The sequence below is a fragment of the Streptantibioticus rubrisoli genome (genome assembly GCF_024436055.1).
In the GTDB taxonomy this organism is placed as follows: Bacteria; Actinomycetota; Actinomycetes; order Streptomycetales; family Streptomycetaceae; genus Streptantibioticus_A; species Streptantibioticus_A rubrisoli.
This window is the reverse complement of the sequence record NZ_JANFNH010000027.1, coordinates 1-84,676: the sequence shown is the minus strand read 5'-3', so window position 1 is coordinate 84,676 and position 84,676 is coordinate 1. Positions and strand designations below refer to the sequence as shown.

The window sequence follows — 84,676 nt, the reverse complement described above, 5'->3', positions numbered from 1 at the left end:
GGCTACGGGTTTTCCGGGGATGAGCCGACCAGGGTTGGGGAGGCGTAGCGGGACCAGGACAGGCAGCCGTCCGGAGGGCAGTGTTCGGGGTTGCGCGGGTCGTGTCCCAGCTCGCGCAGCTTGGTGCGGACCGAGTCCGGGGTGCGCCCGAAGCGCGCGGCGGTCCGCGCTATGGACTCCCCGTCGTGGAAGCGACGCAACAGTTCCTCCTCGTGCTGCGGCACCCACGGCGCCCCGTGCCCGGGGAACAGCTCGCGCAGCACATCGCGGTCAGGTATCGGCTCGGCCACGTCGGCGACGAGGGCGAGGGCGCGCAGCGCTCGGTTCAGCGCGATCCGCACCGTCGCCACGTCCCCCATCGGCAGCCGCAGTTGGCCGGAGGCCAGCGGCGTCTGCGGGTCGGCCTCGCTCCAGCCGCTGAGCGTCAGCGTGACGGTGGTGTCGTCCTCACTGGCGAGTTCGATCCGGAAGACCTTGTCGCCGAGCGGCAGTTCGTTCAGATGGCGAAACGCCATGATCCAGCCCCCTAGGGTCCAAGTCAGCCCATCCACGGTCGGATTGGCTCGGACTGGTTCCATTCTCCCAGGGGGGTCTGACAATTCACCGGTCCCGAGACCGCGTTCAGCCCTTCTCCAGATACCCCTCGCGGGAGGCGTCGACCAGACTGTCCAACGCGCTCAACAGGTCCGGATGACCGGCCAGTTCGGGGTCCTCGGCGACCAGCGCGGTGGCCTCCTCGCGGGCCGCCTCGATGACCTCCACGTCGTCGATGACCGCGAGCATCCGCAGGGACGACCGGGTGCCGGACTGCGCCTGCCCCAGCACATCGCCCTCCCGGCGCTGCTCCAGGTCGATCCGGGACAGCTCGAACCCGTCCAGCGTGGCCGCCACCGCGTCCAGCCGCGCCCGTGCGGAGCTGGCCTCGGGCATCTCGCTGACCAGCAGGCACAGGCCTGCCGCGCTCCCCCGCCCGACCCGGCCGCGCAACTGGTGCAGCTGCGAGACGCCGAACCGGTCGGCGTCCATGATCACCATCGCGGTGGCGTTCGGCACGTTCACCCCGACCTCGATGACGGTGGTGGCGACCAGCACGTCCACCTCCCCGGCGGCGAACCGCCGCATCACCTCGTCCTTGGCGTCCGGCGCCATCCGGCCGTGCAGCACCTCCACCCGCAGGCCGCGCAGCGGCCCCTTGGCGATCTGCTCGGCGACGTCGAGCACCGCGAGCGCCGGACGGCGCTCCGCCTCGTCCTCCGGGGACTTCTTCTTCGGCTCCTCCTCGTCGCCGATGCGCGGGCACACCACGTAGGCCTGGTGCCCGGCCTCGACCTCCTCGCGCACCCGCTCCCAGGCCCGGGTCAGGAAGTGCGGTTTGTCCTTGGCCGGTACGACATGGGTGGCGATCGGCGAGCGCCCGGCGGGGAGTTGGTCGAGCACCGAGGTCTCCAGGTCGCCGAAGACGGTCATGGCGACCGTGCGCGGGATCGGGGTGGCCGTCATCACCAGCAGGTGCGGCGGCTGCTTGCCCTTGCCGCGCAGCGCGTCGCGCTGTTCGACGCCGAAGCGGTGCTGCTCGTCCACCACGACCAGCCCGAGGTCGTGGAACTTGACGGTGTCCTCGATCAGCGCGTGGGTGCCGATGACGATCCCGGCCTCACCGGTCACCAGGTCGAGCAGCGCCTGGCGGCGGGCGGCCGTGCCCATCGAGCCGGTGAGCAGCACCACCTTGGTGCCGAGGTCCGAGCCGCCGAGCATCCCGCCCTCGGCCAGGTCGCCCATCATCTCGGTGATCGACCGGTGGTGCTGCTGGGCCAGCACCTCGGTGGGCGCCAGCATCGCGGCCTGGCCGCCCGCGTCCACCACGGCGAGCATCGCGCGCAGCGCGACCAGCGTCTTGCCGGAGCCGACCTCACCCTGCAGCAGCCGGTGCATGGGGTGCTCGGTTGCCAGGTCGGCGAAGATCTCCGCGCTGACCGCGCGCTGGCCCTCGGTGAGGGTGAACGGCAGCTTGGCGTCGAAGGCGCTCAGCAGCCCGTCCTCGCCCGGCACCCGCGCTACGGCGGGCAGCGCGGCGTCGGCGGCGCGCCGCCGGGCCAGCGCGACCTGGAGCACGAACGCCTCGTCCCACTTGAGGCGTTCGCGGGCGGCGGCGATATCGGCCTTGGTGCGCGGCCGGTGCACCTTCTCCAGCGCCTCGGGCAGCGGGGCCAGCCCTCGGGACGCCCGCAGCTTCTCGGGCAGCGGTTCGCCGACACCCGTCCAGCCGGTCGCGGCAAGGGAGTTGAGCGCGGTGTCCACGGACTGGGCGATCTGCCAGGAGGCGATCTGCTTGCACGCCGGATACAGCGGCAGCAGTCGGCCCGCGAACGCGTCCACGGCCTCCTGGCCGTCCTCCGCGTCCAGCAACTGGTAGTCGGGGTGGGCCAGTTGGCGCACCCGGTTGAAGACCGTGACCTTGCCCGCGAACATCCCGCGGCGACCGGGGATCAGCTTCTGGTGGTGGTAGTGCGCGGCCTTGTTGAAGAACACCAGTTGCAGCGAGCCGCTGCCATCGGTGACCACGACCTCCAGGCGGACGCCCTTGCCGTGGTTGTAGGTCTTCTTCTCGGCCTTGGCCACCCGGGCCACCACGGTGACGTGCTCGTCGAGCGGGAGGTCGGCGAGGCGGGTGAGTTCGCCGCGCTCGGCGTACCGGCGGGGGTAGTGGTGCAGGAGGTCGCCGACGGTGTGCAGGTCCAAGTGGTCGGCCAGCACTTTTGCGGTGCGGTCGCCGACCACTTTGCGCAGGGGTTCGGTCAGGGGTGCCATCGGTGTCCATACTCGCGCATGGCACGGACAGTTTGGCCTAGGCGGCTTCTCGCCGTTCCGGGTGCTCGCCGTCGCCGTCTGCCGGTCCGGTTGTACCCACCCTCCCCCAGCTACCGCTGGGAGGTGCCCCCTCCGCCCTGCGGAACGACTGCCCACAACTTTTCGGGCGTTACTCGACGCCGATCAGGAGCAGGCGGCTGCCGTGGCCGCCTTCGTAGGTGATCGTGTCTACCGCCAGGTGGGATTCGCGGACGTGGGACTGGAGGCGGTCGGACAGGTCCGGTGGGGCGTCCTCGCCGAGTACCAGGGTGACCAGTTCGCCGCCCGCGGCGAGCATGCGGTCGAGGACGGTGATGGCGGTGATCGTCACATCGCGGCCGATGACGGCCACGTCGCCGTCGATCAGGCCGAGGGTGTCCCCGGCCTGGCAGACTCCCGCCATGGTCCACGACTCGTGCTCCGCGACGGCCAGTTCGGCGTAGCGGGTGGCCCCGGCGGCGGCCGTCATCGCCACCACGTCCTCGTCGAACCGGCGGGACGGCTGGTGCACGGCGAGCGCGGCGATGCCCTGGACGACGGACCGGGTCGGGATCAGCGCGACCCGCACGCCGTCGGCGCGCAGCCGTTCCGCGGCCGCCGCGACGGTGGGCCGCAGCTCGTCCTCGTTGGGCAGCAGCACCGCCTCCCGGGCCCCCGCCCGCCGGACGACCTGCGCGACCTCGCCGCTGGCCAGCGGTTCGCCGGGGCGCGTCGGGACGACCACGGCCCCGGCCTCGGCGCACAGTCCGGCCAGCCCGTCGCCCTCGACCACGGCCACGATCGCCCGGCCCGCCGCCGTCGCCGGACGGGATGGCGCGGCCGGGGCCGGGGCGCCGAAGTGCGTGATGCGGATCCGGTACGGCCGTCCCGCCTCCACCCCGGCCTCCACGGCGGCGCCCGCGTCATCGACATGGACGTGCACGTTCCACAGCCCGCCGCCGCCCACCACGACCAGGCAGTCGCCCAGCGCGTCCAGCTGGCCCCTGAGCCGTTCGACGGCCGCGTCCTGGGCCTCCAGCAGGTAGATCACCTCGTAGGCGGGACCGCCGGGCACCAGGTGCGGGTCGCCCGCCGCGTCCCGGCCGTGGTCCGCACAGCCGTACGGCACCAGCGGCGGGTGCAGGCCGGGCGCGGCGGGCAGCCGGTCCGGGGCGGCGCCGCTCAGCGCTTCGGCGAGCGCGCCCAGCACCGCGACCAGGCCACGTCCGCCCGCGTCGACGACCCCGGCCCGGCCCAGTACGTCGAGTTGGGCGGGGGTGCGGGCCAGTGCGGCGTGGGCGCCCTGGTAGGCGGCGGTGGCGACGGCGGCCGGGTCGTCGGTGGCGGCGCAGGCGTCGGTGGCGTCGGCCGCGGCGGTGGCTACGGTGAGCATGGTGCCCTCGACGGGGTGGGCGACCGCCTGGTACGCCGACCCGGCGGCGGCCCGCAGCGCCTTGCGCAATCCGGCCGCGTCCGGCTGTTCGGCCAGTACCTCGCTCATGGCGCGCAGCAGTTGGGCGAGGATGGTGCCGGAGTTGCCGCAGGCCCCGATCAGCGCGCCGTGCGCCATGGTGCGTACCGCGTCGGCGACCGACGGGGTCTCGCCCGAGGCGGCGTAGCCGTCGAAGACGGCGTCCACGGACTGGGCGGCGGATTCGACGGTCAGATAGAGGTTGGTGCCGGTGTCACCGTCCGCGACCGGGTACACGTTGATCGCGTCGATCTCCTCGCGCTCCTGGCCGAGCGCCCGCAGGGCCAGCCTGCACCAGGTGCGCACCGCGGCGGCGTCGAGCGTGTGCGGCACCGGTTTCCTCCTGTGGGGCGGCCGACGTGTGGCACCCGACAGTAGTGGCGCCGGGACCCGCGGCGGTCCCTAGGGTGCCCCGGCCTGGGCGGCTGCCGTTCTGCCCGTCGCCCTCAACGGAGACCCTGCGGGCCGCTGCCGTTCTGCGAGGGCCGTGGGGACCATGGTAGTTTTTCTGTACGGAGCGGGCGTTGTATGCTGCTCCGGTTGCCCGGCACCAGTCGGGCCTTTCTCTCGGCCCGCCGCCGAGAACTCACCGTACGTGCATCTGAAGTCTTTGGAGTGACCCGTGGCTGCCAACTGCGACGTCTGCGGCAAGGGGCCGGGCTTCGGCAACAACATCTCCCACTCGCACCGCCGTACGCGCCGTCGTTGGAACCCCAACATCCAGACGGTGCGCGCTGTGGTCGGTCGGACGCCGAAGCGCCTCAACGTCTGCACCTCGTGCATCAAGGCCGGCAAGGTCGCGCGCTGACGTCCACCGCGTCGTCGTAGCGCAGCCCTGCGGCTCATCGAAATCCGGTCCACCTGACGGTGGACCGGATTTTTGCCTTCCGTGGGAAGGGCGGAGAGGCCGGACGTTCCGCTTCCCGCTCAACGCCACTGCCAGGCGTGGTCCACCGGGCCGATTCCGGCGCCCAGCGGATAGCCCGCGGCGATCGCCCCGGTCACATAGCTCTTGGCCGCGCCCACGGCCTCCGGGACGCCCATCCCCTTGGCCAGGTGGACGGCGATGGCGGTGGCCAGGGTGCAGCCGGTGCCGTGGGTGTGCCGGTTCTCGTGCCGGGTGGCGCGGAACCAGTGCTCGTCGGTGCCGTTGGTGAGCAGGTCGACCGGGGCGCCGGGCAGATGCCCGCCCTTGACCAGCACCCAGCGCGGCCCGAAGGCCAGCATGGCGCGGGCGGCGTCCGGCATCGCCGACTCGTCGGTGACCTTGACGCCGGTGAGCTGTTCGACCTCGTCCAGGTTGGGGGTGGCGACGGTCGCGGTGGGCAGCAGCCGGGCGCGCACCGGGTCGAGCGCCTCGGTGGCCAGCAGGGTGTCGCCGTGCTTGGAGATGCCGACCGGGTCGACCACCACCGGCACGTCGAGGCCGTCGAGCAGTTCGGCGACGGTGCGCACGAGCTCCGCGGAGGCCAGCATGCCGGTCTTGACGGCCTGGACCCCGATGTCGTCCACGACGCTGCGGAACTGGGCGCGCACCGCGTCGGCGGGCAGTTCCCAGGCGCCCTGCACACCGAGCGAGTTCTGCGCGGTCACCGCGGTGATCACGCTCATGCCGTGCGCGCCGAGCGCCTGCGCCGTCTTCAGATCGGCCTGGATGCCCGCGCCGCCGCCGGAGTCGGATCCGGCGATGGTCAGGACACGTGGGGGAATCCTCATAATGACCGAACCTAACGGGTCCACGTTCAACGGGCCGTGAACGGCCCTCGAACGTTGGATCTTTCTGGAGTGCGGTCGGTTCGTTGTCCCGGGGCGCGCCCCGAACCCGCGGGCCGCTAACCGCCGAAGTGGTCCCAGCCACCCGCGCGGTCCCACGGCGCTCCGTCGACGGTCACCAGGGGCGTACCGGCCGCCACGACCTCGCCGATCACCCGCCAGCGGGCGGGCAGCTTGGTGTCCGCCGGGAACGTCGCCACGATCGCGTGGTCCTCCCCTCCGGTGAGCACCCACTGCATGGGGTCGACGCCGACCGCCTGGCCGATGTCCTTCATCTGCGCGGGCACGTCGATGTCGCCGGACTTCAGGTCGATGCGCACTCCGCTGGCCGCCGCGATGTGCCCGAGGTCGGCCACCAGCCCGTCGCTGACGTCGGTCATCGCGGTGGCGCCCAGGTCGGCCGCGGCGGGTCCCGCGTGGTACGGCGGTTCGGGGCGCCGGTGCGCCTCGACGAACGCGCGCGGACTGCGGAACCCCCGGGAGAGCACCGCGAATCCGGCCGCCGACCAGCCCAACCACCCGGTGACCGCCACCAGGTCGCCGGGCCGGGCGCCGGAACGGGTCACCGGCTGGCGGTTGCGCAGGTCGCCGAGGGCCGTGATCGCCACGGTGATGGTGTCTCCGCGCACCACGTCGCCGCCGACCACGGCCGCGCCCGCGACGTCGCACTCATCGCGCAGCCCGTCCATCAGCTCGGTCGGCCAGGTGGCGGGGAGTTCGGCGGGTACGACCAGGCCGAGCAACAGCGCGGTGGGCACCGCGCCCATGGCGGCGATGTCGGCGAGGTTCTGGGCCGCCGCCTTGCGGCCGACGTCATAGGCTGTGGACCAGTCCCGCCGGAAGTGCCGCCCCTCCAGCAGCACGTCCGTGCTGGCCACCACGCGCCGGTCCGGCGCGGCCACCACGGCCGCGTCGTCGCCGGGCCCCAGCCGTACGGCCGGGGTGGCGGTGAGCCGGGAGGTCAACTCCCTGATGAGCCCGAACTCCCCCAGCTCACCCACGGTCCCCTTCATCCCACTCGCTCCTTCAGCAACGCCTTGCGCAAGGCAGTCCCCTTCACCCGCGGGCCGTCGGCCGCCCGGCCGCCAGCTCGTCAATCCGCCGCCCTGGGACGGCCCCCATAGCCTTAGGGCACGGGAGGCGCCCCCTCCCGCCGCGCCGATCGCACCGCGCGGGTCTCCCCGCCGCACGCGACGACGCGGTACGGTTGCCGTCCCCTTCCCACATGATCCTCGTAGCCGCCCTGGAGGTTCCGTGGTACAGGCGTACATCCTGATCCAGACCGAGGTCGGCAAGGCCTCGGCCGTAGCGGAGGTGATCTCCAGCATCCCCGGAGTCATCATGGCCGAGGACGTCACCGGCCCATATGACGTGATCGTGCGCGCCCAAGCGGACACCGTCGATGAACTCGGTCGCATGGTGGTCGCCAAGGTCCAGCAAGTGGACGGCATCACCCGCACGCTGACCTGCCCGGTCGTCCATCTGTAGCCCCGCCTATGCTCGGTCGGTGAGCTCTTCCATCCACCGGCCGCGCCATTTGTCCAAGTTGTCCCGACTGGCTCGTCTTCGTGGTTCCCTGCCCGTCGCCGCCGTTCTGCTGGCGGCGGCGGGCTGTTCGTCCAGCGCCCCGGACACCGTCGCCGTGCCGACCCCGTCGGCGGCCGTGGCGACGCTGTGCCGGACGCTGCACAACGCGCTGCCGGAGAAGGTCAACGGGCTGGCCCGGCACGCCACGCACCCGGCCTCCGACCTCACCGCCGCGTGGGGCGACCCGGCCATCGTGCTGCGCTGCGGAGTACCCACCCCCGATGTCCTCGATCCCGGCAGCGCACATTACAACCCGACGGCGGACGCGGCGTCGATCAACGGCGTGGACTGGCTGCCTCAGAAGCAGTCCGACGGCAGTGTCCGCTGCGCCACCACGTTGCGCAAGGCGTTCGTGGAGGTGACGATCCCGGCGAAGTACACCGGCCCCTACGGTGACATCAGCGCGCTCACCGATCTCGCCGACGCGGTCAAGAAGTCGGATCCGGCGGGGCTTTGAGCGGCGCGCCGCCGGACGACATGACTAGCGCAGCCCGGTGGAGCGGCGCAGCGCGGCCTGCAACAGCCGGTCGATCAGCTCCGGATAGCTGACTCCGCTCTCCTGCCACATCCGTGGGTACATCGAGATCGGTGTGAAGCCCGGCATGGTGTTGATCTCGTTGATCACGAACTCGCCCTCGTCGGTGAGGAAGAAGTCCGCGCGCACCAGGCCCTCGCAGGACGCCGCCTCGAACGCGGCGATCGCCAGCCGCTGCACCTCGGCCGTCTCCTCGGCGGTGAGCGGCGCGGGCACCACGCCCTCGGCGGAGTCGATGTACTTGGCCTCGAAGTCGTAGAAGTCGTGCGCGGTGACCGGTGGGATCCAGGCCGGGACACTGGCCCGCGGACCGTCCTCGAACTCCAGCACCCCGCACTCGATCTCGCGCCCGGACAGCAGCGCCTCCACGATCACCTTGGGGTCGTGGCGGCGCGCTTCCTCCATCGCCTCGTCCAGGCCCGAGAGGTCGTCGACCTTGCTGATGCCCATGGACGAGCCCGCCCGCGCGGGCTTGACGAACACCGGCCAGCCGTGTTCGGCGGCGAAGTCCACCACCTTCTTGCGGGCCGCGGCCGGGTCGCGCTCCCACTCGCGCGGCCGGATCACCTCGTACGGGCCGACCGGCAGCCCGAAGGAGGCGAACACCCGCTTCATGTACTCCTTGTCCATGCCCACCGCGGAGGCCAGCACCCCGGCGCCCACGTACGGCACCCCGGACAGCTCCAGCAGGCCCTGCAGCGTGCCGTCCTCGCCGTACGGGCCGTGCAGCACCGGGAAGACCACGTCGACCTCGCCAAGCGCCTTGGGGACGGAGCCCGGTTCGGTGTAGACGACCTCGCGGCTGGCCGGGTCGACCGGCAGCACGACCGTGCCTTCGGGTGACTCGGTGAGCTGCTCGACGCTCGGCAGGGCCCGGTCGGCGATGGCCATCCGCTCCGGGTCGTCGGCGGTCAGCGCCCAACGCCCGTCGGTGGTGATGCCGATGGGCAGCACGTCGTACTTGGTGCGGTCGATGGCCCGCAGCACCGCTCCCGCGGTGAGGACGGAGATGGCGTGCTCGGAGCTGCGCCCGCCGAAGACGACGGCGACCCGTGGCTTGCGCGGCGGCTGCTCGCCGCTGTGGAGAGAAGGCATGTTGCTCATGTCGCTCTGACCCTACCGTTCGGTTCCGGACACCCTAACGACGCTCGGCCTTGGCGGAGCGCGACATCAGCTCCTTGAGCGCCACGAGCGGGGGTTTGCCCTCGTGCACGATCTCCACCACGGTCTCGGTGATCGGTACCTCGACACCGTGCCTGTGGGCCAGATCCAGCACGGATTCACAGGATTTGACCCCCTCCGCGGTCTGCTTGGTGACCGCGACCGTCTCCTCCAGAGTCATACCGCGCCCGAGGTTGCGCCCGAAGGTGTTGTTGCGGGACAGCGGTGAGGAGCAGGTCGCCACCAGGTCGCCGAGTCCGGCCAGACCCGCGAAGGTGTGCGCGTCGGCGCCCATCGCGAGTCCCAGCCGGGTGGTTTCGGCCAGTCCGCGGGTGATCAGCGACGCCTTGGCGTTGTCGCCGAGCCCCATGCCGTCGGCGATGCCGACGGCCAGCGCGATCACGTTCTTCACCGCGCCGCCGAGTTCGACACCGACCACGTCGGTGTTGGTGTACGGCCGGAAGTACGCGGTGTGGCAGGCCGCCTGCAACCGCTGGGCGACCGCCTCGTCCCGGCACGCCACCACCGCGGCGGCCGGTTGCCGGGCGGCGATCTCCTTGGCCAGGTTGGGGCCGGACAGCACGGCGACACGTTCCGGACCGGCCTTGGCGACCTCCTCGATCACCTCGCTCATCCGCTTGGCGGTGCCGAGTTCGATGCCCTTCATCAGGCTGACCAGCACCGCGTTCGAGGGCAGCAGCGGCGCCCACTCGGTGAGGTTGGCGCGCAGCGTCTGGGACGGGATGGCCAGGATCACGAAGTCCGCACCGCGCGCCGCGTCGGCGGGGTCGGTGGTGGCCCGTACGCCGGGCGGCAGTTCGACGCCGGGCAGGTAGTCCGGATTGGACCGGGTGGTGTTGATGGCGTCGACCGGGGCGGCGCGGCGGCCCCACAGGGCCACCTCGCATCCGGCGTCCGCCAGGATCATCGCGAAGGCCGTGCCCCAGGATCCGGTGCCGTACACCGCGCAGCGCGTCGTCACTTACGCTCCACTCTTCTCTTCGTTCTCGGTCGCCGCCGCCTCGCGTTGCGCCGCCTGCTTCGCGCGGACCGCCTTGCGGTGGTCGTAACGCTCCGTGGGCGCGGGCTCACCGCGCAGTTCGGCGAGCAGCTCGGTGATCGCGTCCATGATCACGTCCGTGGCGGCGCGCAGGGTCTCCGCGGTGGGCTCCTTGTCGTAGAACGCGGACAGGTCGACCGGCGGACCGGCCAGCACCCTGAACGTCTTGCGCGGGAACAGCTTCAGCTTGCCGTACGGCGGCAGCGCCTCGTTGGCGCCCCACTGCGCGACCGGGATGACCGGCGCCTTGGTGAGCAGCGCGACCCGGGCCGCGCCGGTCTTGCCCGCCATCGGCCACTGGTTGGGGTCACGGGTGAGGGTGGCCTCGGGGTAGAACGCCACGCACTCGCCGGAGTTGATGGCCTCGACGGCGGCCCGGAAGGCGTTGGCCGCGTCGGTGGACTCGCGGTAGACCGGGATCTGGCCGATGCGGCGCAGCATCGTGCCGACGAGCGGGGTCTTGAACAGCGCGTACTTGGCCAGGAACCGCGGGACGCGGCCGGTGTTGTACTGGAAATGCGCGTACGAGAGCGGATCCAGGTACGAGTTGTGGTTGACCACGGTGATGAAACCGCCGTCGGCCGGAATGTTCTCCATTCCGCGCCAGTCCCGCTTGAAGAACACGATGAGCCATGGTTTCGCGATGACGGCGGCCAAGCGGTACCAGAAGCCGATTCTGCGGCGGGACACCAGGACATCCTCCTCGATTGGCGCTGTCCACGGTTTCATCTGGGCTTTCGGACAGCCGCACAAGTTTCGCCCCAGGCCCGCGCTGTGTCGAGAAGCCCCCGCCGTCAGCGGTTCGCGGCCGGCGGCCACGGGGACGGTACCGACACCGTAACCCGGGTCCCTAAGGGCGTCGCGACCGCCCACGGGGAGAATGACCGGATGCGCAGCGAAAGGGTGTGGGATCTCGTCATACCGCTCAAACCCCTGGTCCTGGCCAAGAGCAGGCTGGGCGACCTGCGCCCTGGTCTGGCCCTGGCGTTCGCCCAGGACACGGTGGCCGCGGCGCTGGCCTGCGCGGTGGTACGGGGGGTGTGCGTGGTGACCGACGATCCGCTGGCCGCCGCCGAGCTGTCCGCGCTGGGCGCGCGGATCGTGCCGGACGCGCCCGCGGCGGGCCTCAACGCGGCGCTGGCGCACGGTGCGCGGGTGGTACGGGCCGAGCGGGCGTCCAGCGCCGTGGCGGCGCTGAACGCGGATCTCCCGGCGCTGCGGCCCGCGGAGCTCGCGGCGGTGCTCGGCGCCGCGCGCGGCGGGCGGGCGTTCCTGGCCGACGCGGCGGGCGTCGGCACCACGCTGCTGGCGGCCTCACCCGGCGTTCCGCTGCGCCCGGCCTTCGGGGGGCCCTCCCGGGCCCGGCACCTGGCGAGCGGCGCGAGGGAGATCGCCCTGCGCCTGGTCGACTCGGTACGGCGCGACGTGGACACCGCTGAAGACTTGCGCGCCGCGCTGACACTGGGCGTCGGCCCCCACACGACCAGGGCCACGGCAGCGCTGCGGCTGTAGCGTTCGGGCTCGCGCCCGGTACGGCACCGCGGGGATCCACCGCCGCGTCGCCGCCGCCGCGGCGGGCAACCGACGAACCGGTCCGGCGGTTCGGCGCCCACCGCAACCCGGTCAACCAACCAGCCGCACCGGAAGACACACGCTGCCACGCAGCCGACTAGGCTGCACCGCATGCAAGCCACCGCGTACACCTTCGACCCCGAAACCCGTACGGGCAGCGTGCTGCTCGACGACGGCACGCCGGTGCCGTTCGACGCGGCGGCGTTCGACGCCGGAGGTCTGCGGCTGCTGCGGGTGGGTCAGCGGGTCCGCATCCGAACCGAGGGCGAGGGCGACGCGCGCCGGGTGGTCTTCGTGACGCTGCAGACCTTCGACGACCCCCAGGCGTAGTCAACTCGCGGCGCGGGCCGGGCTCCCGTGTGGGGGCCCGGCCCGTCGCGGCCTGTGGGGACTGCTCCGCCCGGCGGTTTACCGCTTGCGGGCCGTGGTCTTCTTGGCAGTGGTCTTGCGGGTGGTGGTCTTCTTCGCCGGCGCCTTCTTGGCGGTGGTCTTCTTCGCCGTGGTCTTCTTGGCGGTGACCTTCTTCGCCGTGGTCTTCTTGGCGGTGACCTTCTTCGCCGGAGCCTTCTTCGCCACCGCCTTCTTGGCGGCGGCCTTCTTCGCGGCCTTCTTCGCGACCGCCTTCTTGGCCATGGGTGCGCCGGTGAGGCTGCCCTTGGGCGCCTTCTTCACCGCGACCTCGCCCTTGGGCAACTTCTTGGAGCCGCTGACCAGGTCCTTGAAGCCCTGACCCGCGCGGAAGCGCGGCACGGAGGTCTTCTTGACCCGGACGCGCTCGCCGGTCTGCGGGTTACGGGCGTAACGCGCCGGCCGGTCAACCTTCTCGAACGAACCGAAACCTGTGACCGAGACCCGGTCGCCAGCGACAACCGCGCGGACGATCGCGTCGAGAACGGCGTCGACCGCGTCCGCGGCGTTCTGCCGCCCGCCGACCTTGTCGGCAATCGCTTCTACGAGCTGCGCCTTGTTCACGTCTTCCCCTTCGGAAACTTTGCTGGAACGAAAACCGTGTCCTAGCAGATCAAGCTTTTTCGCACGTTAGGCAGATATATACCGCAAATCAAATACGAAACGGGCGAATCACCCTTGTGCCGCAACGAACTCGGTGCTCATCGAGTTCCGGGATCGGTGAACCGCCCCTCGTCTAAGTCCCGCATGAAGCGCTCCAACCGCTGCTCTGCGCCAGCCACGTCGTGCTTGGCGGCGGCGGTGATGACTAGCAACTTGCGGGTCATCGCCACCCGTACGTCGTCGGGGACTTGCAGTGCTCGCACCCTCGCGTGCGCCACCTTCAGGCGTGCCGCAACGACCCCGTAGAGCTTGAGTTGGTCATCGCGGTCCATGTGGCAATTGTGCCATCTGTTACGAGTTGTCGCCTCCGCAGGGGTCAACTCGCCGTACAGCACACGCTTCCAGCGTCCCTCATACGCCGAACGCGCCCCTGGCCTCGGAGGCCGGGGGCGCGTTGCGGATGGTACGTGTTGAACGTGCGGAACGGGAGGTCAGGCCTCCACGGTACGCGGCTTGTGAGCGGGTCGACGTGCCTCGTACTCGGCGATGTCGGCCTCGTGGCGCAGCGTCAGGCTGATGTCGTCCAGACCTTCGAGCAGCCGCCAACGCGCGTTGTCGTCCAACTCGAAGGACTGCGTCAGGCCTTCCGCGCGTACCTCGCGGGCCACCAGGTCGACGGTGATCTCCGCCGCCGGGTCGGATTCGGTGAGTTTCCACAGCCGTTCGATGACGTCCTGCGGCACAACGACCGTCAGCAGGCCGTTCTTCAGCGAGTTGCCTCGGAAGATGTCCGCGAAGCGGGACGACAGCACGGTCTTGAAGCCGTAGTTCTGCAACGCCCACACCGCGTGCTCACGGGACGAGCCGGTACCGAAGTCGGGCCCGGCGACCAGCACGGTGGCGCCCTGCCGTTCGGGCTGGTTCAGCACGAACTGGGGGTCCTTGCGCCAGGCCTCGAACAGGCCGTCCTCGAAACCGTTGCGGGTGACCTTCTTCAGCCAGTGGGCGGGGATGATCTGGTCGGTGTCCACGTTGCTGCGGCGCAGCGGGACCGCACGGCCGGTGTGCGTGGTGAAAGCTTCCATGACCGCTCAGGCCTCCACGGGGGTACGGACGTCGGACAGGTCGGCGGGCGAGGCGAGGTGTCCCAGCACCGCGGTGGCGGCGGCGACCTGGGGCGAGACCAGATGGGTACGGCCGCCCTTGCCCTGCCGTCCTTCGAAGTTGCGGTTCGAGGTGGACGCCGACCGCTCCCCCGGGGCGAGTTGGTCGGGATTCATACCCAGGCACATCGAGCAACCCGCGTGCCGCCATTCGGCTCCCGCCGCGGTGAACACCTTGTCCAGGCCCTCCGCCACGGCCTGCAGCGCGACCCGTACCGAACCGGGCACCACCAGCATCCGCAAGCCCTCGGCCACCTTGCGGCCACGCAGTACGTCGGCGGCCGACCGCAGGTCCTCGATGCGGCCGTTGGTGCACGAGCCGACGAACACGGTGTCCACCGCGATGTCGCGCAGCGGCTGGTTGGGGGCCAGGCCCATGTACTCCAGCGCCTTCTCGGCGGCCAGCCGCTCACTCGGGTCGGCGAACGACGCCGGGTCCGGTACGACGGCCGACAGCGGCGCGCCCTGGCCCGGGTTGGTGCCCCAGGTGACGAACGGCGCCAGTCGGGAGGCGTCGATGTGCACCTCGTGGTCGAACACCGCGTCGTCGTCGGTGCGCAGCGTCTTCCAGTACTCGACCGCCGCGTCCCACTCCTCGCCCTGCGGCGCGTGCGGGCGGCCCTTGAGGTAGGCGAACGTGGTCTCGTCGGGGGCGATCATCCCGGCCCGGGCGCCCGCCTCGATCGACATGTTGCACACGGTCATCCGGGCTTCCATCGACAGCTTCTCGATGGCCGAACCGCGGTACTCGATCACATAGCCCTGGCCGCCACCGGTGCCGATCTGCGCGATGATCGCCAGGATCAGGTCCTTGGCGGTGACTCCGTCCGGCAGTTCGCCGTCGACGTTGACCGCCATGGTCTTGAACTTCGGCATCGGCAGCGTCTGGGTGGCCAGTACGTGCTCGACCTGGCTGGTGCCGATGCCGAACGCCAGCGCGCCGAACGCGCCGTGCGTGGAGGTGTGGCTGTCACCGCAGACCACGGTGGTGCCCGGCTGGGTCAGTCCCAGTTGCGGTCCCACCACGTGGACAACACCCTGTTCCACATCACCGAGCGGGTGCAGCCGCACACCGAACTCGGCGCAGTTCTTACGCAGCGTCTCCAACTGGGTACGGGAGACCGGGTCGGCGATCGGCTTGTCGATGTCGAGGGTGGGGGTGTTGTGGTCCTCGGTCGCGATGGTCAGGTCCGTACGGCGCACGGCGCGGCCACTGAGCCGCAGTCCGTCGAAGGCCTGCGGGCTGGTCACCTCGTGCAGCAGGTGCAGATCGATGAAGAGGAGGTCGGGCTCGCCCTCGGCGCGCCGAACGACGTGGTCGTCCCAGACCTTCTCCGCGAGTGTCCGTGCCATCGCTTTCCCTCCGACCGGCAGCATGCCGGCCTGCTCGTCATGGCGGGGTTGCCATCCAGCGTGACGGCTTCTCCGGAAAATTGAACTTGCGTTTCACACTGTGAGACGTAAGTATCGTTGCATGGACAACTCTAGCGGCGTCGGCGTTCTCGACAAGGCGGCTCTGGTGCTCAGCGCGCTGGAGTCGGGACCGGCCACCCTGGCCGGGCTCGTCGCCTCCACCGGCCTCGCCCGCCCCACCGCACACCGGCTCGCGGTCGCGCTGGAGCACCACCGGATGGTGGCGCGCGACATGCAGGGCCGTTTCATCCTCGGCCCACGGCTGTCGGAACTGTCCGCCGCCGCGGGCGAGGACCGGTTGCTGGCCACCGCCGGACCGGTGCTCACCCATCTACGGGACGTGACCGGCGAGAGCGCGCAGCTCTACCGTCGCCAGGGTGACATGCGGATCTGCGTGGCGGCGGCCGAGCGGCTGTCCGGCCTGCGGGACACCGTGCCGGTGGGCTCCACGCTGCCGATGAAGGCCGGGTCGGCCGCCCAGGTGCTGCTGGCCTGGGAGGAGCCGGAGCGGCTGCACCGCGGCCTGCAGGGCGCCCGCTTCACCGCCACCGCGCTGTCCGGCGTACGGCGGCGTGGCTGGGCCCAGTCGATCGGCGAGCGGGAGCCGGGCGTGGCGTCCGTCTCCGCGCCCGTACGCGGCCCGTCCAACCGCGTGGTGGCCGCGGTCTCCGTCTCCGGCCCGATCGAGCGGCTGACGCGCCATCCCGGCCGCATGCACGCCCAGGCAGTCGTAGACGCCGCGGCCCGCCTCACGGAGGCCCTCCGCCGCAACGGCTGAGGCCGCCTTCCCGGCGCGGTTCCGGGTTGGGGTTCGCCCTCACGACGCCCGCGGCGCGGTTCCGGGGTTGCGGTTCGCCCTCACGACGCGGCACACACGCGGCGTGCTTGCGCGGTTGCGGTTCGCCGGGCACCGCCGGACTCCGTCGCGGGGGTCGCTCGCCGTCGCGGCGGATAGAGATGCGGCGGCGAGCCGCCACACCCACGTTGCGCTTCGCCGTGGCAGTCGCTCGCCATCGCGGCGGAAGAAGAAGGATCAGCCCGGCGCCTGGAAGCCTTGCCGTGAACCCACCCGAAGGGCTCGTACCGGAGGTTTGGGGGCGTGCCCCCACAAGATCTTCCCGCCGCGACGGCGATCAACCCCCACGACGGAGCCCGGCGGTGCCGAACCCACCGAACCCACCACACGCGAGCCCGCCGCACACGAGCCCACCGCACCCGAAGCAACCACACGCGAACCCACCGCACGCGACCCCATCGCCCGCGAGAATCCGCGTACCCGAACCTCGAACCCCGAACCCGAACCCCCGCCCCCGCCAAGGGACTTGGTGTGCCCCCAACCGCGGCACGTGCCGCACAAAAGCAAAAGGCCTCCTGCGCGAGCAGGAGGCCTTACCGTACCCCCGACCGGATTCGAACCGGCGCTACCGCCTTGAGAGGGCGGCGTGCTAGGCCGCTACACAACGGGGGCCCTAGCGATCCTTCAGGATCAGTACCCCCGACCGGATTCGAACCGGCGCTACTGCCTTGAGAGGGCAGCGTGCTAGGCCGCTACACAACGGGGGCTTGATCGAATTTCATCGACCAGCTGGGGTACCAGGACTCGAACCTAGACTAACTGAACCAGAATCAGTCGTGCTGCCAATTACACCATACCCCACCGAACTCAACCCCCCGGTGGAGGCCTTGTTTGGCGCTTGCGCTTCCCGGTCCGGCCTTTTTTCGGCCCGCCCGGGCGGCGCAGAAAGAACATTACCGGATGCCCGCCCCAGCACCAAAATCGAATACCCCGGCCTGCGGTTCCGCACGCTCTGTGACCACCCGGCCACCGCATGGAGTGCCCGTGAACAGCAGAAGGGGGCGGCGGCCACACGGGCCGCCGCCCCCTCACGGGCGTGCCGGAATCAGCCGCCGAGCTTGGCCAGCGCGGCGTCGATGCGGGCCAACGTCCGCTCACGCCCCAGCACTTCGAGCGACTCGAAGAGCGGCAGGCCGACCGTGCGGCCGGTGATCGCCACCCGGACCGGTGCCTGCGCCTTGCCGAGCTTGAGGCCGTGCTCCTCACCGGCGGCCAGCACGGCCGACTTGAGCGCCTCGGCGTGCCACTCCGCGTCGACGAGCTTCGCCCGCGCCGTGCGCAGCAGCGCGTCCGAGCCCTCCTTCATCGCCTTGTTCCAGGACGCCTCGTCCTCCACCGGCTCGTCCAGGAAGAGGAAGTCGACGTTGTCCGTGATGTCGGACAGCACCGTGAGCCGGGTCTGCGCGTGCGGCGCGATCGCCTCGAAGGCCGCCTGGTCGAACGCCTCCGGCCGCCAGGGCGCGAAGGGGGCCTTCAGCCACGGGCCGCAGGCCTCGATGAACGCCTTCGGGTCCAGTCGGCGCAGATGCTCGGCGTTGATGTGCTCGCACTTCTTCAGGTCGAACCGCGCCGGGTTGGCGTTGACGTCCTCGATGTCGAAGGCGGCGACCATCTCGTCCATGGTGAAGATGTCGCGGTCCTCGGCCAGCGACCAGCCCAGCAAGGAGAGGTAGTTGAGCAGTCCCTCGGGCAGGAAGCCGCGCTCCCGGTAGAGGTTGAGCGAGGACTGCGGATCACGCTTGGACAGCTTCTTGTTGCCCTCACCCATGACGTACGGCAGGTGCCCGAACTGCGGCACGGTGCCGCCTCCGACGCCGATCTCGGCGAGCGCCGCGTACAGCGCGATCTGCCGCGGGGTGGAGGACAGCAGGTCCTCGCCGCGCAGCACGTGGGTGATCCCCATCAGCGCGTCGTCCACCGGGTTGACCAGGGTGTACAGCGGCGCGCCGTTGGCCCGCAGGATGCCGTAGTCCGTCACGTTCTCCGGGCTGAAGGTCAGCTCGCCGCGCACCAGGTCGGTGAAGGTGATCGGCCGGTCGGGCATCCGGAACCGCACGATCGGGGTGCGGCCCTCCGCCTCGTACGCCGCGATCTGCTCGGCGGACAGCTCCCGGCACTTGCCGTCGTAGCCGGACGGCCTGCCCGCGGCGCGGGCCGCCTCGCGGCGGGTGTCCAGTTCCTCGGTGGTGCAGTAGCAGCGGTAGGCGTGCCCGGCCTCCTGCAGCCTGCGGGCCACGTCCGCGTAGATGTCCATCCGCTGGGACTGCCGGTACGGCGCGTGCGGGCCGCCGACCTCGGGCCCCTCGTCCCAGTCCAGACCGAGCCAGCGCATCGAGTCCAGGAGTTGGGTGTACGACTCCTCGGAGTCGCGGGCCGCGTCGGTGTCCTCGATGCGGAAGACCAGGGTGCCCTTGTGGTGCCGGGCGAAGGCCCAGTTGAACAGGGCGGTGCGGACCAGGCCCACATGGGGGTTGCCGGTCGGCGAGGGACAGAACCGTACGCGTACTGGTGCGCTAGCCACGCTTGATCACCTTGTTGGTGAGAGTGCCGATGCCTTCGATGGAGACGGCGACCTCGTCGCCGACGTTGAGCGGGCCGACCCCCGCCGGGGTGCCGGTGAGGATGACATCACCGGGCAGCAGGGTCATCGCCTCGCTGATGTTGACGATGAGGTCGGCGATGGCGTGCGTCATCTGGCTGGTGCGGCCCGCTTGCCGCAGTTCGCCGTTGACCGTGCAGGTGATCGCCAGGGCGGCCGCGGTCTCCAGATCCATGTCCGTCTCCACCCACGGCCCGAGCGGGCAGGAGGCGTCGAAGCCCTTGGCGCGGGCCCACTGCTTCTCGGTGCGCTGTACGTCGCGCGCGGTGAGGTCGTTGGCGCAGGTGTAACCGAGGATCACCTCGGCCACCCGGTCCCGTGGCACCTCGCGGCACATCCGGCCGATGACCACGGCGAGTTCCGCCTCGTGGTGCAGTTCGGCGGAGAAGGCGGGGTACGGAACGGGGTCGCCGGTGCCGATGACCGAGGTCGACGGCTTGAAGAAGGCGAACGGCGCGTCCGGCACCTCGTTGCCCAGCTCCGCCGCGTGCTCGGCGTAGTTGCGCCCGAAGGCGACGACCTTGCTGGGCAGTACCGGTGGCAGCAGCCGGACCTTGCTGAGCGGGACCTTGGTGCCGCTCAGCTCGAACTCGGCGAACGGGATGCCCTTGATGATGTCGATGGCGAGGGTGTCCGGCTCTGACGGATCCCCTTCCACCGCGCCGAAGGCGACATTGCCGTCGATGGAGAATCTGGCGATGCGCACGGATGCCGCGCCCTTCACAGGTTGGAGACTGACGCTCCAGGCTATCGCGGGGTGGCGGCGCGCCTTCGGCTCTTTCCCGGGTGCGCGGGTCAGGCGCTGGGCAGGGTGTCCAAGGTGGTGCGGCGCGGGTTGGCGGTCTGCTGCGGAAGGGCGCGGACCTCGGCGGCCGACTCCTCGGCGGCCGGGGCCGGGATGAGCTCGTCGGCGTCCTTCAGGTGGGCGAGCGTGGTGCGACGCGGGTTGGCTATCGGACGCATCAGCATCGTCGTCTTCACGTTTTGGGTCCAGACCTTTTGAAGTTGCGGCGCCGCGGGCGCCGTTTGGCGAAGTAACACCTTGTGTAAAGGCCCAGGCTATGTCCGCCTATTCCGGGGGCTCCGTGACCAAGGCAACGATCATCGTGTGATTTTGCTCACGAACACCAGGGCAATTCGCCGCAAATCGCCTTCCCAATTCCGAACGGGGAAACCGGCATTGAGGACTCATCACCTCTTATCTCCGCCGATGGGCGTTACCGGGTCAGCACGGCCACGTACCGGGCTCGCGGGTAAAAGTCCGTTATCGCCGACATGGTCCTCGACCCACGGTGATCCACCGCCTGCGGTGGGTAACCATAATCACAGCTCGGGCACGCACCTTGTTGGACTTCCGCGCCTGTGCTGGAATTCCACGGACCGCCGCGACCAAGTCGACCAGCACGCAGGGGGCGCGCAGCAGCGTCGAGCGGCGGTGCAACGGGCACTCGCCGGTCAACCGTCCCCCAGGAGGCCGCGGGCCCCAAGAACCGACACCGTCCCGCCGCGCGCGCGGGGGACGCCTGGTCCAGAGGTTGCGACGCTAGTGCAGGGACGTTTCAAGAGGGATGGCGGCGCCGCGGGAGACCCGGAGGCGCGCGACGGAGCCGGTCGCGGCCCGGAGCCGCGGATGGCTCCTTCCGCACCGTCAACCGACCCGGGCAGCCCGGGCACTCCGGCCACCGGCCAGCCCGGCCCCAAGGGCGGCGCCTCCGTGAAGGGCGCGTCCCCGAAGGGCCCAGCCCTGCCGGGCGCTCCCGCCAGGGACGCCAAGGACGGCAAGTCCGCCAAGGACACAGCCACCAGCGCCCTGCCCGCATCGGGCGGCGACGTGCAGCCCCCGGCCCCCTCGGGCAGCCAGGGCAAGCACGCCTCCCGGATGTCCATGCGCAACTGGAGCATCCGGACCCGTCTGGTCTCCCTGCTCGCCCTCCCCGTGGTCGCCGCGACCACACTGGGTGTGCTGCGCATCCAGGACCAGCTGAAGAACGTCGACCAGCTGGACCACATGAAGCTGCTGACCGAGATGACCGGTCACGCCACCAAGCTGGCCGACGCCCTGCAGAACGAGCGTGACTCCTCGGCCGGTCCGATCACCAGCCACCACTCCAACGACGACGCCGTCGTCGCCGCCCGGCAGGCCACCGACCAGCAGATCCAGGGCTTCCAGGACGCCACCGCCGGGATCAACACCAACGACAGCTCGCTGGTCGGCGTCCGCAGCACCATCATCGACATCACCCGGCAGTTGCAGAGCCTCAAGCAGATCCGCGGTGACGCCTACAACCAGCCGCAGTACATCTCGCAGACGGTCAGCGGCTACGACCAGTTGATCAACTCGCTGCTCTCGCTCTCCCAGGACATGGCGCAGGCGACCAGCAACTCCGACATGATCAAGAGCACCCGGGCGCTCGCCGCGTTCACGGCTGCCAAGGAGTACGAGTCGATCCAGCGCGCGGTCATCAGTGCCGCGCTCGCCAACCCCTCCGGCCCGCAGCTGTCCAACAGTGACCGGCTGTACGCGCAGACCGCGTCGGACAGCGAGAACTCGGAGATCAAACGGTTCTCCGAGATCTACGGCCCCGGCTCCGCCGAGCTGATGAAGGCGCTGGACGGCGGCAACGTGGTGATCACCCAGGCCGACCAGTACCGCGACCGGGTGCTGCAGACCCAGAACGGCATCGCCCAGGAGCCCAAGTCGTACCTGGACTGGTACGACCAGGCCGACACCAAGATGCAGGAGATGTCCCGCATCGAGACCGAGCTCCTGGACCAGATGCAGCAGCAGGCCCTCAAGCTGCGCTCCGCCGCACAGCAGGACGCGTTGATCAACGGTGCGCTGATCCTGCTGGTCCTCGGTGTCTCGCTGGTCGGCGCGTTCGTGGTGGCCCGCTCCATGATCCGCTCGCTGCGGCGGCTGCAGGACGCGGCGACCGACGCAGCCCAGCGGCGCCTGCCCGAGCTGGTCAAGCAGCTGTCCGAGTCCGACCCGCAGGACGTGGACACCTCCGTCGAAGAGATCGGCATCAACACCCGCGACGAGATCGGCCGGGTGGCCCGCGCGTTCGACGACGTCCACCGCGAGGCGGTCCGCCTCGCCGCCGAGCAGGCGCTGCTGCGGGGCAACGTCAACGCGATGTTCACCAACCTCTCGCGGCGCAGCCAGGGGCTGATCCAGCGCCAGCTGTCGCTCATCTCCGAGCTGGAGAGCCGCGAGGCCGACCCGGACCAGCTGTCCAACCTGTTCAAGCTGGACCACCTGGCGACCCGTATGCGCCGCAACGGTGAGAACCTGCTGGTTCTCGCGGGTGAGGAACCGGGACGCCGGTGGACCCGCCCGGTGCCGCTGGTGGACGTGCTGCGTGCCGCCGCGTCCGAGGTGGAGCAGTACGAGCGCATCGAGCTGACCGCGGTCCCGCCGACCGAGGTCGCCGGCCGGGTCGTCAACGACCTCGTCCACCTGCTCGCCGAGCTGCTGGAGAACGCCACCTCGTTCTCCTCCCCGCAGACCAAGGTGCGGGTCACCGGTCACGCGCTGCCGGACGGCCGGGTGCTGGTGGAGATCCACGACACCGGTATCGGTCTGTCCCCCGAGGACCTGTCGGACATCAACGAGCGGCTGGCCAACCCGCCGACGGTGGACGTGTCCGTCTCCCGCCGCATGGGCCTGTTCGTGGTCGGCCGCCTGTCGCTGCGGCACGGCATCCGGATCCAGCTGCGCCCGTCGGACTCCGGCGGTACGACCGCGCTGGTCATGCTGCCGGTGGACCTCACGCAGGGCGGCGCCAAGCCCGCCGCTGGCCAGGGCCAGGGCCAGGGCAAGCGCGGCGGCGTCATACCCCCGGTTCCGGGCGGCAGGACCACCGCCGGGGACATCGCGGCGGCCCGCGGCGCCTCCCCCGAGGGCGGGGTGCGCCGGGCGGGCCAGGTCGGCCGCGGTGCCCAGCCGGGGCCGCAGCCCAAGGGCCAGGTGCCCCCGGTCGGCCCGCGCCCCGCGCTCACCGGCAACCAGGATTCCGGGCAGGACCGCCCTCAGCAGCGCACCCCCTCGGGCCTGCCGACCCGGGCTGGCACGGCCAACCCGGGCGCCCCCGCCAACCCGCAGCAGCAGCGGCCCGCGGCGCCCACCCCGGCGGCGTCGGGTGAGCGGCCTGCGCCGAGTTGGGCCGCCCAGCAGGGCGCGGACACCCCGCGCGGACACGACGACGTGGAGTCCACGGCCCAGTTCGAGCGCCCGGCGTTCCCGGACACCCGGTCGGCGGCCAACTCCGGCGCCCAGCGACCGGGTTACCGCGACCAGGGCACCGGCGAGTTCCCGATGGCGCAGCAGCCCGGGTACGCCGACAACGCCACGACCGGCGAGTTCCGGCAGCCGGGCTACGACGGCTCCGGCACCGGCGAGTACCGGCAGCCCGGCTACGACGGCTCCGGCACCGGCGAGTACCGGCAGCCCGGCTACGACGGCTCCGGCACCGGCGAGTACCGGCAGCCCGGCTACGACAACGCCAGCACCGGCGAGTACCGGCAGCCCCAACAGGCGCCTGCCACCGACTTCTTCGGCGGTCAGCCCGCCGGTTCCGGCTCCGACGTCTTCGGCCCGCGCGGCCGTCAGGTGCCGCCGCCGCGGCAGCAGCGTCCGGCCGCCGAGCCCGCCGGGTACGAGGCGACCGCCGAGTTCCCGGCGGTGAACGACGCGCCGCGGGCGCAGCGGCAGCGGCGCGCGGAGCCCCAACTCCCGCCCGCCGTCGAGCCGATGGCGCTGCCGCCCGCCGACTCCCCCGGCGACGGCCGCTCGCCGATCTTCGAGTCGCTGGAGTCCGACTGGTTCCGCCAGCAGGACGAGCGCGACCTCCCGGCCGCACCGCAACAGCAGCGGCAGCAGCCGCCGTTGACCGGCGGCCCGCGGCGGTCCCCGGCGCAGCCCACGCAGCCCGCGCCGTCCGCCGAGACGACCCCGGAGTGGCAGCCGTCGCCCAACGACGAGCGGTGGCGCCGCGCCGAGCAGGTACGCGAGCCCGCCTCCGGCGGGGTAACTTCCTCCGGCCTGCCGCGCCGGGTGCCGCGGGCGAACCTCGTCCCGGGCACCGCGGAGCAGACCCAGCACGCCGGTCCGCAGGTCTCGCGGGCGCCCGACGACGTGCGCGGGCGACTCACCAACCTTCGCCGCGGAATCCAGCAGGGCCGCAGCGCCGGCTCCGGCCGGACGGACGGGCGCGGCTTCGGTACCGGCACTTCTCACCAGCAGGAGCGTTAGTTGAGTCCGATGAGCCAGGCGGCACAGAATCTGAACTGGTTGATCACCAACTTCGTGGACAGCACGCCCGGGGTGTCCCATACGGTGGTGGTCTCCGCCGATGGGTTGTTGCTGGCGATGTCCGAGGGCTTCCCGCGCGACCGGGCCGACCAACTCGCCGCCGTCGCCTCCGGGTTGACCTCGCTGACCGCGGGCGCCTCGCGTATCTTCGAGGGCGGCAGCGTCAACCAGACCGTGGTGGAGATGGAGCGCGGCTTCATGTTCATCATGTCCATCTCCGACGGTTCCTCCCTCGCCGTACTGGCGCACCCGGAGTGTGACATCGGCCTGGTGGGCTACGAGATGGCCCTGCTCGTGGACCGGGCGGGAACCGTGCTCACCCCCGACCTGCGCGCCGAGCTGCAAGGCACCCTGCTCGGCTGATCCTCGCTCTTTGCAGTACTCCCCCCGCAATGACCCGGACCAGCTTGCTTCTGCTTCTGCTTCGCTCGGAGGACGACGTACATGACCCCGCCACCCGCCCCATCCGACCCGTACGGTGCTTCCCACCACCTGCCGTACGAGGCCGACGAGGGCGAACAACCGCTGGTGCGGCCCTATGCCATGACCGGTGGTCGCACCAGACCCAGATACCAGTTGGCCATCGAGGCGCTGGTGAGTACCTGCGCGGACCCGTCGCTGTACGCGGGTCTGCTCCCTGAGCACCAGCGCATCTGCAACCTGTGCATGGAGATCAAGTCGGTCGCGGAGATCTCCGCGCTGCTGGCGATCCCGCTCGGTGTGGCGCGGATCCTGGTGGCGGACCTCGCTGAGGCCGGGATGGTGGCGATCCACCAGCCGGGCAGCGGCGAGGCCGGTGGACAGCCCGATGTGACGCTGCTGGAGAGGGTGCTCAGTGGACTTCGCAAGCTCTAGGCCGCAGGGCACCGACCCGTACGCACCGGGTGCGGGCGGGCTGCCCCAGCACGGCGCGGCCTACGGGCAGCAGACGGCGCGTTCCACCACCTCCGCCAAGATCGTGGTGGCGGGTGGCTTCGGCGTCGGCAAGACCACATTCGTCGGTTCCGTGTCGGAGATCAATCCGCTGCGCACCGAGGCGGTGATGACCGCGGCCTCGGCCGGGATCGATGATCTTAGCCAGGTCAGCGACAAGACGACCACCACCGTGGCGATGGACTTCGGCCGCATCACCCTCGATGACGACCTGATCCTCTACCTGTTCGGCACCCCAGGACAAGACCGTTTCTGGTTTATGTGGGATGACCTGGTGCGCGGCGCGATCGGTGCGGTTGTCCTGGTCGATACCCGTCGGCTGGCCGACTGCTTCCCCGCGGTGGACTACTTCGAGAACTCGGGTCTGCCGTTCGTCATCGCGCTCAACGGCTTCGAGGGCAAGCAGCCGTACACGCCGGACGAGGTCCGCGAGGCGCTGCAGATCGGTTCCGACGCGCCGATCGTGACCACCGACGCCCGCCAGCGGGCGGACGCCAAGGGCACGTTGATCACGTTGGTGGAGCACGCGCTGCTGGCCAGACTCAAGTAGCCGTTGGATCTTGCCAGTTGTGATCGCCTCGGAGCGGGTCGGCTGTGTCTTATGACACGGCCGACCCGCTCCTTCATAACGTTTCGACAGAGAATCGCCGGCGGGCGGACACCCCCCGCATACGATCCGTTCCACAGCGCTCACTTAGCGCCCGTCATTTGCCGCCGAATAGCGCTTATGCCCGTTTTAGCAGTCCTGTCTTGGCGGTTGGCGAACTCTGTCCAGACGTTTGGAAAGGACCGCCGTGACGTGCTGGAATTCGTTGAACCAGCGAGTAGACACGGCACGTCGGTGTGTCGGCGCCGAGAGGTTGTTGGTCGAGTGAGGAATACGACGCGGACACGGCCTGACACCGTGCAACCGGCCCGAGGCAATTTCACGCCGCCGGGCCGCGGTGGCGGGTTGTCGGTCGACGAAGCCGTCCCGCCCGAACCCACAGGCAGCCGCTTCTCGCCAAGCAACTGGCGAGTGCGGACCCGGCTGAACGCGATCCTGCTGATCCCCGTGCTGGTCGCCCTGGTGGTCGGCGGTTTCAACGTCAAGGACTCGGTGGACCGCTACCAGCAGGCCGACGACGCGGAACGCACCGCGAAGCTGGTCGTCGCCGCGTCTGCCTATAGCCACGCATTGATTGACGAGCGGGACCGCTCGGCGGTTCCACTCCTCAAAGGTGACACAAAGAATTCCGACGTGGTCGCCGCCCGGGCCACCACCGACGCCGCCGCCAACGCGTTCAACGCCGCCGTCGCGCAGATGCCCGATGCGCCGGACCTGAAGCGCCGGTTGGCCTCCTTCCGCCAGGTCGAGCCCAAGCTCACCGCGCTGCGCCAGGCCGCGTACACCAGCAAGCTGCCGGCCGTGCAGACCGAGGAGGGCTACGTCCAGGTCCAGCACCCGCTGATGGAGTTCGCCAACGACCTGGGCTTCGGCACCAACAACATGACGAGCTACGGCCGTACCCTGTACGCCATCTCGCTCGCCAAGGCCGCCGAGTCGCTGACCCGTTCCATCGGCATGCACGTGATGTCCGAGGGCCAGGTCCCCGAGTCCGAGCGCAGGCTCCAGCTGACCGCGCTGTCCTCCTACGCGTACCTGGAGAACATCGCGCTGCAGGAGTACGAGGGCGGCGGCACCCCGCAGGACATGCAGCGGCTCCAGGACGCCAACGACGCGGCGCAGCAGCAGGGCAAGCAGCAGCTCGCGGACGCCAAGTCCCAGGCGCAGGCCGCGGGTCTGCCGTTCGTCGCCCCGCCGGACCGCGTCACCATGGTCAAGGCGATCGCCTCCGGCGAGTCGCTGACCGCGCTGCGCGCCCAGGGCATCACGCCGCAGAGCTGGTGGGCCTCCTCCACGCTGGCTTTCAACGCCTACCGCACGATCGAGTCGGCGCTGGCCAACCAGGCCGAGAGCGACGCCGCCGCGGTGGCCTCCGACGCCAAGAACAACGCGATCGTCAACTCCGCGGCCGTGCTCGCCGGTGTCCTGCTGGCCTTCGTGGTGGCCGCGCTGATGGCCCGCTCCATGAGCCGCAGCATGCGCAAGCTGCGCACCTCCGCCTTCGAGGTGGCCGAGCAGCGCCTTCCGGCCCTGGTCGACCAGCTCTCGCGAACCGATCCCGGCCGGGTGGACACCCGGGTGACGCCGATCCCGATCAACACCAGGGACGAGATCGGCGAGGTGGCCAGGGCGTTCGACCAGGTCCACCGGGAAGCGGTACGGCTCGCCGCCGAGCAGGCACTGCTGCGCGGCAACGTCAACGCGATCTTCACCAACCTGTCGGTGCGCAACCAGGACCTCATCCAGCGCCAGCTGTCGCTGATCACCGAGCTGGAGAACAACGAGGCCGACCCGGACCAGCTGGAGAACCTGTTCCAGTTGGACCACCTGGCCACCCGTATGCGCCGCAACGGTGAGAACCTGCTGGTCCTCGCGGGCGAGGAGCCCGGCCGCAGCTGGAACCAGCCGGTGCCGCTGGTGGACGTGCTGCGCGCGGCCTCCGCCGAGGTGGAGGACTACGAGCGCATCGAGCTGACCTCCATACCCGAGGTGGAGATCCACGGCGCGGCCGTCACCGACCTGGTCCACCTGCTCGCCGAGCTGCTGGAGAACGCCACCACGTTCTCCTCCCCGCAGACCAAGGTGCGGGTCACCGCCACCCGGCTGCCGGACGGCCGCGTCATGGTGGAGATCCACGACAAGGGCATCGGCCTGACCGCCGAGGACTTCGCGGACATCAACCACAAGCTGGCCGACCCGCCGACGGTCGACGCCTCGGTCTCCCAGCGGATGGGCCTGTTCGTGGTGGGCCGCCTGGCCGACCGGCACAACATCCGCGTCCAGCTGCGCCCCTCGGGCGAGCAGGCGGGCACCACCTCGCTGGTGATGCTGCCGGAGCCGATCACCCACGGTGGTGGCGGCGAGGAACCGGCGCCCGACGACTTCACCGTCTCCCGGATCGTCCCCGAGCACCAGACGGACGACTTCCACTCCGGTCAGTTCACCGCCGCGGAGCTCGGCTTCGACGACCGGGCCTACGAAGTCCCGGACGACGCCCGGGCGCTGGACCCGATCAGCCGCCAGATGCGGCGCGAGGAGCGCCGGGCGGCCCTGGAGGCCGCCGCCAGCGAGCGCCAGCAGGCCGAGCCGCGGCCGCTGTTCCGCGACGAGGTGGCCCCGGCCGCCCAGCCCGAGCAGCAGCCGTACCCGCGACCGGAACCCTCGTACGACGCCGAGTCGTCGTACCAGCCCGAAACGGCGTACCAACAGCAGCCGTCGTACGACCCCGAGTCGTCGTATCCCGGTTTCGAGCAGCCGGTGTCACCGGTGCCGCACGAGTACACCGGGGAGTACAACGCCCCCCAGCAGCCCGCGCACGGCTACCAGCAGGAGGCTGAGTCCACCTCCGAGCAGTGGCAGCCGGGGTACCAGCAGGACGGCTGGTCGGCACCGGGTTCGGATTCGCGCTCCTCCTTTGGAGCCGCGGAGCGCGTAGGCTACGACGCACCGGAAGCCGAGCCGACGAGCGGGCCTTCGCTGACCGACGCGGGGCTGCCACGTCGCAACCGGCAGTGGCAGCAGCCTGAACCGGCCGCACCGCAGCGGCAGGACAACGCGCTCGCGGACGGCCCCGTGCGGGAGCAGGGAGGCGATGGCAACGCCGAGGACTGGCGTTCCGCGAACGATGAGCACTGGCAGCGGGCCGAGCAGGTCCGCGTGCCCAAGGCTGGCGGAGTGACCAGCTCCGGCCTGCCACGGCGAGTGCCGAAGGCGAACCTCGTCCCCGGCGCCGCACACCAGACCCCGCAGGGTGGCCCACAGGTCTCCCGCGCCCCCGAGGACGTACGCGGCAGGTTGAGTAACCTGCGCCGCGGCATCCAGCAGGGACGCAACGCTGGAACTGATTCCCCAACTGACAGCCAGGGCCTCGGCCCCAACCACCAGGAGCGTTAGTTGAGTCCGATGAGCCAGGCGGCACAGAACCTGAACTGGTTGATCACCAACTTCGTGGAAAACACCCCAGGTGTCTCCCATACGGTGGTGGTCTCCGCCGATGGTCTGCTGCTCGCGATGTCCGAGGGCTTCCCTCGGGACCGGGCCGACCAACTCGCCGCCGTAGCTTCCGGTTTGACCTCGCTGACCGCGGGCGCGTCGCGTATCTTCGAGGGCGGCAGCGTCAACCAGACGGTCGTCGAGATGGAACGCGGCTTCATGTTCATCATGTCCGTTTCCGACGGTTCCTCGCTGGCCGTGCTGGCCCACCCGGAGTGCGACATCGGTCTGGTGGGCTACGAGATGGCGCTGCTCGTGGATCGCGCGGGCAACGTTCTGACCCCTGATCTGCGAGCCGAGTTGCAGGGCAGCCTGCTGGGCTAGCCTGAAGGGCTCTACGGCCGTCTGGCCCCAACTACCGGACAGGCGTGCGCCGATGCGTCACCGGACCGTAAGGTGCGTTAACGCATCGGCAACCCTGCGGCGGAGACGGTGAAGGGCACCCCGCCCAGCTGGAGGAGGAACCGTGGCAACGCCCCCAGGCGGATATGGCGATCCGCAACAGCAGCAGCTGAAGCGATTCAACTTCCCCTCGGCGCCCAGCCCACAGCTGCAGTCGTCGCCGGAACCGGTACGGCAGGAGCCTCAGCAGCCCGCGCCGCGGATCCAGGCGCACATGCCGCCGCAGGGGCCACCGCCGCGCTCCCGTGGCGGCGTACGGGGCCGTACGCCGCTCGGCTCCGACCAGCAGCCGCTGGTGCGGCCGTACGCCATGACCGGCGGGCGGACCCGGCCGCGCTACCAACTGGCGATCGAGGCGTTGGTCTCCACGACCGCCGATCCGGAGCGGTTGCGCGGCCAACTCCCGGAACACCAGCGGATCTGCCATCTGTGCCGCGAGATCAAGTCGGTGGCAGAGGTCTCGGCACTTCTCTCCATCCCCCTCGGCGTCGCCCGAATCCTCGTAGCCGACCTGGCGGAGGCCGGACTCGTCGCCATCCACCAGCCCGGTGGCGATGAAGCCGCCGGTGGCCAGCCAGATGTGACACTGCTCGAAAGGGTGCTCAGTGGACTTCGCAAGCTCTAGCGGTGCAGCCCGCTCCACCACCTCCGCGAAGATCGTGGTGGCGGGCGGCTTCGGCGTGGGCAAGACCACGTTCGTCGGTGCCGTATCGGAGATCAACCCGCTGCGCACCGAAGCCGTGATGACCTCCGCCTCCGCGGGGATCGACGATCTGACCCACGCGCCGGACAAGACCACCACGACCGTGGCGATGGACTTCGGCCGCATCACGCTCGACGAGGACCTGATCCTCTACCTGTTCGGCACCCCCGGCCAGGACCGCTTCTGGTTCATGTGGGACGACCTGGTGCGCGGTGCGATCGGCGCGGTTGTGCTGGTCGACACCCGGCGGCTGGCGGACTGCTTCCCGGCGGTCGACTACTTCGAGAACTCAGGGCTGCCGTTCGTCATCGCGCTGAATGGTTTCGACGGCCACCAGCCGTACAGCCCGGAAGAGGTCCGCGAGGCGCTGCAGATCGGCCCCGAGACGCCCATCATGACCACCGACGCGCGGATGCGCGGTGAGGCCAAGAGCACGCTGATCACGCTGGTCGAGCACGCGCTGATGGCGCGGCTGCGGTAGGCACGGTCAAGCGCCAAGGCCCCCGACTCCGAAGGGAGTCGGGGGCCTTTTTGCGTCATGTCGTCAGGCGACCGCTTGCCAGCTGTGCGGGGCGCTGCGTTATCCCGGGGGCAACCCCCGCAACCCCCGGCCGCGTTAGGCGACCGCTTGCCAGCTGTGGGGTGCGTAGAAGCCCTGGGCACGCTCGAGTCGGCGCCAGTGGGCGACGGTTCGGATGTCGTTGTCGGCCGCGGCTGCGGTGCGCGCGGTGGCGGCGCGGGCCAGGAGCACGGCGGTGATCGCCGCCAGCTCCTCGGGCTCGGCGTGCCCGCGCCGCACGGTCACCACGGTCGCGGCAGCGGCATCTGCGGGAGTGCTCACAACGTTCTCCATCTCCATAACTACGCGATTACTGCGGCGGGTTGCCGTGCTTACGGGACGGAAGATCAGCGTGCTTGGTACGCAGCATCGCCAACGAGCGGATCAGCACCTCGCGGGTCTCGACCGGATCGATCACGTCATCGACCAGGCCGCGTTCGGCCGCGTAGTACGGATGCATCAACTCGGACTTGTACTCCTTGACCATCGCCGCCCGCATCGCGTCCGGATCATCCGCCTCCGCGATCTGCCGACGGAAGATCACATTCGCCGCGCCCTCGGCACCCATCACCGCGATCTCGTTCGTCGGCCACGCATAGGTCAAATCCGCACCGATGGACTGCGAGTCCATCACGATGTACGCACCCCCATACGCCTTGCGCAAAATCAGCGAGATCCGCGGCACCGTGGCGTTGCAGTACGCGTACAACAACTTCGCACCATGCCGGATGATCCCGCCATGCTCCTGATCCACCCCCGGCAAGAACCCCGGCACATCCAGCAACGTCACGATCGGGATGTTGAACGCGTCACACATCTGCACAAAACGTGCGGCCTTCTCCGACGCCTCGATGTCCAACACACCCGCCAACGTCTGCGGCTGGTTCGCGACAATCCCCACCACCTGCCCATCCAGCCTAGACAGCGCACAGATGATGTTCGTCGCCCACCGCTCATGCACCTCAAGGAACTCGCCGTCATCGACGATCTCCTCGATCACCTTGCGCATGTCATACGCCCGGTTACCGTCGGCCGGAACCAGATCCAGCAGCGCCTCACCACGCCGGTCAACCGGATCCGTAGTGGGCAGCACCGGCGGGTTCTCCCGGTTGTTCCGCGGCAACAGCGACAGCAGGTAGCGCACCTCTTCCAGACAACTTTGCTCATCGTCGTAGGCGAAATGGCACACGCCCGAGGTCTCGGCGTGCACATCCGCACCACCCAGACCGTTCTGCGAGACCTTCTCCCCCGTCACCGCCTGCACCACATCCGGCCCAGTGATGAACATCTGCGAGGTCTCCCGCACCATGAACACAAAATCCGTCAACGCCGGACTGTAGGCGGCGCCCCCCGCACACGGGCCCAGCATCACCGAGATCTGCGGGATCACCCCCGAAGCCCTGGTGTTGCGCTGGAAGATCCCACCGTAACCAGCAAGAGCGCTGACACCCTCCTGGATCCGAGCCCCCGCACCATCGTTGAGCGACACCAACGGCGCACCCGCCGCGATCGCCTTGTCCATGATCTTGTGGATCTTCTGCGCATGCGCCTCACCCAACGCACCACCAAAGATCCGGAAATCATGCGCGTACACAAACACCGTGCGCCCATGCACGGTCCCCCACCCCGTGATCACACCATCGGTGTACGGCCGCCTCGCCTCCAACCCGAACCCCGACGCACGATGCCGCCGCAACGGCTCCACCTCGTGGAACGACCCCGCATCCAGCAACAGCTCGATCCGCTCACGCGCAGTCAACTTCCCCTTGGCATGCTGCGCCTCAGTCGCCCGCTCACTCGGCCCCCGCCGCACCTGCTCACGAATCGCGTGCAGCTCCGCCACACGCCCGCGGGCATCGTTCGCGTCGGCTGGCACCTCGTCCACAACGGTCATGTATCGACCTTACGAGCGGCCCCCCTGTTTTCACGGCGTTGACTTCTCACACTGTCGGGAGCGACTTCATGGAGGATCTCAACAGAAGGGAGTGACGAAAGGGCCCCGTGCGAAGCGCACGGAGCCCTGCCGTTTGTACCGTTCGCACCAGCCGGGCCGACCGGCCGGGGTGGGCGCCCGGCGGCGAAGACTGGGGTCGGTTCTGGGGTTGCGGGGTCAGCGAGCGGCGACCGCGGCGGCCAGCGCCAGGATCCGCCGGGCCTCCTCGACGTGCAGGTTCTCGATCATCCTGCCGTCCACCGTGACCACGCCGCGGCCCTCCCGGGTCGCCTCGTCGAACGCCTCGATGATCCGCTGGGACCGCTCGACCTGCTCCGGCGAGGGCGCGAAGATCCGGTTGCACGGCTCGACCTGTGCCGGGTGGATCAGGGTCTTGCCGTCGAATCCGAACTGCCGCCCCTGGACGCACTCGGCCTCGAATCCCGCCAAGTCCTTCACGTCGTTGTAGACACCGTCCAGGATCACCTTGCCGGTCTCCCGGGCCGCGAGCAGCGCCAGCGACAGTCCGGTCAGCAGCGGGGCGCGGCCTGGGACGTGTTCCGCGTGCAGTTCCTTGGCCAGGTCGTTGGTGCCCATCACCAGTACCGTGAGCCGCTCGCTGGCGGCGGCCACGGCGCGCGCGTCCAGCATGGCGCGCGGGGTCTCCACCATCGCCCAGATGGCGGTGTGGTCCGGAGCGCCCGCCGCCTCCAGGGCCCGCTCGACCTCCAGCACGGTGTGCGCGGACTCCACCTTGGGGACGACCACGGCGTCCGGGCCCGCCTCGGCGGCGGCTCGCAGGTCGTCGGCGTGCCAGGCGGTGCCGGGACCGTTGACCCGGATGGTCACCTCGCGGTGGCCGTACTCGCCGGAGGCCGCGGCGGCGGCCACCCGCTTGCGGGCGTCGGCCTTGGCGTCGGGGGCGACCGCGTCCTCCAGGTCGAGGATGAGGGCGTCGGCCGGGATGGACTTGGCCTTCTCCAGGGCGCGTTCGTTGGCACCGGGCATGTAGAGCACCGAACGGCGCGGTCGCGGGCTCGCGTTGGACATGGTGCGGGTCACTCCTTTTCGGCGGCCGCGTAGGCGTCCGCAAGCTCAGGGTCGCGGGCGGCGAGCGCGTCCGCGAGCTGGGCCACCACCTGGCACTGCTTGTAGGTGGCGTCGTCCTGCATCTTGCCGTCGATCATCACCGCGCCGGTGCCGTCGCCCATCGCGGCGATCACCTTACGGGCCCAGGCGACATCGGCGGGCGCCGGGGAGAAGACCCGCTTGGCGATCTCGATCTGCACCGGGTGCAGGCTCCACGCCCCGACGCAGCCGAGCAGGAAGGCGTTGCGGAACTGGTCCTCGCAGGCGACGGTGTCCCGGATGTCGCCGAACGGCCCGTAGTAGGGCAGGATCCCGTGCGCGGCGCAGGCGTCGACCATGCGCGCGATGGTGTAGTGCCACAGGTCCTGCTGGAAGGTGGCGCGCGCCTCGCCCGCAGCGCTCTCGGGGTTCGGATCCTCTCGAACCAGGTAGCCGGGGTGCCCGCCGCCGACCCGGGTGGTCTTCATCCGGCGGCTGGCGGCGAGATCCGCCGGGCCGAGCGAGATGCCCTGCATCCGCGGGCTGGCTCCGGCGATCTCCTCGACGTTGGCCACGCCGGTGGCGGTCTCCAGGATGGCGTGCACCAGGATCGGCCGTTCGATGCGCGCCTTGGCCTCCAGTTGGGCGAGCAGCCGGTCCACGTAGTGGATGTCCTCGGCGCCCTCGACCTTCGGCACCATGATCACGTCGAGCTTGTCGCCGATCTCGGTGACCAGGGTGATCAGGTCGTCCAACGCCCAGGGAGAGTCAAGGCTGTTGACCCGGGTCCACAGTTGGGTGTCGCCGAAATCGGTGGTCTTCGCGATGTTGACCAGACCGCTGCGCGCCGCCTCCTTGCGGTCGGCGGCGACCGCGTCCTCCAGGTTGCCGAGCAGCACGTCCACGGTGGGCGCGATGGCGGGGATCTTCGCCGCCATCTTCTCGTTGCCGGGGTCGAAGAAGTGGATCATCCGGGATGGCCGGAACGGCACTTCCCGTACCGGGGCGGGGGCACCGACGGCCAGTGGGCGGAAGAAGTCCTTCGGAGAGCGCATCCAGTCTCCCTGGTCGGATCGAGGGGTGCGGGTCGCCGCCCGTCCCGGCGGCGCCATCCGGCGTTCACTCTAGGGGTGGCGACCCGGTTACGTTACTGGTCAGTACGTGTGCCGTTGGTCACCGCACGGGTGCGCCGGTGCCGGATGGGGCGGCGGCCGCCGCCTTAGAGTGCCGTGCAGAGCGCGTGCCACCCACCCGACCGACGCTGGAGCGCCCGTGTCGTCCTTCCGCATCGTCCCGCCCGGCTTCGAACTCGACGGCCGCCCGCTGCGCGTGCTCTCCGGCGCGCTGCACTACTTCCGGGTGCTGCCCGAGCAGTGGCCGCACCGGCTGCGGATGCTGCGCGCCATGGGGCTCAACTGCGTGGAGACGTACGTCCCGTGGAACCTGCACGAGCCGCGCCCGGGCCGCTTCGACTTCACCGGGATCGCCGATGTCGAGGCGTTCTTGACCGCCTCTACCGAGGCCGGGCTGTACGCGATCGTCCGGCCCAGCCCGTACATCTGCGCCGAGTGGGAGAACGGCGGGCTGCCCTGGTGGCTGCTGGCCGACCGCGAGGTACGGCTGCGGGTGTCGGACGCGGCCTATCTGGCGCATGTGCGGCGCTGGTACGACGAACTGCTGCCGCGGCTGGCCGCCCACCAGGTCACCCGCGGTGGCAACGTGCTGATGATGCAGGTGGAGAACGAGTACGGCTCCTACGGCAGCGACACCGTGTACCTGGACGGGCTGCGCACGATGATGCGCGAACGCGGCGTCGACGTACCGCTGTTCACCTCCGACGGTCCCGAGGACGCTCCCCTCACCGGTGGCACGCTGACCGGCGCCATCGCCACGGTGAACTTCGGTAGCCACCCGGAGGACGCCTTCGCGGAGCTGGCCCGGCTCCGGCCGGACGACCCGCCGATGTGCATGGAGTTCTGGTGCGGCTGGTTCGACCACTGGGGCGAGAAGCGGGCGCTGCGCGATCCGGCCGACGCCGCCGACACCCTGCGCCGGATCCTGGCCTGCGGGGCCTCGGTCAACGTCTACATGGCGCACGGCGGCACCAGCTTCGGCACCTGGGCCGGGGCCAACCGCGGCGGCCCCGCGCACGACGGCCCGTACCAGCCGATGGTGACCTCCTACGACTACGACGCCCCGATCGACGAACGCGGCGCGCCGACGCCGAAGTTCTGGGCGTTCCGCGAGGTGCTCACCGAGTTCGCCGAGGCCCCGCCGCCGCAGCCCGAACCGCTGCCCCCGCTGCTGCCGCCGAGCCGGGTCGAACTCACCGACTCGGTGCGGCTGTTCGACCTGCTGGACGCCATCGCCACCCCGGCCGTGCACTCCCCCGTACCGCCGTCGTTCGAGGACCTCGGGCTGGCCCACGGCCTCGCGCACTACGAGGCCCATGTGCCGGGGCCGCGTGTGGAGTACCCGCTGGTGCTGGAGGGACTGGCGGACCGGGCGCACGTCTACCTGGACGGCCAGCCGCTCGCGGTGCTGGAGCGGGACGAGGAGGACGACCTTCCGCAGATCTCCGTCGGCCCGTCGGGCTCCCGCCTGGAACTGCTGGTGGAGTCGATGGGCCGGGTCAACTACGGGCCGCGCCTGGGCGACCGCAAGGGGGTGGCCGCGGTACGGCACGGCCAGCAGTACGTGCACGGCTGGACGGTACGCACGGTACCGCTGGGCGGGCCGCTGGCCGATCTGCCGTGGGCCGCCTCGGCCACCGCCACGGCCGGTCAGCGGCCGGGGCCGGTCTTCCACCGGGCCGCCTTGGAGGTGACCGAGCCCCGCGACGGATATCTGGCCGTGCCCGGCGGTGCCAAGGGCTATGTCTGGGTCAACGGCTTCTGTCTCGGCCGGTACTGGGAGCGCGGTCCGCAGCGCACCCTGTATCTGCCCTGGCCGCTGCTGCGCCGGGGCCGCAACGAGATCGTGGTGCTCGAACTCGACGGCCTGCGGGACCGGTTCGTGGAGATCCGCGACGAGGCCGACCTCGACTGAGGAGGTACCCGGATGCCGCACGGTCAGCAGGGCACCCCGCCCCTACCACTGAAGCCGAGCAGCCCGCGCCGTCCGCGCGCCGTCCTCGCGATAAGCCGTGCGGCGCGCGAGGCGCTCTTGGACCCCACGGCGCTGCGCCGGCTGCGCCACGTCGCCCGCGTGGACCCCGAGCTGCTGATCAGCTCCCCCGCTGACTTCACCGGCCGCGCCGCCCAACTCGCCGACGCCGAGGCGCTGTTCACCTGCTGGGGCTGCCCGCCGCTGACCTCCGACGCGCTGGCCGGGATGCCCCGGCTGCGCACCGTGGTGCACGCGGCCGGTTCGGTCAAGGGGCACATCACCGAGGCGTGCTGGGAGCGCGGCCTGACCGTCTCCTGCGCGGCGGCGGCCAACGCGCTGCCGGTCGCCGAGTACACCGTCGCCGCGATCCTCTTCTCCGGCAAGCGGATCTGGGAGCTCGCCCGGACCTACCGCGCCCGGCGCACCCCTCCGGAGGGGCTTCTAGGCTGCCCGGCCCTGGGCAACTTCCGCCGTACGGTGGGCGTGGTCGGCGCCTCCCGGATCGGCCGCCGGGTGATCGAGCTGCTGCGCCCGTTCGACCTGCGGGTGCTGGTGTACGACCCGTACCTGACCAGGGAGGCGGCACGCCAACTCGGCGCGGATCCGGTGGAGTTGGACCAGCTCGCCCGGCGCAGCGACGTCGTCACCCTGCACGCGCCCGCGCTGCCAAGCACCCGGCACCTGTTCGACCGGGCCCGGCTGGCGCTGCTGCCGGACGGCGCCACGCTGATCAACACCGCGCGGGGATGGCTGGTGGACACCGAGGCGCTCACCGACGAACTGGTGCGCGGCAGGCTGTACGCGGTGCTGGACCACACCGAGCCGGAGGTGCTGCCCGCCGACTCACCGCTGTACGAGCTGCCGAACGTGCTGCTCACACCGCATGTCGCCGGATCGCTCGGTACCGAGCTGACCCGGCTGGCACACGCCGCGATCGACGAGCTGGAGCGCTACGCCGCCGGGCTGCCCTACGCCCAGCCGGTCACCCGGCGGATACTGACCTACTCGGCGTGAGCAGCGCCCCGAAGAGGCACGGGGCCGTGTTCATGTGCGGCTCCGCCGCGTGGGCGCGACCAGCCACAACGGCACCGCATACGACCGACAGCACATCGCCGCACCCCCAGCGGAGCGCTCAGCGCTCCCGTGGCTCGGCCCCGGCGCGGATCAGCCCGTAGGTGTAGGCGTCGTCCAGTGCCTGCCAGGACGCGGCGATGACGTTCTCGCCGACGCCGACCGTGGACCATTCGGCGCGCCCGTCGCTGGTGGAGACCAGCACGCGGGTGGTGGACTCGGTGCCGTGCCGTCCCTCCAGGATGCGCACCTTGTAGTCGACCAGCTCCATCTTCGCCAACTGCGGGTAGATGCGCTCCAGTCCGGCGCGCAGCGCCCGGTCCAACGCATCCACCGGGCCGTTGCCCTCGCCGGTGGCGACGATCCGCTCGCCCTTCGCCCACAGCTTCACCGTCGCCTCGTTGACCTGGGCACCGTCCGGCCGCTGCTCCACGATGGCCCGCCAGGACTCGACCCGGAAGAAGCGGGTGGCCTCGCCGCGCACCTCGTCGCGCAGCAGCAGTTCGAAGGACGCGTCGGCCGCCTCGTAGGTGTATCCGGCCAGTTCGCGCTCCTTGACCCGCTCCACCACCCGTCCGGCCAGCTCCCGGTCACCGGTCAGGTCGTAGCCCAGTTCCTTGCCCTTGAGCTCGATGGAGGCGCGTCCGGCCATGTCGGAGACGAGCATCCGCATGGTGTTGCCCACGAGTTCGGGATCGATGTGCTGGTACAGGTCCGGATCGACCTTGATCGCGGAGGCGTGCAGTCCGGCCTTGTGCGCGAACGCGGAGACCCCCACGTACGGCTGATGGGTGGAGGGCGTGAGGTTGACGACCTCGGCGATGGCGTGCGAGATCCGGGTCATCTCGGCGAGCGCGCCCTCGGGCAGCACCCGCTTGCCGTACTTCAGCTCCAGCGCGGCGACCACGGGGAAGAGGTTGGAGTTGCCCACCCGCTCGCCGTAGCCGTTGGCGGTGCACTGTACGTGGGTGGCGCCCGCGTCGACCGCGGCGAGGGTGTTGGCGACCGCGCAGCCGGTGTCGTCCTGGGCGTGGATGCCCAGCCGGGCGCCGGTGTCGGCGAGCACGGTGCGCACCACGGCGGCGACCTGGGCGGGCAGCATCCCGCCGTTGGTGTCGCACAGCACGACCACGTCGGCCCCGGCCTCGTGCGCGGTGCGCACCACGGACTTGGCGTACTCGGGGTTGGCCCGGTAGCCGTCGAAGAAGTGCTCGCAGTCCACGAAGACCCGGCGTCCCTGATCCCGGAGGTAGCTCACCGTCTCCCGCACCATCGCGAGGTTCTCCTCCAGCGTGGTGCGCAGCGCCAGCTCCACGTGCCGGTCGTGCGACTTGGCGACGAGGGTGATCACCGGCGCCCCGGAGTCCAGCAGCGCTTTGACCTGCGGGTCCTCGTCAGCCCGCACCCCGGCCCTGCGGGTGGCGCCGAAGGCGACGAGCTGCGCGTGCCGGAAGTCGATCTCGTCCCGCGCCCGCTCGAAGAACTCGGTGTCCCGCGGGTTGGCCCCCGGCCACCCGCCCTCGATGAACCCCACCCCGAACTCGTCCAGGTGCCGGGCGATCGCCAGCTTGTCGGCGACGGAGAGGTTGATGCCCTCACGCTGCGCGCCGTCGCGCAGCGTGGTGTCGAACACATGGAAGCTGTCGTCGGGCAGCGTCATGACGGTGCACTCCTGTCGAGTGTGTGGTTTAGCGGAACAACCAACTCCACTTGCCCCCAATGATCCCTCGCGCTTCGCCGCCCGGTTCGGGTTGGTCCAGGAAACGAAAAAACCTCTCGCGGATGCGAGAGGTCTGCGCGCGGGTCTGGGACACGGCGCCGCCCCCGGGCTCTGGTCCGCCCAGCGACGGTCACTGCGGACCGGCGCGCCTAGCCAATAATCATGGCGAAGGACACGGAGGCAGTCTGCCACAGCCGCGCGCCCCGCGGACGCGCGTCTCAGGATGCGGGCGATTCGCAGTCCGTATCGTGGCGCTCACGCTCAGCGACGCGACGTGAGAATAATCGAGAATCACGCCGGACAGCGGGGGCGTTCTCACTCCATCCTGGGGCTGACCTTTCCGACGACGAAGGGATGCGCCCATGGCACGACGACTGCGGTTCATCGGGACGAACTCTGACGACGGCAACTGCCCGACGCTCTATGAGGACATGGACACCGGGGAAGTGCTCGTCCAGGGGAAGAAGGTGACCAACCCGGAGGACATCGCTCAGCTGCGCAACGTCGAGGAGGACGAGGGGTTCGTCCTCGTACCTCGTCAACTGCTGGTGAACTTCGCCCCGAAGGAGGCGGGTGAGGCGCGGGAAATCGTCCCGTGGGACCAGTTCAAGAGCATGTTCGAGACGTACAAGCACACAGCGTGGCGTCTGGAGAACCGGCGCCGGTACCGGTCGGACGAGGAAACGGAGTCGTATCGTCGGTTCGCCCGTGGCGAGGAGCCCGGCTGGGATCCGGACCGCTCATGGCTGGTCGACCGCCGCAAAGCAGCAGATCAGGGCAAGCGGTGCGAGCGAGTGCGGATTGTCGATAACCCGCCCAGTCTGGGGCAAAGGTATCTGCTCCAGAGCGCCCGCACGAACATCGAAGCTGGCGAAGACATCCGGAACATGTGGCGGAGCGACGCGGAGAAGCTGAAGCTTCCGGAAGAGGACTTCTGGCTCTTCGACTCCCGCGTGATGGCGGTCCTCCTCTTCGACGAAGACGACGACTGCGACAAGGTGGAGCTGATCAGGGATCCCGCGAGGGTCCTCCTCGCCTGCCAGGCTCGCGACGCCGCTTGGCATCACGCAACGCCGAACAGGGAGTTCATCGCTCAGGTACCGTCCGACGTGTGAGCACTGACTTCCAGCACGCTCGAACTGCTCTCGGCGCGCGGCTGCGTGAGCTACGCGTCGAGAGTGGCATGACGGGACGCGAGTTGGCCGATGCTCTGGGCTGGTCGCAGTCCAAGGTCAGCAAGTTGGAGACCGGCAGACAGACCGCGACGGTTGAGGATCTCCGGGCTTGGGCCGAGAGCACTGGCCACCCGGAAGCCGCCAATGGGCTGGTCGCGCGGCTGCGCGGAATGGAGTCGCGCACCCGCTCGTGGCGGCGGCAACTCGCGGCCGGGCACCGGCCCGTGCAGGACGCCATCAACACCGAGCATGAGCGTTCAACAGTCCTGCACGGCTGGGTACCGATGCTGATCCCCGGAATTCTGCAAACCGCCGACTACGCACGCCACGTATTCTCGGCGTTCGCAGATCTGCATCAGTGTCCCCGCGACTTGGACGCCGCCGTGCAAGGCCGTCTCAAGCGGCAGGAGGCGCTTTACCGGCGGGGCAAGCACTACCACATCCTCATGTGGGAACCCGCTCTCCGGATGCAACTGTGCCCGCCCGCTGTGCTCGCCGCCCAGCTCGACCGGCTCAGTGGCGTGATCGGCCTCGACACCATCTCCCTCGGCATCATCCCGTACGAGGCGCGCCTGAAACTCCCCCCGGGAAACGACTTCTGGATCCACGACGAACGCCTCGTCGTAGTAGAGGACTGGCACGCCGAACTCTGGCTGGACGACGCCCAGAACATCGCCCTCTACCTCAAGATCTGGGAAACCCTGAACACCTCCGCCGTCTACGGCGCCGAAGCGCAGCGCATCATCGCCCGTGCCCGCGCAAGCCTGAACGCACTTGAGAATCATGCTGAAGACACGCAAGCCGCCCGAGAATAACCGCGAATCGCACACCGCCTCACGAACCCCCGCTGCTTACCGTGCTGTTCATGACCGAAACCGCACAAGCCGAAGGCACCGCCTGCCGTGAGTGCATGAGCCTGGCCGCCGAACTGACCAAGGCGCGGGAGGCGCGGGACAAGAGCCGTGAGACGGACCTGATCGTGCTGACCCGCCGCCACAAAACGGCGTACCACGCCGAGGAGTTGCTCAAGGCCCGCCTCACCGAGGTGAACGCCCGCAGCCGGGGCGCGCGGTGACCGCCAAATCGGTGCTCCGCTACGTCCTCCACAAGATCACGCCGCACCCGGACACGGACATCACCTTCGAGGCGGAGTGCCTGCGCTGCGGCTGGACGGCGGAGCCCGCCGACGACTCCGCGCCGGTGGACGTGGCCTGTATGAGCCACACCGGCCTCACCGGCCACGCGGCCTTCCGCCGCGTCTGCACCTCGTTCGCGCTGGTGGTCCGCGCGCAATAGCGACGGCCCCCGAACCAGCCGGGGGCCGTCGCGTCAACGCTTGGTCACGACCAGGGCGTCGCGCCCTTGAAGTCGTTGGTTATCACCTTCTGGACGCCACCCGCGATCTTGGCGTCGTCCAGGATGAGGCCCAGCTCGCGGTTCTTGTTCAGGGACGTGCTGGAGAAGTTCTCCGAGCCCACGAAGACCTTCTGGTCCGCGACGATCGCCTTGGCGTGGATGTAGAGGGGCGCCGTGGCGGCGTACGTGCTGACCTTCACGCCCCCTGAGGTGAGGGTGTTGAACTCGCTGGCGTAGGTGTTGCCCGTGTTGCTCATCACCACCTCGACCTGGACCCCGCGCTTGGCCGCCGCGGTGAGCGCGCTGACCACCTGCGAGTCGCCCATCTCCTGGTTCTCCACGTACAGGTTGGACTTCGCGCCGTCGATCAGCGCGAGGAGCTGGGACTGGGAGTCGGTCGGGGACCACACCAGGTGGTCGCCGTCGCCGGGGGTGACGGACTTGGTCGCGTAGTCGGCGTTGAAGACCTTCTCGATCGCCGAGACATCGGCGCTGTCGGTGTCGGTCACGCTGTAGTTGCGGTCCGCCGCGTAGTACTGCGAGGTCATGTTGCCGCTCATGATGACGGCCTGGCTGCCGTCGACGACCATGGTCTTCTCGTGCGTGAAGTAGTACGTGCTGCTCGACCAGACCACTGAGACGCCGTTGTTCTTCAGGTACGTGTACGTGCTGGAGTTGGTGGACTTCCTGCGCTGGTCGAGGATGACGCGGACCTTGACGCCCGCCTTCTCCTTGGCCACCAGGTCCTTCTGGGCGGTGGTGTCGACCAGTTCGTACATCGTCAGGTCGATGCTCTTGTGGGCCGAGTTGATCAGGTCGTAGATCGGCTGGATGCCCTGGTCCGGCTGGACGATCAGGGAGTACGTGCCGGAGGCGGCGTGGGATGTGGGGGCGATCAGGGCGATGGCCGTGGAGGCGGCGACGGTTGCCGTCGCGAGTCCGGCTAAGGTCTTACGGCGCATGCTTCCTCCTGTTGTGGGGGGTGAGGATCAATGCGGCATCGTGGCGACGCCCGCGCCCATGCATACAGCGCGGACATGACAACCGTATGGCTGGACGTCGACATGTGAATGACGCGCGTAGAGTTTTGGCCTTGGCTTTACCGGCCTTACAAGGTCCGTTTGCGGTACGGCCTCAGCGCCCCAGCGAATCCACCACGAACTCGCCCACGTGGCCCAGCACTTGCCCGCGATCCGCCCCCGGCAGTCCCACCACCAGATGCGTGCCGAAGCCGTCCAGCAGCGCCCGCATCCGTACCGCGAAGCGTTCGGGGTCCACGGAGCGGAACTCGCCGTGTGAGATGCCCTCGGCGACCAGGGCCACCAGGTCGCGGTGCCAGACCAGTTCGAGGTCGAGTTGGCGGCGCAGCGCCTCCTCGGTCGGGTGGGAGCGGTTCCACACCTCGGACCACAGCACCCAGCGCGGGTCGCGCGGGCCGTCGGGCAGGTAGAGGTCCACGAACGCGTCCAGCCGCTCCCGCGCCGGGACCGGCCGGGACAGCACCGCCCGGCGCTCCACGCCGAGCTGCTCCTCGCTCCACTCCAGGGTCTGCAGCAGCAGCTCGTCCTTGCTGCCGAAGTAGTACATGACGTGTCCGCTGCTCATGCCGACCTCGCGGCCGAGCCCGGCGATGGTCAGCTCGGCGAGGCCGCGTTCGGCGATGGCCGTCATCGCGGCGGCCATCACCTGCTCCCGGGGCTGCTTCAGCCGTCGCCTGGGGCGGACGGGTCCGGGCACCGCGACCTCCGAGTCCGTACCGGGTGGGTCACACCCGGGGCTGCTGTTGGGTGATGCAGTGGATGCCGCCGCCGTGCGCGAAGATCTCACGGGCGTCGACCAGGACCACCTCGCGCTGGGGGAACAGCCGCGCGAAGATCTCCGCGTTGCGTTCGTCCGCCGGGTCGTCGAAGCCGCACAGCACGACGCCGCCGTTGCACAGGTAGTGGTTGACGTAAGAGTAGTCGACCGGTTCCCCGTCGGCCTCGGTGACCGTGGGGGCGGGCAGCTCGACCACCTCAAGGCTTCGGCCCCGGGCGTCGGTGGCGGCGCTCAGCTCTGCGATGACCTCGCGGGAGACCTCGTGGTCGGGGTGCGCCGGGTCCTGCTGGCTGTGCACCACGACCACCCCGGGCCGGGCGAACGCGGCGACGATGTCGACATGGCCGCGGGTACCGAACCTGCCGTAGTCGGCGGTGAGCCCGCGCGGCAGCCAGATCGCCTTGGACGTGCCCAGGTACCCGTGCAGCTCCTCCTCGACCTCCTCTCGGCTCCAGCCGGGGTTGCGGCCCGGGTCGAGCTGCACGGTCTCGGTGAGCAGCACCGTGCCCTCGCCGTCGACGTGGATGCCGCCGCCCTCGTTGACCAGCTTGGACGGATAGCGGCGGGCCCCGGCCAGCTCGGCCACCCGCGCGCCGATCTCCGCGTCCAGGTCCCAGCGCGCCCACTCCTGCGCGCCCCAGCCGTTGAACGTCCAGTCGGCGGCGGCCAGTTGACCGCCACCCACCAGGAAGGTGGGCCCCATGTCCCGCATCCAGGCGTCGTTGAGCGGCAGTTCGACCACCGCCACGCCGGGACCGAGAGCGGCGCGCGCACCCGCCGCGTCCCCGGGCGCGGCGACCATGGTCACCGGCTCGAAGCGGGCCACCGCCTCGGCCACCGCGCCCCACGCCGCCCTTGAGGCGGCCAGATCCTCGGGACCGTCGAAGGTGATGGACGACGAGGGCCAGGCCATCCAGGTGCGGTCGTGCGGCGCCCACTCGGGGGGCATGCGGAAGCCGTCGGCTGCGGGCAGTGCGGTCATGCGGTCAGGTCCTTAGGGGATCAGAGGAAGTACAGGCGGTTGAGGCAGACCCGCTCGGCCGGATCGGAGCGCACCGGCTCGCCGTCCAGCGTCACCAGGCCGCTGGCGCCGTCCACCTGGACGTGTCCGATGCGGGAGTTGAGCACCAGGTCGGCCGGGCCGATGCCACGGGTGCCGCGCACCGCGACCCGGCGGCGCCGGGTGGGCATCCGGTCGTCCCCGCGGGCGACGGCGGCCCCGGCGACGAACGCCACCGACAGATCAGCGGGTGTCGCCCCGTGCGCGCCGAACTGCGGTCCCAGTACCAGGGGTTCGCAGGTGTCGGTGGCCGCGTTGGGGTCGCCGGTCACCCCGTACGCGGGGAAGCCGGACTTGAGCACGAGTTGCGGCTTGGCCCCGAAGTAGCGCGGCTGCCACAGCACGATGTCGGCGAGCTTGCCGACCTCGAGCGAGCCGACCTCGTGCGCCAGGCCGTGGGCGATCGCCGGATTGACGGTGAGCTTGGCGATGTAGCGCAGCACCCGGGCGTTGTCGTCGTCCGGGCCGTCGCCCGCCAGCGGTCCCAGGTCGGCCTTCATCTTGCCCGCCATGGCGAAGGTGCGGCGCACGGTCTCGCCCGCGCGGCCCATGCCCTGTGCGTCGGAGGAGGTGATGCCGATCGCGCCCAGGTCGTGCAGTACGTCCTCGGCGCCCATGGTTCCGGCGCGTATCCGGTCCCGGGCCATGGCCGCGTCGCCGGGCAGGTCCGGCTTGAGGTCGTGGACGGAGACGATCATGCCGTAGTGCTCGGCCACCGCGTCCCGGCCGAACGGCAGGGTCGGGTTGGTGGACGAGCCGATGACGTTCGGCACGCCCGCCATCTTCAGCACGTTGGGGACGTGGCCGCCGCCGCAGCCCTCGATGTGGAAGGCGTGGATGGTGCGGCCTTCGAGCACCCTGAGGGTGTCCTCGACGGTCAGGCACTCGTTCAACCCGTCGCTGTGCAGGGCGACTTGGACGTCGTGCTCCTCGGCCACCCGTAGCGCGGTGTCCAGGGCGCGGGCGTGTGCGCCCATGTCCTCGTGCACCTTGAACCCGGACGCCCCGCCCTCGGCGAGCGCCTCGACCAGCGGCGCCGGGTCGGAGGACGAACCCCGGGCCAGGAAGCCGATGTTGACCGGCCAGGCGTCGAAGGCGTTGAAGGCATGACGCAGCGCCCACGGCGAGTTGACACCGACGCCCCACACCGGGCCGAACTCCTGGCCGATGATCGTGGTGACGCCGGAGGCCAGGGAGGCCTCCATCACGCGGGGCGAGAGCAGATGGACGTGGGTGTCGACGGCGCCCGCGGTGGCGATCAGGCCCTCCCCGGGCACGATCGTGGTGCCGGTGCCGACCACCACGTCCACCCCGTCGAGCGTGTCGGGGTTGCCCGCCCGGCCGATGGCGTGGATGCGGCCCTCGCGGATGCCGATGGACACCTTGCGGATGCCCAGCGCCGCGTCGATCACCACCACGTTGCTGATCACCACGTCACAGGTCTCGCGCACCGCGGCGGCCTTCAGGTGCAGCCCGTCCCGCGCGGTCTTGCCGAACCCGGCCAGGAACTCCTCGCCGGGGCGCTGGGAGTCCGACTCGACCCGGATCACCAGCCCGGAATCGCCCAGCCGGACCCGGTCACCGGCGCGCGGGCCGTGCACGGCCGCGTACTCACGGGTGTTGATCATGACTCCCCCTCCGCTCCCAGGTAGCCACAGGCCACCGCCCGCCGCAGGGCCTCGCGCTTCGCGCCGGGCGCGTCCAGCGGCCCGTCGACCAGACCGGCGAAGCCGATCGCCACCCGGTCGCCGCCGATCGGCACCAGACCGACCTCGACTTCCGCGCCCGGGTCGAACCGCACCGAGGACCCGGCGGGCACCGCCAGCCGCATCCCGTACGCGGCCGAACGGACGAAGTCCAGCCGGGGGTTGGCCTCGAAGAAGTGGAAGTGCGAGGTGACGGAGATCGGGACGGTCGCGGTGTTGCGCACGGTCAGCCGCACCGCGGGCTCGGTCGGCGGGTCGGCCGGGCCTGGCAGTACGGCGCCGGGCGCGTCGTCGCCGAGCGAGCCGCCGGATATCGGGTCGCTGACCACGGCGAGCCGGGAGCCGTCGTCGAAGACCGCCTCGACCATGACGTCGCCGATCACATCGGCCACTCCGGGCAGCACGTCGTCGGGCCGCAGCACGGTGCGCGCGGCCTCGATCGCCTCGGCGAGCCGCTTGCCGTCCCGGGCCGCCTCGCAGACCGTGTCGGCGATCAGCGCGGTGGCCTCCGGCACGTTGAGCCGCAGCCCGCGGGCCCGGCGCGCCCGCGCCAGCTCGGCGGCGCCGAACAGCAGCAGGCGGTCGCGTTCCGTCGGGGTCAGCCGCATGCCCCGCCTCCTCCCAGCGGAAGATCAAGAATTTGAACGTCACTCTAACAATTAATCCCCTGAAACTGAACCCTTGATTTGCCGTACAGCGTGAGCCACATTGAGCGGCGTTCTAAACCGTCGCTGGTCAAGGAGACCGCGTATGCAGATCGAACAGCGGGGCGTCGACACCGTCCCGGAGGAGGAGCGAACCAGCGGGCCACGGGACGTGATCAGCATTCTGCTGGGCTCGAACCTCGCCCTGGGCGTGATCGTCTTCGGCTGGCTCCCGGTCTCCTTCGGGCTGGGCTGGTGGGGCTCGTTCACCTCACTGGTGGCGGGCACGCTGGTGGGGACGGTGCTGGTGGCGCCGCTCGCGCTGGTGTCCCTGCGCACCGCCACCAACCTGTCGACCAGCAGCGGTGCGCATTTCGGGGTCCGGGGGCGGCTGTTGGGGTCGATGATCGGCCTGCTGCTCTCCCTCGGGTACACCGCGCTCACCCTGTGGGTCGGCGGGGACGCGGTGGTGGGCTGTCTGCACCGGATGCTGGGGCTGCCCACGGGCGCGGCGAGCTATGCGACGGTCTACGCGGTGCTGGCGCTGACCACCGCGTCGTCCGCGGTGTTCGGTTACCGGATGCTGCTGCGGCTGAGCCGACTGCTGACCATCTCGTTGACGGTGCTGCTGTTCATCGGCGTGATCGGTTACTTCGGACTGTTCCACACCGCGCCACCGCACGGCTCGTCGTATCTGCTCGGCGGCTACTGGCCGACGTGGCTGCTGTCCGCCGTCTCGGCCGGGCTGAGCGGGCCGATCGCGTTCATCACGTTGCTCGGCGACTACACGCGCTATGTCTCACCGAACCGGTTCAGCCAGGCCAAGGTGTTCTGGGGCACCTGTTTCGGGCTGGTCGTGGGGCTGTTGGTGCCACAACTCTTCGGCACGTTCACCGCGCTGTGCGTCAGCGCCGGTGGCGACTACGCGACCTCGCTGGTGGCCGCGTCGCCCGCGTGGTACCTGCCGCTGCTGCTGCTCAACGGGTCCGCGGGGTCGGTGGGCAACGCCGGGTTGATGCTCTACAGCATGGGTCTGGACCTGGACGCGATCCTGCCCAAGGCGACCCGTACGCAGGCCACTTACGTGGTGGCGGCGGTCTCCACCGCACTGGTCTACCTCGGCCACTTCGCGTGGGCGGCGCAGGACGCGATGACCTCGTTCGTCCTGGTGCTCACCGCGGTCGGCACGCCGTGGGCGGTGATCACACTGATGGGCTTCCGGCGGGTGCGGGGGGTCTACGACGCGGACGCGCTACAGGTCTACAACCGCCGTACCCGCGGCGGGATCTACTGGTACCGGGCCGGTTGGAACGTGTCGGCTGTGGCCGCCTGGGCCCACGGCTCGGTGGTGGGGCTGCTGGAGGTTGACACACCGCTGTACAGCGGTCCGTTGCTGCGCTTCACCGGTGGCATCGACATCAGTTTCTTGCTGTCCGCTTCGGTGACGGGGGTCACCTACGCGGTCCTGAACGCGGGCCGCCCGCACCCGCTTCCGGCGTCAACTCCGGTGCCGGAGAAGGCGGTTACGGCCACATGAGGTGGGTTCGGCACCGCCGGTCACGTTGAGTGTGGTTGCGCGCCGCTGCGGCGGGAAAAAGATATGCCGTTGCGACGGGAGTGTGCGAGAACGCAGCAAATTCCCTCCCGCCGCACCGGCAGATCTTTTCACCGCCGCGACGGCGAGCAACCACCGCAGTGGAGCCCGGCGGTGCCGAACCAACCGCGACCCGCCAGGCGAACCGTCAGGCCAGCCGGTGCATCCAGCCGTGGGTGTCGGGCGCGAGACCCGTCTGGATGTCAAGAAGCGCCCTGCGCAACCGCATCGTCACCTTGCCCGGCTCACCGTCCGCCACGGTCCAGTTGGCGCGGGTGGACTTCACCGAACCGACCGGCGTGATCACGGCGGCGGTCCCGCAGGCGAAGACCTCGGTGAGCGAGCCGTCCGCGTTGCCGTTCTTCCAGTCGTCCACCGAGATCCGGCCTTCGGCCACCTCGTAGCCGAGGTCCTCGGCGATCTGCAGCAGCGACAGCCGCGTGATACCCGGCAGCAGCGAACCGCTTAGCTCCGGCGTGACGATTTTGTCCCCGTACACGAAGTACAGGTTCATACCGCCCATTTCCTCGATCCACCGGCGCTCGATCGCGTCCAGCCAGACCACCTGGTCGCAGCCGTGCTCGATGGCCTGGGCCTGCGCCACCAGCGAAGCGGCGTAGTTGCCCGCGCACTTGGCCGCACCGGTGCCGCCGGGCGCCGCCCGCACGTACTCCTCGGAGAGCCAGACGGAGACCGGCTTGACGCCACCGGGGAAGTAGGCCCCGGCCGGAGAGGCGATCACGATGAACAGGTACTCGTTGGCGGGCCGCACGCCGAGCCCCACCTCGGCGGCGAACATGAACGGCCGCAGGTAGAGCGACTGCTCACCCTCGCTCGGCACCCACGCCTTGTCCTGGCTGACCAGCGCGTCGCACGCGGCGATGAACGTCTCCACCGGCAGTTCGGGCATGGCCAGTCGGCGTGCCGAGGCCTGGAAGCGCTCGGCGTTGGCCTCCGGGCGGAAGGTGGCCACGCTGCCGTCCGGCTGCCGGTAGGCCTTGAGCCCCTCGAAGATGGACTGCGCGTAGTGCAGCGTCATGTTGGCCGGGTCGATCGACAGCGGCGCGTACGGGACGAGCTGGGCGTCGTGCCAACCGCGGCCTTCGGTCCACCGGATGGTGACCATGTGGTCGGTGAAGTGGCGGCCGAAACCGGGGTTGGCGAGGATCGCCTCCCGCTCAGCGTCGGAGAGCGGGTGCGCGGAGGGCTTGAGCTCGATCGTGGGCGTCGTCATGTCTGCGTGTCCTTCACCGTGAGGTAGTGGCGGACCGCGTACTCCGCCTGCGGGCGTTGCTAGGACGTCCTAGCTTCCACCCTTAGTGCGGCCCTCTGTCCGATTATCGCTGAGAGGGGTGGGGGTGAAAACCACTCGCACATGTGGCGCGGATCGCGGTCCAGGGGTCGATGGTGGCATCCGGGATCGCCGTTGCACAGCAAGAGGGCCTGTCCGACGGAACCGATGTCCGCCGGGCAGGCCCTCTTTGGGGGTCGGGATCCGGCGGTCAGCCGGATACTCGGGCGGCGAGCGCGTCGCCGATCGCGCTGGTGGAGCGCTGGGCGTCGCCCCGCTCCGCGAGGTCGGCGGCGACCGCGGCCTCGATGCGGGCGGCCTGCTCGCCGTAGCCGAGGTGCTGCAGCAGCAGGGCGACCGACAGCACGGTGGCGGTCGGGTCGGCCTTGCCCTGGCCCGCGATGTCCGGCGCGGAGCCGTGGACCGGCTCGAACATCGACGGGAACTCCCCTGAGGGGTTGATGTTTCCGCTGGCGGCCAGACCGATGCCGCCGGTGATCGCGGCGGCGAGGTCGGTGAGGATGTCACCGAAGAGGTTGTCGGTGACGATCACGTCGAACCGCTCGGGCTGGGTGACGAAGAAGATCGTCGCCGCGTCCACATGCAGGTAGTCCGTGGTGACCTCGGGGAACTCCTGGCCGACCCGGTCGAAGATGTTCTTCCACAGGTGGCCGGCGTGCACCAGCACGTTGTTCTTGTGCACCAGGGTGAGCTTCTTGCGCGGCCGGGCCTGGGCGCGGGCGTACGCGTCCCGCACCACCCGCTCGATGCCGAACGCGGTGTTGACGCTGACCTCGGTGGCCACCTCGTGCGGCGTACCGGCGCGCAGCACACCGCCGTTGCCCGCGTACGGGCCCTCGGTGCCCTCGCGGACCACCACGAAGTCGATCTCCCGGTCACCCGCGAGCGGCGACTTCACTCCGGGGAGCAGCTTGCCGGGGCGCAGGTTGACGTGGTGGTCGAAGGCGAACCGCAGCTTGAGCAGGAACCCGCGCTCCAGCACCCCGGAGGGCACCGACGGGTCACCGATCGCACCGAGCAGGATGGCGTCGTGCTCCCTGAGCCGGGCCAGGTCGCTGTCGGTGAGCGTCTCCCCGGTCTCGTGCCAGCGCTTGGCGCCGAAGTCGTAGGTCTTCGTCTCCAGCTTCACGTCCTGCGGAAGGACGGCGCTGAGCACCTTGAGGCCTTCGGACACGACTTCCTGGCCGATGCCGTCACCGGGGATCACTGCGAGGCTGATGCTGCGGGACATGCTGGGCACTGTACGCCTCGTCCCAGTCAATGACATGGAGTATCCACATTCTGGACGCCCGGTTGGCCGAGCGGCCAAGTCGCCTGGCCTACGGGAGAGTTACGGGTCGTCAGCGGCGCTCGTGTCCGGTGGCACCGCCGTTGTCGCGGCGGTCCAGGGCGCGCTGCAGGGCTTCGGCGGCGTTCTTGCGGGCGGTCTCATCCATGGGAGCACAACTCCAACCATGACGCTGGGGTCCCCCGTACCGGGGGCGACGGGTGCGCCGGATGGGGCGGGGAGCGGGGGCCGCAGGGGTGGCCTGCGCGAAGGCACCGGCTCTCGTCCGCCGTTCGCTGGATCAAGCGAGACGTTCGGCTCTTACAACGCTAGGACGACTTCGCCGTTCTGTCGCCACGAATACTCGGACTTCCTACTATCTGAGACGGCAACCACGCCAACGGCCCCCTGGCGGTTGCCAGGGGGCCGTCGATCGGCTGGGGCTCAGCCCATGTGCGGGTAGCGGTAGTCGGTCGGCGGGACCAGCGTCTCCTTGATCGCACGGGTGGACGTCCAGCGCATCAGGTTCTGCGCGGCGCCCGCCTTGTCGTTGGTGCCCGAGGCCCGGCCGCCGCCGAACGGCTGCTGGCCGACCACGGCGCCGGTGGACTTGTCGTTGATGTAGAAGTTGCCCGCCGCGTACCGCAGCTTGTCCATGGCGTCCCGGGCGGCGGCCCGGTCACCGGCGATGATCGAGCCGGTGAGCGCGTACTTGGAGACGGACTCCATCTGCGCCAGCATCTGCTCGTAGTTGTCGTCCTCGTAGACGTGCACGGCGAGGAACGGGCCGAAGTACTCGTCCTTGAAGACCTCGTTGTCCGGGTCGGTGCACACCACCACGGTCGGGCGGACGAAGTAGCCGACCGTGTCGTCGTAGGTGCCACCGGCGACGATCTCACAGGTCGGGTCGGCCTTGGCGCGGTCGATGGCGGCCTTGTTCTTGGCGAAGGCACGGTCGTCGATCACGGCGCCGATGAAGTTGTCCAGGTCGGTGACGTCACCCATGGTGATGCCCTCGACCTCGGCGACGAAGGCCTCCTTGAAGCCGCCGTCCCAGATGGAGCGCGGGATGTAGGCGCGGGAGGTCGCCGAGCACTTCTGGCCCTGGTACTCGAAGGCGCCACGGGTCAGCGCGGTCTTGAGCACCGCGGGGTCGGCCGACGGGTGGGCCACCACGAAGTCCTTGCCGCCGGTCTCGCCGACGATCCGCGGGTAGTTCTTGTAGTTCTCGATGTTGGCGCCCACCGTCTTCCACAGGTACTGGAAGGTCTTGGTGGAACCGGTGAAGTGGATACCGGCCAGGTCCGGGTGGTTCAGCGCCACCTCGGAGACCGCGATGCCGTCACCGGTCAGCAGGTTGATGACGCCCTTGGGCAGGCCCGCCTCCTCCAGCAGCTCCATCAGCAGCACGGCGGCCCGGGTCTGCGTCGGGGACGGCTTCCAGATCACCACGTTGCCCATCAGCGCGGGCGCGGTCGGCAGGTTGCCCGCGATCGCCGAGAAGTTGAACGGCGTGATCGCATAGACGAAACCTTCCAGCGGGCGGTGGTCGAGGCGGTTCCACACACCCGGCGAGTTGGCCGGGGGCTGCTCGGCCAGGATCTGCCGGGCGTAGGCGACGTTGAACCGCCAGAAGTCCACCAGCTCACAGGGGGTGTCGATCTCGGCCTGCTGCGCGGTCTTGGACTGGCCCAGCATGGTCGCGGCGGCGATGGTCTCCCGCCACGGCCCGGCCAGCAGTTCGGCGGCGCGCAGGATGATCGCGGCGCGGTCGTCGAAGGACATCTCGCGCCAGGCGGGCGCCGCGGCCAGCGCGGCGTCGATGGCGTCCCGCGCGTCCTGGGCGGTGGCGCCGCGCAGCGTGCCGAGCCGGGCCGCGTGGTTGTGCGGCTGTACCACGTCGAAGGGCTCCCCGCCGCCCATCCGCTTGACGCCGCCGATGGTCATCGGCAGGTCGACCGGGTTCTCGCTCAGCTCCTTGAGCTTCACTTCGAGGCGGGACCGCTCCGGGCTGCCCGGCGCGTAGGAGTGCACCGGCTCGTTGACCGGCGTCGGGACCTGGGTCACGGCGTCCATGAGAGGGGGTCTCCTTCTACGTTGGGTGGTGCGGTGGCGCCCGGTCAGGCGCCGGGGACGAACGAGCGGAGGAAGAACGCGAGGTTCGCGGGGCGCTCGGCGAGACGGCGCATGAAGTACCCGTACCAGTCTGCGCCGTACGGCACGTAAACGCGCATGCGCTCGCCCTCCCCCGCCAGGCGGCGCTGTTCGGCGGTACGGATGCCGAAGAGCATCTGGAACTCGTAGTCACCGGGCTGCCGCCCGTTGCGCCGCGCCAGGTCCTCGCCGATGGCGATCATGCGCGGGTCGTGCGAGCCGATCATGGGGTATCCGCCGCCCGCCATCAGGATCTTCAGGCAGCGCACATACGCCCGGTCCACCTCGCGCTTGTCCTGGTAGGCGACCGAGGCGGGCTCCTTGTAGGCGCCCTTGACCAGGCGGACCCGGGAGCCGGGGGTGGCCAGGCGGCGGCAGTCGTCCTCGGTGCGGAACAGGTAGGACTGCACCACGGCGCCGGTGCCGGGGTGCTCCTTGCGCAGCTCGTCGAGGATGGCCAGGGTCGAGTCGACCGTGGTGTGGTCCTCCATGTCGAGGGTGACCGTGGTGCCCGCGGCGGTGGCCGCCTCGGCGACCTGGCGGACGTTCTCCAGCGCGATGTCGTGCCCGTCGACCGGAAGCGCCTGACCGAAGGCGGACAGCTTCACCGACACCTCGGCGCGCTTGCCGAGCCCCTCGGCGGCGATGGCGTCCAGCAGCCGCAGATAGGCGTCGCGGGTGGCGTTGGCGGTGGCCCGGTCGGTGACGTCCTCGCCCAGGTGGTCAAGGGTGACCTCAAGCCCGGCGGCGGTCAGCGCCCGGACGTTGTCCATGGCGGGCCGCAGCTCGTCACCGGCGACGAAACGGTCGACGACCGGCCGGGTGACGGGGGCGGCCGCGACGATGCGGCGCATGCGGTCGCTGCGCGAGGCGGCGAGCAACACGGGACCCAGCACGGGCTCCTCCAATGTGCGCTTAGAGCAAGGGAAGTGCGTGGAGCGGGCGTACGTGCGGCGGGGCAGGCGAAGCGGCCACATCGTGCGGGTGGCTCCGCCATGAAATCTAGGTTTCTCCCTCACCGTGAGCTATCGACAGTTGTCACGCATCCGTGACCGGCCCCTCATACATGTGTATGAGCGACAATGGCCCGGTGCGCGGGGACTACAGCGAATACCAGGAACTCGTCGACGAGGTGTCGGCGCTGCTCGGCGCGCCCGCGACCCTGGAGGACCGGGACTTCCGGCTGATCGCCTTCTGCGCGCACGACAGCGACGCGGGCGCGATGGACCCGATCCGTACCCGTTCGATCCTCACCCGAGGCTCCACCGCCGAGGTCCGCGCCTGGTTCGAGGGCTTCGGCATCGCGCGGGCGCAGGCCCCGGTACGGATCCCGGCCGACCCCCAGGCGGGGATACGGGCGCGGATCTGCCTGCCGGTGCGGCACCGCGGCGTGGTCTACGGCTATGTGTGGCTGCTGGACGACGGGCAGGCCCGGCCGCTCGGGGCGGCGATGGCGGTCGCCGCGCGCATCGGCACCCTGCTGGCCGCGGAGGCGCGGGCCGGAGCCGACCTGGGCCGGGAGCTGCTGGCGCTGATCACCGGGCCACGCGAGCGCCGGGAGACCGCGGAGTACGTGCTGCGCGCCACCCTGGGCCGGGCCGCGGACGGGCCGTTCGCCCTGGTCTGCGTGAGCCCGTGGGACACCGCGGACACCGGCGAGGACGCCGACGCGCTGCCGGACGTACGCGGGGTACCGGGCACCGCGGCGCTGTGCACAGTGCGCGACGAGGGACTGGCGGCACTGGTGCGGCTGCGCGCCCAGGACGTGGTGACCCCCGCCCGGACCGCCGCCGCACGGCTGCTGGAGTCCTCCCGCGCGGCCCGGGGCGCCGCCGGGATCAGTGAACCGCGTTCGGGTCTGGGTGAGTTGGCGGACGCCTGGCGCGAGGCGTCCGGCGCGGCGCGGGCGGCGCGGGCGCAGCCGAAGCTGGGGCCGGTGGCCCAGTGGTCGCAGATCGGGCCGTACCGGCTGCTCACCGGTCTGCCGACCGGTGGCGACCGCAGCGTGGCCGAACTGCTGCGGCCCGCGCACGCCGAACTCGCCCACACCGCCGAGGTGTTCCTGGACTGCGCGGGCCAGGCGAGCCGGGCCGCGGCGGCGCTGGCGATCCACCGCCAGACGCTCTACTACCGGCTGTCGCGGGTCGAGCGGCTCACCGGACTCGACCTGGACGAGGGCGAGGACCGGTTGCTGCTGCACATGGCCCTCAAGTCGGCCAGGCTGTGAGCCCGTTCAGGACTTCACGCACACCTTGGACAGCTCGGCCGCCGCGTCACCCAGCGGCTTGACATCCGGCGAACCGCCGTTGTCCGCCGCGGTCTTGACCCCCCGCGCGGCCCTGGCCACATCGTCGGCCGCCTTGCGCTGGTCGACGTCGTGGCTGTTGCTGGCCACGTCCTTGACGTCCCGCTGGAGCCTGTCGAGCGACTCGGAGGTCTGCTTGCGCCGCTCGGAGTCCACCAGGTTCCCGACGTTGGTGACGGCGGCCACCACATCCTGCACGTCACCGGCGATCTTCAGCGCGGACTTGCCGCAGTCCACCGACCGGTTCACGTCGTTGCACGCCACCAGGCCGCTGGCCGCTAAGGCGACCCCGACCACCGCGCCCACCACCCGTGCGTATAACGCCATTTGGCCCCTCCCCTTTCCATGCTAGGCGCTCCGCTGGGGGGCGGCGATGTGTTCGCCGATCGTCTGCGGCGCCGTTGTGGCTGGTCGCGCCCATGCGGCGGAGCCGCACATGAACACAGCCCCGCGCCCCTTCGGGGCACCACTCCTGCGGCGAGTTGGGCCGCTACGCCGTGGTGTGGCGGCGCCTGCGGATGACGTACACGCCGATGGCGGTGACGACCAGCAGGCCGCCGGACGCGCCGAGCCAGCCGGTGCCGGGGCCCGCGGTGACGCTGCGCCTGGGGGCCGGACCGGCCGTGATGGTCAGGGAGTTGGTCCTCTTGACCCGGCCGTGGTGCGCGACGACGGTGACGGGGTACGTGCCGGGCCTAAGACCGGTGCGGACGGTGGCCAGGGCGTAGTAGCGCGGGTCGTCGCCGTCCGCGGCCTTGCTGTCATCCCGCCTGAGGTTGACCGGCTGGGTGAACGCCGGGGAGGAGGCGTACAGCCGGTTCTCCTCGCCTGGGTCCGGGTCCGCGTCCTTCCACAGCACGTAGACCCTTCCTCCGGCGCGAACCCGGTAGCCGTGCTCGCGGGCCTTATCGATGTCGAACGGCGGGAAGAAGGCCGGGCCGCGGGCCTTGCCCAGGTAGTCGCTGTCACCCGGCCGTGCCGCCCGCACCGTGATGGACTTCTCGGCGATCCGGCGGCCATCCGGGCCGTACAGGTCGAAGGCGTACGTACCGTCCGCCAAGTCCGCGCGCAGCCGCGGCACGGCGGTGAACAGGCGGGGGGTGAAGTGGTCCAACTGGTTGTTGTGGACGAGCCGGACCGGCCCGGCCAGCGCGGTGGAACGCACGGTGAAGTCGGTACCGGTCTCTCCCGGGTACAGGTCGTCGAACTCCGCGTCGACCGACTCCCCCGGCCGCGCGACTGGCGCGTAAAGCGTCTGCACCTTGAACGACGGCCGCTCGGACGGCAGGACCCGGATCCTGTCGCGGGCCACGACCCGGTCACCGATCGTCACGGCGAGCGGATACACACCCGGCTTGTCGGAGATGCCCAGCGTGGCCACCGCTTCGTAACCGCCGCGGTACTCGGACCACTTGAAGGTGACCGGGCGGGAGAACGCCGAGGAGGTCGCGGTCACGGCCTTCAGCCCACGCGGCTCCCCGTCCAGGGACAGGTCCGCGAGTTCCCCGGGGCGGGCGCCGTCGCTGCCGTACGTCTCCACGTCGAGCTTCGGCCCGGGCGCGGCGAACGCGGTCCCCGTCGCGACGCAGCCGCTCAGCAGGATCCCCGACACCAGCGCGGCCACCCGCCTGGACCATCCCATCGCGCTCCCCCACTCGTCGTGACGGCTCCGGCTCGTTGCCGGGGCCCGTCGCACACATAGACGGCGAAAGAGGGCGGTTGGTTGTCCGCCGTACACAGCGGACACACAGTCCGCGGCCCGCCGCCTCGGTGAGGCGGCGGGCCGCGACGGGTGACACGAACTGGGCGGTCAGTCCACCAGGTTGACGGCGCGGGCGGAGGTGGCGCCGATCTCCTGGGCGATCTCGGCGAGCACCGGCTGCGGGATGGAGTCGTCCACGGTCAGCGCGACCAGGGCCTCGCCGCCCTCGGTGGTACGGGCGACCTGCATACCGGCGATGTTGATCCCGGCGTCACCGAGGATGCGGCCGATGATGCCGACGATGCCGGGGCGGTCGCCGTAGCGCAGGAAGGCCATGTGCTCGGTGAGCACCAGGTCCACGTCGAAGTCGCCGACGCCGACGATCTTCTGGATGTGCTTGGGGCCCGCGAGCGTGCCGGAGACCGAGACCTCGTCGCCGCCCGCCAGCGTGCCGCGCACGGTGACCAGGTTGCGGTGCTCGGGCGACTCCGAGCTGGTGGTCAACCGGACCTCGATTCCGCGCTCCTGGGCGAACAGCGGGGCGTTGACGTAGGAGACCGTCTCCGCCACGACGTCCTCGAACACACCCTTGAGCGTGGAGAGTTCGAGCACCTTCACGTCGTGCTGGGTGATCTCGCCGCGCACCTCGACGTCCAGTCGCACCGCGACCTCGCCCGCGAGGGCGGTGAAGATCCGGCCGAGCTTCTCGGCGAGCGGCAGCCCGGGGCGTACGTCCTCGGCGATCACGCCGCCCTGGACGTTGACCGCGTCCGGCACCAACTCGCCGGCCAGCGCGAGCCGTACGGACTTCGCCACCGCGATGCCCGCCTTCTCCTGGGCCTCACCGGTGGACGCGCCCAGGTGCGGGGTGGCCACCACGGAGTCGAACTGGAACAGCGGGGAGTCGGTGCACGGCTCGGTGGCGAACACGTCCAGGCCCGCGCCCGCGACCCGGCCCTCCTTCAACGCCGAGGCCAGCGCCTCCTCGTCGACGATGCCGCCGCGCGCGGCGTTGACGATCCGGACGCTCGGCTTCACCCGGTGCAGCGCCTCGTCGCCGATCAGGCCGAGGGTCTCCGGGGTCTTGGGCAGGTGCACGGTGATGAAGTCGGAGACCTCGAGCAGCTCGTCGAGCGAGAGCAGCTTGACGCCCATCTGCGCGGCGCGCGCGGGCTGTACGTAGGGGTCGTAGGCGACGATCTTCATCCCGAAGGCGGACATCCGCTGGGCGACCAGTACGCCGATGCGGCCGAGGCCCACCACGCCGAGGGTCTTCTCGGACAGCTCCACGCCGGTGTACTTGCTGCGCTTCCACTCGCCGTTCTTCAGCGCGGAGTTGGCCTGCGGGATGTTGCGGGCGGTGGCGATGATCAGGCCGCAGGCCAGCTCGGCCGCGGTGACGATGTTGGAGGTCGGCGCGTTGACGACCATCACGCCCGCCTTGGTGGCGGCGGAGACGTCCACGTTGTCCAGGCCGACTCCGGCGCGGGCGACAACCTTCAGTTTGCGGGCGGCGGCGATCGCCTCGGCGTCGACCTTGGTGGCGCTGCGGACGAGGATCGCGTCGACGTCGGTGATGGAGCTCAACAGGTCGGAACGGTCGGCGCCGTTGCAGTGCCGGATCTCGAAGTCCGGCCCGAGCGCGTCAACGGTGGCGGGAGACAGTTCCTCGGCGATGAGTACGACGGGCTTGGTGGATGAAGCAGTGCTCACGGAGTCCTCACTTGTCCTTCGGGCTGGCCGGTCCCGTACGGCCGCTCCAGAGAGGGAGGGATGGCATGCCGCGTGGAAGACGCACGACGCTGTGAGCCTGACGCGCTTGTTAACGAATTGTATCGGCGCTCCACCGATCCTCTCCCGCCGTTCCGTAAGGATCACCCTGACGGGTCTGTACGAGGTGGCCAACCGCGGGCGGTCGGCCCCGCACGGGCGGCAGCCGCGGGGGCCGGGCCCGGCGACCCCGAATCGGATTCCGGCACCGCGGCCGCGATGCGACCGCCGGGTGGTGCCAGCGCGGTTACTCGCCGTCGCGGCGGACATTTCCTACCGGGGTACGGGACGGAGCAGTGGTGGTCCGGGGGCGGAGCCCCCGGACCTCGGTCACCGCGCCGGAGGCGGTCAGTCCTCCTCGTTGACCCAGCTCATCAGCTTGCGCAGCTTGCGGCCCGTGGCCTCCAGGAGGTGGTCACTGTCGGCCTTCTTGTACTCGTTGTACTTGGGCAGGCCCGCGTTGTACTCGTTGATCCAGTTCCTGGCGAACGTGCCGTCCTGGATCTCCCCGAGGACCTTCTTCATCTCCGCCTTGGTGGCGTCGGTGATGATCCGCAGACCGGTGACGTAGTCACCCCACTCGGCGGTCTCGGAGACCGACCAGCGCATCTTCTCCAGGCCGCCCTCGTACATCAGGTCGACGATGAGCTTCAGCTCGTGCAGGCACTCGAAGTACGCGATCTCCGGCTGGTAGCCCGCCTCGACCAGGGTCTCGAAGCCCGCCTTGACCAGTGCGGAGGCGCCACCGCACAGCACCGCCTGCTCACCGAACAGGTCGGTCTCGGTCTCCTCGGTGAACGTGGTCTTGATGACGCCCGCCCGGGTGCCGCCGATGCCCTTGGCGTACGACAGCGCCAGCGCGAACGCGTTGCCGCTCGCGTCCTGCTCGACCGCGACGATGCACGGCACGCCGCGCCCCTCCTCGTACTGGCGGCGCACCAGGTGGCCCGGGCCCTTGGGGGCGACCATGCACACGTCGACGTTGGCCGGGGGCTTGATCAGGTCGAAGCGGATGTTGAACCCGTGCCCGAAGAACAGCGCGTCGCCGTCCTTGAGGTTGTCCTTGATGGACTCCTCGTAGACCTTGGCCTGGATCGGGTCCGGCACCAGGACCATGATCACGTCAGCCTCTTCGGCCGCCTGGGCCGGGGTGACCACCCGCAGGCCCTGCTCCTCGGCCTTCACCCGCGACTTGGAGCCCTCGGGCAGGCCGACCCGCACGTCCACTCCCGAGTCGCGCAGCGACAGCGCGTGGGCGTGGCCCTGGCTTCCGTAGCCGAGAACCGCGACCTTGCGGCCCTGGATGATGGACAGGTCGGCGTCTTCGTCGTAGAACAGCTCGGCCACTTTGGGCTTCTCCTTGGCTGATGTGAAGGTTGTGCTTCCCACCGTATGCCGGTGGGCGGAAACGGGTCGTGAGGTCTCGCCATGCGGTCGGCGGACCGGTCAGGCGCTGCGGTCCAGGGCGCGCAGCGAGCGGTCGGTGATGGAGCGGGCGCCGCGGCCGATGGCGATGGTGCCGGACTGGACCAGTTCCTTGATCCCGAACGGTTCCAGCATCCGCAGCAGCGCCTCCAGCTTCTCGGCGCCGCCGGTGGCCTCGATGGTGACCGCCTCGGGTGAGACGTCCACGGTCTTGGCGCGGAACAGCGAGACGATCTCGGTGATCTGCGAGCGGGTCTCGTTGTCGGCGCGGACCTTCACCAGGACGAGTTCCCGCTGCACCGCCGCCGACGGCTCCAGCTCGACGATCTTGAGCACGTTGATCAACTTGTTGAGCTGCTTGGTCACTTGCTCCAGCGGCAGCTCCTCCAGCACGTTGACCACGATGGTGATGCGGGAGATCTCGGGGTGCTCGGTGGTGCCGACGGCGAGCGAGTCGATGTTGAAGCCGCGGCGCGAGAACAGCGCGGTGATCCGGGCGAGCACGCCCGGCTTGTTCTCGACCAGGACGGAGAGCGTGTGCTTGGACATGACGGCGGTTCTTCCTTCGCTTCCTGACTCGGTCCTGGTCTCAGTCATCCATGTCGCCGAAGTCCGGGCGGACCCCGCGCGCGGCCATCACCTCGTCGTTGGAGGTGCCCGCCGCGACCATCGGCCAGACCATCGCGTCCTCGTGGCAGATGAAGTCCACCACCACCGTGCGGTCGTTGATGGAGTTGGCCTTCTCGATCACCGAGTCCAGGTCGGCCGGGTCCTCACAGCGGATGCCCACGCAGCCCATCGCCTCGGCGAGCTTGACGAAGTCAGGGGTACGGGTGCCCAGGTTCGGCTGCTTGCCCTCGGCCGTGGGGCCGGAGTGCAGCACGGTGTTGGAGTACCGCTCGTTGTAGAACAGGGTCTGCCACTGCCGGACCATGCCCAGCGCACCGTTGTTGATGATGGCGACCTTGATCGGGATGTTGTTCAGCGCGCAGGTGACCAGTTCCTGATTGGTCATCTGGAAGCAGCCGTCACCGTCGATCGCCCACACCGTGGTGTCCGGCATGCCCGCCTTGGCGCCCATCGCGGCCGGGACCGCGTAGCCCATCGTTCCGGCGCCGCCGGAGTTCAACCAGGTGTACGGCTTCTCGTAGTTGATGTACTGCGAGGCCCACATCTGGTGCTGGCCGACGCCTGCCGCGTAGATGGTGTTGGGCGGCGCGAGTTGGCCAATGCGCTCGATGACCTGCTGCGGGGACAGGCTGCCGTCGTCGGGCAGGTCGTAGCCGAGCGGATAGGTCTTGCGCCAGGAGTCGATCTGCGCCCACCAGTCGGCGTAGTCGCCGCGCTGGCCCGCCTCGTGCTCGGCCTGGACGGCGACGATCAGATCGGCGATGACCTCGCGGGCGTCACCGACGATCGGCACGTCGGCGGCCCGGATCTTGCCGATCTCGGCCGGGTCGACATCGGCGTGCACGATCTTGGCGTACGGCGCGAAGGTGTCGACCTTGCCGGTCACCCGGTCGTCGAACCGGGCGCCGAGGGCGATCAGCAGGTCGGCCTTCTGCAGTGCGGTGACCGCGGAGACCGAGCCGTGCATCCCCGGCATGCCGACGTGCTGCGGGTGGCTGTCCGGGAAGGCGCCCAGCGCCATCAGCGTGGTGGTGACCGGTGCCCCGGTCAGCTCGGCCAGGATCCGCAACTCCTCGGTGGCCCGGGCCTTGAGCACTCCGCCACCGACGTACAGCACCGGGCGCTTGGCCTGGACGATCAGCTTGGCGGCCTCGCGGATCTGCTTGGCGTGCGGCTTGGTGACCGGGCGGTAGCCGGGCAGGTCGGTCTGCGGCGGCCAGCTGAAGACGGTCTGTGCCTGCAGCGCGTCCTTGGCGATGTCGACCAGCACCGGCCCCGGACGTCCGGTGGAGGCGATGTGGAAGGCCTCGGCGATGGTGTGCGGGATGTCCTCGGCCCTGGTCACCAGGAAGTTGTGCTTGGTGATCGGCATGGTGATGCCGCAGATGTCCGCCTCCTGGAAGGCGTCCGTGCCGATCGACTTGGAGCTGACCTGGCCGGTGATCGCCACCAGCGGCACCGAGTCCATGTGCGCGTCGGCGATCGGCGTCACCAGGTTGGTCGCACCGGGCCCCGAGGTGGCCATGCACACGCCGACCTTGCCGGTGGCCTGGGCGTAGCCGGTGGCGGCATGACCGGCACCCTGCTCGTGGCGGACGAGGATGTGGCGCACGCGCTTCGAGTCGAACATCGGGTCGTAGGCGGGAAGGATGGCCCCGCCGGGAATGCCGAATACGGTGTCGGCGCCGACTTCCTCCAGAGAGCGGATGAGGGACTGGGCACCCGTCACGTGCTCGGTGACGGGCTGTGCTGCCTGTGCCGCGCTGCGGGCCCGCGGCTGCGGATGGTGGGCCCCAGTGGCCTGCTCGGTCATCTGCGTTTCTCTTCTCGAAGAGGCCGCCCCGGCTCAATGGTATGGGGGGCGGTGGGTGCCAGTGCAACAAAAAACCCCTCGTGCCGTTAGGCAAGCGAGGGGAGCGCGCCGGTGCTGTCAGCGGGGCGGACAGGGGCCCCGGGATCAGCCGACGCGCTTTCCAAGTACGAGAATTCGGGTGCGCATGGCTCCGACCCTCCTCCCCCTTGGATATCAGTGTCAAGTGGGTGGGACGGACATCTCATTATGTGAGCGCGATGTGTTTATGTGAACGCGGTGTTCTGCTGGTCAGAGGCCACCCCCCGAAGCCCTGCCCCGCTACCGGCCGGTACGACGTCCCGTTCCGCGCACAAGGGCACCGGATAGCCGCCGCGGGCCAGCGAACCGCGCAGCCGGGGCTCGTCCAGCGGCCCGGCGAACGCCATGCCCTGCCCGTGTGTGCACCCCATCTCGCGCAGCGCCACGACCTGTTCCGGCCGGTCCACCCCGTCGGCCACCGAGCGCAGGCCGAGGTCGCGGGCGATCCTCAGCAGCCCGGCGGTGATCTTGTGCACCCGGGCCGACTCCACCAGGTCCGCGGTCAGCGCCCGGTCCAGCCGCACCACGTCGACCGGCAGCCTGCGCAGCGCCAGCATCCCCGCGTAACCGGTGCCGAAGCCCTCCAGCGCGATGGTCACCCCGGCGCGGCGCAGCGCGAGCAGCCGCCGCTCCAACTCATCCAGGCAGATCCCCGGATCATGGCCGGTGAGCGCCAGCATCAGCGCACCGGCGGGCAGCTCATGGCGGGCCAGCAGCGACTCGACGGTCCTGGGCGGCAGGTCGCGGCCCATCAGCCGACGCGCCGACATCCGTACCGACACCGGTACCCGGTGGCCCATGCGGTGCCGGTGCGCCGCCTGTTCGACGGCCTGCTCCAGCATCCAGCGGCTGACCTCGGCGCGGTCCTCGTCCACCTCCCGGCGGTTGTCGGCGAGCCGCAGGAACTCGGCCGGGGTGAACAGGATGCCCTGCGCCGAGCGCCAGCGGGCCTGCGCCTCGACCGCGTCCACCACGCCACTCTCCAGGTCCACCACGGGCTGGTGCAGCAGGGTGAACTCGCCCCTGTCCAGGGCGGTTCGCAGCCGTTCGGCGAGTTCGGCGCGGTGCGCCACCTCGGCCTGCATCTGCGGGGCGTACAGCTCGACGCGGTTCTTGCCCGCGGACTTCGCCCGGTACATCGCCAGGTCCGCGTTGCGCATCAGCTCGGCCGGGCCGATGCCCGGGCCGGCGAAGGCCACGCCGATGCTGGCGGCCACCCGTACCGTGGTCTCCCCGACCCGCGGCCCGGTGTGCTCGGCCGCGGTGCCGCGTCCGCCGTCGGACGGGCCGCGCGCGGCGGTGCCCGCCAGGACCGCGTAGGGCTCGGACAGGGTCATCCGCAGCCGTTCGGCGATCTCCACTATCTGCTGCTCGCGCACGTGCCGGTCGCCTGTGCCGCCACAGATGAGGGCGGCGAATTCATCGCCGCCCAGCCGTGCCGCCGTGTCCCCCGCTCGTACCGACTCCTGGAGCCTTCGGGCGGCCTGGATGAGGAGTTCGTCCCCGGCCTGGTGGCCGACGGTGTCGTTGACCGCCTTGAAGCCGTCGAGGTCGATGTAGAGCACGGCGGCCTCGCCGTCGTCGGCCCGGCGGCCGCCGAGCGCCTGCCGTACCCGTTCGGCGAACAGGGCGCGGTTGGGCAGGTCGGTGAGCGGGTCGTGGGAGGCGTTGTGCTGCAACTGGGCCTGCAGCCGCACCCGTTCGGTGACATCGCGGCTGTTGAAGATCAGGCCGCCCTGGTAGCGGTTGACGGACGACTCCACGTTGAGCCAGCCGCCGTCGCCGGAGCGGATGCGGCACTCGATACGGGTGGCGGGCTCCTCGGCGGGCGACGCGGCGAGGAACCTCCGCACCTCGTGCAGCACTCTGCCGAGGTCCTCCGGGTGGATGTGAGAGGCGAGTTCGGTGCCGACCATCTGCTCGGCGTCCCGCCCGTAGACGCCTTTGGCGGCGGGGCTGACGTAGCGCAGCACGCCGGTGTGCGCGGCGATCATGATGACATCGCTCGACCCCTGGACCAGGGAGCGGAAGTGGTTCTCCTTCTGGGCCAGTTCCTGGGTGAGCGCGATGTTGTCGAGCAGCATGATGCCCTGCCGCGCCACCAGTACCAGGGCGACCGTGCAGCCGGTGAACAGCACCACCCGGTCGATCTTCTGGTCGTCGAGCACGTTGTACAAGATCCCCAACGTGCAGACGGCGGCGGCCAGATACGGGGTGAGCGCGCCCAGCGAACCGGCGCCCCTGGGCTCCGGTGAACCGCGCGGCGGCACCGTACGGCGGCTGGTCTCCCGCTTGCCCACCCACGGCGCGTACGCCAGCAGTATGCTCCCGGCGAACCAGCCCGCGTCGAGGATCTGCCCGGAGCGGTAGTGCTCACGCAGCAGTGGCGAGGTGAACAACGCGTCGCACAGCACGGTCAGGGCGAGCGCGGCGATCGCGGTGTTCACGGCCGAGCGGTTGGCCGAGGAGCGCCTGAAGTGCAACACCAGCACCATGGACACCAGCATGATGTCCAGTACCGGATAGGCCAACGACAGCGCGATCCTGGCCGTGCTGCGGCCGTCCCACTGCGCGGTACGGGCCAGTGCCAGGCTCCAGGTCAAGGTCAGCAGCGAGCCGCCGATCAGCCAGGCGTCCAGGCCGAGGCAGATCCAACCGGCCCGGTTCACCGGGCGTTTGGCGAGCACCAGCAGTCCGACGATGGCCGGTGGGGCGAACAGCAGGAAGCAGAAGTCGGCGGCGGAGGCCCGCGGTACGGGCTGCCGCAGCACCACCTCGTACCAGCCCCAGACGCCGTTGCCCGCCGCGACCATCGCGGAGGAGACGGCGAACAGCACCCAGGCGGGCCGGTTCCGGCCGGGTACGGCACGCGCGTACCACAGACAGGACCCACAGGCGGTCAACGCGGCGGCGGAGAGCCCGAAATCGCCCATGAACTGTGCGAGCGCGGGCGATCCCCAGCCCAGGGCGGCGCCGACCGCGTAACCGCCGCAGAGCACGGCGACGAGGAGTTGGGGCACGAGTGCCGTCCGGCCGCCCGCGGCGGCGGGACCGGTCAGCACCGCCCCGGACGCGCTCACCCGCCCGCCCGGCGCCGCACCCGGCGGTGTGTCCGTACCGGTGAGAATCTCCATTGGCCGCACATCGCCCGTCATCCCCCTCGCGTCCTGAAGTGTCCGGTCCGGCGGTTGTCCGCAACCAACCGGACAGCCTCGTTCCGGTGCGCGTCGTTCGTCTCCGGTGCGCGCCAGGGCCAAGCGTGGCCGGTTCGGCGCACCCCCGATCGGGACGATACACCAGAATCGTCACTCAGGGACATAGCTCCTCTACACAGCGTAACCGGGCGGATGATGGCGGTTTCAGAGCGTGTTCATCCGGTGCCTTTCGGTCAGATCTTCGGGGGCTCAGGGGCGCTGACGATGTTGCGCAGCGGCTCCCCGGTGAGGTAACGGCGCAGTTGCTCGCGCAGGAGGCGCTGGGCGCGCGGGGGGAACGCGGAGGAACTACCGCCGACGTGTGGGGAGATGAGTACCCCCGGCGCATGCCACAGCGGGTGCCCCGCGGGCAACGGTTCCGGGTCGGTCACGTCAAGGGCGGCGGTCAGCCGTCCGGACTCCAATTCGGCCAGCAGCGCCTTGGTGTCCACCACGGCACCGCGCCCCACGTTCACCAGCAGGGCACCGTCCGGCATCCGGGCCAGGAACTCGGCGTCCACCAGGTAGCGGGTCTCCTCGGTGAGCGGGGTCACCAGGATCACCACGTCGGCGCGGGGCAGCAGTTCCGGCAGGTCGCTCATGGCGCGCACCGGGCCGCGTGCCTCCTGCCGGGCCGAGCGGGCCACCCGCACCACCTCGCACTCGAACGGGGTGAGTCGGTCCTCGATGGCGGCGCCGATCGCGCCGTAGCCGACGATGACCACCCTGCGGTCGGCGAGCGCCGGATACATCCCGGCGTACCACTTCTCGCTGTCCTGGCCGCGTACGAAGCGCGGGATGCCGCGCAGCGAGGCGAGGGTGAGGGTGACCGCCAACTCGGCGGTACTGGCATCGTGCACCCCGCGGGCGTTGCACAGCACCGTGCCCCGCGGCACCTCGTCCTGTACGTGGTCGATCCCGGCGGTGAGCGTCTGCACCACGCTCGGCCGGGCGCCGTGCCGCAGCGGGCGGGTGGCGACCTCGGCGCCGCGCATGTACGGCGGTACGTAGAAGTCGATGTCACGGGGGTCGGCGGGGTACTCGTCCTCGCCATCCCACCACAGGTATCGCGGCCCTTCGGGGAGACCGTCGATGGTGGCCGGGTCGATCGGCAGCCAGACCGTCACGGGAGTGTTCGCGCTTCGCTCCATGTTCAGGAGGCTATGCGACAGCCCGTACGACCGCGTCCGCTACCAGCGCGTTACCTTGGGGGGCGCCTCGCGGGGCGCTAGCTGGGAGGACGGGGACAGGTGGAGCGCAGGACGATCGGTGCGGCGACCCTCGAAGTGGGCGCGGTGGGGCTGGGTTGCATGCCGATGAGTTGGGCGTACACCACTTCGCAGCGGGACGGCGAGGGCTCGTTGCGGGCCGTGCACACGGCGCTCGACGCGGGCGTCTCGCTGATCGACACCGCCGACATGTACGGGCCGTTCACCAATGAGCTCCTGGTGGGGCGGGTGCTCAGGGAGCGGCGGCGGGACGCCTTCGTCTCCACCAAGTGCGGGCTGCTCGTCGGCGACCAGCACATCGTGGCCAACGGGCGCCCCGGCTACGTCAAAAGGGCCTGCGACGCCTCACTGCGACGGCTGCAGACCGATGTGATCGACCTGTACCAGCTGCACCGGGTGGACCCGGAGGTGCCGATCGAGGAGACCTGGGGCGCGATGGCGGAACTGGTCGCCGCGGGCAAGGTGCGCTCGCTGGGATTGTGCGCGGTGGGCGCGCGCGGCAACCGGCGCAACGGTGCCGGACTGCACACGGAGACGGTGCGCCAACTGGAGCGGGCGCAGCAGGTGTTCCCGGTGAGCTGTGTGCAGGCCGAGCTGTCGGTGTGGGCCAGGGAGGCACTGGACGAGCTGCTGCCGTGGTGCGCGGCGCGCGGCGTCGGCCTGCTGGCCGCGATGCCGCTGGGCAACGGCTTTCTGACCGGCACGCTCACGCCGGGCCAGGGGTTCGAACCGGATGACGTACGGGCTCGGCATCCGCGGTTCACGGCCGAGATGATGGCCGCCAACCAGCCCATCGTCGCTGGTTTGCGGAGGGTCGCGGTACGGCACGGGGCGACGGTCGCGCAGGTCGCGTTGGCGTGGGTGCTGGCCCAGTACCGGCATGTGGTGCCGGTACCGGGTACGAAGCGGGCGCAGTGGGCCCGGGAGAACGCGGGGGCGGCGCAAATCCGGCTTTCCACCGCCGATTTGGGGGAGATCGGCGGGTTGCCGCCCGCCCGGGGGTCGTGGGACTGACGGTGCGTTGCGGCTGGTTCTGGACCGCCGGGCTCCGCCGTGGAGGTTGCTCGCCGTTGTGGCGGATTTGTTTTCGGGGGCGAGCCCGGCGAACCCCCGGCAGTTCTGGAGCTTCATGGCAAGCACTGGGTGGCTCTGGGTTTTCGGGGCAAGCCCGAACCCCCGGCTCCGCGGGTGACCTGTCGCGGCGGGAGTCCGTGCCCTACCCCCGTGGGCACGGACTCCGCCGCCGTCAGTGGGGAGCCGGGGCGGGCTCCGGGGTGAACAGCCTCAGCCGGTGCGCCAGCGCCGCGGCTTCGCCGCGGTTGGAGACGCCCAACTTGGCCAGGATGTTGGAGACATGGACGCTCGCCGTCTTCGGCGAGATGAACAGCTCCTCGGCGATCCGCCGGTTGCTCTGCCCCGCCGCGACCAGCCGCAGCACATCGCGCTCGCGCGGCGTCAGCCCCAACTCCTCGGCCGGGTCCGGCTCGTCGCCGTCAGCCGTCTCGTCCAACGGCAGCCGGGCCCGCCGGGCCAGCAGCTCTATCCGCTCGCGCAGCGGACCGGCGCCCATCCGCTCGGCGGCCGAGTGCGCCAGGGCGAGCGGGCGCACCGCGCACCGCCGAGCCGCGCCGTCCGCACCGGAGCCGAGCAGTGCCCGCGCCCAGTGGTACCTGGCGGTCGCCAACTGGTGTGGCCGGTCAAGCGGTTCGAAGGCGGCGACCACCTCGACCCACACCTCGGGCGTGTCCTGGCCCTCGGCGCGCAGCAGTTCGGCGTCCACCAGCCGCGCGTACGCCTGCCACACCGGCAGGGTGCCGGGCAGCCGACGCGCCGCGTGCCGTATGCGGTCCAGGACCTCGGCCCGGCCGGGTGCGGCGGCGGGCAGCCCGACGGCGTCCGCCTCGGCGCTGGCCGCCGAGAGCAGCAGCGGCCAGGCGTACCGCTGGGTACCGGGCGGGAAGCCCACCGCGAGCGCCTCGTCCAGTGCGGCGCGGGCGTCTTGGATGCGGCCTCGGGCCGCCGCGAGGTCGAGGGCGTTGCGCAGCACCGGCAGGGTGTACTGCGGCTGCTGGTCGTGGATGCCGTAGTGCTCGCGGACCACGGCCAGTTCCTGCTCGGCGGCGTCCAGATCGCCGCGGCCGAGGGCGAGTTGGGCGAGCCTGATGACCGCACTGGCGCGGGGCTTGGCCCCGGCGGCCAGCCGCCGGGCGGAACTTGCCGCCTCCTCCGCCTCGGTCCAGCACCCGAGCGAGAACAGTGACTCGGACAGATTGCCGTACAGCCAGGCCCCGGCGTCGGACAGTCCGAACCGCCGCACCACCTCGATGCCGCCGCGCGCCGCCGCCACCGCGTCGGCGGAGCGGCCGACACCTTCCAGCGCGTGCGCGTGGTTGACGTAGCAGCGGCCCAGCACACTGACGTTGCCGATCTCGGTGACCCGCTCGCACAGCTCGGCCATCTCCGCCAAGCCGCCCGCCACGTCTCCGGAGTCCACCTTGAGCCAGCCCAGGGTGAGCCTGGCGTGCAGTTCGGTGCCCTCGGCGCCGACCAGCCGGGCCAGCTCCACCGCCCGTTCCGCCGTGCTGAACGCCTCCGGTCCCGGCTCGTGCAGCGCGCACCAGCCCGCGACCTGGGCCAGCACCTCGGCGTGCACGGCGGACGGCGGCAGACCGCGTACCAGCTCCTGGGCGCGGCTGAGTTCCGCCCAGCCGTCACCGCGGCCCAGGCCCTCCACCAGCTTGCCGCGCTGGGTCCAGAACCAGGCGGCGCGCAGCGGGTCGTGCCCGTCGTCCAGCGCCCGCAGCGCGCGCTTGATGATGGCCAGCGCCCGCTCGCGCTCCCCGGACAGATGGGCGGCGACCACCGTCTCGGCGAGCAGGTCGAGGTGGCTGAGCGCCTCGTCGTCGCAGCCGCAGGCCGGGTACACGTCCGCGTAGTCGAAGGGCCGCTGGGCCTGGCGTATGTGCGGCGGGGTCTCCTCCCACAGCTCCAACGCCCGGTCCAGCAGCCGCATCTGCTCCGCGTAGGCGTACCGCCGACGGGCGTCCACGGAGGCGGCGAGCACGGCGGGCAGCGCCTTGGCCGGATCGTGCGCGTGGTACCAGTAGCTGGCCAGCCGGGCCGCCCGCTGGTCGGCCCGGACCAGTGCGGGGTCGGCCTCCAGGGCTTCGGCGTAACGGCGGTTGAGCCGGGAGCGCTCACCGGGCAGCAGGTCGTCCACCACCGCCTCGCGGACCAGCGCGTGCCGGAACCGGTAGCCGTCGCCGTCGGCGGTGGGCAGCAGGATGTTGGCGCCGACGGCGGCCCGCAGCGCCTCGATCAACTGCTCCTCGCCCAACCCGGCGACCGCGGCGAGCAGCGGATACTCCACCTCGGAGCCGCCCTCGGCGATGATCCGCACCACCCGCTGGGCGTCCTCCGGCAGCGCCTCCACCCGTACCAGCAGCAGGTCGCGCAGCGACTCGCTGAGCCCGCTCTCGCAGCCCTTGGCGATGCTGCACGCCAACTCCTCGACGAAGAAGGCGTTTCCCTCGGAGCGCTGGAAGACCCGGTCGACCAGCGCGGGGCCGGGCTCGGCGCCGTTGATCCCGGCCAACTGCGCCTGCACCTCGGCCCGGTTGAAGCGGCGCAGCTCGATGCGGCGCACCACCCGCATGCGGTCGATCTCGGCGAGGAACGGACGCAGCGGATGGCGGCGGTGGATGTCGTCGGAGCGGTAGGTGGCGACCACGACCAGCCGGGCGCGGTGCGGCGAGCGGAACAGGTAGCCGAGCAGTTCGCGGGTGGAGCTGTCCGCCCAGTGCAGGTCCTCGACGGCGACGACCAGCGTACGGCTCGCGGCGAGCCGCTCCAGCAGCCGGGCGGTCAGCTCGAACAGCCGGGCCCGACCGGTCTCGTTGTGCGCCTCACGGGTGGCCTCGCCCAACTCCGGCAGCAGCCGGGCCAGTTCGCCCTCCAGTCCGGCGGCGGCGGTGGCCAGCTCGTCCCCCAACTGCCGGTGCAGCACCCGCAGTACGGTGGCCACCGGGGCGAACGGCAGCCCGTCGCAGCCGGTTTCGACGCAGCCGCCGGTGGCGGTGACCGCGCCCGCGGCGCGGCAGCGGGCCAGGAACTCCTCAAGCAGCCGGGTTTTGCCGACCCCCGCCTCACCGCCGACCAGCAGCGCCTGCGGCTCGCCCGCGGTGGCGCGGGCGAGCGCGGCGTCGAGGTCGGTCAGCTCGCGGATGCGGCCGACGAACACCGGGGACACGGACTGGGTCTGCACGATGCCGAGCATCGCACAGGGGTCTGACAATCCGGCGCGCAGTGTACTGCCCACCGGCACGGTGACGGTCATACCGGCTGGTCAGGCGGCCAGTCGCGGGTGGATGAGGGACCGCAGCCGGGCCATCGTGCGGCCGCTCGCCGCCGGTGCGGCGGCGGCTCCGCCGCGGCGCGCCTCCTGGGCCTGCCGCCACTGGTAGGCGGCCTGCCGCAGTTCGGCGGCGCGGGACCGGATCTCGGACTCGTAGTAGTACATGACGCCCCCTGTGACTGGTGACTCGGGCTTTCTCGATCTGCCCCAAGCCTCGTCTCCCAGGGGGGTGCGCCACATCGGGCGACTTCCCGATCTATGCGCTGCCCGGTGCCTTAGGCCGCAGCGCCTGCGGCGGTGGGAGGGCCTTAGGCGGTCGCGGTACCGCCTCAGTCTCGGGCGGCTCGATGCTCAGCCGGGGCAGTACGCGCTCCAGCCAGTCGGGCAGCCACCAGTTGGCCCGGCCGAGCAGGTGCATCAGCGCCGGTACCAGCAGGGTGCGCAGCACGAAAGCGTCCAGCGCCACGGCGGCGGCCAGTCCGACGCCGAACATCGCGATCACCCGGTCGCCGCTGAGCACGAACGCCAGGAACACCGAAATCATGATCACCGCGGCCGAGTTGATCACCCGGCTGGTCTCGGCCAGCCCGACCCGTACCGCCCGCCGGTTGTCGCGGGTCTCCTGCCACTCCTCGTACATCCGGCTCACCAGGAACACCTGGTAGTCCATGGAGAGCCCGAACAGCACCGAGACCATGATCACCGGCAGGAAGGGTTCGATGGGACCGGCCCGTCCCAGGCCCAACAGCTCGCTGCCCCAGCCCCATTGGAAGATCACCGCCACGACGCCGAACGAGGAGGCGACGGCGGCGAGGTTCATCAGCCCCGCCTTGACCGGGATGCCCAGGCTACGGAAGGCGAGCAACAGCAGTACGCCGCCGAGTGCGATCACCACGCCGACGAAGACCGGCAGCTTGCCGACGATGACGGAGGCGAAGTCGTCGTATCCCGCGGTGACGCCGCCCACCTCGACCCGCAGGTCCGTTCCCTTCTCGGCGGCCGGGATCACCTCGTGCCGCAGCCGGTTGATCAGGTCGGTGGTGGCCTGGGACTGCGGTTCGGTGGTGGGGACGACGGTCAACACCTCGACGTCACCGGCGCGCTGGGCGCCTCCGGCGGCCACCGAGGCGACGCCGTGGGTGGCGCGCAGGGTGTCGGTGAGCTTGTCCAGGGCGACCTTGGCGGCCGCGTCGTCGGTCCGCGCGACCAACTGCAGCGGGCCGTTGACGCCTGGCCCGAAGCCCTCGGCGACCAGGTCGTACGCCTTGCGGGTGGTGGAGGTCGACGGATCGTTGCCCTGGTCCGAGGTGCCCAGCCGCATCGACACCGTGGGCACCGCGAGGACCAGCATCACCACGGCGGCCACCGCGGCCAGCAGCCGCGGATGGCGTTCCACGAAGCCCGACCAGCGAGCGGCCAGCCCGGTGGGCAGCTCCGGCTGCGGGCCGTGTTCCGCGAGCCGCCGCCGTTCCCGCTTGCTGAGCGCGAACCTGCCGATGACGCCCAACAGCGCGGGCAGCAGGGTGACCGAGGCGGCGACGGTCAGCAGTACGGTCACCGCGGCGGCGATCGCCACCCCGGTGAGGAAGCTCAGCCGCAGCACGAGCATGCCCAGCACCGCGGCGCACACCGTGCCGCCCGCGAACACCACCGCGCGTCCCGAGGTGGCGATGGCGCGCTCCGCCGCCCGCGGTACGGACAGGCCGCGCCGCAGTCCTCTGCGGTGCCTGGTGACGATGAACAGCGCGTAGTCGATGCCCACGCCGAGGCCGATCAACGTGCCGAGCATGGGTGCGAAGTCGGCGATGTTCATAATGTGGCTGAGCAGTTGGATGCCCATCGTCGCCGCGCCCACGCTGACCACGGCGGTCACGATCGGCAGGCACATCGCCGCCAGCGAGCCGAACGCCGCGAGGAGCACCACGGCGGCCACCGCCACCCCGACGACCTCGCTGAGCTGCCCGTGGCTCGGCTGGGTGAGCGCGATCGCGTCACCGCCTAGCTCCACCTGGAGGTCCTTGGCCGCGGCGGACTTCGCGGTGTGGACCACCCGCTTGACCTGGCTGGCGCTGAGGTGCTCGGCGTCGGCGTCGAAGGTGACGGTGGCGTACCCGGTGTGCCCGTCCCGGCTGATCTGCGCGCCACCGGCACCGGAGGCCGCGGCCTGCGGGCCGTACGGGGTGCTGACGGTGCGGACGCCGGGCAGCTTGGCGACCTCGTCCAGCGCGTGGCCGATCCGCTGCCGCACCGAGGCGGTGCGCACGGTGCCGTGCGCGGTGTGCCAGACGATGGTGTCGGCGGAGCCCGCCGCGCCGGCGAAGGCCTTGTTGAGCAGCGCCGCCGCCCGTCCGGCCTCGGTGCCGGGCACGTTGTAGACGCTGGAGTACGCGGATCCGGTGGCGAAGGCCGCCGTACTGAGTCCGACGAGCGCCGCCAGCCACAGCACGATGACGGCGAAGCGGCGATTCACACACCACCGGGCGAGTGCGGCCATTCCCCTGCTTCCTGGCGCTTGTTGGAACTTCCCCGATCAAAAGGATCTTTCATACCGAAGACCCTCAAAGAACACCGGGTACAGCCGTCCACTCTCGCAGCAGGAAGAGATCGTTTGCGGCTTTCGTGGTCTTCCTCACAGCCTTGGACGGGAATTTTCAGCGAGCGCTCATCAGGGGCTTATCCAGGCCTTATGCGGCGCGGGGCGGATGCGTGGCGGTATGTGGAAGGCGGCGACCCGGAGGAACCGGATCGCCGCCTTCCGTAACCTGTGGCGGGCCTCAGCCCTGGACGCCCAGGCGCTCCAGGATCAGCTCACGGGCCCGGGCGGCGTCGGCCTGGCCGCGCGTGGCCTTCATCACCGCGCCGACCAGCGCGCCAGCCGCCGCGACCTTGCCGTCCCTGACCTTGTCGGCCACCGCGGGGTTGGCCGCGATGGCATCGTCCACGGCCGCGCCCAGCGCGCTGTCGTCGGAGACGATGGCCAGTCCGCGCTGCTCCACCACCTGGTCCGGGTCGCCCTCGCCGAGCAGCACCGCCTCGATCACCTGGCGGGCCAACTTGTCGTTGAGGGTGCCCTCGGCGACCAGCGCGCAGACCCGGGCGACCTGCGCCGCGGAGATCGGCATCGCGGCCAGGTCGGTGCCGGACTCGTTGGCGCGGCGCGCCAGTTCGCCCATCCACCACTTGCGGGCCTGGTCGGCCGGGGCGCCCGCGTCGATCGTGGCGACGATCGAGTCGATCGCGCCCGCGTTGAGCACCGACTGCATCTCGTGGTCGGAGATGCCCCACTCCGCCTGCAGGCGCATGCGCCGCACCCGCGGCAACTCCGGCAGCCCGGCCCGCAGTTCCTCGACCCACTCGCGCGGCGGCGCGACCGGGACCAGGTCGGGCTCCGGGAAGTACCGGTAGTCCTCGGCCTCTTCCTTGATCCGGCCGGAGGTGGTGGAGCCGTGCTCCTCGTGGAAGTGCCGGGTCTCCTGCACGATCTTGCCACCGGCGCTCAGTACGGCGGCGTGCCGCTGGATCTCGAACCGGACGGCACGCTCCACGCTGCGCAGCGAGTTGACGTTCTTGGTCTCGGAGCGGGTGCCGAACTTCTCCTCGCCGATGGGCCGCAGCGACAGGTTGACGTCGCAGCGCATCTGGCCCATCTCCATGCGGGCCTCGGAGACGCCCAACGTCTTGATCAGCTCGCGGAGTTCGGCCACGTACGCCTTGGCCACCTCGGGAGCCTTGGCACCGGCGCCGACGATCGGCTTGGTGACGATCTCGATCAGCGGGATGCCGGCCCGGTTGTAGTCGAGCAGCGAGTGCTGGGCACCGTGGATACGGCCGGTCGCACCGCCGATGTGGGTGGACTTGCCGGTGTCCTCCTCCATGTGGGCGCGCTCGATCTCGACCCGGAAGGTCTCGCCGTCGACCTCGACGTCCAGATAGCCGTTGAAGGCGATCGGCTCGTCGTACTGCGAGGTCTGGAAGTTCTTCGGCATGTCCGGATAGAAGTAGTTCTTCCGGGCGAACCGGCACCATTCGGCGATCTCGCAGTTGAGCGCGAGCCCGATCTTCACCGCGGACTCCACGCCCACCGCGTTGACCACCGGCAGCGAGCCGGGCAGGCCGAGGCAGGTCGGGCAGGTCTGCGAGTTGGGCGGCGCGCCCAACTCGGTCGAACAGCCGCAGAACATCTTGGTCTTGGTGCCCAGCTCGACATGGACCTCAAGGCCCATGACGGGGTCGTACGCCGCCAGCGCGTCCTCGTACGACACCAGGTCTTCAGTGACAGTCACGGAAACTTTCCCTTTTCTGACCCGTCAGTCGGCGAGGACGTCGCCGCTGTCGAGGCGGCGCAGATCGCGTACGAGCAGGGCCACGCCGGTGACGATGGCCGTCGCACCCACCACCGCGTCGATGAGCTTGAGCTTGTCGCCCTCGCTCCGCGCGGTACGCAGCTGCTTGATCACGGAGACGGCACCGAACAGCGAGGTGCCGATCTGCAGGTAGGTGCCGGGCCTGGAGTTCTTGAAGCACTTGACCTTCTTCACGGTGCTCATAGAGTCGGTGCCTCCTCAAGCAGCGGGTGTCCCCAACGGGCGGTGAACGCGGCCTCGACCGCCGCGCCGACCCGGTAGAGCCGGTCGTCGGCCAGCGCGGGGGCGATGATCTGCAGGCCCACCGGCAGACCGTCCTCCGGCGCGAGCCCGCAGGGCAGCGACATGGCCGCGTTGCCCGCGAGGTTCGCCGGGATGGTGCACAGGTCGGCGAGGTACATCGCCATCGGGTCGTCCGCCCGCTCCCCGATCGGGAACGCGGTGGTCGGGGTGGTCGGCGAGACCAGGACGTCCACGTCCGTGAAGGCCCGCTCGAAGTCCCGGGTGATCAGCGTGCGCACCTTCTGCGCCGAGCCGTAGTACGCGTCGTAGTAGCCGGAGCTGAGCGCATAGGTGCCCAGCATGATGCGGCGCTTGACCTCGGGGCCGAACCCGGCCTCACGGGTGAGGGAGGTGACCTCCTCGGCGCTGCGGGTGCCGTCGTCGCCGGTGCGCAGCCCGTACCGCAGGCCGTCGAACCGGGCCAGGTTCGAGGAGCACTCGGACGGCGCGATCAGGTAGTACGCGGCCAGCGCGTAGCTGAACGACGGGCAGGACAGCTCGACGACCTCGGCGCCCAGTTCGCGCAGCAGCTCCACGGACTCGTTGAACCGCTGCATCACACCGGCCTGGTAGCCCTCACCGGCGAACTCCTTGACCACACCGACCCGCAGGCCCTTGACGTCGCCGTTGCGCGCCGCCTCGACCACCGGCGGAACCGGCGCGTCGATGGAGGTGGAGTCCAGCGGGTCGTGCCCGGCGATCGCCTCGTGCAGCAGCGCCGCGTCCAGCACGGTGCGGGCGCACGGGCCGCCCTGGTCGAGCGACGAGGAGAAGGCGACCATGCCGTAGCGGGACACCCCGCCGTAGGTCGGCTTGACGCCGACGGTGCCGGTGACGGCCGCGGGCTGGCGGATCGAGCCGCCGGTGTCGGTGCCGATGGCCAGCGGCGCCTGGAAGGAGGCGAGCGCGGCCGAGGAGCCGCCGCCGGAACCGCCCGGGATACGGGTGAGGTCCCAGGGGTTGGAGGTCGGGCCGTAGGCGCTGTTCTCGGTGGAGGACCCCATGGCGAACTCGTCCATGTTGGTCTTGCCGAGGATGACGATGCCCGCGGCCTTCAGACGCTTGGTGACGGTCGCGTCGTACGGCGGGATCCAGCCTTCGAGGATCTTGGAGCCGACCGTGGTCGGCACGCCCTCGGTGGTGAAGATGTCCTTGAGCGCCAGCGGGACACCGGCCAGCGGGCCGAGCTTCTCGCCCCTGGCGCGCTTGTCGTCCACCGCGCGGGCGGCGGCCAGCGCGCCGTCGGTGTCGACGTGCAGGAAGGCGTGCACCTTCTCGTCGATCGCGGCGATGCGGTCCAGGTGGGCCTGGGCGACCTCGACGGCAGAGGTCTCGCCGGAGGCGATCTTCGCGGCCGTCTCGGCCGCGGTGAGCCTGGTCAGGTCGGTCATGGTCAGTCCTCCCCCAGGATCTGCGGCACCTTGAAGCGCTGCTGTTCCTGTGCCGGGGCACCGGACAGGGCCTGCTCGGGGGTCAGCGACGGGCGGACGGTGTCCGGGCGCATGACGTTGGTGAGCGGCAGGGGGTGGGAGGTCGGCGGTACGTCCTCGCCGGCCACCTCGGAGACGCGGGCGACCGCGCCGATGATCTCGTCGAGCTGCTCGGCGAAGTGATCGAGCTCTTCGTCCTTCAGCTCAAGACGCGACAGCCGGCCGAGGTGGGCGACCTCCTCGCGCGTGATGCCAGGCATGTGGCGATCCTCAGGGAGTGAGTCTGTAGTTTCCGCGCCCAATCCTATGGCTCCGGGCCGCACGCCCGCGAAACGGTTAACCACCGGGGCTCCCCCGGTCACGGGCATGACGCGGCCCGGCGCGCCGCGCGCGAGGGCGGGGCGCGCCCCGGCGCGCGGTTGGGGCCGCGGCCCGCGGGTGGGGTGCCGGGGCGAGTGGGCGGGAGAACTACTTCACCGGCTGGCCGGAAGAGGACGCCTCCGCGACCGCGTCCGCGTCGCCCCGGTGCCAACCGCTCTTCGCCCGGATCCGCAGCCAAGCCGTCGTCTCCTCCGGCGGCATCGCCGCCGCCACCAGCCACCCCTGGATCGCGTCACACCCGAGGTCCCGCAGCCGCTCCCATGTCTCGTCGTCCTCGACACCCTCCGCGACCACCAGCAGCCCCAGGGAGTGCGCCAGGTCCACCGTGCAGCGGACGATCTCCGCGTCCTCGGTGTCGACCACCAGCCGGGCGACGAACGACCTGTCGATCTTCAACTCGCTCACCGGCAGCCGCCGCAGATGCACCAGCGACGAGTACCCGGTGCCGAAGTCGTCCAGCGACATCTTCACCCCGTGCCCGGTCAACCCGGCCAACGTGTCGGCGGCACGCTGCGGATCCTCCAGCAGAACGTGCTCGGTGATCTCCAACTGCAGCGCCCCCGGCGGCACTCCATGCCGCGCCAGCCGCGCGGCGACCGCCCCCGCGAACCCGGGACTGTGCACATCGCGCGGCGAGACGTTCACCGCGACCGGCACCTCTATCCCCATCTGCCGCCACCGCGCCACCTGCGCCAGCGCGGTCTCCAGCACGTACTCAGTCAACTGCGGCATCAGCCCGGAGCTCTCGGCGATCGCGATGAACTCCTCGGGGCTGACCCGGCCGCGCTCCGGATGCTCCCAGCGCAGCAGCGCCTCAAGCCCGGCGACCTGCCCGTCGAACCGGACCTTGGGCTGGTAGTGCAGCTTGACGTCGCCCACGTCAAGGGCGCGCCGCAGATCGCCCAACAGGCCGAGCCGGTCAGGGGTGTTGCCGTCCCGGGTGGCCTCGTACACCTCGACCCCGCTACGGTCCTGCTTGGCCTCGTACATCGCCACGTCCGCGCGCCGCAGCAGCCCTTCGGCGTCCACCGCGTGGTCCGGGAAGACCGCCACCCCGGCGCTGGCCTCCAGCACCAGCGTCAGCCCGTCGAGGTTGAGCGGTGAGCTGAGGGCCCCCACCAGCGTGCGGGCCACCCGCTGGGCGCGGGTCGGCGAGTCGCAGGCGGGAAGCAGCACCGCGAACTCGTCACCGCCGAGGCGGGCGGCCTCCGCACCGCGCGGCAGGGCGAGCCGCAGCCGGTCGGCTATCTGCAACAGCAGCCGATCACCGGCGAGATGACCGAGTGTGTCATTGACCGAGCGGAACCGGTCGAGATCGATCAGGACCAACGCCGCCCGTTCACCGTTGCGTTCGGCGTGGTCCAGTGCCGACCAAGTGCGCTCCAGCAGCCACTGACGGTTGGGCAGCCCGGTCAGCGGATCACGCAACTGCTCCTCCGCGCGGGCCCTGGCGATCCACAGCGTGGAGTCCAGCGCGATCAACGGCACCGCGAACAGCGGAAGCACCACCGGCATACGGTCGGCCACCACGACGATCAGCGGTGAGATGCCCAGCAGCGCCACCCCGACCAGGCCCTGCCGTATCAGCGCGGTACGGGCCACCGTGGGCAGCCCGCCGCCGCGCGGCGCCACCGCGTACCACAGCAGGGCGCGGGTGGCCGCGAGGTAGCACATCGAGGCCGCGATGACCACCGGCAGCGCGGACAGCTGCCAGGTTTCGGGCCGCCAGGGGCTCTCCACCGAGGGGTGGTTGCCGGAAACGGCCAGCGCCAGCGCCGCCGCACCGATGCCCAGGATGTCCACCGCACCGTGCAGCACCGCCTGCCGCCATCGGTGCCTGCGTGCCGTGCCGACCAGCACCACCACGGCCAGGCTCACCAGTACCGACGGCACCCAGCCGTACAGCATCAGCATCGCCAGGGTGAGCGCGGCGCCCGATCCGGTGCCGCCCCACCAGCGGTCGCGGCCGAGCGCCACCAGGTGGCCGACGATGATGCCGGTGAGGATGGCGAACGCCCAGCCCGGCGCGCCGCCGGGGAACAGCGCGTGACCGTCCGCCAGTATCCGTGCCACGCCCGCCGTGAGCGCCAGCGCGGCACCGGCCACCAGCCCTCCGCGCAGCACCGCCGGGGGTACCGGCGGCACGGCGGACCGCCGTCGGCGCGAAGCCGGTTCGGCGCTGTCCGTCGGTTTCATGCCCGTCCCTCTCACAGCCGGGGGTGCTGCGCCTGTTGGTTGCCACGCCCGGCTTTGGGACTGATGCCCGGCAGTAGCGCTCCTCAACAGTAGGCCGGATAAGCCCGCCGCGGGCAGCGATCCACCGTGGTTGCCCGAATGGAACACTGCTTCCCTCATCCTTCTGGTATGCGCCGAACGGGTGACGTATACCTGTTATTCGGTCGGGTTGACCGCCACCTCACGAGCCGCGTCCGCGCCCTGTTCGAGCAGCACGGCGAACCCCGCCTCGTCGAGGATCGGCACCTTCAGTTGGACCGCCTTGTCATACTTCGAACCGGGGTTGTCCCCCACCACAACGAATCCGGTCTTCTTCGAAACAGACCCTGTCACTTTGGCACCGCGGCTGGCGAGCGCTTCTTTCGCGCCATCTCGCGTGTACTCCTGGAGGGTTCCGGTAACCACCACGGTGAGCCCTTCGAGCGGCCGGGGGCCCTCGTGCGAGCCCTCCTCGGTGAAGCGGACTCCAGCCCTCCGCCACTTCTCGATGATCTCCCGGTGCCAGTCCTCGGCGAACCACTGCTTGAGCGAGGCGGCGATGGTGGGGCCGACGCCCTCCACGGCGGCCAGCTCCGCCTCGTCGGCCTCCGCGATGCGGTCCAGGTCACGGAACTCGCGGGCCAGCGCCTCCGCCGCGACCGGGCCGACATGACGGATGGACAGGCCGGTGATGATCCGGGCCAGCGGACGCTCCTTGGCCGCCGCGATGTTCTCCAGCATGGCGAGGGTGTTCTTCTTCGGCTCGCCCTTCTGGTTGGCGAAGAAGGTGACGACCTTGTCCTCACCGGTCTTCGGATCGCGCTTCGGCAGACCGGTGTCCGGATCCAGTACGTACGACCGGATGGGCAGCAGCTCCTCGAACGTCAGGTCGAACAGGTCGCCCTCGTCGCGCAGCGGCGGATCGGCGGGCTCCAGCGGCTGGGTGAGCGCGGCCGCCGCGACATAGCCGAAGTTCTCGATGTCCAGGCACTTGCGGCCCGCCAGGTAGTAGATGCGCTCCCGCAACTGGGCAGGGCAGTAACGCGAGTTGGGGCAGCGCAGGTCGACGTCGCCCTCCTTCATCGGCTGCAACGCCGTGCCGCAGTCCGGGCATTCGGCGGGCATCACGAACTCCCGCTCGGTGCCGTCGCGTAGGTCCACCACCGGCCCCAGGATCTCCGGGATCACATCACCGGCCTTGCGCAGCACCACCGTGTCACCGATCAGCACACCCTTGGCCTTGACCACGTCCTGGTTGTGCAGGGTGGCGAACTCCACCTCGGAGCCCGCCACCGTCACCGGCTCCACCACGGCGTACGGCGTGACCCGCCCGGTGCGGCCGACGCCGACCCGGATGTCGACCAGCTTGGTGTTGACCTCCTCCGGCGGGTACTTCCAGGCGATCGCCCAGCGCGGTGCGCGCGAGGTCGAGCCCAGGCGGCCCTGGAGCGCGATCTCGTCCAGCTTGACCACCACACCGTCGATCTCGTGCTCCACGGAGTGCCGGTTCTCGCCGTAGTACGCGATGTACTCGCGCACCTCGTCGATGGAGTCGACCACCTTGAAGTGCGCGGCCGTCGGCAGCCCCCATTCGTGCAGCAGCTCGTAGGCGTGCGACTGGCAGTCGATGTCGAAACCGGTGCGGGCGCCGACGCCGTGCACCACCATGTGCAGTGGGCGGCTGGCGGTGATGCGCGGGTCCTTCTGTCTGAGCGAACCGGCCGCCGCGTTGCGCGGGTTGGCGAACGGCTTCTCACCAGCCTCCACCAGCCGGGCGTTGAGCGCCTGGAACTCCTCCATCGGGAAGTAGACCTCGCCGCGCACCTCCACCAGTTCCGGGATGCGGTCGCCCTTGAGGCGGCCCGGGATCTCGCCGATGGTGCGGATGTTGGGCGTGATGTCCTCGCCCGTGCGGCCGTCGCCACGGGTGGCGGCACGGGTCAGCCTGCCTCGCTCGTAGGTGAGGTTGACGGCCAGGCCGTCCACCTTCAGCTCGCACAGGAAGTGGTACGGCACACCGTCCAGATCCTGCTGTACACGCTCCGCCCAGGCCGTCAACTCCGCCTCGTCGAACGCGTTGTCCAGCGAGAGCATCCGCTCGCGGTGCCGGACCTCGGTGAACTCGGTGGCGTACGTGCCCCCGACCTTCTGGGTCGGCGAGTCGGGAGTGCGCAGCTGCGGGTACTCCTCCTCCAGGGACTCCAACTCGCGCATCAGCCGGTCGAATTCGGCGTCGCTGACGACCGGCGCGTCCTTCACGTAGTACCGGAAGCGGTGCTCCTCGACCTGCTCGGCCAGCTTGGCGTGCCGCTCCCGTACCTCTGCCGGTGTCTCCATGCCGGTCCTCCGTTGTCCTCTTGCGCGCTGCGAGCGGCTACTCAGGGTCGTCAACGAGTGTCCTGGCCGCCTTCACGCAGTGCGCCAGCGCCGCGCGGGCGTACGCTGGCGAGGCGCCCGCGAGACCGCACGCGGGAGTCACCACCACGGACTCCGCGAGCGTCCCCGGTGCCAGCCCCAGCCTGCGCCACAACGACCGGACCCCACTGACGCTACCGGCAGGGTCTGACAATGCCCTCGAATCGGTGCCCGAATCCGCGTCGGCGCCGGGCACCACTCCGGCGAGCAGTTTGACGCCTCCCTCAACGGCTTCCCCGATGGCGTCCCACTCACGCTCCGTGAGCAGTGCGAAGTCGAACGAGACACCGGTGACACCGGAGCGCCGCAGCAGCGCGAAGGGCACGTCGGGGGCGCACGAATGCGCGATCACCGGCGTGCGCACCGCCGCCACGATCTCCCGCAACGCGCCCTCGACCAGCGCGCGGTCCACCGCGCGGTACGTCCGGTAGCCGCTGGCGGTGCGCACCTGTCCGCGCAGCACGGCGGTGAGCGACGGCTCGTCCAGTTGGAGCACCACCTCGGCGCCCGGCACCCGGCGCCGCACGTCGGCCACGTGCTGCCGGAGGCCCTCGGCGAGCGAGGCGGTCAGGTCGCGGCAGGCGCCGGGGTCCCCGAGCGCCGCCTCGCCGCCCTTCAGCTCGACGCAGGCGGCCAGCGTCCACGGCCCCACGGCCTGCACCTTAAGCGGGCCGGTGTAGCCCTGGGTGAACTCCTCCAGCGCGTCCAGGTCCTCCACCAGCCAGCCGCGGGCGCGCCGGGTGTCGCGGCCCGGCCGGTCGCCGAACCGCCAGCCGCTGGGCTCCACCCGGGCGTACAGCTCCACCAGCATGCCGAGGGAGCGGCCGATCATGTCGGCGCCGGGTCCCCGTGCGGGGAGCTCTGGGAGGAACGGCAGCGCCTCCACCGTGCCGACGGCGGTCCGCGCGGCCTCCCGCGCATCGCCACCGGGCATCGATCCCACACCGGTGGCCGCTCCGGCGGGTGGGGTGAACGGGCGGGGCTGGGTCTCGTTCTCGGTGCTCACGCCCCGAGCGTATGAGACGCCCGGGGCGGCCTGCGCCCCGGCCGCCTTCGGGAGCGTTTCC

70 protein-coding genes and 3 tRNA genes are annotated in these 84,676 nt (G+C 70.5%); 23 read left to right on the top strand and 50 right to left on the bottom strand.

Annotated features, from left to right (window positions below; genetic code table 11):
• Window positions 1-2: 2 nt before the first annotated feature.
• The 3 genes from NON19_RS21265 to NON19_RS21255 form a co-directional block, all read right to left on the bottom strand.
• A complete protein-coding gene (locus tag NON19_RS21265; RefSeq protein ID WP_255930335.1) occupies window positions 3-515 on the bottom strand; it encodes a hypothetical protein in 513 nt (170 codons plus the stop codon).
• Between the two features lie 106 nt (window positions 516-621).
• On the bottom strand, window positions 622-2,808 hold the full coding sequence (recG, locus tag NON19_RS21260; protein WP_255930334.1) for an ATP-dependent DNA helicase RecG: 2,187 nt from the start codon (window positions 2,806-2,808) through the stop codon (window positions 622-624).
• A 169-nt stretch (window positions 2,809-2,977) separates the two neighbouring features.
• Complete coding sequence (locus NON19_RS21255; protein ID WP_255930333.1) at window positions 2,978-4,630, bottom strand: DAK2 domain-containing protein; 1,653 nt, start codon at window positions 4,628-4,630, stop codon at window positions 2,978-2,980.
• A 289-nt stretch (window positions 4,631-4,919) separates the two neighbouring features.
• Here NON19_RS21255 and rpmB point away from each other — a divergent pair, with 289 nt between their 5' ends.
• Window positions 4,920-5,105, top strand: a complete 186-nt coding sequence (gene rpmB, locus NON19_RS21250) for a 50S ribosomal protein L28 (RefSeq protein ID WP_014628431.1) — start codon at window positions 4,920-4,922, stop codon at window positions 5,103-5,105.
• Window positions 5,106-5,224: 119 nt separating this feature from the next.
• Here rpmB and thiD read toward each other — a convergent pair whose 3' ends face one another.
• Both thiD and NON19_RS21240 read right to left on the bottom strand, forming a co-directional pair.
• Window positions 5,225-6,013 carry a bifunctional hydroxymethylpyrimidine kinase/phosphomethylpyrimidine kinase gene (gene thiD, locus NON19_RS21245; protein WP_255930332.1) on the bottom strand — a complete coding sequence of 263 codons (789 nt, stop codon included), beginning with the start codon at window positions 6,011-6,013 and terminating at the stop codon, window positions 5,225-5,227.
• A 116-nt stretch (window positions 6,014-6,129) separates the two neighbouring features.
• Window positions 6,130-7,083: a thiamine-phosphate kinase gene (locus NON19_RS21240; RefSeq protein WP_255930330.1), complete on the bottom strand. Its 954-nt coding sequence runs from the start codon at window positions 7,081-7,083 to the stop codon at window positions 6,130-6,132.
• A gap of 241 nt (window positions 7,084-7,324) precedes the next feature.
• On the opposite strand from NON19_RS21240, the gene NON19_RS21235 reads away from it, so the two are divergent.
• Together NON19_RS21235 and NON19_RS21230 are read left to right on the top strand one after the other, a co-directional pair.
• A complete protein-coding gene (locus NON19_RS21235) occupies window positions 7,325-7,558 on the top strand; it encodes an Lrp/AsnC family transcriptional regulator (RefSeq protein ID WP_255930328.1) in 234 nt (77 codons plus the stop codon).
• 19 nt (window positions 7,559-7,577) lie between these two features.
• Entirely contained in the window at window positions 7,578-8,114 is a 537-nt protein-coding gene (locus NON19_RS21230) for a DUF3515 domain-containing protein (RefSeq protein WP_255930326.1), read from the top strand.
• 24 nt (window positions 8,115-8,138) lie between these two features.
• On the opposite strand, the gene NON19_RS21225 is transcribed toward NON19_RS21230, so the two are convergent.
• From NON19_RS21225 to NON19_RS21215, 3 genes are read right to left on the bottom strand one after another with little or no spacing between them, the layout of a single operon-like run.
• Window positions 8,139-9,287, bottom strand: a complete 1,149-nt coding sequence (locus tag NON19_RS21225; protein ID WP_255930324.1) for a D-alanine--D-alanine ligase family protein — start codon at window positions 9,285-9,287, stop codon at window positions 8,139-8,141.
• 43 nt (window positions 9,288-9,330) lie between these two features.
• Window positions 9,331-10,335, bottom strand: coding sequence for an NAD(P)H-dependent glycerol-3-phosphate dehydrogenase (locus NON19_RS21220; RefSeq protein WP_372514215.1), 1,005 nt, complete (start codon window positions 10,333-10,335; stop codon window positions 9,331-9,333).
• Entirely contained in the window at window positions 10,336-11,103 is a 768-nt protein-coding gene (locus tag NON19_RS21215) for a lysophospholipid acyltransferase family protein (RefSeq protein WP_255930322.1), read from the bottom strand.
• Between the two features lie 198 nt (window positions 11,104-11,301).
• On the opposite strand from NON19_RS21215, the gene cofC reads away from it, so the two are divergent.
• A complete protein-coding gene (cofC, locus tag NON19_RS21210; RefSeq protein WP_255930320.1) occupies window positions 11,302-11,925 on the top strand; it encodes a 2-phospho-L-lactate guanylyltransferase in 624 nt (207 codons plus the stop codon).
• Window positions 11,926-12,096: 171 nt separating this feature from the next.
• Window positions 12,097-12,315 carry a hypothetical protein gene (locus tag NON19_RS21205; protein ID WP_255930318.1) on the top strand — a complete coding sequence of 73 codons (219 nt, stop codon included), beginning with the start codon at window positions 12,097-12,099 and terminating at the stop codon, window positions 12,313-12,315.
• A gap of 78 nt (window positions 12,316-12,393) precedes the next feature.
• Here NON19_RS21205 and NON19_RS21200 read toward each other — a convergent pair whose 3' ends face one another.
• The 4 genes from NON19_RS21200 to leuC form a co-directional block, all read right to left on the bottom strand.
• Complete coding sequence (locus NON19_RS21200) at window positions 12,394-12,957, bottom strand: HU family DNA-binding protein (RefSeq protein WP_255930316.1); 564 nt, start codon at window positions 12,955-12,957, stop codon at window positions 12,394-12,396.
• A gap of 137 nt (window positions 12,958-13,094) precedes the next feature.
• Entirely contained in the window at window positions 13,095-13,328 is a 234-nt protein-coding gene (locus NON19_RS21195; RefSeq protein ID WP_255930314.1) for an SCO5555 family protein, read from the bottom strand.
• Window positions 13,329-13,487: 159 nt separating this feature from the next.
• Window positions 13,488-14,081: a 3-isopropylmalate dehydratase small subunit gene (leuD, locus tag NON19_RS21190; RefSeq protein ID WP_255930312.1), complete on the bottom strand. Its 594-nt coding sequence runs from the start codon at window positions 14,079-14,081 to the stop codon at window positions 13,488-13,490.
• 6 nt (window positions 14,082-14,087) lie between these two features.
• Window positions 14,088-15,512, bottom strand: a complete 1,425-nt coding sequence (gene leuC / locus NON19_RS21185) for a 3-isopropylmalate dehydratase large subunit (protein ID WP_255930310.1) — start codon at window positions 15,510-15,512, stop codon at window positions 14,088-14,090.
• A 121-nt stretch (window positions 15,513-15,633) separates the two neighbouring features.
• Here leuC and ndgR point away from each other — a divergent pair, with 121 nt between their 5' ends.
• The gene (gene ndgR / locus NON19_RS21180) at window positions 15,634-16,350 is read left to right on the top strand and encodes an IclR family transcriptional regulator NdgR (protein WP_255930308.1); all 717 of its coding nucleotides are present in this window, start codon (window positions 15,634-15,636) and stop codon (window positions 16,348-16,350) included.
• Between the two features lie 617 nt (window positions 16,351-16,967).
• Here the strand turns inward: ndgR and NON19_RS21175 are convergent.
• The 6 genes from NON19_RS21175 to NON19_RS21150 all read right to left on the bottom strand — a co-directional run bounded on the left by NON19_RS21175 (window position 16,968) and on the right by NON19_RS21150 (window position 20,008).
• Window positions 16,968-17,040, bottom strand: a tRNA-Glu gene (locus NON19_RS21175).
• Window positions 17,041-17,062: 22 nt separating this feature from the next.
• Window positions 17,063-17,135 (bottom strand) — tRNA-Glu (locus NON19_RS21170).
• 22 nt (window positions 17,136-17,157) lie between these two features.
• A tRNA-Gln gene (locus NON19_RS21165) sits at window positions 17,158-17,229 on the bottom strand.
• Window positions 17,230-17,473: 244 nt separating this feature from the next.
• Window positions 17,474-18,949: a glutamate--tRNA ligase gene (gene gltX / locus NON19_RS21160; protein WP_255930306.1), complete on the bottom strand. Its 1,476-nt coding sequence runs from the start codon at window positions 18,947-18,949 to the stop codon at window positions 17,474-17,476.
• Complete coding sequence (locus NON19_RS21155) at window positions 18,942-19,733, bottom strand: fumarylacetoacetate hydrolase family protein (RefSeq protein ID WP_255930304.1); 792 nt, start codon at window positions 19,731-19,733, stop codon at window positions 18,942-18,944. The genes gltX and NON19_RS21155 overlap by 8 nt, the downstream gene beginning before the upstream one ends.
• An 89-nt stretch (window positions 19,734-19,822) precedes the next feature.
• Complete coding sequence (locus NON19_RS21150; RefSeq protein ID WP_255930302.1) at window positions 19,823-20,008, bottom strand: hypothetical protein; 186 nt, start codon at window positions 20,006-20,008, stop codon at window positions 19,823-19,825.
• A gap of 565 nt (window positions 20,009-20,573) precedes the next feature.
• On the opposite strand from NON19_RS21150, the gene NON19_RS21145 reads away from it, so the two are divergent.
• The 8 genes from NON19_RS21145 (at window position 20,574) to NON19_RS21110 (ending at window position 30,959) form a co-directional block, all read left to right on the top strand.
• Entirely contained in the window at window positions 20,574-24,281 is a 3,708-nt protein-coding gene (locus NON19_RS21145; RefSeq protein ID WP_255930300.1) for a sensor histidine kinase, read from the top strand.
• Window positions 24,282-24,290: 9 nt separating this feature from the next.
• The gene (locus tag NON19_RS21140; protein ID WP_255930345.1) at window positions 24,291-24,704 is read left to right on the top strand and encodes a roadblock/LC7 domain-containing protein; all 414 of its coding nucleotides are present in this window, start codon (window positions 24,291-24,293) and stop codon (window positions 24,702-24,704) included.
• A gap of 81 nt (window positions 24,705-24,785) precedes the next feature.
• Window positions 24,786-25,196, top strand: a complete 411-nt coding sequence (locus tag NON19_RS21135) for a DUF742 domain-containing protein (RefSeq protein ID WP_255930299.1) — start codon at window positions 24,786-24,788, stop codon at window positions 25,194-25,196.
• A gap of 40 nt (window positions 25,197-25,236) precedes the next feature.
• A complete protein-coding gene (locus NON19_RS21130) occupies window positions 25,237-25,824 on the top strand; it encodes a GTP-binding protein (protein WP_255930343.1) in 588 nt (195 codons plus the stop codon).
• Between the two features lie 321 nt (window positions 25,825-26,145).
• Entirely contained in the window at window positions 26,146-29,274 is a 3,129-nt protein-coding gene (locus NON19_RS21125; protein WP_255930298.1) for a sensor histidine kinase, read from the top strand.
• Between the two features lie 9 nt (window positions 29,275-29,283).
• Window positions 29,284-29,697, top strand: coding sequence for a roadblock/LC7 domain-containing protein (locus NON19_RS21120; RefSeq protein WP_303654100.1), 414 nt, complete (start codon window positions 29,284-29,286; stop codon window positions 29,695-29,697).
• A 142-nt stretch (window positions 29,698-29,839) separates the two neighbouring features.
• On the top strand, window positions 29,840-30,400 hold the full coding sequence (locus NON19_RS21115; protein WP_255930296.1) for a DUF742 domain-containing protein: 561 nt from the start codon (window positions 29,840-29,842) through the stop codon (window positions 30,398-30,400).
• On the top strand, window positions 30,381-30,959 hold the full coding sequence (locus NON19_RS21110; protein ID WP_255930295.1) for a GTP-binding protein: 579 nt from the start codon (window positions 30,381-30,383) through the stop codon (window positions 30,957-30,959). Before NON19_RS21115 ends, NON19_RS21110 begins: the two co-directional genes overlap by 20 nt.
• A gap of 135 nt (window positions 30,960-31,094) precedes the next feature.
• Here NON19_RS21110 and NON19_RS21105 read toward each other — a convergent pair whose 3' ends face one another.
• From NON19_RS21105 to NON19_RS21090, 4 genes are all read right to left on the bottom strand, one after another.
• The gene (locus NON19_RS21105; RefSeq protein ID WP_255930294.1) at window positions 31,095-31,319 is read right to left on the bottom strand and encodes an acyl-CoA carboxylase subunit epsilon; all 225 of its coding nucleotides are present in this window, start codon (window positions 31,317-31,319) and stop codon (window positions 31,095-31,097) included.
• Window positions 31,320-31,347: 28 nt separating this feature from the next.
• Window positions 31,348-32,931 carry an acyl-CoA carboxylase subunit beta gene (locus tag NON19_RS21100; protein WP_255930293.1) on the bottom strand — a complete coding sequence of 528 codons (1,584 nt, stop codon included), beginning with the start codon at window positions 32,929-32,931 and terminating at the stop codon, window positions 31,348-31,350.
• A gap of 216 nt (window positions 32,932-33,147) precedes the next feature.
• The gene (locus NON19_RS21095) at window positions 33,148-34,020 is read right to left on the bottom strand and encodes an HpcH/HpaI aldolase/citrate lyase family protein (protein WP_255930292.1); all 873 of its coding nucleotides are present in this window, start codon (window positions 34,018-34,020) and stop codon (window positions 33,148-33,150) included.
• An 8-nt stretch (window positions 34,021-34,028) separates the two neighbouring features.
• Window positions 34,029-35,093, bottom strand: coding sequence for an HpcH/HpaI aldolase/citrate lyase family protein (locus NON19_RS21090; protein WP_255930291.1), 1,065 nt, complete (start codon window positions 35,091-35,093; stop codon window positions 34,029-34,031).
• A gap of 217 nt (window positions 35,094-35,310) precedes the next feature.
• Here NON19_RS21090 and NON19_RS21085 point away from each other — a divergent pair, with 217 nt between their 5' ends.
• Window positions 35,311-37,086: a glycoside hydrolase family 35 protein gene (locus NON19_RS21085; protein WP_255930290.1), complete on the top strand. Its 1,776-nt coding sequence runs from the start codon at window positions 35,311-35,313 to the stop codon at window positions 37,084-37,086.
• Window positions 37,087-37,098: 12 nt separating this feature from the next.
• On the top strand, window positions 37,099-38,160 hold the full coding sequence (locus NON19_RS21080; protein WP_255930289.1) for a hydroxyacid dehydrogenase: 1,062 nt from the start codon (window positions 37,099-37,101) through the stop codon (window positions 38,158-38,160).
• Window positions 38,161-38,278: 118 nt separating this feature from the next.
• Here the strand turns inward: NON19_RS21080 and cimA are convergent, their stop codons facing one another.
• On the bottom strand, window positions 38,279-39,877 hold the full coding sequence (gene cimA / locus NON19_RS21075) for a citramalate synthase (protein WP_255930287.1): 1,599 nt from the start codon (window positions 39,875-39,877) through the stop codon (window positions 38,279-38,281).
• 422 nt (window positions 39,878-40,299) lie between these two features.
• Here cimA and NON19_RS21070 point away from each other — a divergent pair, with 422 nt between their 5' ends.
• Genes NON19_RS21070 through NON19_RS21055 form a run of 4 tightly spaced genes read left to right on the top strand, consistent with a single transcriptional unit; the run spans window position 40,300 to window position 42,408 of the window.
• Window positions 40,300-41,052 (top strand): DUF6879 family protein, encoded by a 753-nt coding sequence (locus tag NON19_RS21070; RefSeq protein WP_255930285.1) that lies wholly within the window; start codon window positions 40,300-40,302, stop codon window positions 41,050-41,052.
• A complete protein-coding gene (locus NON19_RS21065) occupies window positions 41,049-41,927 on the top strand; it encodes a helix-turn-helix domain-containing protein (RefSeq protein ID WP_255930283.1) in 879 nt (292 codons plus the stop codon). The genes NON19_RS21070 and NON19_RS21065 overlap by 4 nt, the downstream gene beginning before the upstream one ends.
• Before the next feature lie 50 nt (window positions 41,928-41,977).
• Window positions 41,978-42,187, top strand: coding sequence for a hypothetical protein (locus NON19_RS21060; protein ID WP_255930281.1), 210 nt, complete (start codon window positions 41,978-41,980; stop codon window positions 42,185-42,187).
• On the top strand, window positions 42,184-42,408 hold the full coding sequence (locus NON19_RS21055; RefSeq protein ID WP_255930279.1) for a DUF7848 domain-containing protein: 225 nt from the start codon (window positions 42,184-42,186) through the stop codon (window positions 42,406-42,408). The genes NON19_RS21060 and NON19_RS21055 overlap by 4 nt, the downstream gene beginning before the upstream one ends.
• Window positions 42,409-42,452: 44 nt before the next feature.
• On the opposite strand, the gene NON19_RS21050 is transcribed toward NON19_RS21055, so the two are convergent.
• From NON19_RS21050 to ureA, 5 genes are all read right to left on the bottom strand, one after another.
• A complete protein-coding gene (locus NON19_RS21050; protein ID WP_255930277.1) occupies window positions 42,453-43,430 on the bottom strand; it encodes a phospholipase D-like domain-containing protein in 978 nt (325 codons plus the stop codon).
• A 172-nt stretch (window positions 43,431-43,602) separates the two neighbouring features.
• Window positions 43,603-44,205 (bottom strand): TetR/AcrR family transcriptional regulator, encoded by a 603-nt coding sequence (locus NON19_RS21045; protein ID WP_255930275.1) that lies wholly within the window; start codon window positions 44,203-44,205, stop codon window positions 43,603-43,605.
• Between the two features lie 28 nt (window positions 44,206-44,233).
• Window positions 44,234-45,268 (bottom strand): agmatine deiminase family protein, encoded by a 1,035-nt coding sequence (locus tag NON19_RS21040; RefSeq protein ID WP_255930273.1) that lies wholly within the window; start codon window positions 45,266-45,268, stop codon window positions 44,234-44,236.
• 20 nt (window positions 45,269-45,288) lie between these two features.
• The gene (locus NON19_RS21035; protein WP_255930271.1) at window positions 45,289-46,974 is read right to left on the bottom strand and encodes an urease subunit alpha; all 1,686 of its coding nucleotides are present in this window, start codon (window positions 46,972-46,974) and stop codon (window positions 45,289-45,291) included.
• On the bottom strand, window positions 46,971-47,660 hold the full coding sequence (gene ureA, locus NON19_RS21030) for an urease subunit gamma (RefSeq protein WP_255930270.1): 690 nt from the start codon (window positions 47,658-47,660) through the stop codon (window positions 46,971-46,973). Before ureA ends, NON19_RS21035 begins: the two co-directional genes overlap by 4 nt.
• Before the next feature lie 142 nt (window positions 47,661-47,802).
• On the opposite strand from ureA, the gene NON19_RS21025 reads away from it, so the two are divergent.
• The gene (locus tag NON19_RS21025) at window positions 47,803-49,233 is read left to right on the top strand and encodes a cytosine permease (protein ID WP_255930269.1); all 1,431 of its coding nucleotides are present in this window, start codon (window positions 47,803-47,805) and stop codon (window positions 49,231-49,233) included.
• 205 nt (window positions 49,234-49,438) lie between these two features.
• Here NON19_RS21025 and NON19_RS21020 read toward each other — a convergent pair whose 3' ends face one another.
• From NON19_RS21020 to NON19_RS21005, 4 genes are all read right to left on the bottom strand, one after another.
• Window positions 49,439-50,524 carry a branched-chain amino acid aminotransferase gene (locus NON19_RS21020; protein ID WP_255930268.1) on the bottom strand — a complete coding sequence of 362 codons (1,086 nt, stop codon included), beginning with the start codon at window positions 50,522-50,524 and terminating at the stop codon, window positions 49,439-49,441.
• 268 nt (window positions 50,525-50,792) lie between these two features.
• A complete protein-coding gene (locus NON19_RS21015) occupies window positions 50,793-51,833 on the bottom strand; it encodes a 3-isopropylmalate dehydrogenase (RefSeq protein ID WP_255930267.1) in 1,041 nt (346 codons plus the stop codon).
• Window positions 51,834-52,313: 480 nt separating this feature from the next.
• A complete protein-coding gene (pruA, locus tag NON19_RS21010) occupies window positions 52,314-53,945 on the bottom strand; it encodes an L-glutamate gamma-semialdehyde dehydrogenase (protein WP_255930266.1) in 1,632 nt (543 codons plus the stop codon).
• A gap of 44 nt (window positions 53,946-53,989) precedes the next feature.
• The gene (locus NON19_RS21005) at window positions 53,990-54,919 is read right to left on the bottom strand and encodes a proline dehydrogenase family protein (protein ID WP_255930265.1); all 930 of its coding nucleotides are present in this window, start codon (window positions 54,917-54,919) and stop codon (window positions 53,990-53,992) included.
• A gap of 176 nt (window positions 54,920-55,095) precedes the next feature.
• On the opposite strand from NON19_RS21005, the gene NON19_RS21000 reads away from it, so the two are divergent.
• A complete protein-coding gene (locus NON19_RS21000) occupies window positions 55,096-56,250 on the top strand; it encodes a PucR family transcriptional regulator (protein ID WP_255930264.1) in 1,155 nt (384 codons plus the stop codon).
• Between the two features lie 6 nt (window positions 56,251-56,256).
• Here the strand turns inward: NON19_RS21000 and NON19_RS20995 are convergent, their stop codons facing one another.
• From NON19_RS20995 to NON19_RS20960, 8 genes are all read right to left on the bottom strand, one after another.
• Window positions 56,257-56,655 (bottom strand): hypothetical protein, encoded by a 399-nt coding sequence (locus NON19_RS20995; protein ID WP_255930263.1) that lies wholly within the window; start codon window positions 56,653-56,655, stop codon window positions 56,257-56,259.
• Between the two features lie 163 nt (window positions 56,656-56,818).
• Window positions 56,819-57,970, bottom strand: a complete 1,152-nt coding sequence (locus NON19_RS20990; RefSeq protein ID WP_255930261.1) for a hypothetical protein — start codon at window positions 57,968-57,970, stop codon at window positions 56,819-56,821.
• Window positions 57,971-58,138: 168 nt separating this feature from the next.
• The gene (gene serA, locus NON19_RS20985) at window positions 58,139-59,743 is read right to left on the bottom strand and encodes a phosphoglycerate dehydrogenase (RefSeq protein WP_255930259.1); all 1,605 of its coding nucleotides are present in this window, start codon (window positions 59,741-59,743) and stop codon (window positions 58,139-58,141) included.
• Between the two features lie 405 nt (window positions 59,744-60,148).
• Window positions 60,149-61,147, bottom strand: a complete 999-nt coding sequence (gene ilvC / locus NON19_RS20980; RefSeq protein WP_255930258.1) for a ketol-acid reductoisomerase — start codon at window positions 61,145-61,147, stop codon at window positions 60,149-60,151.
• Window positions 61,148-61,246: 99 nt separating this feature from the next.
• The gene (gene ilvN / locus NON19_RS20975; RefSeq protein WP_255930257.1) at window positions 61,247-61,774 is read right to left on the bottom strand and encodes an acetolactate synthase small subunit; all 528 of its coding nucleotides are present in this window, start codon (window positions 61,772-61,774) and stop codon (window positions 61,247-61,249) included.
• A 40-nt stretch (window positions 61,775-61,814) separates the two neighbouring features.
• Window positions 61,815-63,668 (bottom strand): acetolactate synthase large subunit, encoded by a 1,854-nt coding sequence (locus tag NON19_RS20970; protein WP_255930256.1) that lies wholly within the window; start codon window positions 63,666-63,668, stop codon window positions 61,815-61,817.
• Between the two features lie 263 nt (window positions 63,669-63,931).
• Window positions 63,932-66,826 carry a putative bifunctional diguanylate cyclase/phosphodiesterase gene (locus tag NON19_RS20965; RefSeq protein WP_255930341.1) on the bottom strand — a complete coding sequence of 965 codons (2,895 nt, stop codon included), beginning with the start codon at window positions 66,824-66,826 and terminating at the stop codon, window positions 63,932-63,934.
• A gap of 308 nt (window positions 66,827-67,134) precedes the next feature.
• Window positions 67,135-68,091: a 2-hydroxyacid dehydrogenase gene (locus tag NON19_RS20960; RefSeq protein ID WP_255930255.1), complete on the bottom strand. Its 957-nt coding sequence runs from the start codon at window positions 68,089-68,091 to the stop codon at window positions 67,135-67,137.
• A gap of 99 nt (window positions 68,092-68,190) precedes the next feature.
• Between NON19_RS20960 and NON19_RS20955 the strand changes: the two genes are divergently transcribed.
• Window positions 68,191-69,183 carry an aldo/keto reductase gene (locus tag NON19_RS20955; protein ID WP_255930254.1) on the top strand — a complete coding sequence of 331 codons (993 nt, stop codon included), beginning with the start codon at window positions 68,191-68,193 and terminating at the stop codon, window positions 69,181-69,183.
• 232 nt (window positions 69,184-69,415) lie between these two features.
• Here NON19_RS20955 and NON19_RS20950 read toward each other — a convergent pair whose 3' ends face one another.
• The 10 genes from NON19_RS20950 to NON19_RS20905 form a co-directional block, all read right to left on the bottom strand.
• Window positions 69,416-72,445 (bottom strand): helix-turn-helix transcriptional regulator, encoded by a 3,030-nt coding sequence (locus NON19_RS20950; RefSeq protein WP_255930339.1) that lies wholly within the window; start codon window positions 72,443-72,445, stop codon window positions 69,416-69,418.
• A 69-nt stretch (window positions 72,446-72,514) separates the two neighbouring features.
• Window positions 72,515-72,688, bottom strand: a complete 174-nt coding sequence (locus NON19_RS20945; protein WP_255930253.1) for a hypothetical protein — start codon at window positions 72,686-72,688, stop codon at window positions 72,515-72,517.
• A 91-nt stretch (window positions 72,689-72,779) separates the two neighbouring features.
• A complete protein-coding gene (locus NON19_RS20940; protein ID WP_255930252.1) occupies window positions 72,780-75,017 on the bottom strand; it encodes an MMPL family transporter in 2,238 nt (745 codons plus the stop codon).
• A gap of 280 nt (window positions 75,018-75,297) precedes the next feature.
• A complete protein-coding gene (gene gatB, locus NON19_RS20935; protein ID WP_255930251.1) occupies window positions 75,298-76,806 on the bottom strand; it encodes an Asp-tRNA(Asn)/Glu-tRNA(Gln) amidotransferase subunit GatB in 1,509 nt (502 codons plus the stop codon).
• Window positions 76,807-76,830: 24 nt separating this feature from the next.
• Window positions 76,831-77,070 carry a PIN domain-containing protein gene (locus tag NON19_RS20930; protein ID WP_255930250.1) on the bottom strand — a complete coding sequence of 80 codons (240 nt, stop codon included), beginning with the start codon at window positions 77,068-77,070 and terminating at the stop codon, window positions 76,831-76,833.
• Window positions 77,067-78,560 carry an Asp-tRNA(Asn)/Glu-tRNA(Gln) amidotransferase subunit GatA gene (gatA, locus tag NON19_RS20925; protein ID WP_255930249.1) on the bottom strand — a complete coding sequence of 498 codons (1,494 nt, stop codon included), beginning with the start codon at window positions 78,558-78,560 and terminating at the stop codon, window positions 77,067-77,069. Before gatA ends, NON19_RS20930 begins: the two co-directional genes overlap by 4 nt.
• A gap of 2 nt (window positions 78,561-78,562) precedes the next feature.
• Window positions 78,563-78,859, bottom strand: a complete 297-nt coding sequence (gene gatC, locus NON19_RS20920) for an Asp-tRNA(Asn)/Glu-tRNA(Gln) amidotransferase subunit GatC (RefSeq protein ID WP_255930247.1) — start codon at window positions 78,857-78,859, stop codon at window positions 78,563-78,565.
• A 208-nt stretch (window positions 78,860-79,067) separates the two neighbouring features.
• Entirely contained in the window at window positions 79,068-81,176 is a 2,109-nt protein-coding gene (locus NON19_RS20915; protein WP_255930245.1) for a putative bifunctional diguanylate cyclase/phosphodiesterase, read from the bottom strand.
• A 195-nt stretch (window positions 81,177-81,371) separates the two neighbouring features.
• On the bottom strand, window positions 81,372-83,531 hold the full coding sequence (gene ligA, locus NON19_RS20910; RefSeq protein ID WP_255930243.1) for an NAD-dependent DNA ligase LigA: 2,160 nt from the start codon (window positions 83,529-83,531) through the stop codon (window positions 81,372-81,374).
• A gap of 37 nt (window positions 83,532-83,568) precedes the next feature.
• The gene (locus tag NON19_RS20905; RefSeq protein WP_308213711.1) at window positions 83,569-84,615 is read right to left on the bottom strand and encodes a methionine synthase; all 1,047 of its coding nucleotides are present in this window, start codon (window positions 84,613-84,615) and stop codon (window positions 83,569-83,571) included.
• Between the last annotated feature and the right edge of the window lie 61 nt (window positions 84,616-84,676).

Coding starts and splice junctions, on each gene's coding strand:
- NON19_RS20990 (WP_255930261.1), bottom strand. CDS start 57,970: ATGGGATGGTCCAGGCGGGTGGCCGCGCTGGTGTCGGGGATCCTGCTG.
- NON19_RS21140 (WP_255930345.1), top strand. CDS start 24,291: ATGAGCCAGGCGGCACAGAATCTGAACTGGTTGATCACCAACTTCGTG.
- leuC (WP_255930310.1), bottom strand. CDS start 15,512: ATGGCACGGACACTCGCGGAGAAGGTCTGGGACGACCACGTCGTTCGG.
- ligA (WP_255930243.1), bottom strand. CDS start 83,531: ATGGAGACACCGGCAGAGGTACGGGAGCGGCACGCCAAGCTGGCCGAG.
- NON19_RS21090 (WP_255930291.1), bottom strand. CDS start 35,093: ATGCGCTCTCCGAAGGACTTCTTCCGCCCACTGGCCGTCGGTGCCCCC.
- leuD (WP_255930312.1), bottom strand. CDS start 14,081: ATGGAAGCTTTCACCACGCACACCGGCCGTGCGGTCCCGCTGCGCCGC.
- NON19_RS21240 (WP_255930330.1), bottom strand. CDS start 7,083: ATGAAGGGGACCGTGGGTGAGCTGGGGGAGTTCGGGCTCATCAGGGAG.
- NON19_RS20940 (WP_255930252.1), bottom strand. CDS start 75,017: ATGGCCGCACTCGCCCGGTGGTGTGTGAATCGCCGCTTCGCCGTCATC.
- NON19_RS20970 (WP_255930256.1), bottom strand. CDS start 63,668: ATGACCGAGCAGGCCACTGGGGCCCACCATCCGCAGCCGCGGGCCCGC.
- NON19_RS21070 (WP_255930285.1), top strand. CDS start 40,300: ATGGCACGACGACTGCGGTTCATCGGGACGAACTCTGACGACGGCAAC.
- NON19_RS21035 (WP_255930271.1), bottom strand. CDS start 46,974: ATGATCAACACCCGTGAGTACGCGGCCGTGCACGGCCCGCGCGCCGGT.
- NON19_RS21025 (WP_255930269.1), top strand. CDS start 47,803: ATGCAGATCGAACAGCGGGGCGTCGACACCGTCCCGGAGGAGGAGCGA.
- pruA (WP_255930266.1), bottom strand. CDS start 53,945: ATGGACGCCGTGACCCAGGTCCCGACGCCGGTCAACGAGCCGGTGCAC.
- NON19_RS21100 (WP_255930293.1), bottom strand. CDS start 32,931: ATGACCGTTGTGGACGAGGTGCCAGCCGACGCGAACGATGCCCGCGGG.
- NON19_RS20930 (WP_255930250.1), bottom strand. CDS start 77,070: ATGAGCACCGTGAAGAAGGTCAAGTGCTTCAAGAACTCCAGGCCCGGC.
- thiD (WP_255930332.1), bottom strand. CDS start 6,013: ATGAGGATTCCCCCACGTGTCCTGACCATCGCCGGATCCGACTCCGGC.
- NON19_RS20995 (WP_255930263.1), bottom strand. CDS start 56,655: ATGGCGTTATACGCACGGGTGGTGGGCGCGGTGGTCGGGGTCGCCTTA.
- NON19_RS20960 (WP_255930255.1), bottom strand. CDS start 68,091: ATGGAGCGAAGCGCGAACACTCCCGTGACGGTCTGGCTGCCGATCGAC.
- NON19_RS20915 (WP_255930245.1), bottom strand. CDS start 81,176: ATGAAACCGACGGACAGCGCCGAACCGGCTTCGCGCCGACGGCGGTCC.
- NON19_RS20945 (WP_255930253.1), bottom strand. CDS start 72,688: ATGTACTACTACGAGTCCGAGATCCGGTCCCGCGCCGCCGAACTGCGG.
- NON19_RS21000 (WP_255930264.1), top strand. CDS start 55,096: ATGAGCGACAATGGCCCGGTGCGCGGGGACTACAGCGAATACCAGGAA.
- ilvN (WP_255930257.1), bottom strand. CDS start 61,774: ATGTCCAAGCACACGCTCTCCGTCCTGGTCGAGAACAAGCCGGGCGTG.
- ndgR (WP_255930308.1), top strand. CDS start 15,634: ATGGACAACTCTAGCGGCGTCGGCGTTCTCGACAAGGCGGCTCTGGTG.
- NON19_RS21080 (WP_255930289.1), top strand. CDS start 37,099: ATGCCGCACGGTCAGCAGGGCACCCCGCCCCTACCACTGAAGCCGAGC.
- NON19_RS21135 (WP_255930299.1), top strand. CDS start 24,786: ATGACCCCGCCACCCGCCCCATCCGACCCGTACGGTGCTTCCCACCAC.
- gatC (WP_255930247.1), bottom strand. CDS start 78,859: ATGCCTGGCATCACGCGCGAGGAGGTCGCCCACCTCGGCCGGCTGTCG.
- NON19_RS21120 (WP_303654100.1), top strand. CDS start 29,284: ATGAGCCAGGCGGCACAGAACCTGAACTGGTTGATCACCAACTTCGTG.
- NON19_RS21015 (WP_255930267.1), bottom strand. CDS start 51,833: ATGTCCCGCAGCATCAGCCTCGCAGTGATCCCCGGTGACGGCATCGGC.
- NON19_RS21050 (WP_255930277.1), bottom strand. CDS start 43,430: ATGCGCCGTAAGACCTTAGCCGGACTCGCGACGGCAACCGTCGCCGCC.
- NON19_RS21205 (WP_255930318.1), top strand. CDS start 12,097: ATGCAAGCCACCGCGTACACCTTCGACCCCGAAACCCGTACGGGCAGC.
- cofC (WP_255930320.1), top strand. CDS start 11,302: ATGCGCAGCGAAAGGGTGTGGGATCTCGTCATACCGCTCAAACCCCTG.
- NON19_RS21225 (WP_255930324.1), bottom strand. CDS start 9,287: ATGCCTTCTCTCCACAGCGGCGAGCAGCCGCCGCGCAAGCCACGGGTC.
- NON19_RS21265 (WP_255930335.1), bottom strand. CDS start 515: ATGGCGTTTCGCCATCTGAACGAACTGCCGCTCGGCGACAAGGTCTTC.
- gatA (WP_255930249.1), bottom strand. CDS start 78,560: ATGACCGACCTGACCAGGCTCACCGCGGCCGAGACGGCCGCGAAGATC.
- NON19_RS21095 (WP_255930292.1), bottom strand. CDS start 34,020: ATGTCCAACGCGAGCCCGCGACCGCGCCGTTCGGTGCTCTACATGCCC.
- recG (WP_255930334.1), bottom strand. CDS start 2,808: ATGGCACCCCTGACCGAACCCCTGCGCAAAGTGGTCGGCGACCGCACC.
- NON19_RS21040 (WP_255930273.1), bottom strand. CDS start 45,268: ATGACCGCACTGCCCGCAGCCGACGGCTTCCGCATGCCCCCCGAGTGG.
- ureA (WP_255930270.1), bottom strand. CDS start 47,660: ATGCGGCTGACCCCGACGGAACGCGACCGCCTGCTGCTGTTCGGCGCC.
- NON19_RS21060 (WP_255930281.1), top strand. CDS start 41,978: ATGACCGAAACCGCACAAGCCGAAGGCACCGCCTGCCGTGAGTGCATG.
- cimA (WP_255930287.1), bottom strand. CDS start 39,877: ATGACGCTGCCCGACGACAGCTTCCATGTGTTCGACACCACGCTGCGC.
- NON19_RS20950 (WP_255930339.1), bottom strand. CDS start 72,445: ATGCTCGGCATCGTGCAGACCCAGTCCGTGTCCCCGGTGTTCGTCGGC.
- NON19_RS21195 (WP_255930314.1), bottom strand. CDS start 13,328: ATGGACCGCGATGACCAACTCAAGCTCTACGGGGTCGTTGCGGCACGC.
- NON19_RS21020 (WP_255930268.1), bottom strand. CDS start 50,524: ATGACGACGCCCACGATCGAGCTCAAGCCCTCCGCGCACCCGCTCTCC.